The organism is Mycobacterium sp. IS-3022 (assembly GCF_001500065.1).
Lineage (GTDB): Bacteria > Actinomycetota > Actinomycetes > Mycobacteriales > Mycobacteriaceae > Mycobacterium.
This window is the reverse complement of the sequence record NZ_LQIN01000034.1, coordinates 114,248-222,636: the sequence shown is the minus strand read 5'-3', so window position 1 is coordinate 222,636 and position 108,389 is coordinate 114,248. Positions and strand designations below refer to the sequence as shown.

Genomic DNA, 108,389 nt, shown 5'->3' with positions numbered 1-108,389 from the left:
GCGGTGAGAACGACCGCAACGACGAGCAGGAACCGACCGGCCAGCAGCGGGGGCCGGTCTATCTCGTTGCGGCAAGGGGCGTCGGCGTCCTGCCTGATCTTGTCGACGGCGCCGCCGAGCCCGGTGGAAGTCACATGTTGTAGAGTCTCATACATCCGATGATCGGATGAAATGGAGAATGTGTGACGCTCGCTACCACCCGCAGGACCGGCCTGGTCGATCAGGCCATTGAGCAACTGCGTGCCTCCGTGGAGTCGGGCGCATGGCCGGTGAACTCCCGCATCCCCGCCGAGCCGGAACTCGCGGGAGCGCTCGGCGTGGGGCGCAACACCGTGCGGGAGGCGGTTCGGGCGTTGGCGCACAGCGGCTTGCTGGAGGTCCGCCAAGGTGACGGGACGTACGTCCGGGCGACCAGTGAGGTATCGGGCGCTCTACGCCGACTCTGTGGAACCGAGTTGCGCGAAGTGCTACAGGTGAGGCGCTGTCTTGAAGTGGAGGGGGCGCGGCTGGCCGCCCGGGCCCGAACCGCGGCGGACGTCGACGACTTGCGGGCCCTGCTGAAACGTCGGGACCAGATTTCCCCGTCCGAGGAGCCCGAGGCCTTCGCCCGTGCGGACACCGAGTTCCACGTCGCCGTGGTGCGCAGTTCCCACAATGTCGTGCTGATCGAGCTGTATCGCGGGCTCACCGACGTGGTCATGGCCAGTGTCGCGACCGCAGCCGAGGAACCGGCCACGGCCGTGATTGATCACGGCCGCCTGGTCGAGGCAATCGCGGCGGGCGACGTCGAATCCGCCGGGCTCGAAGCCGGCGGGTTCATCGACGAGATCTTGAGCGAGTTCCGGCTGTCGGACGAGGCGTCGACGTAGTCGAGCTACACCCGCGTCAGCAGCACGGCCTGTTCGAAGGGCAGTCGGGCGAAGATGGGCCGCCAGAAACCCGTCACCGACGGCGCCGCCTCGGCCTTGGGCATCACGCGTGGCGCGCGCAGCTCGAAGGTCTTGCCGTAGCGCTTCATCCGCGCGCCGCCGGCGGCGGTGACGTTCTTCAGCCAGTCGCGGTCGGGTCCGTACGTGAGCAGGATGGCCACGCCATCCTCCGTGGGAAAGACCGTCAACGGGGTGCGATACGGCGTGCCCGATCTGCGGCCGACGTGTTCGAGGATGCCGAAGGTCGGCGCCCAGCCGGCCCACAGCCGCTGGATCGGATTGGTCACATGCCGGTTGAACCGGGCCAGCCATTGCGGCAGCTGCATACGGCCATCAAACTCGACGCCATGGCCTACCTCAAGCCTCCGTGGTTCGTGCGCAAGATCTTCAACAAGATCGCGATGGCGACCGGAGTCGGCAACAGCCAGACACTGACCGTGACCAAGCGCGTCAGCAAGCAGCCGCAACAGATCCCCGTGGTGGTCCCCGAGGTCGACGGCGTCAAGTATCTGGTCTCCACCCGAGGCGAGGCCGAGTGGGTGAAGAACGTCCGCGCCGATCCCCACGTCAAGCTCGGCGACGTGGCGTATGTTGCCACGGAGGTGCCGGTCGACAAGCGCGGGCCGATCATCGCCGCCTACCGGCCGCTCGCGGGCAAGGTCGTCGAGGCCTACTGGAAGCAGCTGCCGTCTGATGTCGATCACCCCACCTTCGCGCTCACTCCCGGTTGAGCCACTACACCCTGTAGTTGACGGTTTCGAGCCTGCTGGGACACTGGTGGCCATGTCGAGCACCGACGTCTCCGCGAAGCTCTTCGCCGACGCGTGCGCCCTCATCCCCGGCGGGGTCAACTCCCCGGTGCGGGCGTTCACCGCGGTCGGCGGCACCCCCCGGTTCATCACCTCGGCCAGTGGCTGCTGGCTGACCGACGCCGACGGCAACCGCTACGTCGACCTGGTCTGCTCGTGGGGGCCGATGATCCTCGGCCATGCGCATCCGGATGTGGTCGCGGCGGTGCAGCGAGTGGTGTCCGACGGCTTGTCGTTCGGCGCCCCCACCCCCTCGGAGTCGGAACTGGCCGCCGAGATCATCGGCCGGGTCGCACCGGTCGAGCGGCTGCGGCTGGTGAACTCCGGCACCGAGTCCACGATGAGCGCGATCCGGTTGGCCCGCGGCTACACGGGCCGGGCCAAGATCGTGAAGTTCTCCGGCTGCTACCACGGCCACAGCGACGCGCTGTTGGCCGACGCGGGCTCCGGCGTCGCCACGCTCGGGCTGCCGTCGTCGCCGGGGGTGACGGGCGCCGCGGCCGCCGACACGATCGTGCTGCCGTACAACAACGTCGCGGCGGTGGAGGAGATCTTCGCCCGCTTCGGCGACGAGATCGCGTGCGTGATCACCGAGGCCAGCCCCGGCAACATGGGCACCGTCCCGCCGCTGCCCGGCTTCAACGCCGCGCTGCGCCGGATCACCGCCGAACATGGCGCCTTGCTGATCGTCGACGAGGTCATGACGGGGTTCCGCGTCAGCCGGTCGGGCTGGTACGGCGTCGATCCCGTCGACGCCGACCTGTTCACCTTCGGCAAGGTGATGAGCGGCGGACTGCCGGCGGCCGCGTTCGGTGGCCGAGCCGAGGTGATGGATCGGCTGGCCCCACTGGGGCCGGTGTATCAGGCGGGCACCCTGTCGGGAAACCCGGTCGCGATGGCGGCGGGCCTGGCCACGCTGCGCGCCGCCGACGACGCCACCTACGCCCAACTCGACGCCAACGCCGACCGCCTGACCGAGCTGCTGAGCCGCGCCTTGACCGAAGCCGGCGTGGCGCACCGGGTTCCCCGCGCCGGCAACATGTTCAGCGTCTTCTTCACCGACGCGGCGGTGACCGACTTCGCATCGGCGCGGGCCTCCGAGACATGGCGCTTCCCGGCGTTCTTCCACGCGCTGCTCGATGCCGGCGTGTACCCGCCGCCGAGTGCGTTCGAGACTTGGTTCGTCTCAACGGCTTTGGACGACGACGCGTTCGACCGGATCGCCGCAGCCCTGCCGGGCGCCGCGCGAGCCGCGGCGGAAGCCGAGAGACCGGCATGACGAGCACCGAGGACGTGAAGACCGTGGTGCACGTGATGCGGCACGGCGAGGTGCACAACCCCGACAAGATCCTGTACGGCCGCCTGCCGGACTATCACCTCTCCGAGCGGGGCCGGGCGCAGGCGCAGGCGGTCGCCGACTGGCTGTCGTCGCGCGACATCGTGTATGTGGTGGCCTCGCCGTTGGAGCGGGCACAGGAGACCGCGGGTCCCATCGCGGCGGGCCTGGGGTTGTCGGTCGACACCGACGACGGATTGATCGAGTCGCTGAACATCTTTCAGGGACAACGGGTCTCGCCGGGCGACGGTGCGCTGCGCGACCCCCGCAACTGGTGGCATCTGCGCAACCCGCGGACGCCTTCCTGGGGAGAGCCGTACAGCGAGATCGCCGAGCGGATGACCGCCGCGGTGCATCGCGCCAGGGCCAAGGCGGCGGGCCACGAGGCGGTGTGCGTGAGCCACCAACTGCCCGTCGAGACGTTGCGCCGGTCGATGACCGGTCATGCGCTGCACCACTTTCCGACCCGACGGCTGTGCAACCTGGCTTCGCTCACCTCGTTCTACTTTCACGGCGACGCCTACGTCGGCTGGAGCTACGCGGAGTTGGCCGGGCAGTGAAGCTGCGGTTGCTTCTGGCGTGCGTGGCGATCGTCGCGCTCGCTGGCTGCTCCACCGGCGACGACGCGGTCGCGCAGGGCGGCACCTTCGAGTTCGTCGCGCCCGGCGGGCAGACCGACATCTTCTACGATCCGCCGCAGGACCGCGGCCGGCCCGGCCCGCTGAGCGGTCCGGATCTGATGGACCCTTCGAGAACCATTTCCCTCGACGACTTCGCGGGCAAGGTCGTGGTGCTCAACGTGTGGGGACAGTGGTGCGGACCGTGCCGTACCGAAATCACCCAACTGCAGCAGGTTTACGACAAGACGCGGCACCTCGGTGTGGCATTTCTCGGCATCGACGTCCGCGACAGCAACCGTCAGGCCGCGGTCGACTTCATCGTCGACCGGAAGATCACCTTCCCCTCGATCTACGACCCCGCGATGCGGACCATGATCGCGTTCGGCGGCCGGTACCCGACGACGGTCATCCCGTCGACTGTGGTGCTCGACCGGGAGCACCGCGTCGCGGCGGTGTTCCTGCGCGAACTTCTCGCCGAGGATCTGCAGCCGGTCGTGGAACGCCTTGCAGGCGAAAAGGACGGGGCGGCGGAGCACAAAGAGGCCGGCACATGAGCCTCGAGGGGGTCGACCAGTTGATCGCGGGCGGCCCGGTGCTGCTGGCGCTTCTGGTCAGCGCGCTGGCCGGGCTGGTGTCGTTCGCCTCGCCGTGCGTGGTGCCGCTGGTGCCGGGCTACCTGTCGTATCTGGCCGCGGTGGTGGGCGTTTCCGACGATGCGCCCGGCGATTTGTGGAGTGTTAGCGGCGGTGAGCGCCGTTCCCGTTCCACAAATCGCACTGCTGCTTCGGCGAAGGCGACGCGGCTGCGCGTGGCGGGTGCGGCCGCGTTGTTCGTCGCCGGTTTCACGGTCGTGTTCGTGCTGGGCACGGTCGCGGTCCTCGGGATGACCACGTCACTGATCACCAATCAGCTTCTGCTGCAGCGCATCGGCGGCGTGGTGACCATCGTGATGGGGCTGGTGTTCGTCGGGTTCATCCCGGTCCTGCAGCGCGAGGCGCGGTTCACCCCGCGGCAGATCTCCACGCTCGGCGGCGCCCCGCTGCTGGGCGCGGTGTTCGCGCTCGGGTGGACACCATGCCTCGGCCCGACGCTGACCGGGGTGATCGCGGTGGCCTCGGCGACCGACGGGAGCAACGTCGCCCGCGGCGTCGCGCTCGTCATCGCCTACTGCCTGGGCCTGGGAATACCGTTCGTGCTGTTGGCATTCGGGTCGGCGCGCGCCGTGCAGGGGCTGGCGTGGCTGCGACAGCACACCCGCACCATCCAGATCGTCGGCGGGGTATTGCTGATCCTGGTCGGGGCCGCTCTGGTGACCGGTGTGTGGAGCGACTTCGTGTCCTGGGTGCGCGACGCGTTCGTCAGTGACGTGACGCTGCCGATATGAGCACCACCCCGGCGCGACCAGACGCAAATTGCCCGAAAAACCCGCGAAAACTGGGCAATTTGCGACTGTTCGCGCGCAGAAGTGCCGCGCTGATACGCAACACGTGGCGCACGCTGACGTCGATGGGTACCGCGCTGGTGCTGCTGTTCCTGCTGGCGCTCGCAGCGATCCCCGGCGCGCTGTTGCCCCAGCGCAGCCTCAACGAGTCCAAGGTCCACGAGTACATCGCCGAACACCCGACGATCGGGCCGTGGCTGGACCGCTTGCAGGCCTTCGACGTGTTCTCCAGCTTCTGGTTCACCGCGATCTACGTCCTGCTGTTCATCTCGCTAGTCGGCTGCCTGACCCCGCGGTTGATCGAACACTTCCGCAGCATGCGGGCGACCCCCGTGGCCGCGCCGCGGAACCTGAGCCGGCTGCCCAAACACCACAGCATCGAGACGGCGGCCGAGCCCGAAGCCCTCGCCGCGACGGTGACTTCGCGACTGCGCGGATGGCGCACCGCCGTTCGGCGCAACGACGAAATCACGGAAATCTCAGCGGAGAAGGGTTATCTGCGGGAGTTCGGCAACATCGTCTTCCACTTCTCGCTGCTCGGGCTGCTCGTGGCGGTCGCGGCGGGCAAGTTGTTCGGCTATGAGGGCAACGTCATCGTGATCGCCGACGGCGGCCCGGGATTCTGCTCGGCCTCGCCCGCGGCGTTCGACTCGTTTCGCGCGGGCAACACCGTCGACGGCACCTCGCTGAACCCGATCTGTCTACGTGTCAACGACTTCCAAGCCGACTATCTGCCGACGGGGCAGGCGACGTCGTTCGCCGCCGACATCGAGTACCAAGCGGGCGCCGACCTCCGATCCGGCACCTGGCGGCCCTACCACCTGAAGGTCAACCATCCGCTGCGGGTCGGCGGCGACCGGATCTATCTGCAGGGCCACGGTTACGCACCGACATTCACCGTGACGTTCCCCGACGGGCAGACGCGCACCCAAACGCTGCAGTGGCGCCCGGATGACCAGATGACGTTGCTGTCTTCGGGCGTGCACCGGTTCGATCCGCCCGGCGGCACCTACCCCGACGCCGACGAACGCCGCGACAACCAGCTCGCGATCATGGGGTTGTTCGCGCCGACCGAACAGCTGCACGGCACGCTGCTGTCCTCGAGCTTCCCCGCGCTCAACGATCCCGCCGTCGCCGTCGACATCTACCGCGGCGACACCGGCCTTGACACGGGTCGGCCGCAGTCGCTGTTCACCCTCGACCCGCGGCTCATCGAACAGGGCCGGCTGACCAAGAAGGCGCGGGTCAACCTGGGGGCGGGGGAGTCGACGCGCCTCGACGACGGCACCGTGGTGCGGTTCGACGGCGCCGTGCCGTTCATCAACGTGCAGGTCTCCCACGACCCGGCCCAGGTGTGGGTGCTGGTGTTCGCGCTGACGATGATGGCCGGCCTGCTGGTGTCGCTGGTGGTGCGCCGACGCCGCGTCTGGATTCGGATCAACCCCGCAGGTCCGGGTACGGTAACCGTCGAGCTGGGCGGGCTGGCGCGTACCGACAACTCCGGCTGGGGTGACGAGTTCGAGCGGCTGACACAGCGCCTCCTTCCCGATGCGACGTCGGCGCAGCCCGCAGGAGAGAAGGTCACATGAATTCCGAGCAGATCGACATCGGCTTGGCGCGGTATTCGGACTGGGCGTTCACCTCATCGGTGCTTGTCCTGGTGGGCGCGCTGCTGTTGCTGGCGATCGAGCTGGCGTACACCCGCAGCCGCAAGGCCGAGACCCGCGAGCTGGTCGGAGTGGGCGCCGACAGCGGCGCACCGGGCCTCGTCGCCGACACCCCCAAGCGCCCGGTCGACGAGCGCATCGGGGGCGCCGGCCTGGCGCTGACCTATGTCGGGATCGGCCTGCTGCTGGGCTGCATCGTGCTGCGCGGCCTGGCCACCTCGCGGGTGCCGTGGGGCAACATGTACGAGTTCATCAACCTGACCTGCTTCTGCGGCCTGGTTGCCGCGGCGGTGGTGTTGCGGCGCCCGCAGTACCGGTCGCTGTGGGTGTTCGTGCTCGTTCCGGTACTGATCCTGCTGACGGTCTCCGGTCGCTGGCTGTACACCAACGCCGCGCCGGTGATGCCCGCCCTGCAGTCGTACTGGCTGCCCATCCACGTCTCGGTGGTGAGTTTGGGCTCGGGGGTGTTCCTGGTCGCCGGTGTGGCCAGCATCCTGTTCCTGATGAAGATGTCGCGGTTCGGCGACCCCGGAGCGGACGGCGTGCTCGCCCGCGTCGTGCACCGCCTGCCCGATCCGCAGACCCTCGACCGCATCGCCTATCGCACCACGATCTTCGCCTTCCCGGTGTTCGGCTTCGGCGTCATCTTCGGGGCGATCTGGGCCGAAGAGGCGTGGGGCCGCTACTGGGGGTGGGATCCCAAGGAGACGGTGTCGTTCATCGCGTGGGTGGTCTACGCCGCCTATCTGCACGCCCGCTCCACCGCGGGCTGGCGCGACAAGAGGGCCGCCTGGATCAACGTCGTCGGCTTCGTCGCGATGGTGTTCAATCTGTTCTTCATCAACCTGGTGACCGTGGGCCTGCACTCCTACGCCGGAGTGGGCTGAGGGCCGTCGTATCACCATTTCGCTAAGATCGGCCACGTCAGCCTGCGAAGCCATGGGGGACCGTCAGCGTGTCTGAACATCCGGCGCACCGCGCTCAGGATCGTCCCGGCGAGGATGCGGCTTCCCCTTCGGTGATTCCCGAAAATGCTTATGCGCCAGGCGGTTTCCGTGCGCAGAGCCGGTTCAGCGATCCCGCCGCCGAACCGCCGCCGGAGTGGACGGCGCCGACACCGCCCAACGGTCTGCCGGTCAGTTCGCCGCCGCCGCAGGTCCCAGAGCACGACCCGGCGCCGTATCTCGACCTGTCGACGGTCGCCTTGCTCGGCCAACCCAAGCGCGCCCCTTCCGAGGGCTGGCGCAAGTGGCTGTACTTCGCGTCGTTCAAGTTGATCAACCTGGGCGACGGACCGAAGGCCGTTCGCCGTCGCACGCTCACCGCGCAGATTCAGCGGCCGCTGCGGGGCTGCCACCGCATCGCGGTGCTGTCGCTGAAGGGCGGCGTCGGCAAGACCACGATCACCGCGACGCTCGGCGCGACGCTCGCCTCGATCCGCGGTGACCGCGTGATAGCCGTCGACGCCAACCCCGACCGCGGCACGCTCAGCGAGAAGGTGCCGCTCGAGACGCCGGCCACCGTGCGTCACCTGTTGCGCGACGCCGAAGGCATCCAGGCCTACAGCGACGTCCGCAGCTACACCTCACAGAGCCCGAGCCGACTCGAGGTGCTCGCCTCCGAGAGCGACCCCGCGGTGTCGGAGGCCTTCAGCTCCGAGGACTACACCCGCACCCTCGAAGTCCTCGAACGGTTCTACAGCCTGGTGCTCACCGACTGCGGCACCGGGCTGATGCACTCGGCCATGGCGGCGGTGCTCGCCAAGGCCGACACCCTGGTCGTGATCAGTTCGGGCTCGGTCGACGGGGCCCGCAGCGCCTCGGCGACGCTGGACTGGCTGGACGCCCACGGCCACCAGGACATGGTGCGCAACTCGATCGCGGTGATCAACGCGGTGCGACCACGGTCGGGGAAGGTCGACATGCGCAAGGTCGTCGACCACTTCAACCGGCGTTGCCGCGCGGTGCTCGAGGTGCCGTTCGACCCGCACCTGGAGGAAGGCGCCGAGATCAGCCTCGACCGGCTGAAACCGGAGACCAGACAAGCGTTGCTCGAACTCGCCGCCGCCGTCGCGGCCGGGTTCCCCGGCGCCCAACGCTGACCTCGCGGGTCAGGGGCGCGGGTTGTCCTCCTGGCCGAGCCGACGCAGAAACTCTGGATCGTCGTCGGGCCCGATCACGCGGGTCCGCGGACGGCTCGAAGAGACTCGCATCAGCCGCCAGGCGACATACATCAGCACGCCCAGCACGAGAATCAGGAGCAGGTACGCCACGGGAACAAAACCTCCTTTCTTCGAATATACGCGCCGTCGGTAGGCTCGGTTCGTGTCTGACGGTCGTCCCGGAACGCGGCTCGTGCTCGATGTGCTGGCTTATGTGCTGGCGCGTCTGCTGCTCGTGGCGGCGCTGGCGGCGGTGATCTTCGGCGCGGGCCATCTGCTCGGTCTTCGCGAGTTCCCGCTCGTCGTCGCGCTGCTTTTCGCGCTGGTGATCGCTCTTCCGCTGGGCATCTGGCTGTTCGCCCCGCTCCGCCGCCGTGCCACCGCGAGCATCGCCGCGTTCGACGAAGGTCGACGCCGGGACCGGGCGCAGCTGCAGGCCCGGTTGCGTGGCGAAGAGCCGCCGTCCACGCCCTGACGGCCGCCGCGGCGCGAAGCGTTCGAGGTCGAATTGACCGGTGCCACAGACTATCCGCGCATTTTCTGCCGTCCGCTTCGCGGGGCGGATTGCGCATCCGCGTCTCGCCCGGTAAGTACACGGGCATGACCTCGCCCAAAGCCCTGTATGCACGGTGGATAGACGAGTTGTGGTCGGGAGAACCCGTCGCGGCCGAGTTGGTCACCGACGACTTCGTCGGCCATTGGCCGCAACGTGTGGTGCGGGGTCCGGCGGAACTGCAGGCAGTCGTCGGGGAGACCCATCAGATGCTCGACGACCTGAAGTTCGTGATCGAGGTGGAGCCGTTCGTCGAGGGGGACATGCTCGCGGCCAGGTGGATCGGCACGGGCGCGACCGAGGACGGACCGAAGCGGTTCACCGGAAACGACATCCTGCGGATCGCGGACGGACGGTTCGCCGAGTACTGGACGGGCACCTCCACCGGCTAACCGGCCGCGTCCTGAAGCACCTGCTGCAGTTTGTCGAGCGGGTCCCCGGCGGCGGGATCCAGCCTCAAGGCGTCGCGAGGCAGATCGGGTTCGGGCAACACCGGTACGGGCGGCGGCGCCGCGGGCGGTGGGGCGGGGGCCGGCGCAGGCGGCGGAACAGGCGGCGGAGCGGTCAGACCGGCCATCTTGGCGATCAGCCTCGGTGCCGCGTCGTTGCGGACGGCCCTGCGCTCGGGATCGGGATCGGAGTTGGCCTCGAAGCAGCGCGCCGGCGCGTTCTCGACGACGCCCAACGCGCTGCGGTACCTCTCCCGCGCCGCGTCGGGCCGGTTCTCCCAGGCGTCCACATCGCCTTGGCGCTCGCGGACGAGTTCCAGGTTGATCAGGACTGGACACGACTGTTCACGCGGCGTCCGGCTGAGCGCGTCCGAGAAGTGTGCGTCGGCGTCGTCGAGACGGCCGTCGAGCACCGCGAGCGCACCGGCCGCGAACGGCGCCCGCGCCGGTTCGACGACGTTGAGCACACCCATCACCGCGACATCGGCGCGCAGCGCATCGGCGTCGCGCTGCGCGAAGTTCGAGACCGCCGATTCGCCGGCCACCACCGCCGAGATCAACTTCAAGGCAACGGCCATCACCGCGACCGCCGGGGGAGCCGAGAACAGCAGCAGCCGGCGCCGCAGCCGCAACCGCGACGGACGGGGACTGTGCGCGCGCATCAGACGTCCTCATCCCGGCGGGCCGCGCGGCTGGTCCGAAACTCGCGCAGCGTGAGGTAGATCTCGAACAGCAACAGCACGGCCGCGACCATGGTGAACACCCAATACAGATCCGTGCGGTCGGGTGCGGCGCCGGTGGACTGCGCCGGCGACACACCGCTCACGTCCGGTGCCGCGTCGGTGACGGGACGGGCGGCGTCGCGCGCTACGAACGGCACGCCGAGCTGATCGGCGATCCGTCGAAGGCCCGGCTCGTTTGGCGTGGCCCCGTAACCGAACACCGCCCCGCCGTCCACCGAGCCGGGCACCGGGTCGAACTCGCCCTGCGGCACCCGCGACAACGGTGCGCCCGACCCGAAGTAGAAGACCAGGTTCTGCGCATCCGGGTCGCGTTGGCCGGCTGCGATCAACTGGTAGCGAAGGACATTCGCGGCGGCCGCCGCGTTCACCTCGGCGGCGGTGCCCTCCGGGTAGGGACGCACACCCGCGACGACCGGCTTGAGGCTCCAGTTGTCCTCGGACAGCGGCCATTCCAGCGACGAGCGGGACGCGAACGTGATCAGCGCGAACCGGGCCCGCGGGTAACGGTCGATGAGCGCGGTGACGTCGTCGCGGATGCCGGCCATCCGAGCCTGCCCGGCGAGGTGATCGGTGATGGCCGAGTCGGCGGAGCGGTCGACGATCAGGAACACGTTGGCCGTCGCGTCATCGCCCGAGGCGGTCTCCACCGAGGCCTGTGAGCCCCCGCCGATCGCCGGCCTTGCCGCGGCGATCAACATCAGCACCACCGCCAGCGTCAGCGCCGACCATCGCCACACCGTGGTCCATCGCTGCCGCGCGGTGCGCGCCAACTGCCACATGGTGATGAGCCGGAGCACGACCACGGCCGCGGCGATCGCGATCAGAAGCACCGGAGGTACGACGGGGGAGAACGTCATCGCCGCAACACCGCCAGGGACAGGCACAACAGCGCCGACACCGCGACCGCGACCGCCAACGGGACGGTCGGGGTGTCTCCGCGGAACCCGGTGAGGATGGCCGACCGGTCGACATCCGGCGGGTGTGCGCGGATTCCGTCCAACTGAGCCGCCAGGTCGGCCCCGATGGGCGCGTACCGCCCGTAGGTGGCCTCCACGACGGACCGCAGGGGGCCCGGCGACGACACCAGCGCATTGACCTGGACGCCGCGCTCACGCGCCATCTCGGTGACCTGCTGCTCGCTGAACAAGGAGGGGCGCGGCTCGTCCGCGGCGCGCAACTGGCCGGGGCCGAGGTAGATCAGCGAGCGCCGGCGTTCGTCGGGCGGTTCGTCGGCCGGGAATCCGGCCAGGCACAGCGCGAGGATGTCGGTGACGCTCGGCGCGTAGTCCACATACGTGACGGGTGCGGCGAACGACGCGAGCGCGTTGCGCTTCGCCGACAGCTGAGCGGGTGAGAGCGCGGTGTCGGCCGGAAGGTCTGCCAGACCCGCTGCCTCACCGAGCTTTTCGACCGCGAACGGATGATCTCGGGTCAGCGGGATCACTCGGCGGTTGGCGGAGGTCAATCCGATGCGCTGAGTGCCGTACGCCCTGGCCTGCTCGGCGAAGTGGGACAGGAACTCGCCGGTGGTCGGCTCGGTGGCCGGTTGGCCGACGCACAGCATGATGTCCTCGGGTACGTCGGACGTCTGCATCGACCACCACAAGCCGCTGGGACGGGCGCTGGCCAGTGCCGCGGCCCCGAACAACAGCACCAGCAAGGCGATCGTGACGATCAACGACACGGTCCGGGCACGCGCCACCCGCGCATACTCCGGCAGTCGGGTCAACCGCGCCGTGTTCGCCAGCGGTCGCAACTGTCGCTGCGAGGACTTCGTCGGCACCAACACCGCCAGCGCGACAGCGCCTGCAAGGCAAACGAATCCGAGGACCGCGACCGGCCACCAGGTCAGGGCCACGAGCGGATCAGCTCCTCGACCGCGACGCCGGTCTCACCGACGCGCACCGGTGACGCGGCGTTGAACTGCGCGTCGTCGAGCGCGGTGAGCATCGGCGCGGCGGGCGCCAACTCACCGGACGCGACATCGTCGAGGTGCATGTACTGCGCCCGGACACCCGTCGCCTGGTTGAGGAAACTGCGCAGGGTGCGGCTCATCGCGGCACCGGCCTCAGCGGCGGTGAGCTCACCATCGCGGTGCCGGCCGGCGATACGCCGCACCGCTCGCGTGAAACGGCGGCGCAGCAGCTTGCCGTGCAGCGAACGCACCGCAGGTATGCGGCGCAGTCGTCGCGACGGCAGCGTCCACACGAAAACGCCGACGTACCAGGCGATCACGAGGAGGGTCAGCAGCACGCCGAGCCACAGCCACGCCGGCGAGTACGGTATCGGCCCGCCGACGAACCGCAACAGGTCATCCGGCACGGGCGAACACCCCGGTCAACTCGACGAGCCGGGCGCGGATCTGGCTGCTGGCGGCGATTCTGGTGTGCGGAACCGCGCGCGTGGTCATGAACTCGTCGAGTCGGTGCGCCCGCATCTGCTCGGCGCGACGATAGGCGGCCAGCACCCGCGGGCCCAGCGTGGCGGTGTCGAGGACGAAACGCCCTGTCGAGACGTCGAAACCAGCGCGATCGTCGGCGGTGGTGCCGACGGCGGGCATGTCGGTCACCGTCGCCCACATGACATCGTGGCGGGCGGTCAAGCGCGTGACGGCGTCGCTGAGCCGTTCGTCGACCTCCGGTTCGTCAGAAACCACGACGATCAGCATCGGATGCCGGTAATGCGTTGCGACGTAATTCAGTTGACATACGATGTCGCTGCGGCCGGCTGCGTTCGCCGTGTGACCGTAGAACCGGTGCAGCAGGCTCTCGATGTGTGTCTCGCCGCGGCGTTGGCGGATGTTGACACAGCCGCGCGCGTCACCGAACACCATGCCGATCTGATCGGAGCGGCCGAGCGTGATGAGCCCGAATGCGCCGATGATGTTCACGGCCACATCGCGTTTGAGTTCGCCGCTCGGTGTCAGCGCGGTCATGTTGCGGCCCGCATCGGCGACGATCAGCACCTTGTGGTGTTTTTCGGACACGAAGCGCTTGATCAGCACGTGGCCGGACCGGGCCGAGGCCTTCCAGTCGATATCGCGGACGTCGTCGCCGGGCACGTAGGGCCGCAGATCGTCGAATTCCAGGCTGCGGGTGTGCACGAGCGCGTAGCGGCCGCCTTCGAGCATCCCGCGGGTGTCGGTGCCGAAGTGCGTCCTCGCCGTGGTGAGGTGTTTGCCCATGGCGGCCCTACGGGACTCGAACCGCTTGCAGGACAGCGTCGATGATCAGCTCGGGGGTGACGTTCGCGCTGGCGGCCTCGAAGCCGAGGATGAGCCGGTGCCGCAGCACGCGGTGGGCCAGCTTGGCGATATCGCCCGGAATGACGTGGGCGCGGCCGGAGAGCAGGGCCAGCGCCCGGGCGGCGTTGCAGAACGCGATGGTGGCGCGCGGGCTGGCACCGTATTCGATGAGCCGGGCGAGTTGGCGCGGCAGGTGCTGGTCGGGTTCGCGGGTGACGCCGACCAGTTGGCTGGCGTAGTGCATCAGCGCGCGGTCCATGTGGATGTGGCGCACGACGTCCTGTAGCCGCCGAACCGCGTCGAGACCGGCGACCGGCCTGCTGCGGTGGTTCTTGTCGTACAGCCCGGCGTCCATCCGGAACATCACCTCCACCTCCTGCTCGGCGGAGGGGTAGTGCACGACGTCTTTGAGCATGAACCGGTCGGTCTGCGCCTCGGACAGCGGATAGGTACCTTCCTGGTCGACGGGGTTCTGCGTCGCGATGACCAGAAACGGCTCGGGAATCGGGTACTCGGTGCCGGCGATCGTGGTCTGGCGTTCCTCCATCGCTTCGAGCATCGCGCTCTGGGTCTTGGCGCTGGACCGGTTGATCTCGTCGAGCAGCACGATGTTGGTGTGCACCGGGCCGAGCTGGGTGACGAACGAGTTGGTCGCCGACTCGTACACCTGGGTGCCGATGATGTCGCTCGGCAGCAGGTCCGGTGTGCACTGGATACGTCGGAACCCGCCGTCGATGGACTCGGCGATGACGCGCGCGGCGGTCGTCTTCGCCAACCCCGGCACGCTCTCGATGAGGATGTGGCCGCCCGCGAGCAGGCCGATCAGCAACGACTCGCGGAGATTCTCCTGGCCGACCACCTTGGCCGAGAACGCGTCGGAGACAGCGGCGACGATGCGCTGCGCCTCCGCGAGATCGTGCTGGTCGATGCGTGTCCGTGCTGCGGTCATGAATGCCTTTCGGGTCCGGCTGCCGGATGCGGATACCCGGGCCAGGGTATCGACACACCAGTTCGGTTGTCGGACCTGCGTGAAAACCTGGCATCAGGTACTCAGCCTGTGGTTGAGATTCATCAAGCAGGAGGCGATTTGTGTGACAACGTGGGAGTCTGGTCTCGAATTCGAGCGATACATCGCAGGGTTACTTGATCACCACGGATACGTGGTTCGCAGTACAAAGCTGTCGGGCGATTACGGTGTCGACTTCGTGGCAGTTAAGGGCGGCGAAGTGGTCGCAGTGCAATGCAAGCGTTTGACTGGTGTCGTCGGCCTCGCAGCGGTTCAGCAAGTGGTCGCTGGGGCAGCGATGTATGGCTGTACGTCCACGATGGTGATCTCTAATGGGTCGTTTTCCGCCGCGGCGGTCGCGCTTGCTGAGCGCCACAAGTGTCGACTCATCGACGGAGTTGAGTTGACCGGACTTGCCGTTGGCTATATCCACCAGCGCGGAACCGATCTAGAACAACTCGACACCTTGTTTTCTCGACGACCGCGTGAGTGGCATCGGTTCACGCGCGACGGGCGGCTCGCTCTCATTCTCGCCCGAGAGGAAGCGCGAGACCTCCATTCCGAGGGAGTCCAACCTGTCCATCTTGTGCTCGGCGTCGTGCAATCCGCTGGGAATCATCTCGCAACGATGCTCAGCGACTTCGGGCTGGAAGCTGAAGTAATTCGTGGCCGGATCAGTACGGCATTGTTGGACGACCCGACATTCGAGGACGACGCAGAAGCGTTGCGCGCCATTGGGATCGACCTGCACGCCGTTCGGGACAAGATCGCTCGCACCTTCGGTGAGGACGCCTGGAACAATGCGCTGCGCAAGTCGGGTTGGCGCAGGCGCCGATACGGCCACCTTCCGTTCACCAAGGCGTCGAAGAAGGCGCTCGAACTCGCGTTGCGAGAAGCGTTGGCGCACAAGGATTCGACGATTGGCTGCGAACACGTGGTCCTGGGCATCCTGCGCAGTGGTGACCGCTCGGCCGTCGGGCTGATCACCGAGCACGTCGATGCGGATCGGCTGCGCGAAGAAATCGTCGGACTGCTCGACGAGGCCGCTTAAGCCAGGAATCGATCGACGTAGGGGGCGAACCGCCGTCGCAGGTCTTCGGGGTCCAGTCCGAACAACTCCGCTGACGTCGCGACCCGGCCCAGCCGGCCGCGTTGGTGCCCGGCCAGATAGTCGGCCATCGCGGCGCGCGCCTCATCGGTGAGTGGCTCACCGGCCAACTCGTAAACGCTTGCGGCGGTCCCGATTTCGTCGGCCATGAAATCGTCGAAGCGAACGTCGATCGAGCGCTGCGGTCCGATGACATCGCGGTCGCGGACCAACGCGTTGAGCATGAGCTCGAGCCGGTCCACCCAGCACGCCGCGATCTGCTCGACCGGCACCGGCGCGCAGTGCATCCGCGCCGAGTACGTGAGCATCGCCAGCATCGACAACACCACCGGCACCGGATCGCGATGGGTTGCGATCACCACCACGCCGGGGAACACGCGGTCGAGCACGGGCAACTGCTCGAGATGCTGCGGCGACTTGAGCAGCCAGCGCCTGCCGCCGCGCAGGAACTGCAGCGCCTTGAGCTGGGTGGCCAGGTGCTCGTAGTGCGGCGTCTGGTCGTGGGCCAGGTAATAATCGCGCCACCGCGGTACGTGCCCGAGCGTCTCGAACAACATCGTCGAAAAGTCGTTGGCCAGCAGCTGGATCTCCTCGTGCACATGGTCGGTCGTCATCTCGTGCATCAGCGCGAAGTGCGGCATCACGGCATTCATGAACTCCACCGCGGCGTCCATCCGGGTGCGCCGCGGGTCCGGTTCGATGCCGGCCTCCGACGGCAGCGGAAACGGCTCGTTGCTCTCCCAGTAGGGGATGGTCCGGAAGGTCCGCCCGGCGGCGAGCAGGTTGTGCAGATGCGTCGTGCCCGTGCGCGGCAGACCGGCGATGACGACCGGCGGCGCCAACTCGATGTCGTGGATCTCGGGGTGCCGGGCGAGCAGGTCGGTCAGCAGCAGACGGTTCTTCAGCCACTGCAGCAGCTGGGCGTGGAAGTTGACGACGCCCGCATCGTGCAGGCCCGGAATCTCCTGCAGCGCAGCGAGAAACACGTCGAGGCGCTCGCGGTAGTCGTCCGCTCCGAAGTCGTCGAGCCCGGTCTCGGCGCTGGCCTTGGCGTGCAGCGCGTCGGCGTCGAGTGGGCAGTCGGGCGCCATCGCGGCCATCATCTCGCGGAGCGGCTCCATCTCGGCGGGGAAGCGGGGCTCGGCGAGGTCGTCGAGCACGACGGGCGCGGGTGCTGTGGTGTCGGTCACAGCGAGTTATGTTACTGTCAGTTTCGTAATGACGACGGAAATCGGGCGACCTCGTGACAAACGCATCGACGGCGCCGTCTTGCGCGCGACGGTCGAGCTGCTCGGCGAGACCGGTTACGCGGACCTGACCGTCGAGGCGATCGCTCGTCGGGCGGGAACCAGCAAGCCCGCGATCTACCGCCGCTGGCCGGGCAAGGCACACGTCGTGCACGAGGCGGTGTTTCCGGTCAGCACCGCCACCGAACTTCCCGATACCGGATCGCTGCCCGGCGACATCCGCGAAATGGTCCGCCGGACGGCCGGCGTGCTGACCACCCCCGCCGCCCGGGCCGCACTGCCCGGGCTCGTCGGTGAGATGGCCGCGAACCCGACACTGCACGTGGCGCTGCTCGAACGCTTCGCCGACGTGCTGTCACGCGGGCTGACCGACCGACTCGACGCGGCCGTCGCGCGCGGGGAAGTCCGGCCCGACGTATCGGCCGCCGAGGTCGTCGAGGCGGTGGCGGGCATGACGTTCATGGCGTTGATCACCCGCGGCGACGGTCTGGACGACGGGTGGGTGGACCGCACCGCCGAATTCATCACGAGAGGACTCAGCGCATGACCGACCACGAATCCACCAAGGCGTGGCACGAATTGCTCGACACACTCGGCGGGCTGGACCGCAGCTTCCTCGAGGGGGATCGCGCCGTCGCCGACGACCGCCACGTCGCCGACGGCTACCGCATGCTGGCCACCACGCTCGGGGTCGCGTTCGACACCTACCTGTTCGCCGAGCCGAGCCGGCCGCAGTGGGTCGAGCTCAACACCCCGTTCCGTCGCGACCGCCGCTGGGGCGGCGACAACACCGACGCCTGGTACTTCATGTGCCCGGTCGACCCGAAGCGCCGCTACCGCATCAGCGGTAACAAGGGCGACAGCGTGTACTTCTCGGTGACCGCCTACAACGAGCCGTCACCCGGCGCGTGGTCCGACCGCGTGGTGACCATCGTCCGCGACGACGACGTGGACATCGACCGCGACGGCAACTTCTCGTTCGACTACGGGCCCACCGACGACGGCGTGGTGCTGGTGACCCGCGACTACCAGGCCGACCCGCTGACCGGCAGGCCGGTGGCGTGGCGGATCGAGGCGCTCGACGAGCCCGACCCGATCCGCCACGGCGACGCGGAGACCGCGGCCGCGCTACGGGCCAGTGCGGCGTGGCTGCGCACGATGTTCGCGATCGTGCCGCTGGCGGTCGGCGTGCGGGGCGACGACCATCACACTCTCGGCCACGAAATATCGCAAGTGGCAAACCAATTCGCAGATCCGTACCAGGTGCCCGACGCGAACTTCGGCTGGTCGGCGCGTGACGCCTGCTACGCCTACGGCAGCTTCGTGCTCTCCGAGGACGAGGCGCTGGTCGTCACGCACCGGCCGCCGGCGTGCCGGTTCTGGAACCTCGTGGTGTGGAACCAGTTCATGGCCGGCGTCACCGACGCCAGGACATCGGTCAACGGCTACAGCGCGGTGCCCAACTCCGACGGATCAGTCACGGTCGTCATCTCGCGCGGGATGACCGCGCACCCGAATTCGATTACCACGGTGGATTATCCGCGCGGCAACCTGGCGTTCCGGTGGTTCCTCGCCGATGCGCTGCCCGCCCGGCCCGAGGTCCAGTTGGTCAAGGCCGCCGACGCCCCGACGACCGTTACGTAGGCCGGTACAGGGACTGCCTCCTCCGCGGCTACGGCCGAGATTGCATTCAGGGTTGTTGGGCCATGAGCCGCCTACTCCACAGCCCTCATTGCAATCTCGCCCATAGGACCGTTCAAAGAACATCTCCAGCCAGCCAGAGCGCCAAGGACACCGCGACCGCCCACACCAGCATCGTCAGCCCCGTGTCGCGCAGCACCGGGATCAACTCCCCGCCGCCGAGGCGTTTACGGACCGGCGCGGCCGCGCGCACCGCGAGCGGCAACGCCACCAAACCGACGGCTGCCCACGGCGTCGCGAGCATCAGCACCAACGTCGACGCAAACGCCACGACCATCAGCGCCTGATACAACAACCGGGTCCGGGCGTCGCCGAGTCGCACGGCCAGCGTGATCTTGCCCGACTCCTTGTCGGTCGGGATGTCGCGCAGATTGTTGGCCACCAGGACCGCCGACGACATGGCGCCCATCGCGACAGCGACCGCAGCGCCCTCCCAGTCGATCCGCAGCGCCTGCGTGTACTGCGTGCCGAGCACGGCCACCAACCCGAAGAACACGAACACCGCGATCTCACCCAGCCCCAGGTATCCGTAGGGCCGCTTGCCTCCGGTGTAGAGCCACGCCCCCGCGATGCACACCGCGCCGACCGCGATCAGCCACGGCGCGCTCACCGCCGCCAGCACCAGGCCGGCCACCGCCGCCAGGGCCAGGCTCAGCACCGCGGCCGTGAGCACCGCCCTCGGCGTGGCGACCTTCGACCCGACCAACCGCAGCGGCCCGGACCGAACGTCGTCGGTACCGCGGATCCCGTCCGAGTAGTCGTTGGCGTAGTTCACGCCAATGATCAGTGCGACGGCCACAGCCAGCGCCAGCAGCGCCTTCCACCAGCAGGCGGCGTGCAGCCAGGCCGCGGCGCCCGTGCCCGCGATCACGGGCGCGATCGCGTTGGGCAGGGTGCGCGGTCGCGCGCCTTCGACCCACTGGGCGAATGTGGCCACGAGCGCCAGTCTCCCACGGGCCCGGACCGTGGCAGACTGAGCGCATGGAGGACCGACTCAGCAAGGCGGAGATTCGCAAGGACGCCGTGCAGGAGATCTTCGACTCCGGCGTATCGACCGTCGGTGAGGTGGTCTCGATCATCACCACCGCGGTCAAGGACGTCGCCAACGCCGTCGGCGGCTTCGCCACCGACGCGTTCGAGATCCGCGACACCGTGCGCCTCGCGTCGCAACGGCTCGACGAAGTCGACGATCAACCGCCCACGTAGACCGTGCTCGGAGTCATCGGCGGGAGCGGTTTCTACAGCTTCTTCGGACCCGACGCGCGCAGCGTCAACCTCGACACCCCGTACGGCGTGCCGAGCGCCCCGATCACCGTGGGCACCGTCGGCGAACACGAAGTGGCGTTCCTGCCGCGGCACGGCGTCAACCACGAGTTCTCCCCGCACACGGTGCCGTACCGGGCCAACATGTGGGCGCTGCGCGCACTCGGTGTGCGACGCATCTTCGCCCCGTGCGCGGTCGGCAGCCTCACTCCTGAGCTAGGACCGGGCGCCATGGTGGTGCCCGATCAACTCGTCGACCGCACCAGCGGCCGCGCCGACACCTACTTCGACTCGGGCGGCATCCACGTCGCTTTCGCAGACCCGTACTGCCCGACCTTGCGCGCGACGGCCGCCGACCTGCCCGGTGTCGTCGACGGCGGCACCATGGTGGTGGTGCAGGGGCCGCGGTTCTCCACCCGCGCCGAGAGCCGGTGGTTCGCGAACCAGGGCTTCACGCTGGTCAACATGACCGGCTATCCCGAGGCGGCGCTGGCGCGTGAGCTCGAGATGTGTTATGCCGCAATAGCGTTGGTGACCGATCTGGACGCCGGCATCGAGGCCGGCGCCGGTGTGCGGGCGGTCGACGTGTTCGCCGAATTCGAGCGCAACATGGTGCCGTTCAAGAAGCTCGTGCACGAGGCGATAGAAAGCACACCCGAGGTCAATTCCTGTACGCATTGCCGGGCGCATGAGGGCGTCCGACTGCCGTTCGAGCTCCCGTGAGAGTTTTGCTGACCGGCGCGGCCGGTTTCATCGGCGCCCGGGTCGACGCGGCGCTGCGCGAGGCCGGCCACGACGTGATCGCCGTCGACGCGATGCTGCCCGCCGCCCACGGGCCCGGCGCCGAGGCACCCGCCGACTGCGAGGTGATCGACATTCGCGATGCGTCCGCGGTGGCGCCGTTGATGAAAGGCGTCGACGTGGTGTGCCATCAGGCGGCGGTGGTCGGAGCGGGCGTGAACGCCGCCGACGCGCCTGCGTACGCCAGCCACAACGACTACGGCACCGCGGTGCTGCTGGCCGAGATGTTCACCGCGGGCTGTCAGCGGCTGGTGCTGGCGTCGTCGATGGTCGTGTACGGCCAAGGCCGCTACGACTGCCCGGAACACGGGCCGGTCGACCCGCACCCGCGCACCCGCGCCGACCTCGACGCCGGCGTGTTCGAGCATCGGTGCCCGCTGTGCGGGGCGCTGGTGGCGTGGCGGCTGGTGGGCGAGGACGCGCCGCTGCGGCCCCGCAGCCTCTATGCGGCCAGCAAGACGGCACAGGAGCAGTACGCGCTGGCCTGGGCCGAGGCGGTCGGCGGTGCCGTCACCGCCCTGCGGTACCACAACGTCTACGGTCCGTACATGCCGCGCGACACCCCGTATTCCGGTGTGGCGGCGATCTTCCGGTCGGAACTCGAATCAGGCGATGTACCACGGGTTTTCGAAGACGGCGGGCAGATGCGTGACTTCGTGCACGTCGACGACGTGGCAGCGGCCAACGTGGCGGCCGTGGACTCCGGGCTGGACGGTTTCGGCGCGTTCAACATCTGTTCGGGACGGCCGATCTCGATACTGGAGGTGGCCACCGAGCTGTGCGAAACACGCGGTGACGCACCGCCCGTGGTCACCGGGCAGTACCGCAGCGGCGACGTCCGCCATATCGTCGCGGACCCCGCCAAAGCGGCTCGGCTGCTGGGATTCCAGGCGGCGGTGGACCCACGTGACGGGTTACGCGAGTTCGCATTCGCGCCGTTGCGGGCCTGATGCGCCGGACGGTCGGCATACTCGTTATCGTCACGCTCGTGGCGGCGGGTCTGATCGGTCTCCTGTGGTCTCAGCAGCGACGGTTGATCTACTTCCCGTCGCCGGGTCCGCTGCCGCCCGCCGCCACCATGCTGCCCAACGGGCAGGACGTGGTGATCGAGACCGACGACGAAATCCGGTTGGCGGGTTGGTTTTTCCCGGTCGAGGGCGACGCTCCCGCCGTACTGGTGTTCAACGGCAACGCGGGCGACCGGTCGATGCGCGTGCCGCTGGCCTCGGCGCTGAACCGGATGGGCTGCTCGGTGCTGCTGTTCGACTACCGCGGCTACGGCGGCAATGCGGGCCGCCCGTCGGAGGAGGGCCTGGCCGCCGATGCGCGGTCCGCGCAGAACTGGTTGGCCGCGCAGCCGGGCGTCGAGGAGATCGCCTATTTCGGCGAATCCCTCGGCGCCGCAGTCGCTGTCGGGCTCGCCGTGGAACGGCCGCCGCGCTCGCTGATGCTGCGCTCACCGTTCACCTCGCTGCCGGACGTCGGCGCGGTGCATTACCCGTGGTTGCCGGTGCGTTGGTTGCTGACGGACCGCTACCCGTCGATCGACCGCATCGCGTCGGTACGGGTACCGCTGTTGGTGATCGCGGGGGATCGCGACGACGTCGTGCCCGAGCCGATGAGCCGCCGGCTGTACGACGCCGCCAACGAACCGAAGCGGTACGTGCTGGTCGCGGGCGCCGGACACAACGACCTCGAGCTGCTCGTCGGCCGGCAGATGCTCGACGAGATCCGGAGGTTTCTCTCGGATACAGGTATGACTTAGTGATACTGGTGGTGTGAAACCCGCCATCTGTGAACAGTTCGGTATCGACTTCCCGCTCTTCGCGTTCAGCCACTGTCGTGACGTCGTTGCCGCGGTGACCAATGCCGGCGGTTTCGGCGTGCTGGGCGCGACCGCCTACACCCCAGAGCTGCTGGACCAGGAACTGTCGTGGATCGACGACCACGTCGGCGGCAAGCCGTACGGCCTGGACATCATCGTGCCCGCCAAATTCGAGGGCAAGGGGGAGAAGCTGTCGACCGGCGACCTCGCCGCCCGCATCCCCGACGAGTACCGCGGCTTCATCGCCGAACTGCTGGCGGCCCACGACATCGAACCGGAGGCGTCGCCGCGCACCGGTCCGCCCATCCTGTCCGGCAACACCGGCAAGGATCTGCTCGACGTGGCGATGAGCCATCCGATCAAGCTGATCGCCAACGCGCTCGGTGTTCCGCCGGTCTACATGATCGAGGCGGGCAAGGAGCGCGGCATCCCGGTCGCGGCGCTGGTGGGAGCCAAGGAGCACGCCGTCAAACAGGTGGACGCCGGCGTCGACCTGATCGTGGCGCAGGGCACCGAAGCCGGCGGGCACTGCGGCGAGGTGACAACCTTGGTGTTGGTGCCGGAGGTCATCGAGGCTGTGGCGGCTGCCGGGTCCGAGGTTCCGGTGCTCGCTGCGGGCGGGATCGTCACGGGCAGGCAGATGGCGGCGGCGGTGGCGATGGGCGCCGACGGGGCGTGGACCGGATCGGTGTGGCTCACCACCGAAGAGGCCGAGACCGCGCCCCACACCAAGCAGAAGTTTCTGGCCGCGACGTCGCGCGATACCGTCCGTTCGGCGGGTAGGACGGGAAAGCCTGCGCGCCAGCTTGTTTCGGACTGGACACAAGCGTGGCTGCCGAACGACGGCGGTCAGCGGCCGTTGCCGTTGCCGTTGCAGTCGATGCTGTCCGAGCCGGTCATCCGCCGGATCGACGTGCTCGCCTCGCAGGGCCATCCGGGTGCCCAGGCGTTGGCGACGTATTTCGTCGGACAGGGCGTCGGGCTGATGAACAAGGTCAAACCCGCTCGAGAAGTCGTGCGGGAGTTCATCGAGGACTACGTCGCCGCGACCGAACGCCTGAGCAACTCGCTACCCGACTAGTGGTGATTTCGGTGTAGTCAGAGGCGGTCTGCGCAACCAAGTACACCGAAATCACTCGTCGGCGAAGGTGATCCGCACCGAGATCGGGTCGCTCTCCATCGCGCGCATCGTCAGCGCGGTGGCCGACTGGCTGAGCTTGCCCGCTCCGCCGAAACTGCGGGCTCGTGCGCGGACGTCGTCGTCGGGCTCGAACGTCGCGGTGCCGGTCCGCCATTCGTCGTTGATGCGCACGCGCACCGTCGGATTCGCCGCGATGTTGTGGGCCCAGCCGGCGCGGCGGCCGTGCTGAGAGATCACCCAGACGCCGGCGTCGTCGGCGCGGCCGGCCAACGGCACGCGGCGGGGTTCACCGGTCCTGCGGCCGATCGTCTCCAAGTCGACCACCAGCGACGACCGGATGCCCACGCGGTCGAGCGCGGCGACCACCGGGTTCATCAGGACGCGGCCGAGTTGCCGTTCCAGCCTGAACTTCCGAACCGCCCTGCCGGCACTTCTCGTTGCCATCGCAACCTCCTGAGTATGAGGTCACCGACATTAGTTGAGTGATCACTCAAAAACAAGCGTTAGTCGGCCGCCAGCGGCAATCGCACCTCGAACCGCGCGCCGGTGCCCAGGTTGCGCGCCGACAGCGTGCCGCGATGCGCCTGCACCAGACCCGCGGCGATCGCCAGTCCCAACCCCGAACCGCTGGGCAGCGACGAGTCGGCCCGTGGAACTCGGTCGTTCGAGCCGCGGTACGCGACGTCGAACACCCGCGGCAGGTCCGCCTCGTCGATACCGACACCGGTGTCGTCGACACGTGCCCACGCGCCGTTCTCGTCGGATCCCAGCGCCAGCGACACCCGGCCTCCTGCCGGCGTGTGCGCGATCGCGTTGGCGACCAGGTTGGACAACACCCGCACCAGGGCGCGGTCGCTGCCCAGCACCCGCACGGGCGTCGCGGGCAGGTCGACCGACAACGCCACCCCTGCACGTTCGGCGGCGATCCGGTGGGCGGTCAGGACATCGTCGACGACCTCGTCGAGCGCGACCTTGTCGAACACCGGCTGGACGGCACCCGCGTTGATCTTCGACATCTCGAACAGGTCGTCGACCATCTCGGAGAGTCGAACCGACTCGTGCTCAATGGTTTTCGCGTGCACCCGCACTTCGGCGTCGGGTACCACACCGTCGGCGATCGCCTCGGAGACCGCCCGTATCCCGGCCAGCGGGGTGCGCAGGTCGTGGCTGACGAACGCGACCAGCCTGCGACGCGAGTGTTCGGCGGCCCGTTCGGACTCGCGGATCTCCTGTTCCCACACGGTGCGGCGGGCCTGATACCGCGCCAGCATCACCGCGGCGGGGATCGTCACCACCGCGACGATCACCAAGACGATCGCGGTCTGCTCGAAGGTTTCGGTGATCATGAAGCCGCTGGCGCCGAGCACGCCGGTGAACGTCGCCAACACCGGGATGAGCACCAGCGCCACCATGCTCACCGCCAGCGACCAGGACCGGGCCAGGCGGATGACGAGCGCGCCGGCGAGCACCACGGGGACCGAGCACGCCAACGCCAACCCGGTGATCTCCCACAGGTCGGTCGGCACTAGGCGCTCTGCCCTTCCGGTGAGCGCGCTTCGCCGCTCCACAGATAGCCGCGACCCCAGACCGTCTGCACCCGATGGTGGTCACCGAGCTTGGAACGCAACCGTTTGACGTGCACCGTCACCGTCGACAGATCGCCGAAATCCCAGTGCCACACCCGCTTCAACAGTTCTTCGCGGCTGAACACCACGTCGGTGTGGGTGAGGAAGAACAGCAGCAGGTCGAACTCGCGGTTGGTCAGCGACACCGGCGCACCCTCGACGGTCACCGTGCGCGCCGCCGTCGACACCGTCAGACCGCCGACGCTGACGTTCAGCGGAAGCGTTGCCGCAGGCGAGGGTGCGCGCCGCAGCACCGAGCGCACTCGCAACGCCAGTTCGCGCGGGCTGAACGGTTTGGTGAGGTAGTCGTCGGCGCCGGCCTCCAGGCCAGCGATCCGGTCGTCCTCTTCGCCGAGCGCGGTCAACAGAATCACCGGGACCGTGTAGCCGCCGCGCTGACGCAGGGTGCGGCACAGTGTCAGCCCGTCCGGGCCGGGCATCATCACGTCGAGCACGGCGACGTCGATGCGCTGGGAACCGAGTAACCGCAGCGCCTCCGTCCCGTCGTGGGCGATCGCCACGTCGAGCCCGTCGCGTTCGAGATAGCGACGCACGACATCGCGCACGACGGTGTCGTCGTCGGCGATCAAAACGCGCGTCACACTTCCCGAGACTAGCCCGATGCGGCCACTACCTGCGCCGATGTCACGGATTCGTCATCAATCGGCTGGTTGGGGTCACGGGCTGGTGGTTAGCCTCGACACCATGCCCGACTGTCCGGTGACCGTGGTGCTGCCGTGCCTCGACGAGGCGGAATCACTGCCCGGCGTGCTCGCGGCGATGCCGGCCGGATACCGGCCGCTGGTGGTCGACAACAACAGCACCGATGCAACCGCGCAGGTGGCGCTGCGGCACGGTGCCGACGTGGTCACCGAGAAGCGCCCCGGTTACGGCGCTGCGGTGCATGCCGGGGTGGTGGCGGCGGCGACGCCGATCGTGGCGGTCCTCGACGCCGACGGCTCACTGGACCCGGGTGACCTGCCGGCACTGGTCGAGGAGCTCGACCGCGGCGCGGACATGGCGATCGGCCGGCGCCGGCCGGTGCCGGGCGTGAAGTGGCCGTGGCATGCCCGGCTCGGCACCGCGGCGGTGTGCTGGCGGCTGCGCCGGCGCCACGGCCTGGCGGTGCACGACATCGCGCCGATGCGCGTCACACGCCGCGATGCGCTGCTCGAACTCGGGGTCACCGATCGCCGCTCCGGGTATCCGCTCGAGCTGCTCGTCCGGGCCGCGGCCGCGGGCTGGCGCGTCGTCGAGCGCGATGTCGACTACGGCGCGCGCACCGGCGGCAAGTCGAAGGTCAGCGGATCGGTTCGCGGCAGCGCGGTGGCGGCCCTGGACTTCTGGCGGGTGATCTCGTGACCGTGCTCCCGGTGACCGTGCTGGTCGTGGCCAAGGCGCCGGTGCCAGGGTTGGCGAAGACCCGCCTCGCGGCCTCGATCGGTGCCACCGCCGCCGCGGACATCGCCGCCGCCGCGCTGCTCGACACCCTCGACGCCGTGGCCTCCGCGCCTGTCGAGCGCCGGGTCGTCGCCATGACCGGCGACCTCGAGCGCGCGAGCCGAGGCGACGAAATAAGCTGTCGCTTAGCCGACTTCACCGTCCTGGCCCAACGCGGCGCCGACTTCGCCGAACGATTGGCGAACGCACACGCCGACGCGTCCACCGGTATCCCGGTCCTGCAGATCGGGATGGACACCCCGCAGGTGAGCGCTGATCTGCTTACCGACTGCGGCCGGATCCTGGTCGACACCGACGCGGTGCTCGGCTTCGCCGAGGACGGCGGATGGTGGGTGCTGGGCGTCTCGCGGCCGTCCATGGCGGACTGCCTGCGAACGGTGCCGATGTCGCGGCCCGACACCGGTGCGATGACCCTCGCGGCGTTGCGCGGCGACGGGGTCGACGTTGCCATGGTCGACGTGCTCGAGGACTTCGACACCCTCGACGACATCGACGTTGTGCGCCGAAAGTGCCTGCCGTACAGTCGGTTCGCTCAGGCGACCAAGGCGGTGCGGGCCTGATGCTCGGTCACCTCTACGACCGCGCCCTCGACGGTGAGCGCTGTTGGATCCGCCACGACGACGGTGAGGTGCGAAACCTCCCCGTGCACAACTGGATCGGCGGTGCGCATGCCGACGGCCGGTTCGATCGTGCCGTCGTCGACCTGTGTGAAGGTCCGACGATCGACCTAGGCTGCGGCCCAGGCCGGTTGGTGATCGAGCTGATCCGACGCGGTGTTCCCGCACTGGGTGTCGACCAGTCCGCGACCGCTGTCGGCCTGGCCCGCCGGAACGGCGCTCCGGTGTTGCGCCGGGACGTGTTCGGGCAGCTGCCTGCGACCGGTCGGTGGCAGACCGTGTTACTGGCCGACGGCAACGTGGGCCTCGGTGGTGACCCGCTGCGGGTATTGCGCAGGGCGGCGGAATTGCTGCGCCGTGGCGGTCGCTGCATCGCCGAGTTCGAGGCGCTGACAAACGGTATCCGCACCGGCTGGGTTCGGCTGGAGTCGTCACGCACGGTGGGCCCCTGGTTCCAGTGGGCCTCGGTGGGCATCGACTGCGCCGCCGAGGTCGCCGAGAACGCCGGGCTGGTGTTGACCAGGGTCCATCCGATCGGCGACCGGGTGGTCGCGAGCCTGACGCTGTCCTAGCGCCTGCTCATCGCCAGCCGGATGGCGTAGACGGCCGCGCTCGCTCCGAACATCGCGGCGGTCAACAGCAACCATCGCCCCAGAAACGGGTCCTGAGTCTGTCCGCTGGCGGCCAGCACGGTCGGCTCACCCTGCTCGACGATCCCGGGCAGGAACAGCAGCAGTGTCAGCCCCGAGCCGAGCGCAGGGACCCGCAGGTAGTTCAGCAGCGGCACCGGCAGCCGCGGAATTCGCGTGCCACGCTGCAGGATCCGGTCGGCCAGCGCGTACAGCGGAAACAGCACGAGGTCGTGGACGACGACCGACGCGGCGAACCACACCAGAATCGACTGCCACCACGTGCGGGAGTTCCACAGTGCCGCGGGCGTGATCGTGGCGAGCACATACCCGAACAACGCGAACCCGGCGAGCAGTGTCAGCAGGTGCAACGGATTCGATCCGTACACGTCGCGGAAACGCCGGGCGCGCATGTCAATCCACCGGCCTGAAGTCGATGCTCGCCACCCACTTGGTGTTGTGCACACCGGGTAGCGCAGGAACGATGATCCGGGCTGGGAACCCGTGGTCGGGTGACAGGTCGGCGCCGTTGACCTTCAGCGCCAGCAGGGCGTCCGGGTGCAGGACCTGATTGCGTTGCAGGGTCGCGCGATTGAAGGCACCCCGTCGTTCCACCGACTGCACGAACGCCGACGCGGGTTCCGGCACACCAGCCAGTCGCGCGAGGTCGCGCAGCGGTACGCCCGTCCAGGTCTCGGTCGTCGACCAGCCCTCGACGCAGGCGATCGGCAGGCGGGCGGTGCGCTGGGGCATCTCGGTCAGCATCGTTCGGTCCAGCACGACGGGCGCCGGTCCGCCCGTCAGGAAGAGGCGCCAGCGCTCGCCGGTCAGGTCGGGGGTGATCCGCGCTGCGGCCGCGGTCCTGTTGACCTGGAAGTCGTTCGGTCCGTCACCGCGGGTCCGTCCGCGAGGGAGCAACAGCGCGGCGGGCCTGGTCCACCCGCCGATGCTCTGCCCGGCGGTCAGCACGGCGACCAACGCGGCGCCGCCGCCGACGAGCGCCAGCGCACCGCGACGGCTCAACGTCGCGGGATCGGGGTCGGCGGGCGCCAACCCGTCGGGCGTATACGGGTCCGCGACGGTGTCCTCGCGCGACGTCCGCAGCACCGCGCGCATCGACCGTGACCGCAGCCCCGCCCACATCCGCGGAATCTTGATCGCGATGTGTACCACAAATCCGGCGATGAACACCCACGCACCGAAGTAGTGCGCGGTGTAGAAGCTGAACCCGAAGATGTAGTCGTACTGGATGTTCAGCACCCCGGTGACGATCTCGAACAGCACACCGCCGACCAGCATCAGCAACGAAACACGTTCGGCCAGTTGAGCGATCGAGCGCGCCGGCGGCCAGGCGAAGAGCCGGGGGATCACCGACCACAGCTTCGCGAGCACCACCGGCACCAGCACCAGACCCAGCCCCACATGCAGACCCTGGTTGAGCCGATACAGCCACGCCGGGTCGGTGGGCCAGTCGAAGGTCGGCAACTTGAGCCAGCCGACGTCCGCCGGAATGGCCTGACCGAACTGGGGCCCATAGGCGATGTACGACAGCAGGCCGGTGACGATCACCACCGGCAGACCGATCAGCAGGACCGCGCCGAACACCGATGTCAACCACAACCCGCGCAGCGGACTGCGCCAGCGGATCAACGTCCGCCGCCGCGGTCGGTCGATCAAGCCCATGACACCAGAGTCCAGCCGTGCGGCCTCAGGTAGAAGCTTGGCTCGCGGCCGTTACCAATTCGTCAGAATGAAATGGTTGAGCAGCAAGGCGCCCACTACGTTGACCGCCAGCCACCAACGGTGTGACCGGGGCGGCAGCAGCGCGCCCGCAGCGGTCAGCCAGATGGTGAACGGCAGCCAGATGCGTTCCGTCTCGGCCTTGCTCAGCATGGACAGGTCGGCGAACACGATCGCCAGCAGCGCCCCCGCGAGGAGCATGTGCAGGCCGGATCGACGTCGAATCGCGGCGATGTCGAACGCCCTGCCGATGCCGGCCACACTGCCCAGGCCGATCGCACACACCACGGAGGCCAGATTCGCCCAGACCCAGTACTGGAAGGGGCGGTCGTTGGCGATGCCCTGCCAATACCGTTCCTGCACCAGGTGATAGCCGTCGAACCACCAGAATCCCAGCAAGGCGAAAATTCCCACCACCACGAGGACGACGACGATCGCCGGCGCCGCCGCGCGCAGCGAGGCCGGCCGGTCCGCCGCGCACAGCAGCACCGCAAGCGCCGGCAGCACCATCAGGCCCAGCCCGTAGTTGAGGAAAATGCCCCAGCCCAGCAGCAGACCGGCGCCCACGGCCGCCAGCGCCGGCCAATGCGTCGTTCGCGCGACGGCCAGCGCCAGCAGCGCAATACCCCACGCCGCCACGCCCGCGAAGTAGCCGTCGGCCGACACCGCGATCCAGATCGCCGTCGGCGCCACGGCGACGAACGGCGCTGCCAACCGGGCGGTCTTCTCGTCGGCCAGCGCGCGCACCGCGACCACGATTGCGGCGGCGGCGCTGGAGCCGACCAGCAGGCACAGCAGAGCCGCCCACGCGCCGCCGCCCAACCCGATTCGGTCCAGCCAGACGAACGTCAGCAGCGCGCCCGGCGGATGCCCCGATACATGGGTTATCCACGAATCCGGTTGATAGTCAAGGATTCTGTCAGCGAAGGTGCGCAGCGCGTCCGGGATGTCGGTGACGGTGGGCACCTGTCGCAGGTACTCGTGCCGGGCGGTGAGTCGCCCGGCGAAGCCGCGCTGCCAGCCGTCGACCATCGCCAGCGAGAACGCCCACGCGCATGACGTGAGCCAGGTGATCCACGGGACCGCGCGCCACGGCAGCCGCTGCGCGAGCGACGGCCCCCACAGCACCGCCGCCGCGCCGATCAGAATCACCGGAAGCGTGCCCCACCCGACGTGTGCGTCCCACCACCCGAAGATCGGCGCGGTGTCGGCGTAGTCGTGGAGGCGCTTGGGCGTCGCGTTGATCAGCGGGGTGACGATGCCCAGACGCAGGTGCGGTACGACGAACGCCGCGACGACCAGCGCCACGCCGACGGCGACGGCCACCGCCTCCCTGCGTCCTGTCCGCATTCCGCCACCCTAATGACTGGTGATTTCGGTGTAGTTGGTTGCGCTCACCGCGAGTGTCTACACCCGAATCGCCGGGGCGTCAGTACAGGCGGCTGCGGGTGTTCTCCTCGCTGTAGTACTCGTCGAGTTCGGCCTGACTCCAGTCGTACCGAATCGCCTTGAGCAGCTGCGCAACGCTCGGCAGCGCCGACGGGTTCCAGGTCGTCGGATCCCATGCGTCCGAACGCAGAAACGCTTTGGCGCAGTGGAAGAACACCTCTTCGATCGCGACCTCCAGCGCCAGGATCGGTCGTTTTCCTTTCACGGCCAACGCATCGAAATAGTCCGCGTCGGAGAGGATTCTGCCCGTGCCGTTGATCCGAAGCGTGTCGCCGCGGCCCGGAATCAGGAACAGCGTGCCGACATGCGGGTTCTGCAGGACGTTGAGGTAGCCGTCGACACGTTTGTTGCCCGGCCGCTCGGGAATCGCGATCGTGGTGTCGTCGATGACGTGGACGAATCCGGGCGGATCACCCTTCGGCGACACGTCGACGCGGCCGCGGGCATCCGTCGTCGCGACGAAACCCAACGGCGTGTGCGCAAGCCAGTCCCGCTGGACCGGCGACAGCCTGTCCTGGACCTTGGTGGCGACATAGCGGTCCGGCTGCCCGACGATCGATCGCAACTGCTCGACGGTGCTGACTTCACGACGCATCGCTTCATCATGCTCGATCATGCTCGCCCACCATCGGATCGGGTTAGCTCCCCCGATCGCCGGGTAGCCGATCCGCGGAGGTGAGAGTGATGGCCCATCATGTCGACGTCGACCCCGCACTCTGGGAGGAGTTCCACCGGGTGGTCAACATGACCTCGCGGGAACTGATGGACTGGCTGCGCACACGGTCGGCCGGCGAGGACTCCGAGGAGATGCCGGACCAGGCCGGCACGCAGACCGGCCGCGCGGTGTTGGAGGTGCTGCAGAAGCGGCGCGGCGACCTGACCGACGAGGACGAACGCGTGATGCGCAAGGTGGTCGACCGTATCCACGCCGAACGCCGTGACGACCTCGAGCCCACCGCGGGACAGGAGAACTGGCGGCACCGGCTGATGACGATCGGCCATGATCCCCTCAAGCCCGCGCCGTGACCATCTAGTCCGAGGCGGAGTACCGGGCGGCGAGCGCTCGTCGGTCGATCTTGCCGATGCCGCGCCGCGGTAATTCGTCGACGACGTGAACCTCGCGGGGCGCCGCCGTGACGTCCAGCATCAACCCGACGTGCGCGCGGAGTTCTGCGAGCGTGGGCGCGTCGCAGCCGGGCGCGAGCACCACGGCCACGGCCACCCGCTGGCCCAGCCGCTCGTCGGGCACCCCGAACACCGCGCATTCGGCGACCGCCGGATGCCCGGCCACCGCGGTCTCGACGAGCTGCGGGATGACGGTCAGCCCGCCGCTGCTGATCGCGTCGTCCGCCCGGCCGAGCACGGTCAGCCGCCCCGACGCATCAAGGGCGCCAACGTCATTGGTGCGAAACCAGCCCGCCTCAGCGAACGGGTCGGGAGCCACCGGATTGCGGTAGCCCTTCGCGAGCGTCGGTCCGCCCAGGACGATCCGGCCTCGGTCTGATGTCGCCGACTGCGCGGCTTCGTCGACGATCCGGACCCGCACCCCGTTCAGCGGCACACCGTCGTACACGCACCCGCCGGCGGTCTCACTCATGCCGTACGTCCGCACCACCGAAATACCTGCTGCTACAGCCTTTTCAGCGAGTGGGGCGGGCATCGGCCCGCCACCGACCAGTACGGCGTCCAGGCCCGCCAAAGCGGCCGTCGCCGCCGAATCCTGCAGCGCCTTGTCGAGTTGCACGGCCACCAGTGAGGCATAGCGCCGCCCAGGTCCGAACGCCGTTATGGCCGAAACCAGTTCAGCCGCATCGAAACTCGGCGAGATCGCTACTGGCGTGGTCCCAGCGACGACGCTACGCACCAGCACCTGCAAGCCGGCGATGTGATGCGCCGACAGCGCGAGCAGCCATTGGCCCGGGCCGCCGAGCCGATGGTGCGTGGCCTCGGCGCTGGCGGTCAACGCCGCGGCGGTGAGCATCGCGCCCTTGGGGGTTCCGGTCGTGCCTGATGTCGAGACCACGACGGCGACGTCGTCGTCTACCTCGGCGCCGGCACGCAATGACGTTGACAGCAGCGATGATTCGCGCTCATCGTCGGCGGGCACCGGCAGGATGCTGGCGCGTCCGGCGAGCATCTCCTGCACCGTGGGCAGGAGCGACAGGGCGGCGGCACCCGAACCGACCGCGACCGGTGTCAGGACGGTTATGGGTCGTCCTCCGGATCGCGTGGGTCGTCGAGCGGCCAGCCCCGCACCGCCAGTCGCTGGCGCACCCGCTCGACATCCTCCGGCGTGGGCAGCGCGTCGATGATCGACGTGATCAGCACGCCGATGTCGGCGTCGTCGAACTCGCCCGTCCGCTTCAACTCCATCGCAACGGTCCTCACCTCGTCGTCGGTGAGCCGTCGCCGCAGCAGCGAGAACAGCGGCACCCGGTCCGGCCCGGGCACCCCCTCGGGATAACCCGCTGTGATCCACGCGACAATCCTGGCCAGAAACTTCGTCACTGTGCCCTCCCGCGTGTCGCATCGGGTTTACCCGCTGCCGATTGGATGATGCTAGTGCGAGCCCGAACAAGTCGAGTCCGACGCCGTCGGCAAACACCCGACCGCCGTCGGGTTAACAATCGATGAACAGATTGCCCAGGACGGCGAATTCCCTGCTCGACACGCCCCTCGAAAGTGGCCATGAATTAGGCGAAAGGGCCGCCGGGGCCGCAGAATTAGCGCCGTGAGCACCGAGCTGATCGTCCTCGTGCTGTTGATCGCGACCGCATTGGCATTCGACTTCACCAACGGCTTCCACGACACCGGCAATGCGATGGCGACGTCGATCGCCACCGGTGCCCTCAAGCCCAAGACCGCTGTGCTGTTGGCCGGTGTCCTCAACCTGGTCGGCGCGTTCCTGTCGGTGGAGGTCGCGGTCACGGTGACCACGTCGGTGCTCAACGTGCAGGACGGCAAGAGCGGCGCGCTGCTGCCGTCGATCGATGCCTCGACGGGTTTGACGATCATCTTCGCCGGGCTGATCGGCGGGATCCTGTGGAACCTGCTGACATGGTTGTTCGGCATCCCGTCGAGTTCGTCGCACGCGCTGTTCGGAGGGCTGATCGGCGCGGGCCTCGCCGCGCTCGGCGCCGCAGGCGTCAACTGGAGCGGCATCACGCAGAAGGTGCTCATCCCCGCGGTCGCCGCGCCGGTCATCGCCTGCCTGGTGGCCGCGTGCGGCACCTGGCTGGTGTACCGGATCACCCGCAAGGTGGCGGTGAGTCGCCGTCGCGAAGGTTTCCGCTGGGGTCAGATCGCGACCGCTTCGCTGGTCGCACTGTCGCACGGCACCAACGACGCGCAGAAGACGATGGGCGTCATCGCCCTCGCGCTCATCACCACCGGCCACCTCGGCGGCGACGTCAAGGAGAACGGCCTGCCGTTCTGGGTCATCTTCAGCTGTGCGGTCGCGATCGGTCTGGGCACCTATCTCGGTGGTTGGCGCGTCATCCGCACGTTGGGCAAGGGGCTTGTGGAGATCGACTCCCCGCAGGGCTTCGCAGCCGAAGCATCCTCGGCCGCAATCATTCTCAGCTCCAGCGCCGCCGGCATGGCGTTGTCGACCACCCACGTCGCCACCGGATCGATCCTCGGCAGCGGCGTCGGCAAGCCGGGCGCCGACGTCCGGTGGGCGGTGGCCGGGCGGATGGCCGTCGCCTGGTTGATCACGCTGCCCGCCGCGGGATTCGTTGGCGCGCTTTCATTCTGGCTGTCGCACGGGGTGAAGACGCTGACCGGGTCCGGCCTCGCCGGTGACGGCCTGATCTTCCTCGCGCTCGTTGGGCTCTCGTTCTACATGTGGTGGCGGGCCCAGCAGCAGAAGGTGGACCACAACAACGTCAACGCCGACTGGGACGACGCCACCAACTCCGTCGTCCCCGCCGAACTGCGCGAGACGCAGATCAAGACCGCGGCGACGGTGTAGCGGAGGAACTCGATGACTTATCTGGAGAGCATCCTCAAGGTACTGGTGGTGGGACTGGTGCTGGGGGCGGGCCTGCCCGCGCTGTTCGCGACGGGACTGGTGGCCTTCTCCGGCGGAGCGGGTGACGAGTCCGCCGACGGCACCGTGAGTGCACCCAACCCGGTCCGCAAGTACCTTGGCGTGGCGCTGTTCGTGTTCGTCGGGTGGGTGATCGTCACCGCGGTGCTGTGGATCACCCGGTCCACCATCATCCACCACACCGGTATCGACCTGTTCCCCTTCATGCCCGAGAAATGAACGGCGACACCATGACAGAGAACCTCAACGTGTTGGACAACGTGCTTTCGTGGCTGCGTCGCGGCTACCCGGACGGTGTGCCGCCGAAGGATTACTTCCCCCTGCTCGCACTGCTGAAGCGGTCGCTCACCGAAGACGAGGTCGTCAGCGCCGCGCAGACCGTGCTCAGGGGTGCCACCGCCGACACCGTGACCGAAGGCGAGATCCGCGACGCGATCCACCGGGTCACCGCCCAGGAGCCGAATCCTGAAGAGATGCACCAGGTTGCGTCACGGTTGGCGTCGGTCGGCTGGCCGTTGGCCACCCCGTCGCGCTGAAACCCTACTGCCGGGAGTCGCGACGCAGCGGGTGGGTCTCGGGCACCTGCACGAAGATCAGCAGGACACCGTCGGGATCGTTGACATGCATCTCGTGCAGTCCCCACGGCTCCTGTCGAGCTTCCCGCGTGATCGGCACGCCCCGACCCGAGAGCTCCTTCTCGGTGGCGTAGACGTCGCGGACCTGCAACCACATCGTGCCGCCCGCGCGCGGTCCGCCGTGGCCGGCGAGTTCGATCAGCGACTGCCCGGCGTAGAACACGGTGCCCGCACCGTAGTCGCGGGCGATGGCCAAGCCCAGCTCGTCGCGGTAGAACGCCAGCGACCGCTGATAGTCCGCCGGCCGAATCAGCATCCGGCTGGCCAGAATTTCCATGGCATCGTGTCTATCACGCCGGGTCAGCCGATCCGCCGCCCGACACCTTCCCAGTACGGTTCGCGCAGCGCGCGCTTGAGCACCTTTCCGCTCGGGGTGCGGGGCAGGCCCTCGGCGAACGACACCGACTTGGGCAGCTTGAACCCGGCGAGTCGGTCGCGCGCATAGGCGATCAGCTCCGACTCGGTGGGGCAGCCGCCCTCGGCGGGGACGACGATCGCCTTGACCGCCTCGCCCCATGTCGCGTCGGGAACGCCGATCACGGCGGCGTCAGCGACCGCCGGATGGGTCATCAGTACGTTCTCGACCTCGGCGGGATACACGTTCTCGCCACCCGAGACGATCATGTCCTTGACGCGGTCGTGCAGGAACACGTAACCCTCGCTGTCGAGGTAGCCGGCGTCACCGGTCTTGAGCCAGCCGTCGTCGGTGAGCGTGGCGGCCGTCGCGTCCGGATTGTTCCAGTAGCCGCGCATGTTCTGCCGCGAGCGGGTCCACAGCTCACCGACGGTGCCGACGGGCACGTCGCGGCCTTCGGGGTCGACGATGCGCACCTCGACCCACGGGAACGGCTTGCCGCACGACCGCAGCAGCTCGGGATCGTGGCGGTCGAGTTGGGTGATGGAGCCGGTGGTTTCGGTCTGCCCGTACACCTGCAGCAGGTCGCAGTCGAACCGCTCGAGCGCCTTGACCAGAACGTCGTCGGTGATCGGTGATGCCCCGTAGACGATCGCGCGCAGGCAGGTGAAATCCGTCCGCTCGACACCCGGGGTTTCGAGCAGCCGCTGGATCACGACGGGCACCAGCAGCATATTGGTAATGCCATGTCGACCAACGGCTTCGAGAATCGCGGGCGGGTCGACGTCGCGCAGCACGACGGTGCGCGCGCCCTCACCCAAACCGACCAGCGCCCAGCCCGAACCCGCCATGTGGAACATCGGCATCACGGCGAGGCTCACACTGTCGGTGTCGAAGCGCCACTTCTCGGCGATGCCGGTGGCCTTGCAGAAGTAGTTGTCGTTGGTCAGTATCACGCCCTTCGGCGCGCCGGTCGTTCCCGACGTGTACATCAGGAACGCGACGTCGTCGGGTTGCGTTGCGACGCAGGGGTCTTCGGCGGGGTGCTCGGCGAGCCAGGCGTCGAACTCCGGCCACCGAGGGTGCGCACCGACGGCGACGATGTCGGCCGCCAGCCGGTTTTCGATCGCCTCGACGTGGCCGAAGAACTCGGCGCCCACGACCACCACGCGGGCTCCGGCGTCGTCGATGATGTGGGCCATCTCGGCAGGCGCCAGCCGCCAGTTGACCGGCACGACGATCGCGCCGAGTTTGGACAGGGCGCAGACGACTTCGAAGAACTCGATGCCGTTCTTCTCGATGAACGCGACGCGGTCGCCGAACCCGACACCCGCCGCGCGGAACGCCTGCGCGCCCCGGTTGGACCGCGCGTCGAGGTCGGCGAACGTCACGGCTCGCTCACCGGCGATCAACGCGACCGCGTCGGGGCGTTCGGCGCCGTAGACACGCGCGATGTCGGCGACGGTCGCGATGTCGGGGTGTGGCATGTCAGGAGTTCGGTTGGACGCGTTGCCGTTTCATCACCATGTCGACGAATGCCGGCGCGAGGCTGTTCACGGCCTGGGCGGTGACGGCCATGCGAGGCGCGATGCGCACGGGTCGGGTGCGCGCGGCGGTGATCATCCAGTCGGCGGCCTCAGATGCGGTCAATCCGGCGACCCCGTCGTAGGCACGGGTGGGTGCGATCATCGGCGTGCGCACCAGCGGGTAGAACAACGTCGTCGAATGCACGCCGTCGCCGCTCCACTCCGTCTCGATGACGCGGCTCACCGCAGTCAGCGCCGCCTTGGACGCGTTGTACACCGCGAACAACGGCGACGACTCGGACAGCACACCCCACGTCGACACGTTGATGATGTGGCCGTTTCGCCGCTCACGCATCCCGGGCGCCAACCCGCGGATCAGCCGCAGCGGGGAGTAGTAGTTCAGCGCCATGGTGCGCTCGACGTCGTGCCAACGTTCCAGCGAGTCGGCCAGCGGCCGGCGGATCGAGCGCCCCGCGTTGTTGATCAGGATGTCCACCCCGCCGAGTTCCTCGGTGACCCTGGCGACGAGCTCGTCGACCGCGTCGAGGTCCGAGAGATCACAGGCATGCGCCCAGGCCTCTCCGCCGTTGTCGGTGATCCGGTCGACCAGCGCGTCGAGCAACTCCTGGCGACGCGCAGCCACCACCACGGTGGCGCCGCGGCGGGCGAACTTCTCCGCGGCGGCCTCACCGATACCGGATGACGCGCCGGTGAGCAGGATGCGCTTGCCCCGCAGGTCGACGACGTCGCGGCCGGGCTGGAACTGCAGCAGTTCGGGGACGATCGGCGGCCGCATGGTGGTCAGCAACAGTTGGTCGGCCAACCGCCGCAACGGGCTTTTGCTCACGGTCCGTGAGTCTAAAGGGTGATTTCGGTGTCCGAACCGTCGCATCTCGACTGTTCGAGCACCGAAATCGCCGCCTAGAAGTAGCGCGGGAAGGCGCTCCAGTCGGGGTCGCGCTTCTCCAGGAACGCGTCGCGGCCCTCGACCGCCTCGTCGGTCATGTAGGCCAACCGCGTCGCCTCCCCGGCGAACAACTGCTGGCCCACCAATCCATCGTCGGTGAGGTTGAACGCGTACTTCAGCATCCGGATCGCTTGCGGCGACTTGCCATTGATCGCCGCCGCCCATTGGAGCCCGACGTTTTCCAACTCGGCATGGTCGACGACCTCGTTGACCGCACCCATCGCGTACATCTGCTCAGCGGTATACGGCCTGCCGAGGAAGAAGACCTCACGGGCGAATTTCTGGCCGACCTGCTTGGCCAGATACGCGCTGCCGTACCCGCCGTCGAAGCTGCCGACGTCGGCGTCGGTCTGCTTGAACCGGGCATGTTCGCGGCTGGCCAACGTCAGATCACACGTCACGTGCAGGCTGTGCCCGCCGCCGGCGGCCCAGCCGTTGACCAGGCAGATCACCGGTTTGGGCATGAACCGGATCAGCCGCTGCACCTCGAGGATGTGCAGGCGTCCGGCGCGTGCCGGGTCGACGGTCTCGGCGGTGTCGCCCGACGCGTACTGGTAGCCGCTGCGGCCGCGGATGCGTTGGTCGCCGCCGGAGCAGAACGCCCAGCCGCCGTCCTTCGGCGACGGTCCGTTACCGGTCAGCAGGATGACGCCGACGTCCGACGACATCCGCGCGTGGTCGAGCACGCGGTACAACTCGTCGACGGTGTGCGGACGAAACGCGTTGCGCACCTCCGGCCGGTCGAACGCGACGCGCACCGTGGGCTGCTTCACACCGTCGACGACGTGGCGGTGGTACGTGATGTCGGTCAACCCGAAGCCGTCGACGGGTTGCCACAGAGATGGATCGAATGGGTTGGCGCTCACCGGATTACCTTATCCATGCGGAACACGGGACACCGACCGGCGAGCGCCTCGAACTCGTCGGGGTCGGGCCCGGTGACAAGTCCGGCGTTCTTGATGAAGTCGACGCCGGTGGGCACCTTGACCGGAAATTCCCGCAGCAGCGGTCGGGCCTCCTCGACGGGCATCTCCACCATCCGCACCCGTTCGCTGCGGCGGCCGATGTGCAACGTGGCCTCGCCGGCTGCCCGGACGTTGGCGGCCCAGTCGGAGCCGGGCACCCCACCGACCACATAGCGTTGTCCGTCGACGACCATCGGCGTGACCGGGGTCAACCGACGTTTGCCGGTTTTTCGGCCCGGAACGGACAGTACGACGGGTCCCTTCTCGCCGAGAATGCCCAGCTTCTGCAGGCCGATCATCACCTTGTTGACGTACTTCAGCCACCACGGCAACCGAATGTCGGACATAGCCGTGACGCTACGTGATCGGGTAGATGCGGAACACGGGCAGGCGGCCGGCCATGTCCTCGAGTTCGTCGGGGCTGCCGGACTTCAGGATGCCTGCGCGTTTCATCAGGTCGACACCGACGGGTACCTGGGCCGGGAACTCCCGCAGCACCGGCCGCGCCTCGGCTGGCTCCAGCTCGACGAGACGCACCCGCTCGGTGCGCCGGCCCGTCCCCAGCGTGACTCGCTTCGCCGCGCGCACGTTGCGCGCCCAGTCCGCACCGGGATAGGCATTGACGACGTAGCGGGTGCCGTCGATATCCATCGGCGTGACCGGCGTCGCGCGTGCGTTACCGGTCCTGCGCCCCGGCACCGTCAGCACAACGGGGGATTCGTGCCGCGAGATCGGCAACCCCAGGCGCAGCGCCACCATCAACAGCTTGTTGGCGTACTTGAGCCACCGCGGTACTGCCCCCCGATCGTCCATGCCGTAACGCTATTGCTCAGACCGCGACGCCGTGCTCGGACAGCGCGACCCGCAGGCCATCGGGCCGGTCGGCGGTCGGCAGCGGGTCGACGAGGCTAAACTCGCAGCCGACCGCGCGGGCGCCGCCGTCGGCCTCGTCGCTGTCACCGACCATGAGCGCGTCCGCCGCGGCCACGCCGAGCCGGGTCAGCGCCGTCTCGAAGATCGCCGCGTCCGGCTTGACGGCCCCCACCTCGTAGGACAGCACGAACTCGTCGACGAACTCGGCGGCAGCGATCGATGCGAACGCCGGCCGCACGTCGAAGGCGATGTTCGACACGACCGCGGTCTTGACACCACGCCGGTGCAGACCCTCGAGCACCTCGGCGGTGTCCGGATACGGCGTCCAGTTCAGCGGGTCGATCAGGATGCCGTACAGCGATTCGGCGTGATGGTCGGCCAGCCCGGACTCCCGCAGCACATGCAGGTAGGCCTCGCGATGCAGGTGCGGTGCGAGGTCGCGGTTGAGCCAGGCGTGATACGCGTCCGGGCCCATGTCGACGTGCTGGCCGGTCGGCGCGGTGAGCCTGCGCATCAGCTCGGCCTGCACGTGCCCGTCGACCTCGCGGTCGTCGACCGCCATGCCGTGAAACCAGCTCTCGTCCTCCTCGAGCCGGAACAACGTGCCGGAATAGTCGAACAGCACCGCGCGTATCTGGTTCACCCCGCCATGCTAACCGCGTATCCGAGCGGCTTTGTCCCGCAGCACTTCTCGTTCTCGGTCGTTGTCGGTCATGGCGGCGGCGCGGTCGAACTCGGCGGCGGCCTCGGCCCCGCGACCCAGGCGAACCAACAGTTCCCCGCGCACGCTCGGCAACAGGTATGACCCGTCCAGGCCGGTCAACCCGTCGACGATCGTCAGCGCGGCCTCGGGACCATCGGCCATCGCCACCGCCACCGCCCGGTTGAGTTGCACCACCGGCGACGGCGACACCTGGACCAGCCCGTCGTACAGCACGACGATGCGGCGCCAGTCGGTGTCGGCGGCGGTCGGGGCGGTGGCGTGGCACTCGGCGATCGCGGCCTGCAGCGCGTACGGCCCCCAGCCGGAGCCTTTGCGCTGCACCGCATTTGCGGCGCGTTCGAGGGCTGCGACGCCGCGCTGGATCTGCGCGCGGTCCCACTTTGCCCGGTTCTGGTCCTCGAGCAGGATCGGCCTGCCGTCGCTGTCGGTGCGGGCGGCGAACCGCGACGACTGGAACTCCATCAGCGAAACCAGGCCGTGCACCTCGGGTTCGTCGGGCACCAGCGCCGCTAGCACCCGCCCGAGACGCAGTGCCTCGCTGCAGAGTTCGTCGCGAATCCAGCGCTGCCCGAACGAAGCCGAGTAGCCCTCGTTGTAGATCAGGTAGACGACGCTGAGCACCGCCGACAGTCGTTGCGGATACTCCGAGCGATCCGGCACCTCGAACGGCACGTCGGCGGCCGCCAACGTCTTCTTCGCGCGGGTGATGCGCGCGGCGATCGTCGGGGTCGACGCGAGGAACGCGCGGGCGATCTCCTCGGTGGTGAGACCGCCGACCACCCGTAGCGTCAACGCGATCTGGCCTTCGCGCGACAGCACGGGGTGCGACGAGATGAAGATCAGCCGCAGCACGTCGTCGTCGATGCGGTCGGGATCCCAGGATTCGTCGACATGGGTTTCCAGCTCGCGCGCCATCGCCGCGTACTTGCCGTCGAGATTCTCCTGGCGGCGCCAGTGGTCGATCGCCTTGCGTTTGGCGACGGTCGTCAGCCAGGCGCCGGGGTTGCGGGGCACACCGGTCTTCGGCCACTGTTCGAGCGCGTCGACGAGCGCGTCGGCGGCGAGGTCCTCCGCGAGCCCAACGTCACCGACCGTGCGGGTCAGCGTCGCGACGATCTTGGCGGCCTCCATCCGCCACACCGCATCGACGGTCTGGTGGATATCCGACACCCACCTATTCTGCCGAACAGACGCAAAATGCTCCGACACGCCGAGGAAATGGAGCACTTTACGTCTGCTCGGGCAGGAGAGTGGGGAACCATGACCCACAGGTTGGTCACCGCGTACCGGGAAGGCCGCAAGGCGTTCCCGCACACGCTCGCCAACCCCTATGCGGGTCTGGGTGACCGGGCCGTCGCGCGGATGTGGCGGCTGGGCTGGCAGCGGGCCGCCGAGGAGCAACAGGGCATCCCCAGCGAACAGGAACGGCTTGCTCGGTTCGCCGCCGAGATCGATGCGCTCCTGGACTGACCGCCTCCAGGCGCTCGTGCAGCACCACCGTCGCGTCACCCTCTAGGCGCGACCGACCGTGTTTGTACACCGACACGCCGTGTCAGCCTGTACAAAAGCGGTCGCTCGCCGAACGCACCTCAGCCGACGGCGCGCTCGCTACCCTCCCAGAACTGCGCCCGCACCGCCTTCTTGTCGGGCTTGCCGAGCGCGGTCACCGGCACCGAGTCGACGACGATGACCTGCTTGGGCGACTGGACCGAGCCCTTACGCTCCTTGACCGCGGTCTGAATCTCGCCGGTCATGCGGGCCACCGCATCTTCGGAACGATCGGCGTCGGGCCGCAGTACGACCACGGCCGTCACGGCCTCGCCCCACTTCTCGTCGGGTGTGCCGATCACGCAGACCTGTGCGACCGAAGGATGTTCTGCCACAACGTCTTCCACCTCGCGTGGGAACACGTTGAAGCCGCCGGTGACGATCATGTCCTTGGTGCGGTCGACGATGTAGTAGAACCCGTCGGAGTCCTCACGGGCCAGGTCGCCGGTGTGCATCCAGCCGTCGCGGAACGTCTCGGCCGTCGCCTCCGGCTTGTTCCAGTAGCCGCCGGACACCAGCGGGCCGGACACACAGATCTCGCCGACCTCGCCCTGCGGCACCGGGTTTCCGTCGGAGTCGAGCAATGCCACCCGCGCGAACACCGTCGGCCGGCCGCACGACGTCAACCGCTGCTCGTCGTGATCGTCCTTGGCCAGATAGGTGATCACCATCGGCGCCTCGGACTGGCCGTAGTACTGCGCGAAGATCGGGCCGAACCGCCGGATCGCCTCCCGAAGCCGGACCGGGTTCATCGCCGATGCGCCGTAGTAGACCGTCTCGAGCGAGGACAGGTCGCGGGTGTGCGAGTCCGGGTGGTCCATCAGCGCGTAGATCATCGACGGCACCAGCATCGTCGCGGTGATCTTCTGCTCCTCGATCACCCGCAGTACCTCGGCCGGGTCGAACTTCGTCAGCACGACCAACTCGCCGCCCTTGATGATCGTCGGGACGAAGAACGCCGCGCCGGCGTGCGAAAGCGGCGTGCACATTAAGAATTTCGGTCGCTCCGGCCATTCCCACTCGGCGAGTTGGATCGTCGTCATCGTGGTGATCGACTGCACGGTGCCGATCACCCCTTTCGGCTTGCCGGTGGTGCCGCCGGTGTAGGCCATCCCGCCGATGTGATCGGGCGGCAGGTCCGCGGCCACCAACGGCTGCGGCGGGTACTTGGCGGCCTCGGCGGTCAGATCGACGGCCACGCCCGCGAGCGCCTCGGGAACCGGGCCGATCGTCAGGATCTGCTTGAGGTTGGGCACTTTCTCCAGCAGGCCCAGCGCCCGGTCGACGAACTGCGGCGTCGGATCGATGATCAGCGCCGAGACGCCCGCGTCGGTCAGCACGTATGCGTGATCGTCGAGAGAACCGAGAGGGTGTAGTGCCGTACGTCGGTATCCCTGGGTCTGCCCGGCGCCGATGATCATCAGCACCTCGGGCCGGTTCAGCGACAGCAGACCAGTGGCGCTGCCGGTACCCGCACCGAGCGCCTCGAACGCCTGAATGTACTGGCTGATGCGCTCGGCGAGCTGTCCACCGGTCAGCGTGGTGTCGCCGAGGAACAGCACAGGCTTGTCCTTGTTGCGCTTGAGCGCGCCGACGGTCAGGTGGCCGGAGTGGATGGGATGGCGCAGCAGGTCATCACTCATGGCCCTCAGACTAGAACGTGTTCCAATCTCAGTCAGCGGGTCCCCGGGAATTGCCTGGCTGCGCCGCTCAACGCTGGAACCGGCGGGCAGCACCATTGCACGAAACGCGAATCGAACGCGACTTTTCGCTCGTCCCAGCGTTCAGCGGATCGGCCGGGAAGAGTGTGTTTTCAGAAAAGCCGCACCTTCGGCTTAAGTTAATGTGCATACTCGTCGGAACTGAGGGGCGACTGTCGAGGTTTGCGGCTATGTGGCCGAGGCGGCAGCCGACGCTCGTATGGCGGAATTATTACGAATACGCTGCGGTGGCCAGCTGTCATAGTGAATGCTGCCGATAAGGGGTGTAGGGCATTAAGTGAATGGCTGTTCATCATGACGACACGGGGTGACGGGGTCGAGGTCATCGGCGCATGGGCCGGTGGCTACGTCAAGCGTCACCCCCTGGCTTCGCTCGCGACGGTCGGCGACCAGTTCGTGATCGGCGCGCGCACGCTGCAGTACCTGTTCATCGACCTGTTCACCGGACGTTTCCAATGGTGGGAGTTCGTCCGCCAGGCAGCGTTCATGGCGGGAACGGCGGTGCTGCCGACGGTCCTGGTGGCCTTGCCCATCGGCGTGACACTGTCGATTCAATTCGCACTGCTGGCCGGCCAGGTCGGCGCCACGTCACTGGCCGGCGCGGCCAGCGGTCTGGCGGTGATCCGCCAGGCCGCATCTTTGACCGCGGCGATCCTGATGGCAGCCGCAGTCGGCTCGGCGATCACCGCAGACCTCGGGTCCCGCAAGATGCGCGAGGAGACCGACGCGATGGAAGTCATGGGCGTGTCGGTGATTCGCCGCTTGGTGGTTCCCCGTTTCGCCGCAGCGATCATGATCGGCGTGGCGCTCACCGGCGTGGTGTGCTTTGTCGGCTTCCTCGCCAGCTACCTGTTCAACGTGTATTTCCAGAACGGAGCTCCGGGCAGCTTCGTCGCGACGTTCGCGTCGTTCACGACGACCGGCGACATGATCGTGGCATTGGTGAAGGCGGTCGTCTTCGGCGCCATCGTCGCGGTGGTGTCGTGCCAGAAGGGACTGTCTACTCAGGGCGGTCCGACCGGGGTCGCCAACTCGGTCAATGCCGCCGTGGTCGAGTCCATTCTGATCCTCATGGTCGTCAACGTCGCGATCAGCCAGCTCTACATCATGCTGTTTCCCCGGGTTGGTCTGTGACATGGCGTCGACGTTCGTACCGCCGCTGCTCGCGCCCTTCGTCCGTCTCTACGGGAAGGTCGTGCCGCCGATCGGGCAGCTCGGCCACATGCTGGTGTTCTTCGTCCGGGCTGTCGTCGCGGTCCCCGTTGCGCTACACCACTACCGCAAAGAGTTCGTCCGACTGCTGTCCGACATCGCTTGGGGCAATGGCTCTTTGGTGGTGGGCGGCGGTACCGCAGGCGTGGCCATCGTTCTCGGCGTCACCGTCGGTGCGCTCGTCGGCATCGAAGGATACAACTTCCTCGATCTGCTGGGCCTGGGCCCGGCGACGGGAATCATCTCGTCGCTGGTGAACACCCGCGAGCTCGCCCCGATCGCCTTGTCGTTGGCGTTCGCCACGCAGGCCGGCTGCCGATTCACCGCGCAGCTGGGATCCATGCGCATCTCCGAAGAAATCGACGCCTTGGATTCATTGGCGATACGTCCCATCCCCTATCTGGTGACCACCCGGTTGATGGCCTCGGTGATCGCGGTCATTCCGCTCTACGTCGTCTGTCTGGCGGTCAGCTATCTGACGACGCAGGTTGTCGTGCAAGTCATCAGCGGTGGTGCGACCGGCTCGTATCTGCATTACTTCACGCTGATGCTGTCGGGTCAAGACATCTTGTACTCGCTGCTCAAGGCGATTGTCTTCGTCTGGATCGCCACGACGATCCAGTGCTACTACGGCTTCTATGCCAGCGGTGGCCCCGAGGGCGTCGGGGTTGCGGCCGGACACGCCATGCGGGCGAGTATCACCGTGGTGATCATCGTCAACATGGTGCTCACCATGGCGCTGTGGAACGTGGACGCCGGCGCGAGGTTTGGGGGGTAGGTGGCGAATTCCTTTGACCTGGACGGGCGCGGCCCAACCGATCGCCAGTTGATCGGCGCCGGGATCGTCGTTGTTCTTGTGGCAGCGCTGATTACGGCGACCCTTTTGGTGAAGGCGACAGGACGCCTGGATCCCTTCGTCCGCGTGGTCGCGAATCTGGTCAACGTGGGCGACGGACTGCCGCAACGCTCCGACGTGAAATACCACGGCGTCTTGGTCGGTGCCGTCGACAGTGTCACCCCGGCCGCGCACGGAAACCCCAACTACGTCCACATCAACCTCAAACCCGAATACGCACCGTCGATTCCGAACAATGTGACGGCCCGGGTGGTGCCCAGCAACGTGTTTGCGGTGTCCTCGGTGCAACTCGTAGACCCCGGCGGCGGGCCGCCGAACGGCGTGAGGCCTGGGCCGGCGATCCAGGCGGGTGCGCACATTCCGGAGGACACCGAGCTACCGACGGTGTTGTTCCAGACCACGATCAGCAAGCTCCGCGACATCCTGGCCGCGACCGGTCGGGGTCGCGAAGACAAAACCGTCGGCATCCTGGCCGCGGTCAACGAGGCCACCGAGGATCGCCGTACCCAACTGCTGGCCGCCGGCGCCCAATTGGACCGGCTCATCAATGAGGTCGATGCGATCGTGGCCACCGAGCCGGACTCGACGACGGTGTCGGCGCTCACCGATGCGGCCGTGGGGCTGCAGCAGACCACACCTGAGTTGTTCGCCGCGCTGCAGAAGGCGGTGCGGCCGATGCAGGTCCTGGTCGAACAGCGGGCCCAGCTCGACGCTCTGGTCAGCGGTGGTGTCCACACCATGAATACCACCCACACCGCCCTGAACAACCACACCGACCGAATGGTCAAGATCACCTCGGAGCTGACTCCGGTGGTCGCCAACCTGGCCGATACCTCGCACCACTGGGTGCCGGCCTTCGTCAAGCTGAATCAGCTCTCGGACAAGTTCTTCGACGAGGTGTGGATGCATGACCGCGACATCAGCAACATGCGCGTGAACCTGTCGTTCACACCGAGCTACACCTATACCCGTGCCGACTGCCCGCAGTACGGCGAACTCAAGGGCCCGAGCTGTTTCACCGCGCCGTTGGTTCCGGTCCGGCCTCCGTTGCCGGATACGTTGTTACCACAGAACTTCCAGCCGCCGAAGGACCTGGCGCCGCCGCCCGGCACGGTCCTGGGGGAGAACGGCAACCTGGTCGCCGTCGGACCGCCGCTGGTGAACCCGTACCCCAACCTGGCCGATCCGAATCCACCTCTGCCGCCGGGAGTTTCGCCCTCACCACCGGTACCCGGGTCGGCCAACCCGGCGCTTGAACCGACGCCACCGCCGCCGGTGAACCAGTCCCCGCCGGCACCGGTCGCGCCCAAACCATGGGATTCGCCACCGCCCGCCGGTCCCCAGCAGGCCGAGGCTGCACCGGCTCCTGCTGGATTGCCGGCTCAGCCGGCAACATTCGGTGGCAATGTGGGACCCGTTGGTAGCCAACAGGAACGCGACCAACTCTCCGTCATCACCGGCCAGCCGGCCACCACGGCGACGCAGCTGCTGCTCGGGCCCGTGGCCCGCGGCACGACCGTCTCGCCTGACCAGGAGGCGCGATGAGGTACCGCGGCGCACTGATCGGCCTGTCCCTGTTCATGGTGGTCGCCGTGACGCTGACCTGGCTGGTGTACGTCACGCTGCGTCGAGACGTCGTCGGCCGGACCGTGCCCTACGCCGCGATGATCACCGACGTGTTCGGCCTGCGGGAGGGCGATGACGTCCGGATGGCCGGCGTCCGCGTCGGCCGGATCGAAAAGATCGAGCTGGCAGGCGATCTCGCCAAAGTGTCGTTCGTCGTGCAGGACGACCAGCAGGTGCTCGGCACCACCGTCGCCTCGGTGACCTACCAGAACATCGTCGGCCAGCGATATCTCGGTCTGTCGCTGGGCAATCTCGGTGACCCGGGGCCGCTGCAGCCCGGCAGCGTCATCCCCGTCGAGCGCACCGATCCGTCGTTCGATGTCGGCCGGCTGCTCAACGGGTACGAGCCGCTGTTCAGTGTGCTCGATCCCAAGCACGCCGACAACCTGACCAAGGGTGTCATCCAATCGCTGCAGGGCGACAAGGGGTCCATCACCGCCCTGGTGGACCAGACCAGCCAACTCACCGAGTCGTTCGCCGGTCAGGACGAGCAACTCGGTGAGGTGATCACCGACCTGAACGTCGTGGTCGCCAACCTCGCGCGGCACAACGACGACCTCGATCACATCATCGGCGAAGCCCGCACGGTGGTGTCGACCTTCGACGCGCGGCGTCCCGAATTGGTGGAGTCGATGAGTTCGATCGCGAAGGTGGTGCGGCAACTGTCGACGATCTCGGATGAGGTGTACCCGTCGCTGAAGGAAATGGTCACCCGCGAACCGGGATTCGCGGCGCACATGGTCGGTCTGGAGAACCAGCTGGCGTTCACCGGCGCCAACCTCCCGTTGCTACTGAAGGGCTTCGCGCGCATCACCAGCGAAGGCGCGTTCGCCAACGCTTACGCATGCGACCTGAACATCCAAGGATTCTTCCCCGGCCTCAACGACGTGGTGCCGATCATCGTGGACGCCGCCACTCCAGGCAACAAGGCTCGTTACACCCCGAAGTGCAGGAACATGGCCAATGGCTGATCAGACGATGGCGCGGCGCCGCCGCCCACTGGAGAACCGCAACAAAACCTGGATGGGTGTCGTTGCCGTCCTGGTGGTTTCGTTGCTCGTCGGAACGCTGCTGTTGTTCAAGGTGGCCAACTTCGGCTACCGGCAGTACACGGCGCACTTTTTGCAGGCCGCCGCGTTGCAAGTCGGTAACCCGGTCACCGTTGCCGGCATCCCGGTGGGCGAGGTATTGAGCATGGACCTCGCCGGTGACTACGTCGAAGCCAGGCTCAAGGTACGCAATGACGTGGTACTGGGCGAGGATTCGCGGGCGTCGATCAAGATCACCACGATCCTCGGCTCGCGGTATCTCGCGCTGATTCCCGATGGTGCGGGCTCGTTGCCGAACGACACCTTCGACCTGACCCACACCGAGGTCCCCTACGATCTGCAGGAAGCCCTGGCCGACGTCACCAGAACCTACGAGCAGGTCGACTCGGACAAGTTCGCCGAGACGCTGTCCGTCCTGGGCGAGCAGCTGAAGACGCTGCCGCCGGTGGTGCCCCAGGCCCTGGAGAACACCCACACGCTGTCGACGATCATCGCCGAACGTCGCGACCAACTGGGCGAACTGCTGAAAACCACTGAGCTGGTCAGTAATACGCTGCGCCGTCAGCAGTCCACCATCGGCAGCCTGGTGAATCAAGGCAACTCGTTGCTCGGCGAGTTCGTCGAGTCGCGTGCGACGTTTCACGCGATGATGGATGCGCTCACCAACCTCGTCGAAACATTGAGCGGCGTCGTCATCGAGGACCGGCCGGAACTCGAGGAACTGCTGCGCAATCTGCGTGAGCTGTCCACTCTGCTCGCCCGCGACGGCGATGGCTTCCTGCGCAGCATGCTGCAGTCCGCGCCGATCGCGGTGCGCAACCTGGCCAACGCCACCGGAAGCGGCAATGCAGCTGGGTTCAACGCGACCAACGGCCTGCTGGTCGATTCGTGGATGTGCGCCATCAGCGGCCGCGCCAAGCAATTCTCCATGATCGAGTACTTCCAGGACTGCAAATGAGGCTGACGAACACCAAGCTGCTGATTGCCGGTGCGATCGCTCTGGTCGTGGGTGTGGCGCTGGCCACCGTCGCGGTCGTCTACACCAAGGACCAACTCGACACCATGACCGTGACCGCCCAATTCGACAGCGCCGCAGGACTATACGAGGGCAACACCGTCGCGGTGCTCGGGATGCCGGTCGGCGAGGTCACCAAGATCACCCCCAAGGGCGGCTACGTCGAGGTCGACTTCACCGTGGACAACGATGTCAAGGTTCCCGCAGACGCCCAGGCGGTGACGATCTCCAACTCGATTCTCACCGACCGGCAGATCGAACTGACGCCGCCCTACTCGGGCAGCGGTCCGATCCTTCAGAATCACGCGACCATCGGCCTGAATCGCACACAGACTCCGGTCGAATTCGCCCGGGTGCTCGACGTTCTCGACAAGCTCTCGGTCTCTCTGAAGGGCGACGGAAAGGGTAACGGCCCGATCGCCGATGTGGTCAACGCCAGCGCCACGATCGCAGACGGCAACGGCCAACAAATGAAGGACGCGCTCGGTGAGCTGTCGAATGCCTTGCGGCTCAGCGCCGATCGCGGCACGGTGACCAGGAATCAGCTGACCACCATCGTCCGGAACTTGAGTTCGTTGTCGGAGGCGGCGGCCAGGAATGACGAGACGTTGCGGGAATTCGGCTCGTCGGTGCGGGCGCTCAGTCAGATCCTGGCCGATGAGAACCTCGGCAGCGGTACCACGGGCAAGAAGATCAACGAGGTTTTGACCAACACCCGTGAGGTGCTCGAGATCCATCGCGACACCATCAAAAACCTCGTCGCCAACGGCGACATCGTGCTGAACACCGCTGTCGATCACGAACGCGAACTCAAGGAATTCCTCGACGTGGCGCCGATGACACTGGACAACCTGTACAACATCGTCGATCAGAAGAACGGCGCCTTGCGGGTCAAGGTGCTCACCGACCGGGTGTTGTTCGACAACCAGTTCATCAAAGAGGTGTGCAACGTGATGGGGCTGCGGCAACTGGGCTGTAGCACCGGGACGTTGCAGGATTTCGGGCCGGACTTCGGGCTGACGCACATGCTGGACGGACTCGCGGCGATGGGGCAGAAATGAGGTACGCGATCCGCAGGTCGTGGCCGATAGCACTCGCGACGGCGGCGTGCCTGGCCCTTTCCGGCTGTGGCACCGGCGGTTTGGCCAGCCTTCCGCTGCCAGCACCAGGCGTTGGGACCGGCGGCTATCGGCTGACGGCGGTGTTCTCCAACGCGCTGAACCTGCCCGCCAACGCCAAGGTGAAGCTGGCCGGTGCCGATGTCGGCCAGATGGAGTCGATGCAGGCGCGCAACTACACGGCGGTGACCACCTTGCGCATCATGGACGGGGTTCGGTTGCCTCAGGGAAGCACCGCCGAATTGCGTTCCGCGACACCGCTTGGCGATGTTTTCGTCGCGATCAAGCCGCCGTCTCCCGCCGATCCGAACGCGCCGCTGCTGTCCGACGGCGACACGATCCCGTTGGACCACACGACAGCGGCCGCGACGGTGGAATCGGTGCTCAGTTCGGCGGCGGTATTGGTGAACGGCGGTGCGGTGCGCAACTTCACCAACATCATCAACGGACTGGGCAAGGCGACCGGCGATCAGGGCGAGGCGTTCGGCAATCTCATCCGCAAGACCAACGGCACCCTGGGCACGCTGAACGCCCGGTCCGGGCAGATCTCGAACGCGATCACCGAAACCTCCCGGCTCGTCGAGGCCATTGAAGCCAAGAACGAGACCATCAGCGAGGTGATGGCCGAAGCCCGGCCGGCCACCGACACGCTGGCGGCGCACACCACCCAGATCGCCGACCTCGTCGAGCAGATCGGTGATGTGTCGGTCCAGGCGCGCAAGTTCCCGTCGATCGCCGGCACCGACACCAGCGGCCGCAGCGTCATCGCCGACGCCAACACTGTCGCCGGGGCGTGGAACGACGTCGTGCTGACTCCCGACGCGACGCTCTATGCGCTCAACCGGCTGATGCCCCCATTCGTCAAGTCGATGACCGGCAACGCGCTCGCGACCAACGCGAGCATCGACCGGTTGATCCTCGGACACATACCCGATATCGGCTTCGCCGGAGACCCGGGGTTCCACGGTCCCAAGTGGCACAACTGGTTTCACCTTGTGGGCTCGTTCAAGTACACGTTGTACCGGCTGCAGGAGAAGATCGTCGGTAAAGGTCCCGGCGTGCCGCAGGTTCCGGTGATCCCCAGCCCGACCGGGCCGGGGCAAGTGGAGATCGCAGGGCCACCGCAGGCCCCACCGACTCCGCCGGCGCCGCTGCCCGTCGCGCCGCCGGCGACCGATATCCCGCTGCCGGCACTCGGGCCGGTGGCGGGGCCACCGCTGCCACCGTCGTCCGCACCCGCGCCGCTGCCGGCGCCCGCGCCGCTGCCCGCGGAGGCGCCCCGATGATCTCGACACCTGCCGACCGGCTGGTCGACCTGGTTCGGTTCGGCCACCGCCGCCGCGCCTGGTTGTCGGCGGCCGGGCTGGTCATGGTCCTGGTGGTGGCGACCGGATATCTGCTGTTCGGTGCGTTGCGGGTGAATCCGTTCGCCTCGCAGTATCAACTCACCGTCCAACTGCCCGAGTCGGCCGGTCTGCTGCCCAATCAGGACGTCACGATGCGTGGCGTGCCGATCGGCCGGGTGGACCGGCTCGACATCACCCCGGCCGGGGTGAACGCGGTGGTCAACGTCAAATCGACGATGAAGATCCCGGAGTCCAGCGATGTCCGGGTGTCGGGCCTCTCGCCGGCCGGTGAGCAGTACATCGACTTCGTGCCGGAGTCCGACCGAGGTCCGTTCCTGGCCGACGGCGCCGTCATCGGCCAGGGTAGGGCGACGGTGCCGGTCAGCCTGGCCGAGCTGCTGGCCGACGCGGACGGGGCGTTGGCGCAGACCGATACCGAGAAACTCGAGCTGATCAGGCGAGAGCTGAGCCTGTCGGAGGCCGGCCCGCAGAAGCTGGAGGACATCGTCGAAGGCGGCACGTTCCTGCTGTCCACGATGGATTCGGTGTTGCCGGAAACGAGCAGCCTGCTGCGGACCAGCCGGGTGGTGTTCACGTTGGCCGCCGACAAGAACGCCGGAATCGCAGTCGCCTCAGACAATCTGCAGCACAGCTTCGTCGGCATCAACAAGATGCGCGAAGGCTATCGCCGGCTCACCAACCAGGGTCCGGATGCGCTGACCGCAGTCGACAACCTGTTCATCGACAACTCCGACACCATGGTGCAACTGCTGGGCAACCTGACCACTACCTCCCGGCTGCTGTACCTGCGGGTGCCGGCACTCAATGCGCTGTTTCCGGACTACCGAACCTCGCTGCTCGACGCGCTGGGCACCGCGATGCACGACAACGGGCTGTGGGCCACCGGCGACATCTACCCGCGGTATCACTGCGACTACGGAACGCCGCGCCTGCCACCGTCGAATGCGGACTACCCGGAACCGTTCATGTACACCTACTGCCGCGACGATCACCCCGGGGTGCTGGTCCGCGGAGCCAAGAACGCGCCACGACCGGCCGACGACGACACCGCGGGTCCTCCGCCCGGTGCCGATCTCGGCCGGCAGACGGATCCAACCCCGAAGGGCCGGTTCACCATTCCCACCCCCTACGGTGGGCCGACCTTGCCGATCGAGCCACCGCGCTAGGAGATGAAGATGTCAATTACTTCCGACTCCCTTACCAACGACGACACCGACATGAAGTCCGACGGTGACGGCGACACACCTGAGGCAACGCCGGATTCAACGCCGGACCCGGCGCCCGATGCAGCTCCCGAAGCCGCCTCGGGAGGTGACGACCAGACACCCGACGACCCGACGTCCGCCACGAACGGCGAACCGAACTGGCCGCGCCGCGTCCGGCTCGCTGCACTGGCCATCCTGGTCGTCGGTGTGCTGGCCGGCTCGGGCTTCATGGGCTGGCAGTTGTGGCAGCAGCGGCAGGTGGCACAAGCCGGCGATGCCGCCCAGCAAGCGGCGGTCGAGTACGCGCAAGTGCTGACCAGCATCGACTCGAACAAGGTCGACGAGAACTTCGCGGCCGTGCTCGACGGCGCGACCGGCGAGTTCAAGGACATGTACTCGAAGTCCAGCACCGAGTTGCGCCAGTTGCTGATCGACAACAAGGCCTCCGCGCACGGAGTGGTGCTGGAGTCGGCAGTGCAATCTGCCACCACCGACAAGGCGGTGGTGTTGCTGTTCGTCGATCAGGCGGTGCAAAACGCCAGCGTCCCGGATCCGCGCATCGACCGCAGCCGGATCAAGATGACCATGGAGTACGTCGACGGCCGTTGGCGCGCAAGTAAAGTCGAGCTGCCGTAACCATGCGCCCGCGGAATCTGGGTACTGCGATAGCCGTGGTGGCTGCCGTCGTAATCGCCGCCGCACCACCCGCGTCGGCGTCAGCCTCGGCGTTCTGCGGTGAGTTGGGCGGCCAGTGGGACGGACAGTTCTGCAGCACGTCGGTGGAGTCGGAGCGAAAAGCGGTCCGCAACATCAAGATGGCGTTGCCCGGCGACTTGGTGGAAAACCCCGTCATCCGGGAGTACCTGACCGACCTGATGAACAACTGGCGCACCGCCGCCAAAATGATGGTCCACGACAGCTTCGGCGAGCAGCACTTCCAGACCTTCCGGCATGGCGACGCGACGACGGCCGTTTTCCACGAGATGTACTCGGGCACGGTCGGTACCGACGCCCTCGCACACCCGAACGCGCCCATCATCAGCGACGCCTACCGCACCTTCACCTTCGCCGACGGGCAACAGCTGCAACTGGCCGACCTGTTCAAACCGGGCGTCGACCACCGGGCCGAGATCCCGCGCCTGGGTGCGCCGTTCATCGTCGCAGCACTCGACGCCGCACCGCCGCCGCACCAGCCCGGCACCTATCCGTTCACCCCGGACCGCTGGACCCCGGACAAGGTGTACTCCGGCGGCTACCGGGCCTGGGCGCTCACGCCGGATGAGCTGATCCTCTACATGCCCGACTATCCGGTCGGCCGCGACACCCCGTCGGACTACACGATCGGCCGCATGCAGTGGGCGATGGACGGTGGCACTGTGCAAGCCCATATCCCGCTCGCGGCGTTGGCGCCGGTCCTGCGTCCCGAATTCGGCGGAGCATAGCGATGTTTCGAGCATTCGCCGTGCTACTGACGGCGCTGTTGGTGTTCGCACCGGTGAGCCGGGCCGAACCCGCCGCCCCGACGTTGCCGGTGTTCGTTCCGTACCCGTCGAATTGGTCACCCGACTACACCGTGTTTCCGTACAACCTTTGGCAGGTGCGGGCCACGCCGGAGCAGATTACGGCACAACGTGACTCGTGTCAGTGGTTCAATGCCCAGTACGACGAACTCATGACCCAGGTGTACGGCTTTCAGCACTTCCTTGGCGATAAGGGCGACGACTGGTCGACACCGGGTGTGACAGAAGCCGGCGATGTCGTCGCCGCCAACCTCGACCAGTCCGCGGCCTTCCTCGATCCTCGCGCGCACACCCTGTTCATCGTCAACTACCCGGACCAGAGCGAGTATTCGCCTCTCTTCCACGGGGATTCGATCTACCGGCTCTGGTACCAGTTCACCCAGATCAGCGACAAGATCAAACAGCGGCTGCCGTCAGGACAGATCAACGCGAACATTGCAACCGCCAACGTCTATGGCCGGGCAATCCGCGATTCCGGAGTGTGCGCTGGGGCGTGAAACCGGTTGTCTTGCCGTACCCCCTCGATACGATTGCGCCATCAGACTTGTGCCAACGAGGAAGTCGCGAGGCGCGATGTCCGGCGACATCGAGCGCCTCCGCAGCGTCATTTTGCGCATCGCCCGGGAACGCGGCGCAGACAAGACGATCCGCCCGTCCGACGCCGCCCGCGCAGTCGGTGGTAACGACTGGCGCGACCTCATGGACGACGCCCGCGACGTCGCCAGGGACCTGGCGCGCCGAGGCGAGGTCGAGACCACCCAGAAGGGCGAGGTGGTCGATCCGGACGCGACGTGGCGGTGCCCCATCCGGATCCGCGCGACGCCAGTGCGCCCGCCGGTCGCGTAGCAGTCACGCCGGCCACTCAGCCCGGTGTCGGCAAAGTTCTCCCGAATCGCTCCCAGGGCAAGCTCGATGGGTTAGCGTTCGAGCAGTTCGACTCGTCGGGGAGTGGGTATGGGCGAATATGCTTCAGCGTCAATAATTTTGGGTGACGCGCCATCGGGTGCCGCGCTGAGGAGCGAAAGATGAGTCGGACCAAAGTCTCCGAAGTCCGCGACATCGTGGCGAAAGGTGCAGTGGCCGGGGCGCTCATCGTCATTGCCGCGATGGGCGCCGCGGTGCCGGCGAGTGGAATGCCAGCCCTCGCAGGACTATCCCTTGCGCCGGCGCCGCTGCAGCCTCCCGGCCCGCCGCCTGGACCTCCGACGAGCCCCGATGATCCCCGATGTGCGGCGATGCCGACGTACCCCGTGTGCCAGGGCGGCCCGTATGCGCCTCCGCCTCCGCCGGGGCCACCGCCGCCTCCGTCACCCATGACGGGGCCGCCTACCGGCCCGGCAGATCCCGCATGCATCGGCCAGCCTGCCAACCCGATATGTGCTGGCGGCCCGTACGGGCCGCCAGCACATATCGGGTTGGCAGGCTGGCCGATGCATGCGGGATCTGCCGGGCCGGTAGGCGGCCCCGTCATGGGTGACGGAGGCGGCGGTGGCCCCGGCGGAGGCGGAGGCGCATACGGGCCGCCCTGGCACACGGGGTACGTCGGCATCGCCGCACATCGGGGATCATCGGGGCTCGTCGGAGGTCCAGGCGGCGGGCCGGGAGGCTGCAGCGGCGCCGGCGCAAGGGATAGTCCTGCGAGGGCTGGCATTCCACTCGCCGGCACCGCGGCGCCCATCGCGGCAATGACGATGAGCGCCCCGGCCACTGCACCTTTCGCCACGATGTCGCGGACTTCGGAGACTTTGGTCCGACTCATCTTTCGCTCCTCAGCGCGGCACCCGATGGCGCGTCACCCAAAATTATTGACGCTGAAGCATATTCGCCCATACCCACTCCCCGACGAGTCGAACTGCTCGAACGCTAACCCATCGAGCTTGCCCTGGGAGCGATTCGGGAGAACTTTGCCGACACCGGGCTGAGTGGCCGGCGTGACTGCTACGCGACCGGCGGGCGCACTGGCGTCGCGCGGATCCGGATGGGGCACCGCCACGTCGCGTCCGGATCGACCACCTCGCCCTTCTGGGTGGTCTCGACCTCGCCTCGGCGCGCCAGGTCCCTGGCGACGTCGCGGGCGTCGTCCATGAGGTCGCGCCAGTCGTTACCACCGACTGCGCGGGCGGCGTCGGACGGGCGGATCGTCTTGTCTGCGCCGCGTTCCCGGGCGATGCGCAAAATGACGCTGCGGAGGCGCTCGATGTCGCCGGACATCGCGCCTCGCGACTTCCTCGTTGGCACAAGTCTGATGGCGCAATCGTATCGAGGGGGTACGGCAAGACAACCGGTTTCACGCCCCAGCGCACACTCCGGAATCGCGGATTGCCCGGCCATAGACGTTGGCGGTTGCAATGTTCGCGTTGATCTGTCCTGACGGCAGCCGCTGTTTGATCTTGTCGCTGATCTGGGTGAACTGGTACCAGAGCCGGTAGATCGAATCCCCGTGGAAGAGAGGCGAATACTCGCTCTGGTCCGGGTAGTTGACGATGAACAGGGTGTGCGCGCGAGGATCGAGGAAGGCCGCGGACTGGTCGAGGTTGGCGGCGACGACATCGCCGGCTTCTGTCACACCCGGTGTCGACCAGTCGTCGCCCTTATCGCCAAGGAAGTGCTGAAAGCCGTACACCTGGGTCATGAGTTCGTCGTACTGGGCATTGAACCACTGACACGAGTCACGTTGTGCCGTAATCTGCTCCGGCGTGGCCCGCACCTGCCAAAGGTTGTACGGAAACACGGTGTAGTCGGGTGACCAATTCGACGGGTACGGAACGAACACCGGCAACGTCGGGGCGGCGGGTTCGGCCCGGCTCACCGGTGCGAACACCAACAGCGCCGTCAGTAGCACGGCGAATGCTCGAAACATCGCTATGCTCCGCCGAATTCGGGACGCAGGACCGGCGCCAACGCCGCGAGCGGGATATGGGCTTGCACAGTGCCACCGTCCATCGCCCACTGCATGCGGCCGATCGTGTAGTCCGACGGGGTGTCGCGGCCGACCGGATAGTCGGGCATGTAGAGGATCAGCTCATCCGGCGTGAGCGCCCAGGCCCGGTAGCCGCCGGAGTACACCTTGTCCGGGGTCCAGCGGTCCGGGGTGAACGGATAGGTGCCGGGCTGGTGCGGCGGCGGTGCGGCGTCGAGTGCTGCGACGATGAACGGCGCACCCAGGCGCGGGATCTCGGCCCGGTGGTCGACGCCCGGTTTGAACAGGTCGGCCAGTTGCAGCTGTTGCCCGTCGGCGAAGGTGAAGGTGCGGTAGGCGTCGCTGATGATGGGCGCGTTCGGGTGTGCGAGGGCGTCGGTACCGACCGTGCCCGAGTACATCTCGTGGAAAACGGCCGTCGTCGCGTCGCCATGCCGGAAGGTCTGGAAGTGCTGCTCGCCGAAGCTGTCGTGGACCATCATTTTGGCGGCGGTGCGCCAGTTGTTCATCAGGTCGGTCAGGTACTCCCGGATGACGGGGTTTTCCACCAAGTCGCCGGGCAACGCCATCTTGATGTTGCGGACCGCTTTTCGCTCCGACTCCACCGACGTGCTGCAGAACTGTCCGTCCCACTGGCCGCCCAACTCACCGCAGAACGCCGAGGCTGACGCCGACGCGGGTGGTGCGGCGGCGATTACGACGGCAGCCACCACGGCTATCGCAGTACCCAGATTCCGCGGGCGCATGGTTACGGCAGCTCGACTTTACTTGCGCGCCAACGGCCGTCGACGTACTCCATGGTCATCTTGATCCGGCTGCGGTCGATGCGCGGATCCGGGACGCTGGCGTTTTGCACCGCCTGATCGACGAACAGCAACACCACCGCCTTGTCGGTGGTGGCAGATTGCACTGCCGACTCCAGCACCACTCCGTGCGCGGAGGCCTTGTTGTCGATCAGCAACTGGCGCAACTCGGTGCTGGACTTCGAGTACATGTCCTTGAACTCGCCGGTCGCGCCGTCGAGCACGGCCGCGAAGTTCTCGTCGACCTTGTTCGAGTCGATGCTGGTCAGCACTTGCGCGTACTCGACCGCCGCTTGCTGGGCGGCATCGCCGGCTTGTGCCACCTGCCGCTGCTGCCACAACTGCCAGCCCATGAAGCCCGAGCCGGCCAGCACACCGACGACCAGGATGGCCAGTGCAGCGAGCCGGACGCGGCGCGGCCAGTTCGGTTCGCCGTTCGTGGCGGACGTCGGGTCGTCGGGTGTCTGGTCGTCACCTCCCGAGGCGGCTTCGGGAGCTGCATCGGGCGCCGGGTCCGGCGTTGAATCCGGCGTTGCCTCAGGTGTGTCGCCGTCACCGTCGGACTTCATGTCGGTGTCGTCGTTGGTAAGGGAGTCGGAAGTAATTGACATCTTCATCTCCTAGCGCGGTGGCTCGATCGGCAAGGTCGGCCCACCGTAGGGGGTGGGAATGGTGAACCGGCCCTTCGGGGTTGGATCCGTCTGCCGGCCGAGATCGGCACCGGGCGGAGGACCCGCGGTGTCGTCGTCGGCCGGTCGTGGCGCGTTCTTGGCTCCGCGGACCAGCACCCCGGGGTGATCGTCGCGGCAGTAGGTGTACATGAACGGTTCCGGGTAGTCCGCATTCGACGGTGGCAGGCGCGGCGTTCCGTAGTCGCAGTGATACCGCGGGTAGATGTCGCCGGTGGCCCACAGCCCGTTGTCGTGCATCGCGGTGCCCAGCGCGTCGAGCAGCGAGGTTCGGTAGTCCGGAAACAGCGCATTGAGTGCCGGCACCCGCAGGTACAGCAGCCGGGAGGTAGTGGTCAGGTTGCCCAGCAGTTGCACCATGGTGTCGGAGTTGTCGATGAACAGGTTGTCGACTGCGGTCAGCGCATCCGGACCCTGGTTGGTGAGCCGGCGATAGCCTTCGCGCATCTTGTTGATGCCGACGAAGCTGTGCTGCAGATTGTCTGAGGCGACTGCGATTCCGGCGTTCTTGTCGGCGGCCAACGTGAACACCACCCGGCTGGTCCGCAGCAGGCTGCTCGTTTCCGGCAACACCGAATCCATCGTGGACAGCAGGAACGTGCCGCCTTCGACGATGTCCTCCAGCTTCTGCGGGCCGGCCTCCGACAGGCTCAGCTCTCGCCTGATCAGCTCGAGTTTCTCGGTATCGGTCTGCGCCAACGCCCCGTCCGCGTCGGCCAGCAGCTCGGCCAGGCTGACCGGCACCGTCGCCCTACCCTGGCCGATGACGGCGCCGTCGGCCAGGAACGGACCTCGGTCGGACTCCGGCACGAAGTCGATGTACTGCTCACCGGCCGGCGAGAGGCCCGACACCCGGACATCGCTGGACTCCGGGATCTTCATCGTCGATTTGACGTTGACCACCGCGTTCACCCCGGCCGGGGTGATGTCGAGCCGGTCCACCCGGCCGATCGGCACGCCACGCATCGTGACGTCCTGATTGGGCAGCAGACCGGCCGACTCGGGCAGTTGGACGGTGAGTTGATACTGCGAGGCGAACGGATTCACCCGCAACGCACCGAACAGCAGATATCCGGTCGCCACCACCAGGACCATGACCAGCCCGGCCGCCGACAACCAGGCGCGGCGGCGGTGGCCGAACCGAACCAGGTCGACCAGCCGGTCGGCAGGTGTCGAGATCATCGGGGCGCCTCCGCGGGCAGCGGCGCGGGCGCCGGCAGCGGCGCGGGTGCGGACGACGGTGGCAGCGGTGGCCCCGCCACCGGCCCGAGTGCCGGCAGCGGGATATCGGTCGCCGGCGGCGCGACGGGCAGCGGCGCCGGCGGAGTCGGTGGGGCCTGCGGTGGCCCTGCGATCTCCACTTGCCCCGGCCCGGTCGGGCTGGGGATCACCGGAACCTGCGGCACGCCGGGACCTTTACCGACGATCTTCTCCTGCAGCCGGTACAACGTGTACTTGAACGAGCCCACAAGGTGAAACCAGTTGTGCCACTTGGGACCGTGGAACCCCGGGTCTCCGGCGAAGCCGATATCGGGTATGTGTCCGAGGATCAACCGGTCGATGCTCGCGTTGGTCGCGAGCGCGTTGCCGGTCATCGACTTGACGAATGGGGGCATCAGCCGGTTGAGCGCATAGAGCGTCGCGTCGGGAGTCAGCACGACGTCGTTCCACGCCCCGGCGACAGTGTTGGCGTCGGCGATGACGCTGCGGCCGCTGGTGTCGGTGCCGGCGATCGACGGGAACTTGCGCGCCTGGACCGACACATCACCGATCTGCTCGACGAGGTCGGCGATCTGGGTGGTGTGCGCCGCCAGCGTGTCGGTGGCCGGCCGGGCTTCGGCCATCACCTCGCTGATGGTCTCGTTCTTGGCTTCAATGGCCTCGACGAGCCGGGAGGTTTCGGTGATCGCGTTCGAGATCTGCCCGGACCGGGCGTTCAGCGTGCCCAGGGTGCCGTTGGTCTTGCGGATGAGATTGCCGAACGCCTCGCCCTGATCGCCGGTCGCCTTGCCCAGTCCGTTGATGATGTTGGTGAAGTTGCGCACCGCACCGCCGTTCACCAATACCGCCGCCGAACTGAGCACCGATTCCACCGTCGCGGCCGCTGTCGTGTGGTCCAACGGGATCGTGTCGCCGTCGGACAGCAGCGGCGCGTTCGGATCGGCGGGAGACGGCGGCTTGATCGCGACGAAAACATCGCCAAGCGGTGTCGCGGAACGCAATTCGGCGGTGCTTCCCTGAGGCAACCGAACCCCGTCCATGATGCGCAAGGTGGTCACCGCCGTGTAGTTGCGCGCCTGCATCGACTCCATCTGGCCGACATCGGCACCGGCCAGCTTCACCTTGGCGTTGGCGGGCAGGTTCAGCGCGTTGGAGAACACCGCCGTCAGCCGATAGCCGCCGGTCCCAACGCCTGGTGCTGGCAGCGGAAGGCTGGCCAAACCGCCGGTGCCACAGCCGGAAAGGGCCAGGCACGCCGCCGTCGCGAGTGCTATCGGCCACGACCTGCGGATCGCGTACCTCATTTCTGCCCCATCGCCGCGAGTCCGTCCAGCATGTGCGTCAGCCCGAAGTCCGGCCCGAAATCCTGCAACGTCCCGGTGCTACAGCCCAGTTGCCGCAGCCCCATCACGTTGCACACCTCTTTGATGAACTGGTTGTCGAACAACACCCGGTCGGTGAGCACCTTGACCCGCAAGGCGCCGTTCTTCTGATCGACGATGTTGTACAGGTTGTCCAGTGTCATCGGCGCCACGTCGAGGAATTCCTTGAGTTCGCGTTCGTGATCGACAGCGGTGTTCAGCACGATGTCGCCGTTGGCGACGAGGTTTTTGATGGTGTCGCGATGGATCTCGAGCACCTCACGGGTGTTGGTCAAAACCTCGTTGATCTTCTTGCCCGTGGTACCGCTGCCGAGGTTCTCATCGGCCAGGATCTGACTGAGCGCCCGCACCGACGAGCCGAATTCCCGCAACGTCTCGTCATTCCTGGCCGCCGCCTCCGACAACGAACTCAAGTTCCGGACGATGGTGGTCAGCTGATTCCTGGTCACCGTGCCGCGATCGGCGCTGAGCCGCAAGGCATTCGACAGCTCACCGAGCGCGTCCTTCATTTGTTGGCCGTTGCCGTCTGCGATCGTGGCGCTGGCGTTGACCACATCGGCGATCGGGCCGTTACCCTTTCCGTCGCCCTTCAGAGAGACCGAGAGCTTGTCGAGAACGTCGAGCACCCGGGCGAATTCGACCGGAGTCTGTGTGCGATTCAGGCCGATGGTCGCGTGATTCTGAAGGATCGGACCGCTGCCCGAGTAGGGCGGCGTCAGTTCGATCTGCCGGTCGGTGAGAATCGAGTTGGAGATCGTCACCGCCTGGGCGTCTGCGGGAACCTTGACATCGTTGTCCACGGTGAAGTCGACCTCGACGTAGCCGCCCTTGGGGGTGATCTTGGTGACCTCGCCGACCGGCATCCCGAGCACCGCGACGGTGTTGCCCTCGTATAGTCCTGCGGCGCTGTCGAATTGGGCGGTCACGGTCATGGTGTCGAGTTGGTCCTTGGTGTAGACGACCGCGACGGTGGCCAGCGCCACACCCACGACCAGAGCGATCGCACCGGCAATCAGCAGCTTGGTGTTCGTCAGCCTCATTTGCAGTCCTGGAAGTACTCGATCATGGAGAATTGCTTGGCGCGGCCGCTGATGGCGCACATCCACGAATCGACCAGCAGGCCGTTGGTCGCGTTGAACCCAGCTGCATTGCCGCTTCCGGTGGCGTTGGCCAGGTTGCGCACCGCGATCGGCGCGGACTGCAGCATGCTGCGCAGGAAGCCATCGCCGTCGCGGGCGAGCAGAGTGGACAGCTCACGCAGATTGCGCAGCAGTTCCTCGAGTTCCGGCCGGTCCTCGATGACGACGCCGCTCAATGTTTCGACGAGGTTGGTGAGCGCATCCATCATCGCGTGAAACGTCGCACGCGACTCGACGAACTCGCCGAGCAACGAGTTGCCTTGATTCACCAGGCTGCCGATGGTGGACTGCTGACGGCGCAGCGTATTACTGACCAGCTCAGTGGTTTTCAGCAGTTCGCCCAGTTGGTCGCGACGTTCGGCGATGATCGTCGACAGCGTGTGGGTGTTCTCCAGGGCCTGGGGCACCACCGGCGGCAGCGTCTTCAGCTGCTCGCCCAGGACGGACAGCGTCTCGGCGAACTTGTCCGAGTCGACCTGCTCGTAGGTTCTGGTGACGTCGGCCAGGGCTTCCTGCAGATCGTAGGGGACCTCGGTGTGGGTCAGGTCGAAGGTGTCGTTCGGCAACGAGCCCGCACCATCGGGAATCAGCGCGAGATACCGCGAGCCGAGGATCGTGGTGATCTTGATCGACGCCCGCGAATCCTCGCCCAGTACCACGTCATTGCGTACCTTGAGCCTGGCTTCGACGTAGTCACCGGCGAGGTCCATGCTCAATACCTCGCCCACCGGGATGCCGGCAACGGTGACCGGGTTACCGACTTGCAACGCGGCGGCCTGCAAAAAGTGCGCCGTGTACTGCCGGTAGCCGAAGTTGGCCACCTTGAACAACAGCAGCGTTCCGACGAGCAACGAAACCACCAGGACGGCAACGACACCCATCCAGGTTTTGTTGCGGTTCTCCAGTGGGCGGCGGCGCCGCGCCATCGTCTGATCAGCCATTGGCCATGTTCCTGCACTTCGGGGTGTAACGAGCCTTGTTGCCTGGAGTGGCGGCGTCCACGATGATCGGCACCACGTCGTTGAGGCCGGGGAAGAATCCTTGGATGTTCAGGTCGCATGCGTAAGCGTTGGCGAACGCGCCTTCGCTGGTGATGCGCGCGAAGCCCTTCAGTAGCAACGGGAGGTTGGCGCCGGTGAACGCCAGCTGGTTCTCCAGACCGACCATGTGCGCCGCGAATCCCGGTTCGCGGGTGACCATTTCCTTCAGCGACGGGTACACCTCATCCGAGATCGTCGACAGTTGCCGCACCACCTTCGCGATCGAACTCATCGACTCCACCAATTCGGGACGCCGCGCGTCGAAGGTCGACACCACCGTGCGGGCTTCGCCGATGATGTGATCGAGGTCGTCGTTGTGCCGCGCGAGGTTGGCGACCACGACGTTCAGGTCGGTGATCACCTCACCGAGTTGCTCGTCCTGACCGGCGAACGACTCGGTGAGTTGGCTGGTCTGGTCCACCAGGGCGGTGATGGACCCCTTGTCGCCCTGCAGCGATTGGATGACACCCTTGGTCAGGTTGTCGGCGTGCTTGGGATCGAGCACACTGAACAGCGGCTCGTACCCGTTGAGCAGCCGGCCGACATCGAACGACGGATCGGTGCGCTCGACGGGGATGACGCTGCCGGGCTGCAGCGGCCCCGGGTCACCGAGATTGCCCAGCGACAGACCGAGATATCGCTGGCCGACGATGTTCTGGTAGGTCACCGAGGCGACGGTGGTGCCGAGCACCTGCTGGTCGTCCTGCACGACGAACGACACTTTGGCGAGATCGCCTGCCAGCTCGATCTTTTCGATCCGGCCGACGCGGACGCCGGCCATCCGGACGTCATCGCCCTCCCGCAGGCCGAACACGTCGGTGATCATCGCGGCGTAGGGCACGGTCCGGCCGACGACGTCTCGACGCAGCGTGACGTACACCAGCCAGGTCAGCGTCACGGCGACCACCATGAACAGGGACAGGCCGATCAGTGCGCCGCGGTACCTCATCGCGCCTCCTGGTCAGGCGAGACGGTCGTGCCGCGGGCCACGGGCCCGAGCAGCAGCTGCGTCGCCGTGGTGGCCGGCTGGCCGGTGATGACGGAGAGTTGGTCGCGTTCCTGTTGGCTACCAACGGGTCCCACATTGCCACCGAATGTTGCCGGCTGAGCCGGCAATCCAGCAGGAGCCGGTGCAGCCTCGGCCTGCTGGGGACCGGCGGGCGGTGGCGAATCCCATGGTTTGGGCGCGACCGGTGCCGGCGGGGACTGGTTCACCGGCGGCGGTGGCGTCGGTTCAAGCGCCGGGTTGGCCGACCCGGGTACCGGTGGTGAGGGCGAAACTCCCGGCGGCAGAGGTGGATTCGGATCGGCCAGGTTGGGGTACGGGTTCACCAGCGGCGGTCCGACGGCGACCAGGTTGCCGTTCTCCCCCAGGACCGTGCCGGGCGGCGGCGCCAGGTCCTTCGGCGGCTGGAAGTTCTGTGGTAACAACGTATCCGGCAACGGAGGCCGGACCGGAACCAACGGCGCGGTGAAACAGCTCGGGCCCTTGAGTTCGCCGTACTGCGGGCAGTCGGCACGGGTATAGGTGTAGCTCGGTGTGAACGACAGGTTCACGCGCATGTTGCTGATGTCGCGGTCATGCATCCACACCTCGTCGAAGAACTTGTCCGAGAGCTGATTCAGCTTGACGAAGGCCGGCACCCAGTGGTGCGAGGTATCGGCCAGGTTGGCGACCACCGGAGTCAGCTCCGAGGTGATCTTGACCATTCGGTCGGTGTGGTTGTTCAGGGCGGTGTGGGTGGTATTCATGGTGTGGACACCACCGCTGACCAGAGCGTCGAGCTGGGCCCGCTGTTCGACCAGGACCTGCATCGGCCGCACCGCCTTCTGCAGCGCGGCGAACAACTCAGGTGTGGTCTGCTGCAGCCCCACGGCCGCATCGGTGAGCGCCGACACCGTCGTCGAGTCCGGCTCGGTGGCCACGATCGCATCGACCTCATTGATGAGCCGGTCCAATTGGGCGCCGGCGGCCAGCAGTTGGGTACGGCGATCCTCGGTGGCCTCGTTGACCGCGGCCAGGATGCCGACGGTTTTGTCTTCGCGACCCCGACCGGTCGCGGCCAGGATGTCGCGGAGCTTGCTGATCGTGGTCTGGAACAACACCGTCGGTAGCTCGGTGTCCTCCGGAATGTGCGCACCCGCCTGGATCGCCGGCCCAGGCCTCACGCCGTTCGGCGGCCCGCCGCCGGGGTCTACGAGTTGCACCGAGGACACCGCAAACACGTTGCTGGGCACCACCCGGGCCGTCACATTGTTCGGAATCGACGGTGCGTATTCGGGTTTGAGGTTGATGTGGACGTAGTTGGGGTTTCCGTGCGCGGCCGGGGTGACACTGTCGACGGCACCGACCAAGACGCCGTGGTATTTCACGTCGGAGCGTTGCGGCAGTCCGTCGCCCACGTTGACCAGATTCGCGACCACGCGGACGAAGGGATCCAGGCGTCCTGTCGCCTTCACCAAAAGGGTCGCCGTAATCAGCGCTGCCACAAGAACAACGACGATCCCGGCGCCGATCAACTGGCGATCGGTTGGGCCGCGCCCGTCCAGGTCAAAGGAATTCGCCACCTACCCCCCAAACCTCGCGCCGGCGTCCACGTTCCACAGCGCCATGGTGAGCACCATGTTGACGATGATCACCACGGTGATACTCGCCCGCATGGCGTGTCCGGCCGCAACCCCGACGCCCTCGGGGCCACCGCTGGCATAGAAGCCGTAGTAGCACTGGATCGTCGTGGCGATCCAGACGAAGACAATCGCCTTGAGCAGCGAGTACAAGATGTCTTGACCCGACAGCATCAGCGTGAAGTAATGCAGATACGAGCCGGTCGCACCACCGCTGATGACTTGCACGACAACCTGCGTCGTCAGATAGCTGACCGCCAGACAGACGACGTAGAGCGGAATGACCGCGATCACCGAGGCCATCAACCGGGTGGTCACCAGATAGGGGATGGGACGTATCGCCAATGAATCCAAGGCGTCGATTTCTTCGGAGATGCGCATGGATCCCAGCTGCGCGGTGAATCGGCAGCCGGCCTGCGTGGCGAACGCCAACGACAAGGCGATCGGGGCGAGCTCGCGGGTGTTCACCAGCGACGAGATGATTCCCGTCGCCGGGCCCAGGCCCAGCAGATCGAGGAAGTTGTATCCTTCGATGCCGACGAGCGCACCGACGGTGACGCCGAGAACGATGGCCACGCCTGCGGTACCGCCGCCCACCACCAAAGAGCCATTGCCCCAAGCGATGTCGGACAGCAGTCGGACGAACTCTTTGCGGTAGTGGTGTAGCGCAACGGGGACCGCGACGACAGCCCGGACGAAGAACACCAGCATGTGGCCGAGCTGCCCGATCGGCGGCACGACCTTCCCGTAGAGACGGACGAAGGGCGCGAGCAGCGGCGGTACGAACGTCGACGCCATGTCACAGACCAACCCGGGGAAACAGCATGATGTAGAGCTGGCTGATCGCGACGTTGACGACCATGAGGATCAGAATGGACTCGACCACGGCGGCATTGACCGAGTTGGCGACCCCGGTCGGACCGCCCTGAGTAGACAGTCCCTTCTGGCACGACACCACCGCGACGATGGCGCCGAAGACGACCGCCTTCACCAATGCCACGATCATGTCGCCGGTCGTCGTGAACGACGCGAACGTCGCGACGAAGCTGCCCGGAGCTCCGTTCTGGAAATACACGTTGAACAGGTAGCTGGCGAGGAAGCCGACAAAGCACACCACGCCGGTGAGCGCCACGCCGATCATGATCGCTGCGGCGAAACGGGGAACCACCAAGCGGCGAATCACCGACACGCCCATGACTTCCATCGCGTCGGTCTCCTCGCGCATCTTGCGGGACCCGAGGTCTGCGGTGATCGCCGAGCCGACTGCGGCTGCCATCAGGATCGCCGCGGTCAAAGATGCGGCCTGGCGGATCACCGCCAGACCGCTGGCCGCGCCGGCCAGTGACGTGGCGCCGACCTGGCCGGCCAGCAGTGCGAATTGAATCGACAGTGTCACGCCGATGGGCAAGGCCACCAGGACCGTCGGCAGCACCGCCGTTCCCGCCATGAACGCTGCCTGGCGGACGAACTCCCACCATTGGAAACGTCCGGTGAACAGGTCGATGAACAGGTACTGCAGCGTGCGCGCGCCGATCACGAACTGGTCGCCGACCGTCGCGAGCGAAGCCAGGGGGTGACGCTTGACGTAGCCACCGGCCCATGCGCCGATGACCTCGACCCCGTCACCCCGTGTCGTCATGATGAACAGCCATTCACTTAATGCCCTACACCCCTTATCGGCAGCATTCACTATGACAGCTGGCCACCGCAGCGTATTCGTAATAATTCCGCCATACGAGCGTCGGCTGCCGCCTCGGCCACATAGCCGCAAACCTCGACAGTCGCCCCTCAGTTCCGACGAGTATGCACATTAACTTAAGCCGAAGGTGCGGCTTTTCTGAAAACACACTCTTCCCGGCCGATCCGCTGAACGCTGGGACGAGCGAAAAGTCGCGTTCGATTCGCGTTTCGTGCAATGGTGCTGCCCGCCGGTTCCAGCGTTGAGCGGCGCAGCCAGGCAATTCCCGGGGACCCGCTGACTGAGATTGGAACACGTTCTAGTCTGAGGGCCATGAGTGATGACCTGCTGCGCCATCCCATCCACTCCGGCCACCTGACCGTCGGCGCGCTCAAGCGCAACAAGGACAAGCCTGTGCTGTTCCTCGGCGACACCACGCTGACCGGTGGACAGCTCGCCGAGCGCATCAGCCAGTACATTCAGGCGTTCGAGGCGCTCGGTGCGGGTACCGGCAGCGCCACTGGTCTGCTGTCGCTGAACCGGCCCGAGGTGCTGATGATCATCGGCGCCGGGCAGACCCAGGGATACCGACGTACGGCACTACACCCTCTCGGTTCTCTCGACGATCACGCATACGTGCTGACCGACGCGGGCGTCTCGGCGCTGATCATCGATCCGACGCCGCAGTTCGTCGACCGGGCGCTGGGCCTGCTGGAGAAAGTGCCCAACCTCAAGCAGATCCTGACGATCGGCCCGGTTCCCGAGGCGCTCGCGGGCGTGGCCGTCGATCTGACCGCCGAGGCCGCCAAGTACCCGCCGCAGCCGTTGGTGGCCGCGGACCTGCCGCCCGATCACATCGGCGGGATGGCCTACACCGGCGGCACCACCGGCAAGCCGAAAGGGGTGATCGGCACCGTGCAGTCGATCACCACGATGACGACGATCCAACTCGCCGAGTGGGAATGGCCGGAGCGACCGAAATTCTTAATGTGCACGCCGCTTTCGCACGCCGGCGCGGCGTTCTTCGTCCCGACGATCATCAAGGGCGGCGAGTTGGTCGTGCTGACGAAGTTCGACCCGGCCGAGGTACTGCGGGTGATCGAGGAGCAGAAGATCACCGCGACGATGCTGGTGCCGTCGATGATCTACGCGCTGATGGACCACCCGGACTCGCACACCCGCGACCTGTCCTCGCTCGAGACGGTCTACTACGGCGCATCGGCGATGAACCCGGTCCGGCTTCGGGAGGCGATCCGGCGGTTCGGCCCGATCTTCGCGCAGTACTACGGCCAGTCCGAGGCGCCGATGGTGATCACCTATCTGGCCAAGGACGATCACGACGAGCAGCGGTTGACGTCGTGCGGCCGGCCGACGGTGTTCGCGCGGGTGGCATTGCTCGACTCCGACGGAAACCCGGTGCCGCAGGGCGAGGTCGGCGAGATCTGTGTGTCCGGCCCGCTGGTGTCCGGCGGCTACTGGAACAAGCCGGAGGCGACGGCCGAGACGTTCCGCGACGGCTGGATGCACACCGGCGACCTGGCCCGTGAGGACTCCGACGGGTTCTACTACATCGTCGACCGCACCAAGGACATGATCGTCACCGGCGGCTTCAACGTGTTCCCACGCGAGGTGGAAGACGTTGTGGCAGAACATCCTTCGGTCGCACAGGTCTGCGTGATCGGCACACCCGACGAGAAGTGGGGCGAGGCCGTGACGGCCGTGGTCGTACTGCGGCCCGACGCCGATCGTTCCGAAGATGCGGTGGCCCGCATGACCGGCGAGATTCAGACCGCGGTCAAGGAGCGTAAGGGCTCGGTCCAGTCGCCCAAGCAGGTCATCGTCGTCGACTCGGTGCCGGTGACCGCGCTCGGCAAGCCCGACAAGAAGGCGGTGCGGGCGCAGTTCTGGGAGGGTAGCGAGCGCGCCGTCGGCTGAGGTGCGTTCGGCGAGCGACCGCTTTTGTACAGGCTGACACGGCGTGTCGGTGTACAAACACGGTCGGTCGCGCCTAGAGGGTGACGCGACGGTGGTGCTGCACGAGCGCCTGGAGGCGGTCAGTCCAGGAGCGCATCGATCTCGGCGGCGAACCGAGCAAGCCGTTCCTGTTCGCTGGGGATGCCCTGTTGCTCCTCGGCGGCCCGCTGCCAGCCCAGCCGCCACATCCGCGCGACGGCCCGGTCACCCAGACCCGCATAGGGGTTGGCGAGCGTGTGCGGGAACGCCTTGCGGCCTTCCCGGTACGCGGTGACCAACCTGTGGGTCATGGTTCCCCACTCTCCTGCCCGAGCAGACGTAAAGTGCTCCATTTCCTCGGCGTGTCGGAGCATTTTGCGTCTGTTCGGCAGAATAGGTGGGTGTCGGATATCCACCAGACCGTCGATGCGGTGTGGCGGATGGAGGCCGCCAAGATCGTCGCGACGCTGACCCGCACGGTCGGTGACGTTGGGCTCGCGGAGGACCTCGCCGCCGACGCGCTCGTCGACGCGCTCGAACAGTGGCCGAAGACCGGTGTGCCCCGCAACCCCGGCGCCTGGCTGACGACCGTCGCCAAACGCAAGGCGATCGACCACTGGCGCCGCCAGGAGAATCTCGACGGCAAGTACGCGGCGATGGCGCGCGAGCTGGAAACCCATGTCGACGAATCCTGGGATCCCGACCGCATCGACGACGACGTGCTGCGGCTGATCTTCATCTCGTCGCACCCCGTGCTGTCGCGCGAAGGCCAGATCGCGTTGACGCTACGGGTGGTCGGCGGTCTCACCACCGAGGAGATCGCCCGCGCGTTCCTCGCGTCGACCCCGACGATCGCCGCGCGCATCACCCGCGCGAAGAAGACGTTGGCGGCCGCCGACGTGCCGTTCGAGGTGCCGGATCGCTCGGAGTATCCGCAACGACTGTCGGCGGTGCTCAGCGTCGTCTACCTGATCTACAACGAGGGCTACTCGGCTTCGTTCGGGCAGCGCTGGATTCGCGACGAACTCTGCAGCGAGGCACTGCGTCTCGGGCGGGTGCTAGCGGCGCTGGTGCCCGACGAACCCGAGGTGCACGGCCTGGTTTCGCTGATGGAGTTCCAGTCGTCGCGGTTCGCCGCCCGCACCGACAGCGACGGCAGGCCGATCCTGCTCGAGGACCAGAACCGGGCAAAGTGGGACCGCGCGCAGATCCAGCGCGGCGTCGCAGCCCTCGAACGCGCCGCAAATGCGGTGCAGCGCAAAGGCTCCGGCTGGGGGCCGTACGCGCTGCAGGCCGCGATCGCCGAGTGCCACGCCACCGCCCCGACCGCCGCCGACACCGACTGGCGCCGCATCGTCGTGCTGTACGACGGGCTGGTCCAGGTGTCGCCGTCGCCGGTGGTGCAACTCAACCGGGCGGTGGCGGTGGCGATGGCCGATGGTCCCGAGGCCGCGCTGACGATCGTCGACGGGTTGACCGGCCTGGACGGGTCATACCTGTTGCCGAGCGTGCGCGGGGAACTGTTGGTTCGCCTGGGTCGCGGGGCCGAGGCCGCCGCCGAGTTCGACCGCGCCGCCGCCATGACCGACAACGACCGAGAACGAGAAGTGCTGCGGGACAAAGCCGCTCGGATACGCGGTTAGCATGGCGGGGTGAACCAGATACGCGCGGTGCTGTTCGACTATTCCGGCACGTTGTTCCGGCTCGAGGAGGACGAGAGCTGGTTTCACGGCATGGCGGTCGACGACCGCGAGGTCGACGGGCACGTGCAGGCCGAGCTGATGCGCAGGCTCACCGCGCCGACCGGCCAGCACGTCGACATGGGCCCGGACGCGTATCACGCCTGGCTCAACCGCGACCTCGCACCGCACCTGCATCGCGAGGCCTACCTGCATGTGCTGCGGGAGTCCGGGCTGGCCGACCATCACGCCGAATCGCTGTACGGCATCCTGATCGACCCGCTGAACTGGACGCCGTATCCGGACACCGCCGAGGTGCTCGAGGGTCTGCACCGGCGTGGTGTCAAGACCGCGGTCGTGTCGAACATCGCCTTCGACGTGCGGCCGGCGTTCGCATCGATCGCTGCCGCCGAGTTCGTCGACGAGTTCGTGCTGTCCTACGAGGTGGGGGCCGTCAAGCCGGACGCGGCGATCTTCGAGACGGCGCTGACCCGGCTCGGCGTGGCCGCGGCGGACGCGCTCATGGTCGGTGACAGCGACGAGGCCGACGGCGGCGCCCGCGCGGTCGGCTGCGAGTTTAGCCTCGTCGACCCGCTGCCGACCGCCGACCGGCCCGATGGCCTGCGGGTCGCGCTGTCCGAGCACGGCGTCGCGGTCTGAGCAATAGCGTTACGGCATGGACGATCGGGGGGCAGTACCGCGGTGGCTCAAGTACGCCAACAAGCTGTTGATGGTGGCGCTGCGCCTGGGGTTGCCGATCTCGCGGCACGAATCCCCCGTTGTGCTGACGGTGCCGGGGCGCAGGACCGGTAACGCACGCGCGACGCCGGTCACGCCGATGGATATCGACGGCACCCGCTACGTCGTCAATGCCTATCCCGGTGCGGACTGGGCGCGCAACGTGCGCGCGGCGAAGCGAGTCACGCTGGGGACGGGCCGGCGCACCGAGCGGGTGCGTCTCGTCGAGCTGGAGCCAGCCGAGGCGCGGCCGGTGCTGCGGGAGTTCCCGGCCCAGGTACCCGTCGGTGTCGACCTGATGAAACGCGCAGGCATCCTGAAGTCCGGCAGCCCCGACGAACTCGAGGACATGGCCGGCCGCCTGCCCGTGTTCCGCATCTACCCGATCACGTAGCGTCACGGCTATGTCCGACATTCGGTTGCCGTGGTGGCTGAAGTACGTCAACAAGGTGATGATCGGCCTGCAGAAGCTGGGCATTCTCGGCGAGAAGGGACCCGTCGTACTGTCCGTTCCGGGCCGAAAAACCGGCAAACGTCGGTTGACCCCGGTCACGCCGATGGTCGTCGACGGACAACGCTATGTGGTCGGTGGGGTGCCCGGCTCCGACTGGGCCGCCAACGTCCGGGCAGCCGGCGAGGCCACGTTGCACATCGGCCGCCGCAGCGAACGGGTGCGGATGGTGGAGATGCCCGTCGAGGAGGCCCGACCGCTGCTGCGGGAATTTCCGGTCAAGGTGCCCACCGGCGTCGACTTCATCAAGAACGCCGGACTTGTCACCGGGCCCGACCCCGACGAGTTCGAGGCGCTCGCCGGTCGGTGTCCCGTGTTCCGCATGGATAAGGTAATCCGGTGAGCGCCAACCCATTCGATCCATCTCTGTGGCAACCCGTCGACGGCTTCGGGTTGACCGACATCACGTACCACCGCCACGTCGTCGACGGTGTGAAGCAGCCCACGGTGCGCGTCGCGTTCGACCGGCCGGAGGTGCGCAACGCGTTTCGTCCGCACACCGTCGACGAGTTGTACCGCGTGCTCGACCACGCGCGGATGTCGTCGGACGTCGGCGTCATCCTGCTGACCGGTAACGGACCGTCGCCGAAGGACGGCGGCTGGGCGTTCTGCTCCGGCGGCGACCAACGCATCCGCGGCCGCAGCGGCTACCAGTACGCGTCGGGCGACACCGCCGAGACCGTCGACCCGGCACGCGCCGGACGCCTGCACATCCTCGAGGTGCAGCGGCTGATCCGGTTCATGCCCAAACCGGTGATCTGCCTGGTCAACGGCTGGGCCGCCGGCGGCGGGCACAGCCTGCACGTGACGTGTGATCTGACGTTGGCCAGCCGCGAACATGCCCGGTTCAAGCAGACCGACGCCGACGTCGGCAGCTTCGACGGCGGGTACGGCAGCGCGTATCTGGCCAAGCAGGTCGGCCAGAAATTCGCCCGTGAGGTCTTCTTCCTCGGCAGGCCGTATACCGCTGAGCAGATGTACGCGATGGGTGCGGTCAACGAGGTCGTCGACCATGCCGAGTTGGAAAACGTCGGGCTCCAATGGGCGGCGGCGATCAATGGCAAGTCGCCGCAAGCGATCCGGATGCTGAAGTACGCGTTCAACCTCACCGACGATGGATTGGTGGGCCAGCAGTTGTTCGCCGGGGAGGCGACGCGGTTGGCCTACATGACCGACGAGGCGGTCGAGGGCCGCGACGCGTTCCTGGAGAAGCGCGACCCCGACTGGAGCGCCTTCCCGCGCTACTTCTAGGCGGCGATTTCGGTGCTCGAACAGTCGAGATGCGACGGTTCGGACACCGAAATCACCCTTTAGACTCACGGACCGTGAGCAAAAGCCCGTTGCGGCGGTTGGCCGACCAACTGTTGCTGACCACCATGCGGCCGCCGATCGTCCCCGAACTGCTGCAGTTCCAGCCCGGCCGCGACGTCGTCGACCTGCGGGGCAAGCGCATCCTGCTCACCGGCGCGTCATCCGGTATCGGTGAGGCCGCCGCGGAGAAGTTCGCCCGCCGCGGCGCCACCGTGGTGGTGGCTGCGCGTCGCCAGGAGTTGCTCGACGCGCTGGTCGACCGGATCACCGACAACGGCGGAGAGGCCTGGGCGCATGCCTGTGATCTCTCGGACCTCGACGCGGTCGACGAGCTCGTCGCCAGGGTCACCGAGGAACTCGGCGGGGTGGACATCCTGATCAACAACGCGGGGCGCTCGATCCGCCGGCCGCTGGCCGACTCGCTGGAACGTTGGCACGACGTCGAGCGCACCATGGCGCTGAACTACTACTCCCCGCTGCGGCTGATCCGCGGGTTGGCGCCCGGGATGCGTGAGCGGCGAAACGGCCACATCATCAACGTGTCGACGTGGGGTGTGCTGTCCGAGTCGTCGCCGTTGTTCGCGGTGTACAACGCGTCCAAGGCGGCGCTGACTGCGGTGAGCCGCGTCATCGAGACGGAGTGGAGCGGCGACGGCGTGCATTCGACGACGTTGTTCTACCCGCTGGTGCGCACGCCGATGATCGCACCCACCCGTGCCTACGACGGGGTCGCCGGATTGACCGCATCTGAGGCCGCCGACTGGATGATCACCGCCGCGCGCACCCGACCCGTGCGCATCGCGCCTCGCATGGCCGTCACCGCCCAGGCCGTGAACAGCCTCGCGCCGGCATTCGTCGACATGGTGATGAAACGGCAACGCGTCCAACCGAACTCCTGACATGCCACACCCCGACATCGCGACCGTCGCCGACATCGCGCGTGTCTACGGCGCCGAACGCCCCGACGCGGTCGCGTTGATCGCCGGTGAGCGAGCCGTGACGTTCGCCGACCTCGACGCGCGGTCCAACCGGGGCGCGCAGGCGTTCCGCGCGGCGGGTGTCGGGTTCGGCGACCGCGTCGCGTTCATCGAGAAGAACGGCATCGAGTTCTTCGAAGTCGTCTGCGCCCTGTCCAAACTCGGCGCGATCGTCGTGCCGGTCAACTGGCGGCTGGCGCCTGCCGAGATGGCCCACATCATCGACGACGCCGGAGCCCGCGTGGTGGTCGTGGGCGCCGAGTTCTTCGGCCACGTCGAGGCGATCGAAAACCGGCTGGCGGCCGACATCGTCGCCGTCGGTGCGCACCCTCGGTGGCCGGAGTTCGACGCCTGGCTCGCCGAGCACCCCGCCGAAGACCCCTGCGTCGCAACGCAACCCGACGACGTCGCGTTCCTGATGTACACGTCGGGAACGACCGGCGCGCCGAAGGGCGTGATACTGACCAACGACAACTACTTCTGCAAGGCCACCGGCATCGCCGAGAAGTGGCGCTTCGACACCGACAGTGTGAGCCTCGCCGTGATGCCGATGTTCCACATGGCGGGTTCGGGCTGGGCGCTGGTCGGTTTGGGTGAGGGCGCGCGCACCGTCGTGCTGCGCGACGTCGACCCGCCCGCGATTCTCGAAGCCGTTGGTCGACATGGCATTACCAATATGCTGCTGGTGCCCGTCGTGATCCAGCGGCTGCTCGAAACCCCGGGTGTCGAGCGGACGGATTTCACCTGCCTGCGCGCGATCGTCTACGGGGCATCACCGATCACCGACGACGTTCTGGTCAAGGCGCTCGAGCGGTTCGACTGCGACCTGCTGCAGGTGTACGGGCAGACCGAAACCACCGGCTCCATCACCCAACTCGACCGCCACGATCCCGAGCTGCTGCGGTCGTGCGGCAAGCCGTTCCCGTGGGTCGAGGTGCGCATCGTCGACCCCGAAGGCCGCGACGTGCCCGTCGGCACCGTCGGTGAGCTGTGGACCCGCTCGCGGCAGAACATGCGCGGCTACTGGAACAATCCGGACGCGACGGCCGCCACGCTCACCGACGACGGCTGGCTCAAGACCGGTGACGCCGGCTACCTCGACAGCGAGGGTTACGTGTTCCTGCACGACCGCGTCAAGGACATGATCGTCTCGGGTGGCGAGAACGTGTATCCCGCCGAGGTCGAGAACGTACTGATGACCCATCCGGCGGTCGCTGACGCCGCCGTGATCGGCGTTCCCGACGCGACATGGGGCGAGGCGGTCAAGGCGATCGTCGTCCCCGCCGAGGGCGGCTGCCCCACCGAGTCGGAGCTGATCGCCTATGCGCGCGACCGACTCGCCGGGTTCAAGCTGCCCAAGTCGGTGTCGTTCGCCGAGGGCCTGCCCCGCACCCCGAGCGGAAAGGTGCTCAAGCGCGCGCTGCGCGAACCGTACTGGGAAGGTGTCGGGCGGCGGATCGGCTGACCCGGCGTGATAGACACGATGCCATGGAAATTCTGGCCAGCCGGATGCTGATTCGGCCGGCGGACTATCAGCGGTCGCTGGCGTTCTACCGCGACGAGCTGGGCTTGGCCATCGCCCGCGACTACGGTGCGGGCACCGTGTTCTACGCCGGGCAGTCGCTGATCGAACTCGCCGGCCACGGCGGACCGCGCGCGGGCGGCACGATGTGGTTGCAGGTCCGCGACGTCTACGCCACCGAGAAGGAGCTCTCGGGTCGGGGCGTGCCGATCACGCGGGAAGCTCGACAGGAGCCGTGGGGACTGCACGAGATGCATGTCAACGATCCCGACGGTGTCCTGCTGATCTTCGTGCAGGTGCCCGAGACCCACCCGCTGCGTCGCGACTCCCGGCAGTAGGGTTTCAGCGCGACGGGGTGGCCAACGGCCAGCCGACCGACGCCAACCGTGACGCAACCTGGTGCATCTCTTCAGGATTCGGCTCCTGGGCGGTGACCCGGTGGATCGCGTCGCGGATCTCGCCTTCGGTCACGGTGTCGGCGGTGGCACCCCTGAGCACGGTCTGCGCGGCGCTGACGACCTCGTCTTCGGTGAGCGACCGCTTCAGCAGTGCGAGCAGGGGGAAGTAATCCTTCGGCGGCACACCGTCCGGGTAGCCGCGACGCAGCCACGAAAGCACGTTGTCCAACACGTTGAGGTTCTCTGTCATGGTGTCGCCGTTCATTTCTCGGGCATGAAGGGGAACAGGTCGATACCGGTGTGGTGGATGATGGTGGACCGGGTGATCCACAGCACCGCGGTGACGATCACCCACCCGACGAACACGAACAGCGCCACGCCAAGGTACTTGCGGACCGGGTTGGGTGCACTCACGGTGCCGTCGGCGGACTCGTCACCCGCTCCGCCGGAGAAGGCCACCAGTCCCGTCGCGAACAGCGCGGGCAGGCCCGCCCCCAGCACCAGTCCCACCACCAGTACCTTGAGGATGCTCTCCAGATAAGTCATCGAGTTCCTCCGCTACACCGTCGCCGCGGTCTTGATCTGCGTCTCGCGCAGTTCGGCGGGGACGACGGAGTTGGTGGCGTCGTCCCAGTCGGCGTTGACGTTGTTGTGGTCCACCTTCTGCTGCTGGGCCCGCCACCACATGTAGAACGAGAGCCCAACGAGCGCGAGGAAGATCAGGCCGTCACCGGCGAGGCCGGACCCGGTCAGCGTCTTCACCCCGTGCGACAGCCAGAATGAAAGCGCGCCAACGAATCCCGCGGCGGGCAGCGTGATCAACCAGGCGACGGCCATCCGCCCGGCCACCGCCCACCGGACGTCGGCGCCCGGCTTGCCGACGCCGCTGCCGAGGATCGATCCGGTGGCGACGTGGGTGGTCGACAACGCCATGCCGGCGGCGCTGGAGCTGAGAATGATTGCGGCCGAGGATGCTTCGGCTGCGAAGCCCTGCGGGGAGTCGATCTCCACAAGCCCCTTGCCCAACGTGCGGATGACGCGCCAACCACCGAGATAGGTGCCCAGACCGATCGCGACCGCACAGCTGAAGATGACCCAGAACGGCAGGCCGTTCTCCTTGACGTCGCCGCCGAGGTGGCCGGTGGTGATGAGCGCGAGGGCGATGACGCCCATCGTCTTCTGCGCGTCGTTGGTGCCGTGCGACAGTGCGACCAGCGAAGCGGTCGCGATCTGACCCCAGCGGAAACCTTCGCGACGGCGACTCACCGCCACCTTGCGGGTGATCCGGTACACCAGCCAGGTGCCGCACGCGGCCACCAGGCAGGCGATGACCGGCGCGGCGACCGCGGGGATGAGCACCTTCTGCGTGATGCCGCTCCAGTTGACGCCTGCGGCGCCGAGCGCGGCGAGGCCCGCGCCGATCAGCCCTCCGAACAGCGCGTGCGACGAACTCGACGGGATGCCGAACAACCATGTCAGCAGGTTCCACAGGATCCCGCCGATCAGCCCGGCGAAGATGATCGTCAAACCCGTCGAGGCATCGATCGACGGCAGCAGCGCGCCGCTCTTGCCGTCCTGCACGTTGAGCACCGACGTGGTCACCGTGACCGCGACCTCCACCGACAGGAACGCGCCGACCAGGTTGAGGACACCGGCCAACAGCACAGCGGTCTTGGGCTTGAGGGCACCGGTGGCGATCGACGTCGCCATCGCATTGCCGGTGTCGTGGAAGCCGTTGGTGAAGTCGAATGCCAATGCGGTCGCGATCAACAGCACGAGGACGATCAGCTCGGTGCTCACGGCGCTAATTCTGCGGCCCCGGCGGCCCTTTCGCCTAATTCATGGCCACTTTCGAGGGGCGTGTCGAGCAGGGAATTCGCCGTCCTGGGCAATCTGTTCATCGATTGTTAACCCGACGGCGGTCGGGTGTTTGCCGACGGCGTCGGACTCGACTTGTTCGGGCTCGCACTAGCATCATCCAATCGGCAGCGGGTAAACCCGATGCGACACGCGGGAGGGCACAGTGACGAAGTTTCTGGCCAGGATTGTCGCGTGGATCACAGCGGGTTATCCCGAGGGGGTGCCCGGGCCGGACCGGGTGCCGCTGTTCTCGCTGCTGCGGCGACGGCTCACCGACGACGAGGTGAGGACCGTTGCGATGGAGTTGAAGCGGACGGGCGAGTTCGACGACGCCGACATCGGCGTGCTGATCACGTCGATCATCGACGCGCTGCCCACGCCGGAGGATGTCGAGCGGGTGCGCCAGCGACTGGCGGTGCGGGGCTGGCCGCTCGACGACCCACGCGATCCGGAGGACGACCCATAACCGTCCTGACACCGGTCGCGGTCGGTTCGGGTGCCGCCGCCCTGTCGCTCCTGCCCACGGTGCAGGAGATGCTCGCCGGACGCGCCAGCATCCTGCCGGTGCCCGCCGACGATGAGCGCGAATCATCGCTGCTGTCAACGTCATTGCGTGCCGGCGCCGAGGTAGACGACGACGTCGCCGTCGTGGTCTCGACATCAGGCACGACCGGAACCCCCAAGGGCGCGATGCTCACCGCCGCGGCGTTGACCGCCAGCGCCGAGGCCACGCACCATCGGCTCGGCGGCCCGGGCCAATGGCTGCTCGCGCTGTCGGCGCATCACATCGCCGGCTTGCAGGTGCTGGTGCGTAGCGTCGTCGCTGGGACCACGCCAGTAGCGATCTCGCCGAGTTTCGATGCGGCTGAACTGGTTTCGGCCATAACGGCGTTCGGACCTGGGCGGCGCTATGCCTCACTGGTGGCCGTGCAACTCGACAAGGCGCTGCAGGATTCGGCGGCGACGGCCGCTTTGGCGGGCCTGGACGCCGTACTGGTCGGTGGCGGGCCGATGCCCGCCCCACTCGCTGAAAAGGCTGTAGCAGCAGGTATTTCGGTGGTGCGGACGTACGGCATGAGTGAGACCGCCGGCGGGTGCGTGTACGACGGTGTGCCGCTGAACGGGGTGCGGGTCCGGATCGTCGACGAAGCCGCGCAGTCGGCGACATCAGACCGAGGCCGGATCGTCCTGGGCGGACCGACGCTCGCGAAGGGCTACCGCAATCCGGTGGCTCCCGACCCGTTCGCTGAGGCGGGCTGGTTTCGCACCAATGACGTTGGCGCCCTTGATGCGTCGGGGCGGCTGACCGTGCTCGGCCGGGCGGACGACGCGATCAGCAGCGGCGGGCTGACCGTCATCCCGCAGCTCGTCGAGACCGCGGTGGCCGGGCATCCGGCGGTCGCCGAATGCGCGGTGTTCGGGGTGCCCGACGAGCGGCTGGGCCAGCGGGTGGCCGTGGCCGTGGTGCTCGCGCCCGGCTGCGACGCGCCCACGCTCGCAGAACTCCGCGCGCACGTCGGGTTGATGCTGGACGTCACGGCGGCGCCCCGCGAGGTTCACGTCGTCGACGAATTACCGCGGCGCGGCATCGGCAAGATCGACCGACGAGCGCTCGCCGCCCGGTACTCCGCCTCGGACTAGATGGTCACGGCGCGGGCTTGAGGGGATCATGGCCGATCGTCATCAGCCGGTGCCGCCAGTTCTCCTGTCCCGCGGTGGGCTCGAGGTCGTCACGGCGTTCGGCGTGGATACGGTCGACCACCTTGCGCATCACGCGTTCGTCCTCGTCGGTCAGGTCGCCGCGCCGCTTCTGCAGCACCTCCAACACCGCGCGGCCGGTCTGCGTGCCGGCCTGGTCCGGCATCTCCTCGGAGTCCTCGCCGGCCGACCGTGTGCGCAGCCAGTCCATCAGTTCCCGCGAGGTCATGTTGACCACCCGGTGGAACTCCTCCCAGAGTGCGGGGTCGACGTCGACATGATGGGCCATCACTCTCACCTCCGCGGATCGGCTACCCGGCGATCGGGGGAGCTAACCCGATCCGATGGTGGGCGAGCATGATCGAGCATGATGAAGCGATGCGTCGTGAAGTCAGCACCGTCGAGCAGTTGCGATCGATCGTCGGGCAGCCGGACCGCTATGTCGCCACCAAGGTCCAGGACAGGCTGTCGCCGGTCCAGCGGGACTGGCTTGCGCACACGCCGTTGGGTTTCGTCGCGACGACGGATGCCCGCGGCCGCGTCGACGTGTCGCCGAAGGGTGATCCGCCCGGATTCGTCCACGTCATCGACGACACCACGATCGCGATTCCCGAGCGGCCGGGCAACAAACGTGTCGACGGCTACCTCAACGTCCTGCAGAACCCGCATGTCGGCACGCTGTTCCTGATTCCGGGCCGCGGCGACACGCTTCGGATCAACGGCACGGGCAGAATCCTCTCCGACGCGGACTATTTCGATGCGTTGGCCGTGAAAGGAAAACGACCGATCCTGGCGCTGGAGGTCGCGATCGAAGAGGTGTTCTTCCACTGCGCCAAAGCGTTTCTGCGTTCGGACGCATGGGATCCGACGACCTGGAACCCGTCGGCGCTGCCGAGCGTTGCGCAGCTGCTCAAGGCGATTCGGTACGACTGGAGTCAGGCCGAACTCGACGAGTACTACAGCGAGGAGAACACCCGCAGCCGCCTGTACTGACGCCCCGGCGATTCGGGTGTAGACACTCGCGGTGAGCGCAACCAACTACACCGAAATCACCAGTCATTAGGGTGGCGGAATGCGGACAGGACGCAGGGAGGCGGTGGCCGTCGCCGTCGGCGTGGCGCTGGTCGTCGCGGCGTTCGTCGTACCGCACCTGCGTCTGGGCATCGTCACCCCGCTGATCAACGCGACGCCCAAGCGCCTCCACGACTACGCCGACACCGCGCCGATCTTCGGGTGGTGGGACGCACACGTCGGGTGGGGCACGCTTCCGGTGATTCTGATCGGCGCGGCGGCGGTGCTGTGGGGGCCGTCGCTCGCGCAGCGGCTGCCGTGGCGCGCGGTCCCGTGGATCACCTGGCTCACGTCATGCGCGTGGGCGTTCTCGCTGGCGATGGTCGACGGCTGGCAGCGCGGCTTCGCCGGGCGACTCACCGCCCGGCACGAGTACCTGCGACAGGTGCCCACCGTCACCGACATCCCGGACGCGCTGCGCACCTTCGCTGACAGAATCCTTGACTATCAACCGGATTCGTGGATAACCCATGTATCGGGGCATCCGCCGGGCGCGCTGCTGACGTTCGTCTGGCTGGACCGAATCGGGTTGGGCGGCGGCGCGTGGGCGGCTCTGCTGTGCCTGCTGGTCGGCTCCAGCGCCGCCGCCGCAATCGTGGTCGCGGTGCGCGCGCTGGCCGACGAGAAGACCGCCCGGTTGGCAGCGCCGTTCGTCGCCGTGGCGCCGACGGCGATCTGGATCGCGGTGTCGGCCGACGGCTACTTCGCGGGCGTGGCGGCGTGGGGTATTGCGCTGCTGGCGCTGGCCGTCGCGCGAACGACGCATTGGCCGGCGCTGGCGGCCGTGGGCGCCGGTCTGCTGCTGGGCTGGGGCATTTTCCTCAACTACGGGCTGGGCCTGATGGTGCTGCCGGCGCTTGCGGTGCTGCTGTGCGCGGCGGACCGGCCGGCCTCGCTGCGCGCGGCGGCGCCGGCGATCGTCGTCGTCCTCGTGGTGGTGGGAATTTTCGCCTTGCTGGGATTCTGGTGGTTCGACGGCTATCACCTGGTGCAGGAACGGTATTGGCAGGGCATCGCCAACGACCGCCCCTTCCAGTACTGGGTCTGGGCGAATCTGGCCTCCGTGGTGTGTGCGATCGGCCTGGGCAGTGTGGCCGGCATCGGCAGGGCGTTCGACATCGCCGCGATTCGACGTCGATCCGGCCTGCACATGCTCCTCGCGGGGGCGCTGCTGGCGATCGTGTTCGCCGACCTGTCCATGCTGAGCAAGGCCGAGACGGAACGCATCTGGCTGCCGTTCACCATCTGGCTGACCGCTGCGGGCGCGCTGCTGCCGCCCCGGTCACACCGTTGGTGGCTGGCGGTCAACGTAGTGGGCGCCTTGCTGCTCAACCATTTCATTCTGACGAATTGGTAACGGCCGCGAGCCAAGCTTCTACCTGAGGCCGCACGGCTGGACTCTGGTGTCATGGGCTTGATCGACCGACCGCGGCGGCGGACGTTGATCCGCTGGCGCAGTCCGCTGCGCGGGTTGTGGTTGACATCGGTGTTCGGCGCGGTCCTGCTGATCGGTCTGCCGGTGGTGATCGTCACCGGCCTGCTGTCGTACATCGCCTATGGGCCCCAGTTCGGTCAGGCCATTCCGGCGGACGTCGGCTGGCTCAAGTTGCCGACCTTCGACTGGCCCACCGACCCGGCGTGGCTGTATCGGCTCAACCAGGGTCTGCATGTGGGGCTGGGTCTGGTGCTGGTGCCGGTGGTGCTCGCGAAGCTGTGGTCGGTGATCCCCCGGCTCTTCGCCTGGCCGCCGGCGCGCTCGATCGCTCAACTGGCCGAACGTGTTTCGTTGCTGATGCTGGTCGGCGGTGTGCTGTTCGAGATCGTCACCGGGGTGCTGAACATCCAGTACGACTACATCTTCGGGTTCAGCTTCTACACCGCGCACTACTTCGGTGCGTGGGTGTTCATCGCCGGATTTGTGGTACACATCGCGATCAAGATTCCGCGGATGTGGGCGGGGCTGCGGTCACGGTCGATGCGCGCGGTGCTGCGGACGTCGCGCGAGGACACCGTCGCGGACCCGTATACGCCCGACGGGTTGGCGCCCGCCGACCCCGATCCCGCGACGTTGAGCCGTCGCGGTGCGCTGGCGCTCGTCGGCGGCGGCGCCGCGTTGGTCGCCGTGCTGACCGCCGGGCAGAGCATCGGCGGGTGGACCAGGCCCGCCGCGCTGTTGCTCCCTCGCGGACGGACCCGCGGTGACGGACCGAACGACTTCCAGGTCAACAGGACCGCGGCCGCAGCGCGGATCACCCCCGACCTGACCGGCGAGCGCTGGCGCCTCTTCCTGACGGGCGGACCGGCGCCCGTCGTGCTGGACCGAACGATGCTGACCGAGATGCCCCAGCGCACCGCCCGCCTGCCGATCGCCTGCGTCGAGGGCTGGTCGACGACCGAGACCTGGACGGGCGTACCGCTGCGCGACCTCGCGCGACTGGCTGGTGTGCCGGAACCCGCGTCGGCGTTCGTGCAGTCGGTGGAACGACGGGGTGCCTTCAATCGCGCGACCCTGCAACGCAATCAGGTCCTGCACCCGGACGCCCTGCTGGCGCTGAAGGTCAACGGCGCCGACCTGTCACCCGACCACGGGTTCCCAGCCCGGATCATCGTTCCTGCGCTACCCGGTGTGCACAACACCAAGTGGGTGGCGAGCATCGACTTCAGGCCGGTGGATTGACATGCGCGCCCGGCGTTTCCGCGACGTGTACGGATCGAATCCGTTGCACCTGCTGACACTGCTCGCCGGGTTCGCGTTGTTCGGGTATGTGCTCGCCACGATCACGCCCGCGGCACTGTGGAACTCCCGCACGTGGTGGCAGTCGATTCTGGTGTGGTTCGCCGCGTCGGTCGTCGTCCACGACCTCGTGCTGTTTCCGCTGTACGCGCTGGCCGACCGGATCCTGCAGCGTGGCACGCGAATTCCGCGGCTGCCGGTGCCGCTGCTGAACTACCTGCGGGTCCCTGCGCTCGGCTCGGGGCTGACACTGCTGCTGTTCCTGCCCGGGATCGTCGAGCAGGGTGAGCCGACCGTGCTGGCCGCCAGCGGACAGACTCAGGACCCGTTTCTGGGGCGATGGTTGCTGTTGACCGCCGCGATGTTCGGAGCGAGCGCGGCCGTCTACGCCATCCGGCTGGCGATGAGCAGGCGCTAGGACAGCGTCAGGCTCGCGACCACCCGGTCGCCGATCGGATGGACCCTGGTCAACACCAGCCCGGCGTTCTCGGCGACCTCGGCGGCGCAGTCGATGCCCACCGAGGCCCACTGGAACCAGGGGCCCACCGTGCGTGACGACTCCAGCCGAACCCAGCCGGTGCGGATACCGTTTGTCAGCGCCTCGAACTCGGCGATGCAGCGACCGCCACGGCGCAGCAATTCCGCCGCCCTGCGCAATACCCGCAGCGGGTCACCACCGAGGCCCACGTTGCCGTCGGCCAGTAACACGGTCTGCCACCGACCGGTCGCAGGCAGCTGCCCGAACACGTCCCGGCGCAACACCGGAGCGCCGTTCCGGCGGGCCAGGCCGACAGCGGTCGCGGACTGGTCGACACCCAGTGCGGGAACACCGCGTCGGATCAGCTCGATCACCAACCGGCCTGGGCCGCAGCCTAGGTCGATCGTCGGACCTTCACACAGGTCGACGACGGCACGATCGAACCGGCCGTCGGCATGCGCACCGCCGATCCAGTTGTGCACGGGGAGGTTTCGCACCTCACCGTCGTCGTGGCGGATCCAACAGCGCTCACCGTCGAGGGCGCGGTCGTAGAGGTGACCGAGCATCAGGCCCGCACCGCCTTGGTCGCCTGAGCGAACCGACTGTACGGCAGGCACTTTCGGCGCACAACGTCGATGTCGTCGAGGGTGTCGAAGTCCTCGAGCACGTCGACCATGGCAACGTCGACCCCGTCGCCGCGCAACGCCGCGAGGGTCATCGCACCGGTGTCGGGCCGCGACATCGGCACCGTTCGCAGGCAGTCCGCCATGGACGGCCGCGAGACGCCCAGCACCCACCATCCGCCGTCCTCGGCGAAGCCGAGCACCGCGTCGGTGTCGACCAGGATCCGGCCGCAGTCGGTAAGCAGATCAGCGCTCACCTGCGGGGTGTCCATCCCGATCTGCAGGACCGGGATACCGGTGGACGCGTCGGCGTGTGCGTTCGCCAATCGTTCGGCGAAGTCGGCGCCGCGTTGGGCCAGGACGGTGAAGTCGGCTAAGCGACAGCTTATTTCGTCGCCTCGGCTCGCGCGCTCGAGGTCGCCGGTCATGGCGACGACCCGGCGCTCGACAGGCGCGGAGGCCACGGCGTCGAGGGTGTCGAGCAGCGCGGCGGCGGCGATGTCCGCGGCGGCGGTGGCACCGATCGAGGCCGCGAGGCGGGTCTTCGCCAACCCTGGCACCGGCGCCTTGGCCACGACCAGCACGGTCACCGGGAGCACGGTCACGAGATCACCCGCCAGAAGTCCAGGGCCGCCACCGCGCTGCCGCGAACCGATCCGCTGACCTTCGACTTGCCGCCGGTGCGCGCGCCGTAGTCGACATCGCGCTCGACGACGCGCCAGCCCGCGGCCGCGGCCCGGACGAGCAGCTCGAGCGGATACCCGGAGCGGCGATCGGTGACCCCGAGTTCGAGCAGCGCATCGCGGCGTGTGACGCGCATCGGCGCGATGTCGTGCACCGCCAGGCCGTGGCGCCGGCGCAGCCGCCAGCACACCGCCGCGGTGCCGAGCCGGGCATGCCACGGCCACTTCACGCCCGGCACCGGCCGGCGCCGGCCGATCGCCATGTCCGCGCCGCGGTCGAGCTCCTCGACCAGTGCCGGCAGGTCACCCGGGTCCAGTGAGCCGTCGGCGTCGAGGACCGCCACGATCGGCGTCGCCGCCGCCACCACCCCGGCATGCACCGCAGCGCCGTAACCGGGGCGCTTCTCGGTGACCACGTCGGCACCGTGCCGCAGCGCCACCTGCGCGGTTGCATCGGTGCTGTTGTTGTCGACCACCAGCGGCCGGTATCCGGCCGGCATCGCCGCGAGCACGCCGGGCAGTGATTCCGCCTCGTCGAGGCACGGCAGCACCACGGTCACCGGACAGTCGGGCATGGTGTCGAGGCTAACCACCAGCCCGTGACCCCAACCAGCCGATTGATGACGAATCCGTGACATCGGCGCAGGTAGTGGCCGCATCGGGCTAGTCTCGGGAAGTGTGACGCGCGTTTTGATCGCCGACGACGACACCGTCGTGCGCGATGTCGTGCGTCGCTATCTCGAACGCGACGGGCTCGACGTGGCGATCGCCCACGACGGGACGGAGGCGCTGCGGTTACTCGGTTCCCAGCGCATCGACGTCGCCGTGCTCGACGTGATGATGCCCGGCCCGGACGGGCTGACACTGTGCCGCACCCTGCGTCAGCGCGGCGGCTACACGGTCCCGGTGATTCTGTTGACCGCGCTCGGCGAAGAGGACGACCGGATCGCTGGCCTGGAGGCCGGCGCCGACGACTACCTCACCAAACCGTTCAGCCCGCGCGAACTGGCGTTGCGAGTGCGCTCGGTGCTGCGGCGCGCACCCTCGCCTGCGGCAACGCTTCCGCTGAACGTCAGCGTCGGCGGTCTGACGGTGTCGACGGCGGCGCGCACGGTGACCGTCGAGGGTGCGCCGGTGTCGCTGACCAACCGCGAGTTCGACCTGCTGCTGTTCTTCCTCACCCACACCGACGTGGTGTTCAGCCGCGAAGAACTGTTGAAGCGGGTGTGGCACTGGGATTTCGGCGATCTGTCGACGGTGACGGTGCACGTCAAACGGTTGCGTTCCAAGCTCGGTGACCACCATCGGGTGCAGACGGTCTGGGGTCGCGGCTATCTGTGGAGCGGCGAAGCGCGCTCACCGGAAGGGCAGAGCGCCTAGTGCCGACCGACCTGTGGGAGATCACCGGGTTGGCGTTGGCGTGCTCGGTCCCCGTGGTGCTCGCCGGCGCGCTCGTCATCCGCCTGGCCCGGTCCTGGTCGCTGGCGGTGAGCATGGTGGCGCTGGTGCTCATCCCGGTGTTGGCGACGTTCACCGGCGTGCTCGGCGCCAGCGGCTTCATGATCACCGAAACCTTCGAGCAGACCGCGATCGTCTTGGTGATCGTCGCGGTGGTGACGATCCCCGCCGCGGTGATGCTGGCGCGGTATCAGGCCCGCCGCACCGTGTGGGAACAGGAGATCCGCGAGTCCGAACGGGCCGCCGAACACTCGCGTCGCAGGCTGGTCGCGTTCGTCAGCCACGACCTGCGCACCCCGCTGGCCGGGATACGGGCGGTCTCCGAGGCGATCGCCGACGGTGTGGTACCCGACGCCGAAGTGCGGGTGCACGCGAAAACCATTGAGCACGAGTCGGTTCGACTCTCCGAGATGGTCGACGACCTGTTCGAGATGTCGAAGATCAACGCGGGTGCCGTCCAGCCGGTGTTCGACAAGGTCGCGCTCGACGAGGTCGTCGACGATGTCCTGACCGCCCACCGGATCGCCGCCGAACGTGCAGGGGTGGCGTTGTCGGTCGACCTGCCCGCGACGCCCGTGCGGGTGCTGGGCAGCGACCGCGCCCTGGTGCGGGTGTTGTCCAACCTGGTCGCCAACGCGATCGCGCACACGCCGGCAGGAGGCCGGGTGTCGCTGGCGCTGGGATCCGACGAGAACGGCGCGTGGGCACGTGTCGACGACACCGGTGTCGGTATCGACGAGGCGGACCTGCCGCGGGTGTTCGACGTCGCGTACCGCGGCTCGAACGACCGAGTTCCACGGGCCGACTCGTCGCTGCCCAGCGGTTCGGGGTTGGGACTGGCGATCGCCGCGGGTCTGGTGCAGGCGCATCGCGGCACGCTGTCGGCGCGCAACCTGGGCACCGGCGCGCGGTTCGAGGTGCGATTGCCGCTGGCGGCCGACTAACGCTTGTTTTTGAGTGATCACTCAACTAATGTCGGTGACCTCATACTCAGGAGGTTGCGATGGCAACGAGAAGTGCCGGCAGGGCGGTTCGGAAGTTCAGGCTGGAACGGCAACTCGGCCGCGTCCTGATGAACCCGGTGGTCGCCGCGCTCGACCGCGTGGGCATCCGGTCGTCGCTGGTGGTCGACTTGGAGACGATCGGCCGCAGGACCGGTGAACCCCGCCGCGTGCCGTTGGCCGGCCGCGCCGACGACGCCGGCGTCTGGGTGATCTCTCAGCACGGCCGCCGCGCCGGCTGGGCCCACAACATCGCGGCGAATCCGACGGTGCGCGTGCGCATCAACGACGAATGGCGGACCGGCACCGCGACGTTCGAGCCCGACGACGACGTCCGCGCACGAGCCCGCAGTTTCGGCGGAGCGGGCAAGCTCAGCCAGTCGGCCACCGCGCTGACGATGCGCGCGATGGAGAGCGACCCGATCTCGGTGCGGATCACCTTCGCCGACGAGTGATTTCGGTGTACTTGGTTGCGCAGACCGCCTCTGACTACACCGAAATCACCACTAGTCGGGTAGCGAGTTGCTCAGGCGTTCGGTCGCGGCGACGTAGTCCTCGATGAACTCCCGCACGACTTCTCGAGCGGGTTTGACCTTGTTCATCAGCCCGACGCCCTGTCCGACGAAATACGTCGCCAACGCCTGGGCACCCGGATGGCCCTGCGAGGCGAGCACGTCGATCCGGCGGATGACCGGCTCGGACAGCATCGACTGCAACGGCAACGGCAACGGCCGCTGACCGCCGTCGTTCGGCAGCCACGCTTGTGTCCAGTCCGAAACAAGCTGGCGCGCAGGCTTTCCCGTCCTACCCGCCGAACGGACGGTATCGCGCGACGTCGCGGCCAGAAACTTCTGCTTGGTGTGGGGCGCGGTCTCGGCCTCTTCGGTGGTGAGCCACACCGATCCGGTCCACGCCCCGTCGGCGCCCATCGCCACCGCCGCCGCCATCTGCCTGCCCGTGACGATCCCGCCCGCAGCGAGCACCGGAACCTCGGACCCGGCAGCCGCCACAGCCTCGATGACCTCCGGCACCAACACCAAGGTTGTCACCTCGCCGCAGTGCCCGCCGGCTTCGGTGCCCTGCGCCACGATCAGGTCGACGCCGGCGTCCACCTGTTTGACGGCGTGCTCCTTGGCTCCCACCAGCGCCGCGACCGGGATGCCGCGCTCCTTGCCCGCCTCGATCATGTAGACCGGCGGAACACCGAGCGCGTTGGCGATCAGCTTGATCGGATGGCTCATCGCCACGTCGAGCAGATCCTTGCCGGTGTTGCCGGACAGGATGGGCGGACCGGTGCGCGGCGACGCCTCCGGTTCGATGTCGTGGGCCGCCAGCAGTTCGGCGATGAAGCCGCGGTACTCGTCGGGGATGCGGGCGGCGAGGTCGCCGGTCGACAGCTTCTCCCCCTTGCCCTCGAATTTGGCGGGCACGATGATGTCCAGGCCGTACGGCTTGCCGCCGACGTGGTCGTCGATCCACGACAGTTCCTGGTCCAGCAGCTCTGGGGTGTAGGCGGTCGCGCCCAGCACGCCGAAACCGCCGGCATTGGTCACCGCGGCAACGACGTCACGACAGTGGCTGAACGCGAAGAGCGGGAAGTCGATACCGAACTGTTCACAGATGGCGGGTTTCACACCACCAGTATCACTAAGTCATACCTGTATCCGAGAGAAACCTCCGGATCTCGTCGAGCATCTGCCGGCCGACGAGCAGCTCGAGGTCGTTGTGTCCGGCGCCCGCGACCAGCACGTACCGCTTCGGTTCGTTGGCGGCGTCGTACAGCCGGCGGCTCATCGGCTCGGGCACGACGTCGTCGCGATCCCCCGCGATCACCAACAGCGGTACCCGTACCGACGCGATGCGGTCGATCGACGGGTAGCGGTCCGTCAGCAACCAACGCACCGGCAACCACGGGTAATGCACCGCGCCGACGTCCGGCAGCGAGGTGAACGGTGAGCGCAGCATCAGCGAGCGCGGCGGCCGTTCCACGGCGAGCCCGACAGCGACTGCGGCGCCGAGGGATTCGCCGAAATAGGCGATCTCCTCGACGCCCGGCTGCGCGGCCAACCAGTTCTGCGCGGACCGCGCATCGGCGGCCAGGCCCTCCTCCGACGGGCGGCCCGCATTGCCGCCGTAGCCGCGGTAGTCGAACAGCAGCACCGAGCAGCCCATCCGGTTCAGCGCCGAGGCCAGCGGCACGCGCATCGACCGGTCGCCCGCGTTGCCGTTGAACACCAGTACGGCGGGAGCGTCGCCCTCGACCGGGAAAAACCAACCCGCCAACCGGATTTCGTCGTCGGTCTCGATCACCACGTCCTGCCCGTTGGGCAGCATGGTGGCGGCGGGCGGCAGCGGACCCGGCGACGGGAAGTAGATCAACCGTCGCTGCTGAGACCACAGGAGACCGATCAGACCCGCCGCCACGAGCGTGACGATAACGAGTATGCCGACCGTCCGGCGCATCAGGCCCGCAACGGCGCGAATGCGAACTCGCGTAACCCGTCACGTGGGTCCACCGCCGCCTGGAATCCCAGCAGCCGAGCCGCTTTGGCGGGGTCCGCGACGATATGGCGGACGTCGCCGCTGCGGTACTGCCCGGTGACCACGGGCGGTGCGTCACCGCGTGTTTCGCACAGCTCGGTGGCCACCTCCAGTATCGAGATCGGCCGTCCCGAACAGATGTTGAACGCGCCGAAACCGTCCAGCCCGGAGTCCACGGCCGCCACGTTGGCCGCTGCCACGTCGTCGACGTGCACGAAGTCACGCATCTGCCCGCCGTCTTCGAAAACCCGTGGTACATCGCCTGATTCGAGTTCCGACCGGAAGATCGCCGCCACACCGGAATACGGGGTGTCGCGCGGCATGTACGGACCGTAGACGTTGTGGTACCGCAGGGCGGTGACGGCACCGCCGACCGCCTCGGCCCAGGCCAGCGCGTACTGCTCCTGTGCCGTCTTGCTGGCCGCATAGAGGCTGCGGGGCCGCAGCGGCGCGTCCTCGCCCACCAGCCGCCACGCCACCAGCGCCCCGCACAGCGGGCACCGATGCTCGAACACGCCGGCGTCGAGGTCGGCGCGGGTGCGCGGGTGCGGGTCGACCGGCCCGTGTTCCGGGCAGTCGTAGCGGCCTTGGCCGTACACGACCATCGACGACGCCAGCACCAGCCGCTGACAGCCCGCGGTGAACATCTCGGCCAGCAGCACCGCGGTGCCGTAGTCGTTGTGGCTGGCGTACGCAGGCGCGTCGGCGGCGTTCACGCCCGCTCCGACCACCGCCGCCTGATGGCACACCACGTCGACGCCTTTCATCAACGGCGCCACCGCGGACGCATCGCGAATGTCGATCACCTCGCAGTCGGCGGGTGCCTCGGCGCCGGGCCCGTGGGCGGCGGGCAGCATCGCGTCGACGGCGATCACGTCGTGGCCGGCCTCGCGCAGCGCCGCGTCGACCCGGGCGCCGATGAAACCGGCCGCGCCGGTCAGCAAAACTCTCACGGGAGCTCGAACGGCAGTCGGACGCCCTCATGCGCCCGGCAATGCGTACAGGAATTGACCTCGGGTGTGCTTTCTATCGCCTCGTGCACGAGCTTCTTGAACGGCACCATGTTGCGCTCGAATTCGGCGAACACGTCGACCGCCCGCACACCGGCGCCGGCCTCGATGCCGGCGTCCAGATCGGTCACCAACGCTATTGCGGCATAACACATCTCGAGCTCACGCGCCAGCGCCGCCTCGGGATAGCCGGTCATGTTGACCAGCGTGAAGCCCTGGTTCGCGAACCACCGGCTCTCGGCGCGGGTGGAGAACCGCGGCCCCTGCACCACCACCATGGTGCCGCCGTCGACGACACCGGGCAGGTCGGCGGCCGTCGCGCGCAAGGTCGGGCAGTACGGGTCTGCGAAAGCGACGTGGATGCCGCCCGAGTCGAAGTAGGTGTCGGCGCGGCCGCTGGTGCGGTCGACGAGTTGATCGGGCACCACCATGGCGCCCGGTCCTAGCTCAGGAGTGAGGCTGCCGACCGCGCACGGGGCGAAGATGCGTCGCACACCGAGTGCGCGCAGCGCCCACATGTTGGCCCGGTACGGCACCGTGTGCGGGGAGAACTCGTGGTTGACGCCGTGCCGCGGCAGGAACGCCACTTCGTGTTCGCCGACGGTGCCCACGGTGATCGGGGCGCTCGGCACGCCGTACGGGGTGTCGAGGTTGACGCTGCGCGCGTCGGGTCCGAAGAAGCTGTAGAAACCGCTCCCGCCGATGACTCCGAGCACGGTCTACGTGGGCGGTTGATCGTCGACTTCGTCGAGCCGTTGCGACGCGAGGCGCACGGTGTCGCGGATCTCGAACGCGTCGGTGGCGAAGCCGCCGACGGCGTTGGCGACGTCCTTGACCGCGGTGGTGATGATCGAGACCACCTCACCGACGGTCGATACGCCGGAGTCGAAGATCTCCTGCACGGCGTCCTTGCGAATCTCCGCCTTGCTGAGTCGGTCCTCCATGCGCTCAGTCTGCCACGGTCCGGGCCCGTGGGAGACTGGCGCTCGTGGCCACATTCGCCCAGTGGGTCGAAGGCGCGCGACCGCGCACCCTGCCCAACGCGATCGCGCCCGTGATCGCGGGCACGGGCGCCGCGGCCTGGCTGCACGCCGCCTGCTGGTGGAAGGCGCTGCTGGCGCTGGCTGTGGCCGTCGCACTGATCATTGGCGTGAACTACGCCAACGACTACTCGGACGGGATCCGCGGTACCGACGACGTTCGGTCCGGGCCGCTGCGGTTGGTCGGGTCGAAGGTCGCCACGCCGAGGGCGGTGCTCACGGCCGCGGTGCTGAGCCTGGCCCTGGCGGCGGTGGCCGGCCTGGTGCTGGCGGCGGTGAGCGCGCCGTGGCTGATCGCGGTCGGCGCGGTGTGCATCGCGGGGGCGTGGCTCTACACCGGAGGCAAGCGGCCCTACGGATACCTGGGGCTGGGTGAGATCGCGGTGTTCGTGTTCTTCGGGTTGGTGGCCGTGCTCGGCACGCAGTACACGCAGGCGCTGCGGATCGACTGGGAGGGCGCTGCGGTCGCTGTCGCGATGGGCGCCATGTCGTCGGCGGTCCTGGTGGCCAACAATCTGCGCGACATCCCGACCGACAAGGAGTCGGGCAAGATCACGCTGGCCGTGCGACTCGGCGACGCCCGGACCCGGTTGTTGTATCAGGCGCTGATGGTCGTGGCGTTTGCGTCGACGTTGGTGCTGATGCTCGCGACGCCGTGGGCAGCCGTCGGTTTGGTGGCGTTGCCGCTCGCGGTGCGCGCGGCCGCGCCGGTCCGTAAACGCCTCGGCGGCGGGGAGTTGATCCCGGTGCTGCGCGACACGGGGCTGACGATGCTGGTGTGGGCGGTCGCGGTGTCCTTGGCGCTCTGGCTGGCTGGAGATGTTCTTTGAACGGTCCTATGGGCGAGATTGCAATGAGGGCTGTGGAGTAGGCGGCTCATGGCCCAACAACCCTGAATGCAATCTCGGCCGTAGCCGCGGAGGAGGCAGTCCCTGTACCGGCCTACGTAACGGTCGTCGGGGCGTCGGCGGCCTTGACCAACTGGACCTCGGGCCGGGCGGGCAGCGCATCGGCGAGGAACCACCGGAACGCCAGGTTGCCGCGCGGATAATCCACCGTGGTAATCGAATTCGGGTGCGCGGTCATCCCGCGCGAGATGACGACCGTGACTGATCCGTCGGAGTTGGGCACCGCGCTGTAGCCGTTGACCGATGTCCTGGCGTCGGTGACGCCGGCCATGAACTGGTTCCACACCACGAGGTTCCAGAACCGGCACGCCGGCGGCCGGTGCGTGACGACCAGCGCCTCGTCCTCGGAGAGCACGAAGCTGCCGTAGGCGTAGCAGGCGTCACGCGCCGACCAGCCGAAGTTCGCGTCGGGCACCTGGTACGGATCTGCGAATTGGTTTGCCACTTGCGATATTTCGTGGCCGAGAGTGTGATGGTCGTCGCCCCGCACGCCGACCGCCAGCGGCACGATCGCGAACATCGTGCGCAGCCACGCCGCACTGGCCCGTAGCGCGGCCGCGGTCTCCGCGTCGCCGTGGCGGATCGGGTCGGGCTCGTCGAGCGCCTCGATCCGCCACGCCACCGGCCTGCCGGTCAGCGGGTCGGCCTGGTAGTCGCGGGTCACCAGCACCACGCCGTCGTCGGTGGGCCCGTAGTCGAACGAGAAGTTGCCGTCGCGGTCGATGTCCACGTCGTCGTCGCGGACGATGGTCACCACGCGGTCGGACCACGCGCCGGGTGACGGCTCGTTGTAGGCGGTCACCGAGAAGTACACGCTGTCGCCCTTGTTACCGCTGATGCGGTAGCGGCGCTTCGGGTCGACCGGGCACATGAAGTACCAGGCGTCGGTGTTGTCGCCGCCCCAGCGGCGGTCGCGACGGAACGGGGTGTTGAGCTCGACCCACTGCGGCCGGCTCGGCTCGGCGAACAGGTAGGTGTCGAACGCGACCCCGAGCGTGGTGGCCAGCATGCGGTAGCCGTCGGCGACGTGGCGGTCGTCGGCGACGGCGCGATCCCCCTCGAGGAAGCTGCGGTCCAGCCCGCCGAGTGTGTCGAGCAATTCGTGCCACGCCTTGGTGGATTCGTGGTCGGTCATGCGCTGAGTCCTCTCGTGATGAATTCGGCGGTGCGGTCCACCCACCCGTCGTCCAGACCGTCGCCGCGGGTGATCAACGCCATGAACGTCATGCCCGCCACCGCCTCGACGACCTCGGCGGCCGATACGTCGGGCCGGACTTCCCCGCGCGCGACGGCCGCGTCGAGTCGGTCGGTCAGCCCGCGTGACAGCACGTCGGCGAAGCGTTCGAGCAGCGCCACGTGCAGTGTCGGGTTCGCGGCCATCTCACCGACGAGCCCGGGCAGTGCGGCCCGGGCGGCGGGGGTGGTCAGCACGCCGGCCGTCCGGCGGACCATTTCGCGGATGTCGCCGGGCAGCGATCCGGTATCGGGAAGTTCGGTGGCGGTGCTGACCGGAAACACCGCCTCGTGCACGACGTGTGCCTTGCCCGGCCAGCGGCGGTAGATCGCGGGCTTGCTGGTTCCCGCCCGACGAGCGATCGCCTCGACGGTCAGGTCCGCGTAACCGGTCTCGCCGAGCAGCTCGACCGTCGCGCGCAAGACGGCGCCGTCGATGCGTTTGTCACGAGGTCGCCCGATTTCCGTCGTCATTACGAAACTGACAGTAACATAACTCGCTGTGACCGACACCACAGCACCCGCGCCCGTCGTGCTCGACGACCTCGCCGAGCCCCGCTTCCCCGCCGAGATGGAGCCGCTCCGCGAGATGATGGCCGCGATGGCGCCCGACTGCCCACTCGACGCCGACGCGCTGCACGCCAAGGCCAGCGCCGAGACCGGGCTCGACGACTTCGGAGCGGACGACTACCGCGAGCGCCTCGACGTGTTTCTCGCTGCGCTGCAGGAGATTCCGGGCCTGCACGATGCGGGCGTCGTCAACTTCCACGCCCAGCTGCTGCAGTGGCTGAAGAACCGTCTGCTGCTGACCGACCTGCTCGCCCGGCACCCCGAGATCCACGACATCGAGTTGGCGCCGCCGGTCGTCATCGCCGGTCTGCCGCGCACGGGCACGACGCATCTGCACAACCTGCTCGCCGCCGGGCGGACCTTCCGGACCATCCCCTACTGGGAGAGCAACGAGCCGTTTCCGCTGCCGTCGGAGGCCGGCATCGAACCGGACCCGCGGCGCACCCGGATGGACGCCGCGGTGGAGTTCATGAATGCCGTGATGCCGCACTTCGCGCTGATGCACGAGATGACGACCGACCATGTGCACGAGGAGATCCAGCTGCTGGCCAACGACTTTTCGACGATGTTGTTCGAGACGCTCGGGCACGTACCGCGGTGGCGCGATTATTACCTGGCCCACGACCAGACGCCGCACTACGAGCACCTGGCCACCCAGCTCAAGGCGCTGCAGTTCCTGCGCGGCGGCAGGCGCTGGCTGCTCAAGTCGCCGCAGCATCTCGAGCAGTTGCCCGTGCTCGACCGCGTGTTCCCCGGCGTGGTGGTGATCGCAACCCATCGCGATCCGGTGCCGGTGGTGTTGTCGATGCTGGCGATGCTCACGTACTCGGCGCGGATGCACTGCGCGCCGGTGCCGGTCGAGCAGATCGCGGCGTGCTGGGTGGACCGGCTCGAGCTCATGCTCAACGCGTTGGTCCGCGACCGCGATGTCATCGGACCGCAGCGCTCGATCGACGTTCGCTTCGACGATTTCATGGCCGACGAAATCGGGACCGCCGCAAGCGTTTACGAGTTGGCCGGTGAGCCACTCACCGATGAGGCGCGCGCCGCGATGGCCGACTATCTGGCCGGGCACCAACGCGGCCGGCTGGGCCGGGTCGCGACGTCAGCGGAGTTGTTCGGACTGGACCCCGAAGACCTGCGACGGCGGTTCGCCCCCTACGTCGATCGATTCCTGGCTTAAGCGGCCTCGTCGAGCAGTCCGACGATTTCTTCGCGCAGCCGATCCGCATCGACGTGCTCGGTGATCAGCCCGACGGCCGAGCGGTCACCACTGCGCAGGATGCCCAGGACCACGTGTTCGCAGCCAATCGTCGAATCCTTGTGCGCCAACGCTTCTCGCAACGCGAGTTCGAGCGCCTTCTTCGACGCCTTGGTGAACGGAAGGTGGCCGTATCGGCGCCTGCGCCAACCCGACTTGCGCAGCGCATTGTTCCAGGCGTCCTCACCGAAGGTGCGAGCGATCTTGTCCCGAACGGCGTGCAGGTCGATCCCAATGGCGCGCAACGCTTCTGCGTCGTCCTCGAATGTCGGGTCGTCCAACAATGCCGTACTGATCCGGCCACGAATTACTTCAGCTTCCAGCCCGAAGTCGCTGAGCATCGTTGCGAGATGATTCCCAGCGGATTGCACGACGCCGAGCACAAGATGGACAGGTTGGACTCCCTCGGAATGGAGGTCTCGCGCTTCCTCTCGGGCGAGAATGAGAGCGAGCCGCCCGTCGCGCGTGAACCGATGCCACTCACGCGGTCGTCGAGAAAACAAGGTGTCGAGTTGTTCTAGATCGGTTCCGCGCTGGTGGATATAGCCAACGGCAAGTCCGGTCAACTCAACTCCGTCGATGAGTCGACACTTGTGGCGCTCAGCAAGCGCGACCGCCGCGGCGGAAAACGACCCATTAGAGATCACCATCGTGGACGTACAGCCATACATCGCTGCCCCAGCGACCACTTGCTGAACCGCTGCGAGGCCGACGACACCAGTCAAACGCTTGCATTGCACTGCGACCACTTCGCCGCCCTTAACTGCCACGAAGTCGACACCGTAATCGCCCGACAGCTTTGTACTGCGAACCACGTATCCGTGGTGATCAAGTAACCCTGCGATGTATCGCTCGAATTCGAGACCAGACTCCCACGTTGTCACACAAATCGCCTCCTGCTTGATGAATCTCAACCACAGGCTGAGTACCTGATGCCAGGTTTTCACGCAGGTCCGACAACCGAACTGGTGTGTCGATACCCTGGCCCGGGTATCCGCATCCGGCAGCCGGACCCGAAAGGCATTCATGACCGCAGCACGGACACGCATCGACCAGCACGATCTCGCGGAGGCGCAGCGCATCGTCGCCGCTGTCTCCGACGCGTTCTCGGCCAAGGTGGTCGGCCAGGAGAATCTCCGCGAGTCGTTGCTGATCGGCCTGCTCGCGGGCGGCCACATCCTCATCGAGAGCGTGCCGGGGTTGGCGAAGACGACCGCCGCGCGCGTCATCGCCGAGTCCATCGACGGCGGGTTCCGACGTATCCAGTGCACACCGGACCTGCTGCCGAGCGACATCATCGGCACCCAGGTGTACGAGTCGGCGACCAACTCGTTCGTCACCCAGCTCGGCCCGGTGCACACCAACATCGTGCTGCTCGACGAGATCAACCGGTCCAGCGCCAAGACCCAGAGCGCGATGCTCGAAGCGATGGAGGAACGCCAGACCACGATCGCCGGCACCGAGTACCCGATTCCCGAGCCGTTTCTGGTCATCGCGACGCAGAACCCCGTCGACCAGGAAGGTACCTATCCGCTGTCCGAGGCGCAGACCGACCGGTTCATGCTCAAAGACGTCGTGCACTACCCCTCCGCCGAGCAGGAGGTGGAGGTGATGTTCCGGATGGACGCCGGGCTGTACGACAAGAACCACCGCAGCAGGCCGGTCGCCGGTCTCGACGCGGTTCGGCGGCTACAGGACGTCGTGCGCCACATCCACATGGACCGCGCGCTGATGCACTACGCCAGCCAACTGGTCGGCGTCACCCGCGAACCCGACCAGCACCTGCCGCGCCAACTCGCCCGGCTCATCGAATACGGTGCCAGCCCGCGCGCCACCATCGCGTTCTGCAACGCCGCCCGGGCGCTGGCCCTGCTCTCCGGCCGCGCCCACGTCATTCCGGGCGATATCGCCAAGCTGGCCCACCGCGTGCTGCGGCACCGGCTCATCCTCGGCTTCGAGGCCGCCAGCGCGAACGTCACCCCCGAGCTGATCATCGACGCTGTCCTGCAAGCGGTTCGAGTCCCGTAGGGCCGCCATGGGCAAACACCTCACCACGGCGAGGACGCACTTCGGCACCGACACCCGCGGGATGCTCGAAGGCGGCCGCTACGCGCTCGTGCACACCCGCAGCCTGGAATTCGACGATCTGCGGCCCTACGTGCCCGGCGACGACGTCCGCGATATCGACTGGAAGGCCTCGGCCCGGTCCGGCCACGTGCTGATCAAGCGCTTCGTGTCCGAAAAACACCACAAGGTGCTGATCGTCGCCGATGCGGGCCGCAACATGACCGCGCTGACACCGAGCGGCGAACTCAAACGCGATGTGGCCGTGAACATCATCGGCGCATTCGGGCTCATCACGCTCGGCCGCTCCGATCAGATCGGCATGGTGTTCGGTGACGCGCGCGGCTGTGTCAACATCCGCCAACGCCGCGGCGAGACACACATCGAGAGCCTGCTGCACCGGTTCTACGGTCACACGGCGAACGCAGCCGGCCGCAGCGACATCGTATGTCAACTGAATTACGTCGCAACGCATTACCGGCATCCGATGCTGATCGTCGTGGTTTCTGACGAACCGGAGGTCGACGAACGGCTCAGCGACGCCGTCACGCGCTTGACCGCCCGCCACGATGTCATGTGGGCGACGGTGACCGACATGCCCGCCGTCGGCACCACCGCCGACGATCGCGCTGGTTTCGACGTCTCGACAGGGCGTTTCGTCCTCGACACCGCCACGCTGGGCCCGCGGGTGCTGGCCGCCTATCGTCGCGCCGAGCAGATGCGGGCGCACCGACTCGACGAGTTCATGACCACGCGCGCGGTTCCGCACACCAGAATCGCCGCCAGCAGCCAGATCCGCGCCCGGCTCGTCGAGTTGACCGGGGTGTTCGCCCGTGCCGGATGACCTGTTGCGGTTCGTCGGCGGGCCGATACCGTACTCGCCGGCGTGGCTGTGGCTCGGCGTGCTGCTGACCCTCCTCGTGATCGCCTGGTACGTCGGCGTTTTCGTGTGGACGCTGCCGTCGCGACGACTGCGCCGCATACCTGCGGTGCGTTCGCTGCACGGCAAGCTGCTGCGCCGCCGTTTCACGCGAGCGGTGCGGCGTATCGCCGGCCGGCACCGCGATGGTGAGCTCACCGCCGCTGAGGCCGGTGCCGCGATGAGCCGCACCCTGCGCAGTTTCCTCAACCAGGCGACGGGTGTCCGGGCGCAGTACATGCACCTCGACGATGTCGCGTCCGGTGAGTTGGCGCCCGCCGCGCCGATGCTCACCGCGCTCGACGACGCGCAGTTCAACGCCGCGTCACCGGTGCGCGTCGGTGAGACCGGCGTCGCGGTCGAGGAGCTGATCCGCTCGTGGCCCTGACCTGGTGGCCGGTCGCGGTCCTCGGATTCGTTTGCCTTGCAGGCGCTGTCGCGCTGGCGGTGTTGGTGCCGACGAAGTCCTCGCAGCGACAGTTGCGACCGCTGGCGAACACGGCGCGGTTGACCCGACTGCCGGAGTATGCGCGGGTGGCGCGTGCCCGGACCGTGTCGTTGATCGTCACGATCGCCTTGCTGGTGCTGTTGTTCGGGGCCGCGGCACTGGCCAGCGCCCGTCCCAGCGGCTTGTGGTGGTCGATGCAGACGTCCGACGTACCCGAGGACATCATGCTGTGCGTCGGCCAACCGGCCACCGAGCCGACCACCGGCGAGTTCCTGTCCCACTTCGCCGAGCAGGCCAGGGCGTACGGCACTCAGCGCATCGGATTGACCTCCGCCAACCGCCGAGTGATCCCGCTGACCCGAGATCATCCGTTCGCGGTCGAAAAGCTCGGTGAGGCAGCGGGTCTGGCAGACCTTCCGGCCGACACCGCGCTCTCACCCGCTCAGCTGTCGGCGAAGCGCAACGCGCTCGCGTCGTTCGCCGCACCCGTCACGTATGTGGACTACGCGCCGAGCGTCACCGACATCCTCGCGCTGTGCCTGGCCGGATTCCCGGCCGACGAACCGCCCGACGAACGCCGGCGCTCGCTGATCTACCTCGGCCCCGGCCAGTTGCGCGCCGCGGACGAGCCGCGCCCCTCCTTGTTCAGCGAGCAGCAGGTCACCGAGATGGCGCGTGAGCGCGGCGTCCAGGTCAATGCGCTGGTGTCGTCGCCGGGCCCCCTGCGGTCCGTCGTGGAGGCCACCTACGGGCGGTACGCGCCCATCGGGGCCGACCTGGCGGCTCAGTTGGACGGAATCCGCGCACACCCGCCGGATGTCGACCGGTCGGCCATCCTCACCGGGTTCCGCGGAGACACCCCGACCGTCCCGTTGGCGGTCGCGGTCGCGGTGTCGGCGCTGTTGTGCCTGTCCCTGGCGGTGTTGCGGCGATGACGTTCTCCCCCGTCGTACCTCCGGTGCTTCTGATCGCGATCGCCGCGGCCGTGGTCGTGCTCCGGCTCATCACCATGTGGCAGTTGGCGCGCACCGCGCGGCAGCGATGGACCACGGTGTGGCGATGGTCGGCGCTGACGCTGGCGGTGGTGCTGATGTTGATCGCCGCGGCAAGGCCGGCGATCGGCGGGGGCTCACAGGCCTCGGTGGAGACCGCCTCGGGCGATGACGCGACGGCCAACGTGTTCCTGATCGTCGACCGCTCCGCCGACTCGGCCATCACCGATCACCTCGCCGGGCAGGCTCGGATGGCCGGCATCCGCGACGACGTCACCGCGCTCATCGACCGTTACCCGCGGGCCCGGTTCGCGCTGATCACGTTCGCGTCCCGCTCGTCGCTGGAATGGCCGCTGTCCGAGGACAACTGGAGCCTCAAGCCGGTCGTCGCGGGTGTGCGTCCCTACCCGGAGGGCACCGCCGCCGAGGTGAACGCGGCGGCCGCCGCGAATGTCCTTCGCTACCAGTTGATCGCAGCCGGCCAACGCGACCCGGATGCGCAGAACCTGGTCTTCTACTTCGGGTCGGGCGCACCGTTGTCGCGGGTGCCGCAGGGCGAGTTCGACCCGGTGCCCGGCTCGGTGGACGGCGGGGCGGTGTTCGGTTACGGGGCCACGCCAAACGAGCCGGGCCTTCGACGGATCGCCGATCAGCTCGGCGTGCCGTTCGTAGCGCGCGACGCCGCCCGTCCCGTCACCGACGCGGCACCGGACGTGAGCGGTGTGTCGCCGGCGCAGTCCACCGGCGCCGCACCCGACCGCACGGATCTGTATTGGGTGTTCACCATGGTCGCGGCCGTGCTGTTGCTGTTCGAGATCTACCTCACGCTGCGCGAGTTTCGGACCAGCCGCGCGGCCCGCCGGGATGAGGACGTCTGATGCGCGCGCACAGTCCCCGTCCGTCGCGGTTGCGGCTGCGGCGCCGGCTGCTGCTGTTCTCGGCTCCCCCGGCGGTCGCGGTGATGGCCGTTGCCTTGAAGTTGATCTCGGCGGTGGTGGCCGGCGAATCGGCGGTCTCGAACTTCGCGCAGCGCGACGCCGATGCGCTGCGCGCCGATGTCGCGGTGATGGGTGTGCTCAACGTCGTCGAACCGGCGCGGGCGCCGTTCGCGGCCGGTGCGCTCGCGGTGCTCGACGGCCGTCTCGACGACGCCGACGCACACTTCTCGGACGCGCTCAGCCGGACGCCGCGTGAACAGTCGTGTCCAGTCCTGATCAACCTGGAACTCGTCCGCGAGCGCCAAGGCGATGTGGACGCCTGGGAGAACCGGCCCGACGCGGCGCGGGAGAGGTACCGCAGCGCGTTGGGCGTCGTCGAGAACGCGCCGGCGCGCTGCTTCGAGGCCAACTCCGATCCCGATCCCGAGCGCAGGGCCGTCCGCAACGACGCGGCACCGAGGCTGATCGCCAAGATGGCCGGTCTGACCGCTCCGCCGCCTGTTCCGCCGCCTGCGCCGGCCCCCGCCCCACCGCCCGCGGCGCCGCCGCCCGTACCGGTGTTGCCCGAACCCGATCTGCCTCGCGACGCCTTGAGGCTGGATCCCGCCGCCGGGGACCCGCTCGACAAACTGCAGCAGGTGCTTCAGGACGCGGCCGGTTAGCCGGTGGAGGTGCCCGTCCAGTACTCGGCGAACCGTCCGTCCGCGATCCGCAGGATGTCGTTTCCGGTGAACCGCTTCGGTCCGTCCTCGGTCGCGCCCGTGCCGATCCACCTGGCCGCGAGCATGTCCCCCTCGACGAACGGCTCCACCTCGATCACGAACTTCAGGTCGTCGAGCATCTGATGGGTCTCCCCGACGACTGCCTGCAGTTCCGCCGGACCCCGCACCACACGTTGCGGCCAATGGCCGACGAAGTCGTCGGTGACCAACTCGGCCGCGACGGGTTCTCCCGACCACAACTCGTCTATCCACCGTGCATACAGGGCTTTGGGCGAGGTCATGCCCGTGTACTTACCGGGCGAGACGCGGATGCGCAATCCGCCCCGCGAAGCGGACGGCAGAAAATGCGCGGATAGTCTGTGGCACCGGTCAATTCGACCTCGAACGCTTCGCGCCGCGGCGGCCGTCAGGGCGTGGACGGCGGCTCTTCGCCACGCAACCGGGCCTGCAGCTGCGCCCGGTCCCGGCGTCGACCTTCGTCGAACGCGGCGATGCTCGCGGTGGCACGGCGGCGGAGCGGGGCGAACAGCCAGATGCCCAGCGGAAGAGCGATCACCAGCGCGAAAAGCAGCGCGACGACGAGCGGGAACTCGCGAAGACCGAGCAGATGGCCCGCGCCGAAGATCACCGCCGCCAGCGCCGCCACGAGCAGCAGACGCGCCAGCACATAAGCCAGCACATCGAGCACGAGCCGCGTTCCGGGACGACCGTCAGACACGAACCGAGCCTACCGACGGCGCGTATATTCGAAGAAAGGAGGTTTTGTTCCCGTGGCGTACCTGCTCCTGATTCTCGTGCTGGGCGTGCTGATGTATGTCGCCTGGCGGCTGATGCGAGTCTCTTCGAGCCGTCCGCGGACCCGCGTGATCGGGCCCGACGACGATCCAGAGTTTCTGCGTCGGCTCGGCCAGGAGGACAACCCGCGCCCCTGACCCGCGAGGTCAGCGTTGGGCGCCGGGGAACCCGGCCGCGACGGCGGCGGCGAGTTCGAGCAACGCTTGTCTGGTCTCCGGTTTCAGCCGGTCGAGGCTGATCTCGGCGCCTTCCTCCAGGTGCGGGTCGAACGGCACCTCGAGCACCGCGCGGCAACGCCGGTTGAAGTGGTCGACGACCTTGCGCATGTCGACCTTCCCCGACCGTGGTCGCACCGCGTTGATCACCGCGATCGAGTTGCGCACCATGTCCTGGTGGCCGTGGGCGTCCAGCCAGTCCAGCGTCGCCGAGGCGCTGCGGGCCCCGTCGACCGAGCCCGAACTGATCACGACCAGGGTGTCGGCCTTGGCGAGCACCGCCGCCATGGCCGAGTGCATCAGCCCGGTGCCGCAGTCGGTGAGCACCAGGCTGTAGAACCGTTCGAGGACTTCGAGGGTGCGGGTGTAGTCCTCGGAGCTGAAGGCCTCCGACACCGCGGGGTCGCTCTCGGAGGCGAGCACCTCGAGTCGGCTCGGGCTCTGTGAGGTGTAGCTGCGGACGTCGCTGTAGGCCTGGATGCCTTCGGCGTCGCGCAACAGGTGACGCACGGTGGCCGGCGTCTCGAGCGGCACCTTCTCGCTGAGCGTGCCGCGGTCGGGGTTGGCGTCGACGGCTATCACGCGGTCACCGCGGATCGAGGCGAGCGTCGCGCCGAGCGTCGCGGTGATCGTGGTCTTGCCGACGCCGCCCTTCAGCGACAGCACCGCGATGCGGTGGCAGCCCCGCAGCGGCCGCTGAATCTGCGCGGTGAGCGTGCGACGGCGAACGGCCTTCGGTCCGTCGCCCAGGTTGATCAACTTGAACGACGCGAAGTACAGCCACTTGCGCCAGCCCTCGGAAGGGGCGCGCTTGGGTTGGCCGAGCAAGGCGACCGTCGACAGGTCGAGATACGGCGCCGGGTCGTGCTCTGGGACCTGCGGCGGCGGCGAACTGACCGGCAGACCGTTGGGCGGTGTCGGCGCCGTCCACTCCGGCGGCGGTTCGGCGGCGGGATCGCTGAACCGGCTCTGCGCACGGAAACCGCCTGGCGCATAAGCATTTTCGGGAATCACCGAAGGGGAAGCCGCATCCTCGCCGGGACGATCCTGAGCGCGGTGCGCCGGATGTTCAGACACGCTGACGGTCCCCCATGGCTTCGCAGGCTGACGTGGCCGATCTTAGCGAAATGGTGATACGACGGCCCTCAGCCCACTCCGGCGTAGGAGTGCAGGCCCACGGTCACCAGGTTGATGAAGAACAGATTGAACACCATCGCGACGAAGCCGACGACGTTGATCCAGGCGGCCCTCTTGTCGCGCCAGCCCGCGGTGGAGCGGGCGTGCAGATAGGCGGCGTAGACCACCCACGCGATGAACGACACCGTCTCCTTGGGATCCCACCCCCAGTAGCGGCCCCACGCCTCTTCGGCCCAGATCGCCCCGAAGATGACGCCGAAGCCGAACACCGGGAAGGCGAAGATCGTGGTGCGATAGGCGATGCGGTCGAGGGTCTGCGGATCGGGCAGGCGGTGCACGACGCGGGCGAGCACGCCGTCCGCTCCGGGGTCGCCGAACCGCGACATCTTCATCAGGAACAGGATGCTGGCCACACCGGCGACCAGGAACACCCCCGAGCCCAAACTCACCACCGAGACGTGGATGGGCAGCCAGTACGACTGCAGGGCGGGCATCACCGGCGCGGCGTTGGTGTACAGCCAGCGACCGGAGACCGTCAGCAGGATCAGTACCGGAACGAGCACGAACACCCACAGCGACCGGTACTGCGGGCGCCGCAACACCACCGCCGCGGCAACCAGGCCGCAGAAGCAGGTCAGGTTGATGAACTCGTACATGTTGCCCCACGGCACCCGCGAGGTGGCCAGGCCGCGCAGCACGATGCAGCCCAGCAGCAGGCCGATCCCGACATAGGTCAGCGCCAGGCCGGCGCCCCCGATGCGCTCGTCGACCGGGCGCTTGGGGGTGTCGGCGACGAGGCCCGGTGCGCCGCTGTCGGCGCCCACTCCGACCAGCTCGCGGGTCTCGGCCTTGCGGCTGCGGGTGTACGCCAGCTCGATCGCCAGCAACAGCAGCGCGCCCACCAGGACAAGCACCGATGAGGTGAACGCCCAGTCCGAATACCGCGCCAAGCCGATGTCGATCTGCTCGGAATTCATGTGACCTTCTCTCCTGCGGGCTGCGCCGACGTCGCATCGGGAAGGAGGCGCTGTGTCAGCCGCTCGAACTCGTCACCCCAGCCGGAGTTGTCGGTACGCGCCAGCCCGCCCAGCTCGACGGTTACCGTACCCGGACCTGCGGGGTTGATCCGAATCCAGACGCGGCGTCGGCGCACCACCAGCGACACCAGCAGGCCGGCCATCATCGTCAGCGCGAACACCAGCACCCACACCTGGGCCGGGTCGTGGGAGACCTGCACGTTGATGAACGGCACGGCGCCGTCGAACCGCACCACGGTGCCGTCGTCGAGGCGCGTCGACTCCCCCGCCCCCAGGTTGACCCGCGCCTTCTTGGTCAGCCGGCCCTGTTCGATGAGCCGCGGGTCGAGGGTGAACAGCGACTGCGGCCGACCCGTGTCAAGGCCGGTGTCGCCGCGGTAGATGTCGACGGCGACGGCGGGATCGTTGAGCGCGGGGAAGCTCGAGGACAGCAGCGTGCCGTGCAGCTGTTCGGTCGGCGCGAACAACC

General features: G+C 67.7%; 128 protein-coding genes (2 of these 128 running past the window's edge). 66 read left to right on the top strand and 62 right to left on the bottom strand.

Going from position 1 to position 108,389, the window contains the following annotated elements; all coding sequences use genetic code 11:
- A protein-coding gene (locus AU188_RS18285) for a CynX/NimT family MFS transporter (RefSeq protein WP_502687623.1) crosses the window boundary here: on the bottom strand, positions 1-98 show its start. It extends 1,111 nt beyond the left edge of the window; only the first 98 of its 1,209 coding nucleotides appear in the window; its start codon is at positions 96-98; the stop codon falls past the left edge of the window.
- Positions 99-182: 84 nt separating this feature from the next.
- Between AU188_RS18285 and AU188_RS18280 the strand changes: the two genes are divergently transcribed.
- Positions 183-869 (top strand): FadR/GntR family transcriptional regulator, encoded by a 687-nt coding sequence (locus tag AU188_RS18280; RefSeq protein ID WP_059164962.1) that lies wholly within the window; start codon positions 183-185, stop codon positions 867-869.
- A gap of 5 nt (positions 870-874) precedes the next feature.
- Here the strand turns inward: AU188_RS18280 and AU188_RS18275 are convergent, their stop codons facing one another.
- The gene (locus AU188_RS18275; RefSeq protein WP_059164963.1) at positions 875-1,255 is read right to left on the bottom strand and encodes a nitroreductase family deazaflavin-dependent oxidoreductase; all 381 of its coding nucleotides are present in this window, start codon (positions 1,253-1,255) and stop codon (positions 875-877) included.
- A gap of 21 nt (positions 1,256-1,276) precedes the next feature.
- Here AU188_RS18275 and AU188_RS18270 point away from each other — a divergent pair, with 21 nt between their 5' ends.
- The 8 genes from AU188_RS18270 to AU188_RS18235 all read left to right on the top strand — a co-directional run bounded on the left by AU188_RS18270 (position 1,277) and on the right by AU188_RS18235 (position 8,903).
- A complete protein-coding gene (locus tag AU188_RS18270; RefSeq protein ID WP_059164964.1) occupies positions 1,277-1,660 on the top strand; it encodes a nitroreductase/quinone reductase family protein in 384 nt (127 codons plus the stop codon).
- Positions 1,661-1,712: 52 nt separating this feature from the next.
- Positions 1,713-3,017: a glutamate-1-semialdehyde 2,1-aminomutase gene (hemL, locus tag AU188_RS18265; RefSeq protein WP_059164965.1), complete on the top strand. Its 1,305-nt coding sequence runs from the start codon at positions 1,713-1,715 to the stop codon at positions 3,015-3,017.
- Positions 3,014-3,634 (top strand): histidine phosphatase family protein, encoded by a 621-nt coding sequence (locus AU188_RS18260; RefSeq protein ID WP_059164966.1) that lies wholly within the window; start codon positions 3,014-3,016, stop codon positions 3,632-3,634. The genes hemL and AU188_RS18260 overlap by 4 nt, the downstream gene beginning before the upstream one ends.
- Positions 3,631-4,248 (top strand): TlpA disulfide reductase family protein, encoded by a 618-nt coding sequence (locus AU188_RS18255; RefSeq protein ID WP_156426738.1) that lies wholly within the window; start codon positions 3,631-3,633, stop codon positions 4,246-4,248. Before AU188_RS18260 ends, AU188_RS18255 begins: the two co-directional genes overlap by 4 nt.
- Positions 4,245-5,078: a cytochrome c biogenesis CcdA family protein gene (locus AU188_RS18250; protein WP_059164967.1), complete on the top strand. Its 834-nt coding sequence runs from the start codon at positions 4,245-4,247 to the stop codon at positions 5,076-5,078. Before AU188_RS18255 ends, AU188_RS18250 begins: the two co-directional genes overlap by 4 nt.
- Positions 5,079-5,200: 122 nt before the next feature.
- A complete protein-coding gene (gene resB, locus AU188_RS18245) occupies positions 5,201-6,724 on the top strand; it encodes a cytochrome c biogenesis protein ResB (RefSeq protein ID WP_286137552.1) in 1,524 nt (507 codons plus the stop codon).
- Positions 6,721-7,689: a c-type cytochrome biogenesis protein CcsB gene (gene ccsB / locus AU188_RS18240; protein WP_059164969.1), complete on the top strand. Its 969-nt coding sequence runs from the start codon at positions 6,721-6,723 to the stop codon at positions 7,687-7,689. The genes resB (AU188_RS18245) and ccsB (AU188_RS18240) overlap by 4 nt, the downstream gene beginning before the upstream one ends.
- Before the next feature lie 68 nt (positions 7,690-7,757).
- Positions 7,758-8,903, top strand: coding sequence for a MinD/ParA family ATP-binding protein (locus AU188_RS18235; protein WP_082686687.1), 1,146 nt, complete (start codon positions 7,758-7,760; stop codon positions 8,901-8,903).
- A 9-nt stretch (positions 8,904-8,912) separates the two neighbouring features.
- On the opposite strand, the gene AU188_RS25570 is transcribed toward AU188_RS18235, so the two are convergent.
- Positions 8,913-9,074 carry a hypothetical protein gene (locus AU188_RS25570; RefSeq protein WP_172799537.1) on the bottom strand — a complete coding sequence of 54 codons (162 nt, stop codon included), beginning with the start codon at positions 9,072-9,074 and terminating at the stop codon, positions 8,913-8,915.
- Between the two features lie 52 nt (positions 9,075-9,126).
- Here AU188_RS25570 and AU188_RS18230 point away from each other — a divergent pair, with 52 nt between their 5' ends.
- A complete protein-coding gene (locus AU188_RS18230) occupies positions 9,127-9,438 on the top strand; it encodes a DUF4229 domain-containing protein (RefSeq protein WP_059164970.1) in 312 nt (103 codons plus the stop codon).
- Positions 9,439-9,563: 125 nt separating this feature from the next.
- Positions 9,564-9,908: an ester cyclase gene (locus AU188_RS18225; protein ID WP_059165035.1), complete on the top strand. Its 345-nt coding sequence runs from the start codon at positions 9,564-9,566 to the stop codon at positions 9,906-9,908.
- Here AU188_RS18225 and AU188_RS18220 read toward each other — a convergent pair.
- From AU188_RS18220 to AU188_RS18195, 6 genes are read right to left on the bottom strand one after another with little or no spacing between them, the layout of a single operon-like run.
- Positions 9,905-10,627, bottom strand: a complete 723-nt coding sequence (locus tag AU188_RS18220; protein ID WP_059164971.1) for a hypothetical protein — start codon at positions 10,625-10,627, stop codon at positions 9,905-9,907. The genes AU188_RS18225 and AU188_RS18220 overlap by 4 nt on opposite strands.
- Positions 10,627-11,565, bottom strand: a complete 939-nt coding sequence (locus AU188_RS18215) for a vWA domain-containing protein (RefSeq protein ID WP_059164972.1) — start codon at positions 11,563-11,565, stop codon at positions 10,627-10,629. The genes AU188_RS18220 and AU188_RS18215 overlap by 1 nt, the downstream gene beginning before the upstream one ends.
- The gene (locus tag AU188_RS18210; RefSeq protein ID WP_059164973.1) at positions 11,562-12,566 is read right to left on the bottom strand and encodes a hypothetical protein; all 1,005 of its coding nucleotides are present in this window, start codon (positions 12,564-12,566) and stop codon (positions 11,562-11,564) included. Before AU188_RS18210 ends, AU188_RS18215 begins: the two co-directional genes overlap by 4 nt.
- A complete protein-coding gene (locus tag AU188_RS18205; RefSeq protein ID WP_059164974.1) occupies positions 12,557-13,030 on the bottom strand; it encodes a hypothetical protein in 474 nt (157 codons plus the stop codon). Before AU188_RS18205 ends, AU188_RS18210 begins: the two co-directional genes overlap by 10 nt.
- Positions 13,020-13,892: a DUF58 domain-containing protein gene (locus AU188_RS18200; protein WP_059164975.1), complete on the bottom strand. Its 873-nt coding sequence runs from the start codon at positions 13,890-13,892 to the stop codon at positions 13,020-13,022. Before AU188_RS18200 ends, AU188_RS18205 begins: the two co-directional genes overlap by 11 nt.
- Positions 13,893-13,899: 7 nt before the next feature.
- Positions 13,900-14,901: an AAA family ATPase gene (locus AU188_RS18195; protein WP_059164976.1), complete on the bottom strand. Its 1,002-nt coding sequence runs from the start codon at positions 14,899-14,901 to the stop codon at positions 13,900-13,902.
- On the opposite strand from AU188_RS18195, the gene AU188_RS26000 reads away from it, so the two are divergent.
- Complete coding sequence (locus AU188_RS26000; protein ID WP_082686688.1) at positions 14,846-16,009, top strand: restriction endonuclease; 1,164 nt, start codon at positions 14,846-14,848, stop codon at positions 16,007-16,009. The two genes, AU188_RS18195 and AU188_RS26000, sit on opposite strands and share 56 nt — an antisense overlap.
- On the opposite strand, the gene AU188_RS18185 is transcribed toward AU188_RS26000, so the two are convergent.
- Complete coding sequence (locus AU188_RS18185) at positions 16,006-17,187, bottom strand: sulfotransferase family protein (RefSeq protein ID WP_082686690.1); 1,182 nt, start codon at positions 17,185-17,187, stop codon at positions 16,006-16,008. The two genes, AU188_RS26000 and AU188_RS18185, sit on opposite strands and share 4 nt — an antisense overlap.
- A 97-nt stretch (positions 17,188-17,284) precedes the next feature.
- Between AU188_RS18185 and AU188_RS18180 the strand changes: the two genes are divergently transcribed.
- Positions 17,285-17,860 carry a TetR/AcrR family transcriptional regulator gene (locus AU188_RS18180; RefSeq protein WP_059164978.1) on the top strand — a complete coding sequence of 192 codons (576 nt, stop codon included), beginning with the start codon at positions 17,285-17,287 and terminating at the stop codon, positions 17,858-17,860.
- Positions 17,857-18,957: a DUF1214 domain-containing protein gene (locus tag AU188_RS18175; RefSeq protein WP_059164979.1), complete on the top strand. Its 1,101-nt coding sequence runs from the start codon at positions 17,857-17,859 to the stop codon at positions 18,955-18,957. The genes AU188_RS18180 and AU188_RS18175 overlap by 4 nt, the downstream gene beginning before the upstream one ends.
- Positions 18,958-19,069: 112 nt before the next feature.
- Here AU188_RS18175 and AU188_RS18170 read toward each other — a convergent pair whose 3' ends face one another.
- Positions 19,070-19,951 (bottom strand): 1,4-dihydroxy-2-naphthoate polyprenyltransferase, encoded by an 882-nt coding sequence (locus tag AU188_RS18170; protein WP_059164980.1) that lies wholly within the window; start codon positions 19,949-19,951, stop codon positions 19,070-19,072.
- 44 nt (positions 19,952-19,995) lie between these two features.
- Here AU188_RS18170 and AU188_RS18165 point away from each other — a divergent pair, with 44 nt between their 5' ends.
- Genes AU188_RS18165 through AU188_RS18145 form a run of 5 tightly spaced genes read left to right on the top strand, consistent with a single transcriptional unit; the run spans position 19,996 to position 23,984 of the window.
- Positions 19,996-20,220 carry a hypothetical protein gene (locus AU188_RS18165; RefSeq protein WP_059099497.1) on the top strand — a complete coding sequence of 75 codons (225 nt, stop codon included), beginning with the start codon at positions 19,996-19,998 and terminating at the stop codon, positions 20,218-20,220.
- 3 nt (positions 20,221-20,223) lie between these two features.
- The gene (locus tag AU188_RS18160) at positions 20,224-21,000 is read left to right on the top strand and encodes an S-methyl-5'-thioadenosine phosphorylase (RefSeq protein WP_059164981.1); all 777 of its coding nucleotides are present in this window, start codon (positions 20,224-20,226) and stop codon (positions 20,998-21,000) included.
- Positions 20,997-22,028 carry an NAD-dependent epimerase/dehydratase family protein gene (locus AU188_RS18155; RefSeq protein ID WP_059164982.1) on the top strand — a complete coding sequence of 344 codons (1,032 nt, stop codon included), beginning with the start codon at positions 20,997-20,999 and terminating at the stop codon, positions 22,026-22,028. Before AU188_RS18160 ends, AU188_RS18155 begins: the two co-directional genes overlap by 4 nt.
- On the top strand, positions 22,028-22,843 hold the full coding sequence (locus AU188_RS18150; RefSeq protein WP_059164983.1) for an alpha/beta hydrolase: 816 nt from the start codon (positions 22,028-22,030) through the stop codon (positions 22,841-22,843). Before AU188_RS18155 ends, AU188_RS18150 begins: the two co-directional genes overlap by 1 nt.
- Before the next feature lie 13 nt (positions 22,844-22,856).
- A complete protein-coding gene (locus tag AU188_RS18145) occupies positions 22,857-23,984 on the top strand; it encodes an NAD(P)H-dependent flavin oxidoreductase (protein WP_059164984.1) in 1,128 nt (375 codons plus the stop codon).
- A gap of 51 nt (positions 23,985-24,035) precedes the next feature.
- Here AU188_RS18145 and AU188_RS18140 read toward each other — a convergent pair whose 3' ends face one another.
- The 3 genes from AU188_RS18140 to AU188_RS18130 are packed head-to-tail and all read right to left on the bottom strand — an operon-like array spanning position 24,036 to position 26,271.
- The gene (locus AU188_RS18140) at positions 24,036-24,488 is read right to left on the bottom strand and encodes a nitroreductase/quinone reductase family protein (RefSeq protein ID WP_059164985.1); all 453 of its coding nucleotides are present in this window, start codon (positions 24,486-24,488) and stop codon (positions 24,036-24,038) included.
- 59 nt (positions 24,489-24,547) lie between these two features.
- Entirely contained in the window at positions 24,548-25,570 is a 1,023-nt protein-coding gene (locus tag AU188_RS18135; RefSeq protein ID WP_059164986.1) for a sensor histidine kinase, read from the bottom strand.
- Entirely contained in the window at positions 25,570-26,271 is a 702-nt protein-coding gene (locus AU188_RS18130) for a response regulator transcription factor (RefSeq protein WP_059164987.1), read from the bottom strand. The genes AU188_RS18135 and AU188_RS18130 overlap by 1 nt, the downstream gene beginning before the upstream one ends.
- Positions 26,272-26,374: 103 nt before the next feature.
- Here AU188_RS18130 and AU188_RS18125 point away from each other — a divergent pair, with 103 nt between their 5' ends.
- From AU188_RS18125 to AU188_RS18115, 3 genes are read left to right on the top strand one after another with little or no spacing between them, the layout of a single operon-like run.
- On the top strand, positions 26,375-27,031 hold the full coding sequence (locus AU188_RS18125; protein ID WP_059164988.1) for a glycosyltransferase family 2 protein: 657 nt from the start codon (positions 26,375-26,377) through the stop codon (positions 27,029-27,031).
- Positions 27,028-27,690, top strand: a complete 663-nt coding sequence (locus tag AU188_RS18120) for a TIGR04282 family arsenosugar biosynthesis glycosyltransferase (RefSeq protein WP_059164989.1) — start codon at positions 27,028-27,030, stop codon at positions 27,688-27,690. The genes AU188_RS18125 and AU188_RS18120 overlap by 4 nt, the downstream gene beginning before the upstream one ends.
- Positions 27,690-28,319 carry a methyltransferase domain-containing protein gene (locus tag AU188_RS18115; RefSeq protein WP_059164990.1) on the top strand — a complete coding sequence of 210 codons (630 nt, stop codon included), beginning with the start codon at positions 27,690-27,692 and terminating at the stop codon, positions 28,317-28,319. The genes AU188_RS18120 and AU188_RS18115 overlap by 1 nt, the downstream gene beginning before the upstream one ends.
- Here AU188_RS18115 and AU188_RS18110 read toward each other — a convergent pair.
- From AU188_RS18110 to AU188_RS18095, 4 genes are all read right to left on the bottom strand, one after another.
- Entirely contained in the window at positions 28,316-28,789 is a 474-nt protein-coding gene (locus tag AU188_RS18110) for a hypothetical protein (RefSeq protein WP_059164991.1), read from the bottom strand. The two genes, AU188_RS18115 and AU188_RS18110, sit on opposite strands and share 4 nt — an antisense overlap.
- A gap of 1 nt (position 28,790) precedes the next feature.
- The gene (locus AU188_RS18105) at positions 28,791-30,059 is read right to left on the bottom strand and encodes a molybdopterin-dependent oxidoreductase (RefSeq protein WP_059164992.1); all 1,269 of its coding nucleotides are present in this window, start codon (positions 30,057-30,059) and stop codon (positions 28,791-28,793) included.
- A 51-nt stretch (positions 30,060-30,110) separates the two neighbouring features.
- Complete coding sequence (locus AU188_RS18100; RefSeq protein ID WP_059164993.1) at positions 30,111-31,466, bottom strand: hypothetical protein; 1,356 nt, start codon at positions 31,464-31,466, stop codon at positions 30,111-30,113.
- A gap of 79 nt (positions 31,467-31,545) precedes the next feature.
- The gene (locus AU188_RS18095; RefSeq protein ID WP_059165037.1) at positions 31,546-32,160 is read right to left on the bottom strand and encodes a pyridoxamine 5'-phosphate oxidase family protein; all 615 of its coding nucleotides are present in this window, start codon (positions 32,158-32,160) and stop codon (positions 31,546-31,548) included.
- Between the two features lie 89 nt (positions 32,161-32,249).
- On the opposite strand from AU188_RS18095, the gene AU188_RS18090 reads away from it, so the two are divergent.
- Positions 32,250-32,591: a DUF3140 domain-containing protein gene (locus AU188_RS18090; RefSeq protein ID WP_059099484.1), complete on the top strand. Its 342-nt coding sequence runs from the start codon at positions 32,250-32,252 to the stop codon at positions 32,589-32,591.
- A gap of 4 nt (positions 32,592-32,595) precedes the next feature.
- Here the strand turns inward: AU188_RS18090 and menE (AU188_RS18085) are convergent, their stop codons facing one another.
- The gene (gene menE, locus AU188_RS18085; protein WP_286137554.1) at positions 32,596-33,729 is read right to left on the bottom strand and encodes an o-succinylbenzoate--CoA ligase; all 1,134 of its coding nucleotides are present in this window, start codon (positions 33,727-33,729) and stop codon (positions 32,596-32,598) included.
- Between the two features lie 41 nt (positions 33,730-33,770).
- Entirely contained in the window at positions 33,771-34,073 is a 303-nt protein-coding gene (locus tag AU188_RS18080) for a DUF3349 domain-containing protein (protein ID WP_059099483.1), read from the bottom strand.
- 223 nt (positions 34,074-34,296) lie between these two features.
- Between AU188_RS18080 and AU188_RS18075 the strand changes: the two genes are divergently transcribed.
- Genes AU188_RS18075 through AU188_RS18065 form a run of 3 tightly spaced genes read left to right on the top strand, consistent with a single transcriptional unit; the run spans position 34,297 to position 36,152 of the window.
- On the top strand, positions 34,297-35,538 hold the full coding sequence (locus AU188_RS18075; protein ID WP_059164994.1) for an inorganic phosphate transporter: 1,242 nt from the start codon (positions 34,297-34,299) through the stop codon (positions 35,536-35,538).
- 12 nt (positions 35,539-35,550) lie between these two features.
- The gene (locus tag AU188_RS18070; RefSeq protein ID WP_059164995.1) at positions 35,551-35,835 is read left to right on the top strand and encodes a hypothetical protein; all 285 of its coding nucleotides are present in this window, start codon (positions 35,551-35,553) and stop codon (positions 35,833-35,835) included.
- An 11-nt stretch (positions 35,836-35,846) separates the two neighbouring features.
- Entirely contained in the window at positions 35,847-36,152 is a 306-nt protein-coding gene (locus tag AU188_RS18065) for a DUF3349 domain-containing protein (RefSeq protein ID WP_059165039.1), read from the top strand.
- A 4-nt stretch (positions 36,153-36,156) separates the two neighbouring features.
- On the opposite strand, the gene AU188_RS18060 is transcribed toward AU188_RS18065, so the two are convergent.
- The 8 genes from AU188_RS18060 to AU188_RS18025 all read right to left on the bottom strand — a co-directional run bounded on the left by AU188_RS18060 (position 36,157) and on the right by AU188_RS18025 (position 42,792).
- Complete coding sequence (locus AU188_RS18060) at positions 36,157-36,528, bottom strand: VOC family protein (protein WP_059164996.1); 372 nt, start codon at positions 36,526-36,528, stop codon at positions 36,157-36,159.
- 23 nt (positions 36,529-36,551) lie between these two features.
- Positions 36,552-38,093: a long-chain-fatty-acid--CoA ligase gene (locus AU188_RS18055; RefSeq protein WP_059164997.1), complete on the bottom strand. Its 1,542-nt coding sequence runs from the start codon at positions 38,091-38,093 to the stop codon at positions 36,552-36,554.
- A 1-nt stretch (position 38,094) separates the two neighbouring features.
- Positions 38,095-38,979 carry an SDR family oxidoreductase gene (locus tag AU188_RS18050; protein ID WP_059164998.1) on the bottom strand — a complete coding sequence of 295 codons (885 nt, stop codon included), beginning with the start codon at positions 38,977-38,979 and terminating at the stop codon, positions 38,095-38,097.
- Between the two features lie 74 nt (positions 38,980-39,053).
- On the bottom strand, positions 39,054-39,965 hold the full coding sequence (locus AU188_RS18045; RefSeq protein WP_059164999.1) for a 1,4-dihydroxy-2-naphthoyl-CoA synthase: 912 nt from the start codon (positions 39,963-39,965) through the stop codon (positions 39,054-39,056).
- Positions 39,962-40,411: a nitroreductase/quinone reductase family protein gene (locus tag AU188_RS18040; protein WP_059165000.1), complete on the bottom strand. Its 450-nt coding sequence runs from the start codon at positions 40,409-40,411 to the stop codon at positions 39,962-39,964. The genes AU188_RS18045 and AU188_RS18040 overlap by 4 nt, the downstream gene beginning before the upstream one ends.
- A gap of 10 nt (positions 40,412-40,421) precedes the next feature.
- Positions 40,422-40,877 (bottom strand): nitroreductase/quinone reductase family protein, encoded by a 456-nt coding sequence (locus tag AU188_RS18035; RefSeq protein ID WP_059165001.1) that lies wholly within the window; start codon positions 40,875-40,877, stop codon positions 40,422-40,424.
- Between the two features lie 16 nt (positions 40,878-40,893).
- Positions 40,894-41,580, bottom strand: coding sequence for an HAD family hydrolase (locus AU188_RS18030; protein WP_059165002.1), 687 nt, complete (start codon positions 41,578-41,580; stop codon positions 40,894-40,896).
- Positions 41,581-41,589: 9 nt separating this feature from the next.
- Positions 41,590-42,792 (bottom strand): RNA polymerase sigma factor, encoded by a 1,203-nt coding sequence (locus AU188_RS18025; RefSeq protein ID WP_059165015.1) that lies wholly within the window; start codon positions 42,790-42,792, stop codon positions 41,590-41,592.
- A 129-nt stretch (positions 42,793-42,921) separates the two neighbouring features.
- On the opposite strand from AU188_RS18025, the gene AU188_RS18020 reads away from it, so the two are divergent.
- Positions 42,922-43,131: a ribosome modulation factor gene (locus tag AU188_RS18020; RefSeq protein ID WP_059099472.1), complete on the top strand. Its 210-nt coding sequence runs from the start codon at positions 42,922-42,924 to the stop codon at positions 43,129-43,131.
- Between the two features lie 119 nt (positions 43,132-43,250).
- On the opposite strand, the gene fadD8 (AU188_RS18015) is transcribed toward AU188_RS18020, so the two are convergent.
- Positions 43,251-44,852 (bottom strand): fatty-acid--CoA ligase FadD8, encoded by a 1,602-nt coding sequence (gene fadD8 / locus AU188_RS18015; protein ID WP_059165003.1) that lies wholly within the window; start codon positions 44,850-44,852, stop codon positions 43,251-43,253.
- A 372-nt stretch (positions 44,853-45,224) separates the two neighbouring features.
- Between fadD8 (AU188_RS18015) and AU188_RS18010 the strand changes: the two genes are divergently transcribed.
- The 12 genes from AU188_RS18010 (at position 45,225) to AU188_RS17955 (ending at position 56,744) form a co-directional block, all read left to right on the top strand.
- The gene (locus AU188_RS18010) at positions 45,225-46,064 is read left to right on the top strand and encodes an MlaE family ABC transporter permease (protein ID WP_059165004.1); all 840 of its coding nucleotides are present in this window, start codon (positions 45,225-45,227) and stop codon (positions 46,062-46,064) included.
- A gap of 1 nt (position 46,065) precedes the next feature.
- The gene (locus AU188_RS18005) at positions 46,066-46,920 is read left to right on the top strand and encodes an ABC transporter permease (protein ID WP_059165005.1); all 855 of its coding nucleotides are present in this window, start codon (positions 46,066-46,068) and stop codon (positions 46,918-46,920) included.
- Positions 46,921-48,543 (top strand): MlaD family protein, encoded by a 1,623-nt coding sequence (locus tag AU188_RS18000; RefSeq protein WP_059165006.1) that lies wholly within the window; start codon positions 46,921-46,923, stop codon positions 48,541-48,543.
- A complete protein-coding gene (locus AU188_RS17995; RefSeq protein ID WP_059165007.1) occupies positions 48,540-49,595 on the top strand; it encodes an MCE family protein in 1,056 nt (351 codons plus the stop codon). The genes AU188_RS18000 and AU188_RS17995 overlap by 4 nt, the downstream gene beginning before the upstream one ends.
- A complete protein-coding gene (locus AU188_RS17990; protein WP_059165008.1) occupies positions 49,588-50,631 on the top strand; it encodes an MCE family protein in 1,044 nt (347 codons plus the stop codon). Before AU188_RS17995 ends, AU188_RS17990 begins: the two co-directional genes overlap by 8 nt.
- Positions 50,628-51,749 carry an MCE family protein gene (locus AU188_RS17985; RefSeq protein ID WP_059165009.1) on the top strand — a complete coding sequence of 374 codons (1,122 nt, stop codon included), beginning with the start codon at positions 50,628-50,630 and terminating at the stop codon, positions 51,747-51,749. The genes AU188_RS17990 and AU188_RS17985 overlap by 4 nt, the downstream gene beginning before the upstream one ends.
- Positions 51,746-53,092: an MCE family protein gene (locus tag AU188_RS17980; RefSeq protein ID WP_059165010.1), complete on the top strand. Its 1,347-nt coding sequence runs from the start codon at positions 51,746-51,748 to the stop codon at positions 53,090-53,092. The genes AU188_RS17985 and AU188_RS17980 overlap by 4 nt, the downstream gene beginning before the upstream one ends.
- On the top strand, positions 53,089-54,339 hold the full coding sequence (locus AU188_RS17975) for an MlaD family protein (RefSeq protein WP_059165011.1): 1,251 nt from the start codon (positions 53,089-53,091) through the stop codon (positions 54,337-54,339). The genes AU188_RS17980 and AU188_RS17975 overlap by 4 nt, the downstream gene beginning before the upstream one ends.
- Positions 54,340-54,348: 9 nt before the next feature.
- Positions 54,349-55,014, top strand: coding sequence for an Rv1363c family protein (locus AU188_RS17970; protein ID WP_059165040.1), 666 nt, complete (start codon positions 54,349-54,351; stop codon positions 55,012-55,014).
- 2 nt (positions 55,015-55,016) lie between these two features.
- Positions 55,017-55,820 (top strand): mannan-binding protein, encoded by an 804-nt coding sequence (locus AU188_RS17965; protein ID WP_059165012.1) that lies wholly within the window; start codon positions 55,017-55,019, stop codon positions 55,818-55,820.
- 2 nt (positions 55,821-55,822) lie between these two features.
- The gene (locus tag AU188_RS17960; protein WP_059165013.1) at positions 55,823-56,395 is read left to right on the top strand and encodes a hypothetical protein; all 573 of its coding nucleotides are present in this window, start codon (positions 55,823-55,825) and stop codon (positions 56,393-56,395) included.
- Between the two features lie 76 nt (positions 56,396-56,471).
- Entirely contained in the window at positions 56,472-56,744 is a 273-nt protein-coding gene (locus tag AU188_RS17955) for a DUF3253 domain-containing protein (protein ID WP_059165014.1), read from the top strand.
- Between the two features lie 1,092 nt (positions 56,745-57,836).
- On the opposite strand, the gene AU188_RS17950 is transcribed toward AU188_RS17955, so the two are convergent.
- The 12 genes from AU188_RS17950 to AU188_RS17895 all read right to left on the bottom strand — a co-directional run bounded on the left by AU188_RS17950 (position 57,837) and on the right by AU188_RS17895 (position 69,356).
- Positions 57,837-58,109, bottom strand: coding sequence for a DUF3253 domain-containing protein (locus tag AU188_RS17950; RefSeq protein WP_059165014.1), 273 nt, complete (start codon positions 58,107-58,109; stop codon positions 57,837-57,839).
- A 76-nt stretch (positions 58,110-58,185) separates the two neighbouring features.
- The gene (locus tag AU188_RS17945) at positions 58,186-58,758 is read right to left on the bottom strand and encodes a hypothetical protein (protein WP_059165013.1); all 573 of its coding nucleotides are present in this window, start codon (positions 58,756-58,758) and stop codon (positions 58,186-58,188) included.
- 2 nt (positions 58,759-58,760) lie between these two features.
- The gene (locus AU188_RS17940; protein WP_059165012.1) at positions 58,761-59,564 is read right to left on the bottom strand and encodes a mannan-binding protein; all 804 of its coding nucleotides are present in this window, start codon (positions 59,562-59,564) and stop codon (positions 58,761-58,763) included.
- A gap of 2 nt (positions 59,565-59,566) precedes the next feature.
- The gene (locus tag AU188_RS17935; RefSeq protein ID WP_059165040.1) at positions 59,567-60,232 is read right to left on the bottom strand and encodes an Rv1363c family protein; all 666 of its coding nucleotides are present in this window, start codon (positions 60,230-60,232) and stop codon (positions 59,567-59,569) included.
- Positions 60,233-60,241: 9 nt separating this feature from the next.
- The gene (locus AU188_RS17930; RefSeq protein ID WP_059165011.1) at positions 60,242-61,492 is read right to left on the bottom strand and encodes an MlaD family protein; all 1,251 of its coding nucleotides are present in this window, start codon (positions 61,490-61,492) and stop codon (positions 60,242-60,244) included.
- Positions 61,489-62,835, bottom strand: a complete 1,347-nt coding sequence (locus tag AU188_RS17925; RefSeq protein ID WP_059165010.1) for an MCE family protein — start codon at positions 62,833-62,835, stop codon at positions 61,489-61,491. The genes AU188_RS17930 and AU188_RS17925 overlap by 4 nt, the downstream gene beginning before the upstream one ends.
- Positions 62,832-63,953, bottom strand: a complete 1,122-nt coding sequence (locus AU188_RS17920) for an MCE family protein (RefSeq protein ID WP_059165009.1) — start codon at positions 63,951-63,953, stop codon at positions 62,832-62,834. Before AU188_RS17920 ends, AU188_RS17925 begins: the two co-directional genes overlap by 4 nt.
- Complete coding sequence (locus AU188_RS17915) at positions 63,950-64,993, bottom strand: MCE family protein (RefSeq protein ID WP_059165008.1); 1,044 nt, start codon at positions 64,991-64,993, stop codon at positions 63,950-63,952. The genes AU188_RS17920 and AU188_RS17915 overlap by 4 nt, the downstream gene beginning before the upstream one ends.
- Entirely contained in the window at positions 64,986-66,041 is a 1,056-nt protein-coding gene (locus AU188_RS17910) for an MCE family protein (protein WP_059165007.1), read from the bottom strand. The genes AU188_RS17915 and AU188_RS17910 overlap by 8 nt, the downstream gene beginning before the upstream one ends.
- Positions 66,038-67,660: an MlaD family protein gene (locus AU188_RS17905; protein ID WP_059165006.1), complete on the bottom strand. Its 1,623-nt coding sequence runs from the start codon at positions 67,658-67,660 to the stop codon at positions 66,038-66,040. Before AU188_RS17905 ends, AU188_RS17910 begins: the two co-directional genes overlap by 4 nt.
- Complete coding sequence (locus tag AU188_RS17900) at positions 67,661-68,515, bottom strand: ABC transporter permease (protein WP_059165005.1); 855 nt, start codon at positions 68,513-68,515, stop codon at positions 67,661-67,663.
- Position 68,516: 1 nt separating this feature from the next.
- Positions 68,517-69,356 (bottom strand): MlaE family ABC transporter permease, encoded by an 840-nt coding sequence (locus AU188_RS17895; RefSeq protein ID WP_059165004.1) that lies wholly within the window; start codon positions 69,354-69,356, stop codon positions 68,517-68,519.
- 372 nt (positions 69,357-69,728) lie between these two features.
- Here AU188_RS17895 and fadD8 (AU188_RS17890) point away from each other — a divergent pair, with 372 nt between their 5' ends.
- Entirely contained in the window at positions 69,729-71,330 is a 1,602-nt protein-coding gene (gene fadD8 / locus AU188_RS17890; RefSeq protein ID WP_059165003.1) for a fatty-acid--CoA ligase FadD8, read from the top strand.
- A 119-nt stretch (positions 71,331-71,449) separates the two neighbouring features.
- Here the strand turns inward: fadD8 (AU188_RS17890) and AU188_RS17885 are convergent, their stop codons facing one another.
- Positions 71,450-71,659 (bottom strand): ribosome modulation factor, encoded by a 210-nt coding sequence (locus AU188_RS17885; protein WP_059099472.1) that lies wholly within the window; start codon positions 71,657-71,659, stop codon positions 71,450-71,452.
- A gap of 129 nt (positions 71,660-71,788) precedes the next feature.
- Between AU188_RS17885 and AU188_RS17880 the strand changes: the two genes are divergently transcribed.
- The 8 genes from AU188_RS17880 to AU188_RS17845 all read left to right on the top strand — a co-directional run bounded on the left by AU188_RS17880 (position 71,789) and on the right by AU188_RS17845 (position 78,424).
- The gene (locus AU188_RS17880) at positions 71,789-72,991 is read left to right on the top strand and encodes an RNA polymerase sigma factor (protein ID WP_059165015.1); all 1,203 of its coding nucleotides are present in this window, start codon (positions 71,789-71,791) and stop codon (positions 72,989-72,991) included.
- A 9-nt stretch (positions 72,992-73,000) separates the two neighbouring features.
- On the top strand, positions 73,001-73,687 hold the full coding sequence (locus AU188_RS17875) for an HAD family hydrolase (protein WP_059165002.1): 687 nt from the start codon (positions 73,001-73,003) through the stop codon (positions 73,685-73,687).
- 16 nt (positions 73,688-73,703) lie between these two features.
- The gene (locus AU188_RS17870; RefSeq protein WP_059165001.1) at positions 73,704-74,159 is read left to right on the top strand and encodes a nitroreductase/quinone reductase family protein; all 456 of its coding nucleotides are present in this window, start codon (positions 73,704-73,706) and stop codon (positions 74,157-74,159) included.
- Positions 74,160-74,169: 10 nt separating this feature from the next.
- Entirely contained in the window at positions 74,170-74,619 is a 450-nt protein-coding gene (locus AU188_RS17865; protein ID WP_059165000.1) for a nitroreductase/quinone reductase family protein, read from the top strand.
- Positions 74,616-75,527 (top strand): 1,4-dihydroxy-2-naphthoyl-CoA synthase, encoded by a 912-nt coding sequence (locus AU188_RS17860; protein WP_059164999.1) that lies wholly within the window; start codon positions 74,616-74,618, stop codon positions 75,525-75,527. Before AU188_RS17865 ends, AU188_RS17860 begins: the two co-directional genes overlap by 4 nt.
- Positions 75,528-75,601: 74 nt before the next feature.
- Positions 75,602-76,486: an SDR family oxidoreductase gene (locus AU188_RS17855; RefSeq protein WP_059164998.1), complete on the top strand. Its 885-nt coding sequence runs from the start codon at positions 75,602-75,604 to the stop codon at positions 76,484-76,486.
- A 1-nt stretch (position 76,487) separates the two neighbouring features.
- The gene (locus tag AU188_RS17850) at positions 76,488-78,029 is read left to right on the top strand and encodes a long-chain-fatty-acid--CoA ligase (RefSeq protein ID WP_059164997.1); all 1,542 of its coding nucleotides are present in this window, start codon (positions 76,488-76,490) and stop codon (positions 78,027-78,029) included.
- Between the two features lie 23 nt (positions 78,030-78,052).
- Entirely contained in the window at positions 78,053-78,424 is a 372-nt protein-coding gene (locus tag AU188_RS17845; RefSeq protein ID WP_059164996.1) for a VOC family protein, read from the top strand.
- A gap of 4 nt (positions 78,425-78,428) precedes the next feature.
- Here AU188_RS17845 and AU188_RS17840 read toward each other — a convergent pair whose 3' ends face one another.
- Genes AU188_RS17840 through AU188_RS17830 form a run of 3 tightly spaced genes read right to left on the bottom strand, consistent with a single transcriptional unit; the run spans position 78,429 to position 80,284 of the window.
- Positions 78,429-78,734 (bottom strand): DUF3349 domain-containing protein, encoded by a 306-nt coding sequence (locus AU188_RS17840; RefSeq protein WP_059165039.1) that lies wholly within the window; start codon positions 78,732-78,734, stop codon positions 78,429-78,431.
- Positions 78,735-78,745: 11 nt separating this feature from the next.
- Entirely contained in the window at positions 78,746-79,030 is a 285-nt protein-coding gene (locus tag AU188_RS17835) for a hypothetical protein (RefSeq protein WP_059164995.1), read from the bottom strand.
- Positions 79,031-79,042: 12 nt separating this feature from the next.
- Positions 79,043-80,284 (bottom strand): inorganic phosphate transporter, encoded by a 1,242-nt coding sequence (locus AU188_RS17830; protein WP_059164994.1) that lies wholly within the window; start codon positions 80,282-80,284, stop codon positions 79,043-79,045.
- A gap of 223 nt (positions 80,285-80,507) precedes the next feature.
- Between AU188_RS17830 and AU188_RS17825 the strand changes: the two genes are divergently transcribed.
- Both AU188_RS17825 and menE (AU188_RS17820) read left to right on the top strand, forming a co-directional pair.
- Positions 80,508-80,810, top strand: a complete 303-nt coding sequence (locus AU188_RS17825) for a DUF3349 domain-containing protein (protein WP_059099483.1) — start codon at positions 80,508-80,510, stop codon at positions 80,808-80,810.
- 41 nt (positions 80,811-80,851) lie between these two features.
- Complete coding sequence (gene menE / locus AU188_RS17820) at positions 80,852-81,985, top strand: o-succinylbenzoate--CoA ligase (RefSeq protein WP_286137554.1); 1,134 nt, start codon at positions 80,852-80,854, stop codon at positions 81,983-81,985.
- 4 nt (positions 81,986-81,989) lie between these two features.
- Here the strand turns inward: menE (AU188_RS17820) and AU188_RS17815 are convergent, their stop codons facing one another.
- Complete coding sequence (locus AU188_RS17815; protein WP_059099484.1) at positions 81,990-82,331, bottom strand: DUF3140 domain-containing protein; 342 nt, start codon at positions 82,329-82,331, stop codon at positions 81,990-81,992.
- An 89-nt stretch (positions 82,332-82,420) separates the two neighbouring features.
- Between AU188_RS17815 and AU188_RS17810 the strand changes: the two genes are divergently transcribed.
- From AU188_RS17810 to AU188_RS17795, 4 genes are all read left to right on the top strand, one after another.
- Positions 82,421-83,035, top strand: coding sequence for a pyridoxamine 5'-phosphate oxidase family protein (locus AU188_RS17810; RefSeq protein WP_059165037.1), 615 nt, complete (start codon positions 82,421-82,423; stop codon positions 83,033-83,035).
- Positions 83,036-83,114: 79 nt separating this feature from the next.
- Positions 83,115-84,470: a hypothetical protein gene (locus AU188_RS17805; protein ID WP_059164993.1), complete on the top strand. Its 1,356-nt coding sequence runs from the start codon at positions 83,115-83,117 to the stop codon at positions 84,468-84,470.
- A gap of 51 nt (positions 84,471-84,521) precedes the next feature.
- On the top strand, positions 84,522-85,790 hold the full coding sequence (locus AU188_RS17800; RefSeq protein ID WP_059164992.1) for a molybdopterin-dependent oxidoreductase: 1,269 nt from the start codon (positions 84,522-84,524) through the stop codon (positions 85,788-85,790).
- A gap of 1 nt (position 85,791) precedes the next feature.
- A complete protein-coding gene (locus AU188_RS17795; protein WP_059164991.1) occupies positions 85,792-86,265 on the top strand; it encodes a hypothetical protein in 474 nt (157 codons plus the stop codon).
- Here the strand turns inward: AU188_RS17795 and AU188_RS17790 are convergent.
- Genes AU188_RS17790 through AU188_RS17780 form a run of 3 tightly spaced genes read right to left on the bottom strand, consistent with a single transcriptional unit; the run spans position 86,262 to position 88,206 of the window.
- Positions 86,262-86,891: a methyltransferase domain-containing protein gene (locus AU188_RS17790; RefSeq protein ID WP_059164990.1), complete on the bottom strand. Its 630-nt coding sequence runs from the start codon at positions 86,889-86,891 to the stop codon at positions 86,262-86,264. The two genes, AU188_RS17795 and AU188_RS17790, sit on opposite strands and share 4 nt — an antisense overlap.
- Positions 86,891-87,553: a TIGR04282 family arsenosugar biosynthesis glycosyltransferase gene (locus AU188_RS17785; RefSeq protein ID WP_059164989.1), complete on the bottom strand. Its 663-nt coding sequence runs from the start codon at positions 87,551-87,553 to the stop codon at positions 86,891-86,893. The genes AU188_RS17790 and AU188_RS17785 overlap by 1 nt, the downstream gene beginning before the upstream one ends.
- The gene (locus AU188_RS17780) at positions 87,550-88,206 is read right to left on the bottom strand and encodes a glycosyltransferase family 2 protein (protein ID WP_059164988.1); all 657 of its coding nucleotides are present in this window, start codon (positions 88,204-88,206) and stop codon (positions 87,550-87,552) included. The genes AU188_RS17785 and AU188_RS17780 overlap by 4 nt, the downstream gene beginning before the upstream one ends.
- Before the next feature lie 103 nt (positions 88,207-88,309).
- Here AU188_RS17780 and AU188_RS17775 point away from each other — a divergent pair, with 103 nt between their 5' ends.
- From AU188_RS17775 to AU188_RS17765, 3 genes are read left to right on the top strand one after another with little or no spacing between them, the layout of a single operon-like run.
- The gene (locus AU188_RS17775) at positions 88,310-89,011 is read left to right on the top strand and encodes a response regulator transcription factor (RefSeq protein WP_059164987.1); all 702 of its coding nucleotides are present in this window, start codon (positions 88,310-88,312) and stop codon (positions 89,009-89,011) included.
- Complete coding sequence (locus AU188_RS17770; protein ID WP_059164986.1) at positions 89,011-90,033, top strand: sensor histidine kinase; 1,023 nt, start codon at positions 89,011-89,013, stop codon at positions 90,031-90,033. The genes AU188_RS17775 and AU188_RS17770 overlap by 1 nt, the downstream gene beginning before the upstream one ends.
- A 59-nt stretch (positions 90,034-90,092) precedes the next feature.
- A complete protein-coding gene (locus AU188_RS17765) occupies positions 90,093-90,545 on the top strand; it encodes a nitroreductase/quinone reductase family protein (RefSeq protein ID WP_059164985.1) in 453 nt (150 codons plus the stop codon).
- A gap of 51 nt (positions 90,546-90,596) precedes the next feature.
- Here the strand turns inward: AU188_RS17765 and AU188_RS17760 are convergent, their stop codons facing one another.
- Genes AU188_RS17760 through AU188_RS17740 form a run of 5 tightly spaced genes read right to left on the bottom strand, consistent with a single transcriptional unit; the run spans position 90,597 to position 94,585 of the window.
- Positions 90,597-91,724 carry an NAD(P)H-dependent flavin oxidoreductase gene (locus AU188_RS17760; protein WP_059164984.1) on the bottom strand — a complete coding sequence of 376 codons (1,128 nt, stop codon included), beginning with the start codon at positions 91,722-91,724 and terminating at the stop codon, positions 90,597-90,599.
- Between the two features lie 13 nt (positions 91,725-91,737).
- A complete protein-coding gene (locus AU188_RS17755; RefSeq protein ID WP_059164983.1) occupies positions 91,738-92,553 on the bottom strand; it encodes an alpha/beta hydrolase in 816 nt (271 codons plus the stop codon).
- Positions 92,553-93,584 carry an NAD-dependent epimerase/dehydratase family protein gene (locus AU188_RS17750; RefSeq protein ID WP_059164982.1) on the bottom strand — a complete coding sequence of 344 codons (1,032 nt, stop codon included), beginning with the start codon at positions 93,582-93,584 and terminating at the stop codon, positions 92,553-92,555. Before AU188_RS17750 ends, AU188_RS17755 begins: the two co-directional genes overlap by 1 nt.
- A complete protein-coding gene (locus AU188_RS17745) occupies positions 93,581-94,357 on the bottom strand; it encodes an S-methyl-5'-thioadenosine phosphorylase (RefSeq protein ID WP_059164981.1) in 777 nt (258 codons plus the stop codon). Before AU188_RS17745 ends, AU188_RS17750 begins: the two co-directional genes overlap by 4 nt.
- 3 nt (positions 94,358-94,360) lie before the next feature.
- Positions 94,361-94,585, bottom strand: coding sequence for a hypothetical protein (locus AU188_RS17740; protein WP_059099497.1), 225 nt, complete (start codon positions 94,583-94,585; stop codon positions 94,361-94,363).
- A gap of 44 nt (positions 94,586-94,629) precedes the next feature.
- Here AU188_RS17740 and AU188_RS17735 point away from each other — a divergent pair, with 44 nt between their 5' ends.
- Positions 94,630-95,511: a 1,4-dihydroxy-2-naphthoate polyprenyltransferase gene (locus AU188_RS17735; RefSeq protein WP_059164980.1), complete on the top strand. Its 882-nt coding sequence runs from the start codon at positions 94,630-94,632 to the stop codon at positions 95,509-95,511.
- 112 nt (positions 95,512-95,623) lie between these two features.
- On the opposite strand, the gene AU188_RS17730 is transcribed toward AU188_RS17735, so the two are convergent.
- Entirely contained in the window at positions 95,624-96,724 is a 1,101-nt protein-coding gene (locus AU188_RS17730; protein WP_059164979.1) for a DUF1214 domain-containing protein, read from the bottom strand.
- Positions 96,721-97,296 (bottom strand): TetR/AcrR family transcriptional regulator, encoded by a 576-nt coding sequence (locus AU188_RS17725; RefSeq protein WP_059164978.1) that lies wholly within the window; start codon positions 97,294-97,296, stop codon positions 96,721-96,723. Before AU188_RS17725 ends, AU188_RS17730 begins: the two co-directional genes overlap by 4 nt.
- Positions 97,297-97,393: 97 nt before the next feature.
- Between AU188_RS17725 and AU188_RS17720 the strand changes: the two genes are divergently transcribed.
- On the top strand, positions 97,394-98,575 hold the full coding sequence (locus tag AU188_RS17720) for a sulfotransferase family protein (protein ID WP_082686690.1): 1,182 nt from the start codon (positions 97,394-97,396) through the stop codon (positions 98,573-98,575).
- Here the strand turns inward: AU188_RS17720 and AU188_RS26005 are convergent.
- The gene (locus tag AU188_RS26005; protein WP_082686688.1) at positions 98,572-99,735 is read right to left on the bottom strand and encodes a restriction endonuclease; all 1,164 of its coding nucleotides are present in this window, start codon (positions 99,733-99,735) and stop codon (positions 98,572-98,574) included. The two genes, AU188_RS17720 and AU188_RS26005, sit on opposite strands and share 4 nt — an antisense overlap.
- Here AU188_RS26005 and AU188_RS17710 point away from each other — a divergent pair.
- Genes AU188_RS17710 through AU188_RS17685 form a run of 6 tightly spaced genes read left to right on the top strand, consistent with a single transcriptional unit; the run spans position 99,680 to position 104,676 of the window.
- Positions 99,680-100,681 carry an AAA family ATPase gene (locus tag AU188_RS17710; protein ID WP_059164976.1) on the top strand — a complete coding sequence of 334 codons (1,002 nt, stop codon included), beginning with the start codon at positions 99,680-99,682 and terminating at the stop codon, positions 100,679-100,681. The two genes, AU188_RS26005 and AU188_RS17710, sit on opposite strands and share 56 nt — an antisense overlap.
- 7 nt (positions 100,682-100,688) lie before the next feature.
- Positions 100,689-101,561 carry a DUF58 domain-containing protein gene (locus AU188_RS17705; RefSeq protein WP_059164975.1) on the top strand — a complete coding sequence of 291 codons (873 nt, stop codon included), beginning with the start codon at positions 100,689-100,691 and terminating at the stop codon, positions 101,559-101,561.
- The gene (locus AU188_RS17700; RefSeq protein ID WP_059164974.1) at positions 101,551-102,024 is read left to right on the top strand and encodes a hypothetical protein; all 474 of its coding nucleotides are present in this window, start codon (positions 101,551-101,553) and stop codon (positions 102,022-102,024) included. Before AU188_RS17705 ends, AU188_RS17700 begins: the two co-directional genes overlap by 11 nt.
- Entirely contained in the window at positions 102,015-103,019 is a 1,005-nt protein-coding gene (locus AU188_RS17695) for a hypothetical protein (protein WP_059164973.1), read from the top strand. The genes AU188_RS17700 and AU188_RS17695 overlap by 10 nt, the downstream gene beginning before the upstream one ends.
- On the top strand, positions 103,016-103,954 hold the full coding sequence (locus tag AU188_RS17690) for a vWA domain-containing protein (RefSeq protein ID WP_059164972.1): 939 nt from the start codon (positions 103,016-103,018) through the stop codon (positions 103,952-103,954). The genes AU188_RS17695 and AU188_RS17690 overlap by 4 nt, the downstream gene beginning before the upstream one ends.
- Complete coding sequence (locus tag AU188_RS17685) at positions 103,954-104,676, top strand: hypothetical protein (protein WP_059164971.1); 723 nt, start codon at positions 103,954-103,956, stop codon at positions 104,674-104,676. The genes AU188_RS17690 and AU188_RS17685 overlap by 1 nt, the downstream gene beginning before the upstream one ends.
- Here AU188_RS17685 and AU188_RS17680 read toward each other — a convergent pair.
- Positions 104,673-105,017, bottom strand: a complete 345-nt coding sequence (locus tag AU188_RS17680; RefSeq protein WP_059165035.1) for an ester cyclase — start codon at positions 105,015-105,017, stop codon at positions 104,673-104,675. The two genes, AU188_RS17685 and AU188_RS17680, sit on opposite strands and share 4 nt — an antisense overlap.
- A gap of 125 nt (positions 105,018-105,142) precedes the next feature.
- Positions 105,143-105,454, bottom strand: coding sequence for a DUF4229 domain-containing protein (locus tag AU188_RS17675; RefSeq protein ID WP_059164970.1), 312 nt, complete (start codon positions 105,452-105,454; stop codon positions 105,143-105,145).
- Between the two features lie 52 nt (positions 105,455-105,506).
- Between AU188_RS17675 and AU188_RS25580 the strand changes: the two genes are divergently transcribed.
- Positions 105,507-105,668 (top strand): hypothetical protein, encoded by a 162-nt coding sequence (locus AU188_RS25580; protein WP_172799537.1) that lies wholly within the window; start codon positions 105,507-105,509, stop codon positions 105,666-105,668.
- 9 nt (positions 105,669-105,677) lie between these two features.
- Here the strand turns inward: AU188_RS25580 and AU188_RS17670 are convergent, their stop codons facing one another.
- From AU188_RS17670 to resB (AU188_RS17660), 3 genes are all read right to left on the bottom strand, one after another.
- On the bottom strand, positions 105,678-106,823 hold the full coding sequence (locus tag AU188_RS17670; RefSeq protein ID WP_082686687.1) for a MinD/ParA family ATP-binding protein: 1,146 nt from the start codon (positions 106,821-106,823) through the stop codon (positions 105,678-105,680).
- Positions 106,824-106,891: 68 nt separating this feature from the next.
- On the bottom strand, positions 106,892-107,860 hold the full coding sequence (gene ccsB / locus AU188_RS17665) for a c-type cytochrome biogenesis protein CcsB (RefSeq protein WP_059164969.1): 969 nt from the start codon (positions 107,858-107,860) through the stop codon (positions 106,892-106,894).
- Positions 107,857-108,389 carry the end of a cytochrome c biogenesis protein ResB gene (gene resB / locus AU188_RS17660; protein ID WP_286137552.1) on the bottom strand. The gene runs 991 nt beyond the window's last position, so the window shows 533 of its 1,524 coding nt (coding positions 992-1,524); its start codon lies beyond the right edge, outside the window; it ends in the stop codon at positions 107,857-107,859. Before resB (AU188_RS17660) ends, ccsB (AU188_RS17665) begins: the two co-directional genes overlap by 4 nt.

What these genes read in the sequence shown, in the direction of transcription:
- AU188_RS18275 (WP_059164963.1), bottom strand. Translation starts at nt 1,255, where the DNA reads ATGCAGCTGCCGCAATGGCTGGCCCGGTTCAACCGGCATGTGACCAAT.
- AU188_RS18270 (WP_059164964.1), top strand. Translation starts at nt 1,277, where the DNA reads ATGGCCTACCTCAAGCCTCCGTGGTTCGTGCGCAAGATCTTCAACAAG.
- hemL (WP_059164965.1), top strand. Translation starts at nt 1,713, where the DNA reads ATGTCGAGCACCGACGTCTCCGCGAAGCTCTTCGCCGACGCGTGCGCC.
- AU188_RS18260 (WP_059164966.1), top strand. Translation starts at nt 3,014, where the DNA reads ATGACGAGCACCGAGGACGTGAAGACCGTGGTGCACGTGATGCGGCAC.
- AU188_RS18250 (WP_059164967.1), top strand. Translation starts at nt 4,245, where the DNA reads ATGAGCCTCGAGGGGGTCGACCAGTTGATCGCGGGCGGCCCGGTGCTG.
- resB (WP_286137552.1), top strand. Translation starts at nt 5,201, where the DNA reads ATGGGTACCGCGCTGGTGCTGCTGTTCCTGCTGGCGCTCGCAGCGATC.
- ccsB (WP_059164969.1), top strand. Translation starts at nt 6,721, where the DNA reads ATGAATTCCGAGCAGATCGACATCGGCTTGGCGCGGTATTCGGACTGG.
- AU188_RS18225 (WP_059165035.1), top strand. Translation starts at nt 9,564, where the DNA reads ATGACCTCGCCCAAAGCCCTGTATGCACGGTGGATAGACGAGTTGTGG.
- AU188_RS18220 (WP_059164971.1), bottom strand. Translation starts at nt 10,627, where the DNA reads ATGCGCGCGCACAGTCCCCGTCCGTCGCGGTTGCGGCTGCGGCGCCGG.
- AU188_RS18215 (WP_059164972.1), bottom strand. Translation starts at nt 11,565, where the DNA reads ATGACGTTCTCCCCCGTCGTACCTCCGGTGCTTCTGATCGCGATCGCC.
- AU188_RS18200 (WP_059164975.1), bottom strand. Translation starts at nt 13,892, where the DNA reads ATGGGCAAACACCTCACCACGGCGAGGACGCACTTCGGCACCGACACC.
- AU188_RS26000 (WP_082686688.1), top strand. Translation starts at nt 14,846, where the DNA reads ATGCGCTGCGCCTCCGCGAGATCGTGCTGGTCGATGCGTGTCCGTGCT.
- AU188_RS18195 (WP_059164976.1), bottom strand. Translation starts at nt 14,901, where the DNA reads ATGACCGCAGCACGGACACGCATCGACCAGCACGATCTCGCGGAGGCG.
- AU188_RS18185 (WP_082686690.1), bottom strand. Translation starts at nt 17,187, where the DNA reads ATGGAGCCGCTCCGCGAGATGATGGCCGCGATGGCGCCCGACTGCCCA.
- AU188_RS18180 (WP_059164978.1), top strand. Translation starts at nt 17,285, where the DNA reads ATGACGACGGAAATCGGGCGACCTCGTGACAAACGCATCGACGGCGCC.
- AU188_RS18175 (WP_059164979.1), top strand. Translation starts at nt 17,857, where the DNA reads ATGACCGACCACGAATCCACCAAGGCGTGGCACGAATTGCTCGACACA.
- AU188_RS18165 (WP_059099497.1), top strand. Translation starts at nt 19,996, where the DNA reads ATGGAGGACCGACTCAGCAAGGCGGAGATTCGCAAGGACGCCGTGCAG.
- AU188_RS18150 (WP_059164983.1), top strand. Translation starts at nt 22,028, where the DNA reads ATGCGCCGGACGGTCGGCATACTCGTTATCGTCACGCTCGTGGCGGCG.
- AU188_RS18140 (WP_059164985.1), bottom strand. Translation starts at nt 24,488, where the DNA reads ATGGCAACGAGAAGTGCCGGCAGGGCGGTTCGGAAGTTCAGGCTGGAA.
- AU188_RS18125 (WP_059164988.1), top strand. Translation starts at nt 26,375, where the DNA reads ATGCCCGACTGTCCGGTGACCGTGGTGCTGCCGTGCCTCGACGAGGCG.
- AU188_RS18115 (WP_059164990.1), top strand. Translation starts at nt 27,690, where the DNA reads ATGCTCGGTCACCTCTACGACCGCGCCCTCGACGGTGAGCGCTGTTGG.
- AU188_RS18110 (WP_059164991.1), bottom strand. Translation starts at nt 28,789, where the DNA reads ATGCGCGCCCGGCGTTTCCGCGACGTGTACGGATCGAATCCGTTGCAC.
- AU188_RS18105 (WP_059164992.1), bottom strand. Translation starts at nt 30,059, where the DNA reads ATGGGCTTGATCGACCGACCGCGGCGGCGGACGTTGATCCGCTGGCGC.
- AU188_RS18100 (WP_059164993.1), bottom strand. Translation starts at nt 31,466, where the DNA reads ATGCGGACAGGACGCAGGGAGGCGGTGGCCGTCGCCGTCGGCGTGGCG.
- AU188_RS18095 (WP_059165037.1), bottom strand. Translation starts at nt 32,160, where the DNA reads ATGCGTCGTGAAGTCAGCACCGTCGAGCAGTTGCGATCGATCGTCGGG.
- AU188_RS18090 (WP_059099484.1), top strand. Translation starts at nt 32,250, where the DNA reads ATGGCCCATCATGTCGACGTCGACCCCGCACTCTGGGAGGAGTTCCAC.
- AU188_RS18070 (WP_059164995.1), top strand. Translation starts at nt 35,551, where the DNA reads ATGACTTATCTGGAGAGCATCCTCAAGGTACTGGTGGTGGGACTGGTG.
- AU188_RS18065 (WP_059165039.1), top strand. Translation starts at nt 35,847, where the DNA reads ATGACAGAGAACCTCAACGTGTTGGACAACGTGCTTTCGTGGCTGCGT.
- AU188_RS18060 (WP_059164996.1), bottom strand. Translation starts at nt 36,528, where the DNA reads ATGGAAATTCTGGCCAGCCGGATGCTGATTCGGCCGGCGGACTATCAG.
- AU188_RS18055 (WP_059164997.1), bottom strand. Translation starts at nt 38,093, where the DNA reads ATGCCACACCCCGACATCGCGACCGTCGCCGACATCGCGCGTGTCTAC.
- AU188_RS18040 (WP_059165000.1), bottom strand. Translation starts at nt 40,411, where the DNA reads ATGTCCGACATTCGGTTGCCGTGGTGGCTGAAGTACGTCAACAAGGTG.
- AU188_RS18035 (WP_059165001.1), bottom strand. Translation starts at nt 40,877, where the DNA reads ATGGACGATCGGGGGGCAGTACCGCGGTGGCTCAAGTACGCCAACAAG.
- AU188_RS18025 (WP_059165015.1), bottom strand. Translation starts at nt 42,792, where the DNA reads ATGGAGGCCGCCAAGATCGTCGCGACGCTGACCCGCACGGTCGGTGAC.
- AU188_RS18020 (WP_059099472.1), top strand. Translation starts at nt 42,922, where the DNA reads ATGACCCACAGGTTGGTCACCGCGTACCGGGAAGGCCGCAAGGCGTTC.
- fadD8 (WP_059165003.1), bottom strand. Translation starts at nt 44,852, where the DNA reads ATGAGTGATGACCTGCTGCGCCATCCCATCCACTCCGGCCACCTGACC.
- AU188_RS18010 (WP_059165004.1), top strand. Translation starts at nt 45,225, where the DNA reads ATGACGACACGGGGTGACGGGGTCGAGGTCATCGGCGCATGGGCCGGT.
- AU188_RS18005 (WP_059165005.1), top strand. Translation starts at nt 46,066, where the DNA reads ATGGCGTCGACGTTCGTACCGCCGCTGCTCGCGCCCTTCGTCCGTCTC.
- AU188_RS17995 (WP_059165007.1), top strand. Translation starts at nt 48,540, where the DNA reads ATGAGGTACCGCGGCGCACTGATCGGCCTGTCCCTGTTCATGGTGGTC.
- AU188_RS17990 (WP_059165008.1), top strand. Translation starts at nt 49,588, where the DNA reads ATGGCTGATCAGACGATGGCGCGGCGCCGCCGCCCACTGGAGAACCGC.
- AU188_RS17985 (WP_059165009.1), top strand. Translation starts at nt 50,628, where the DNA reads ATGAGGCTGACGAACACCAAGCTGCTGATTGCCGGTGCGATCGCTCTG.
- AU188_RS17980 (WP_059165010.1), top strand. Translation starts at nt 51,746, where the DNA reads ATGAGGTACGCGATCCGCAGGTCGTGGCCGATAGCACTCGCGACGGCG.
- AU188_RS17975 (WP_059165011.1), top strand. Translation starts at nt 53,089, where the DNA reads ATGATCTCGACACCTGCCGACCGGCTGGTCGACCTGGTTCGGTTCGGC.
- AU188_RS17970 (WP_059165040.1), top strand. Translation starts at nt 54,349, where the DNA reads ATGTCAATTACTTCCGACTCCCTTACCAACGACGACACCGACATGAAG.
- AU188_RS17965 (WP_059165012.1), top strand. Translation starts at nt 55,017, where the DNA reads ATGCGCCCGCGGAATCTGGGTACTGCGATAGCCGTGGTGGCTGCCGTC.
- AU188_RS17960 (WP_059165013.1), top strand. Translation starts at nt 55,823, where the DNA reads ATGTTTCGAGCATTCGCCGTGCTACTGACGGCGCTGTTGGTGTTCGCA.
- AU188_RS17955 (WP_059165014.1), top strand. Translation starts at nt 56,472, where the DNA reads ATGTCCGGCGACATCGAGCGCCTCCGCAGCGTCATTTTGCGCATCGCC.
- AU188_RS17950 (WP_059165014.1), bottom strand. Translation starts at nt 58,109, where the DNA reads ATGTCCGGCGACATCGAGCGCCTCCGCAGCGTCATTTTGCGCATCGCC.
- AU188_RS17945 (WP_059165013.1), bottom strand. Translation starts at nt 58,758, where the DNA reads ATGTTTCGAGCATTCGCCGTGCTACTGACGGCGCTGTTGGTGTTCGCA.
- AU188_RS17940 (WP_059165012.1), bottom strand. Translation starts at nt 59,564, where the DNA reads ATGCGCCCGCGGAATCTGGGTACTGCGATAGCCGTGGTGGCTGCCGTC.
- AU188_RS17935 (WP_059165040.1), bottom strand. Translation starts at nt 60,232, where the DNA reads ATGTCAATTACTTCCGACTCCCTTACCAACGACGACACCGACATGAAG.
- AU188_RS17930 (WP_059165011.1), bottom strand. Translation starts at nt 61,492, where the DNA reads ATGATCTCGACACCTGCCGACCGGCTGGTCGACCTGGTTCGGTTCGGC.
- AU188_RS17925 (WP_059165010.1), bottom strand. Translation starts at nt 62,835, where the DNA reads ATGAGGTACGCGATCCGCAGGTCGTGGCCGATAGCACTCGCGACGGCG.
- AU188_RS17920 (WP_059165009.1), bottom strand. Translation starts at nt 63,953, where the DNA reads ATGAGGCTGACGAACACCAAGCTGCTGATTGCCGGTGCGATCGCTCTG.
- AU188_RS17915 (WP_059165008.1), bottom strand. Translation starts at nt 64,993, where the DNA reads ATGGCTGATCAGACGATGGCGCGGCGCCGCCGCCCACTGGAGAACCGC.
- AU188_RS17910 (WP_059165007.1), bottom strand. Translation starts at nt 66,041, where the DNA reads ATGAGGTACCGCGGCGCACTGATCGGCCTGTCCCTGTTCATGGTGGTC.
- AU188_RS17900 (WP_059165005.1), bottom strand. Translation starts at nt 68,515, where the DNA reads ATGGCGTCGACGTTCGTACCGCCGCTGCTCGCGCCCTTCGTCCGTCTC.
- AU188_RS17895 (WP_059165004.1), bottom strand. Translation starts at nt 69,356, where the DNA reads ATGACGACACGGGGTGACGGGGTCGAGGTCATCGGCGCATGGGCCGGT.
- fadD8 (WP_059165003.1), top strand. Translation starts at nt 69,729, where the DNA reads ATGAGTGATGACCTGCTGCGCCATCCCATCCACTCCGGCCACCTGACC.
- AU188_RS17885 (WP_059099472.1), bottom strand. Translation starts at nt 71,659, where the DNA reads ATGACCCACAGGTTGGTCACCGCGTACCGGGAAGGCCGCAAGGCGTTC.
- AU188_RS17880 (WP_059165015.1), top strand. Translation starts at nt 71,789, where the DNA reads ATGGAGGCCGCCAAGATCGTCGCGACGCTGACCCGCACGGTCGGTGAC.
- AU188_RS17870 (WP_059165001.1), top strand. Translation starts at nt 73,704, where the DNA reads ATGGACGATCGGGGGGCAGTACCGCGGTGGCTCAAGTACGCCAACAAG.
- AU188_RS17865 (WP_059165000.1), top strand. Translation starts at nt 74,170, where the DNA reads ATGTCCGACATTCGGTTGCCGTGGTGGCTGAAGTACGTCAACAAGGTG.
- AU188_RS17850 (WP_059164997.1), top strand. Translation starts at nt 76,488, where the DNA reads ATGCCACACCCCGACATCGCGACCGTCGCCGACATCGCGCGTGTCTAC.
- AU188_RS17845 (WP_059164996.1), top strand. Translation starts at nt 78,053, where the DNA reads ATGGAAATTCTGGCCAGCCGGATGCTGATTCGGCCGGCGGACTATCAG.
- AU188_RS17840 (WP_059165039.1), bottom strand. Translation starts at nt 78,734, where the DNA reads ATGACAGAGAACCTCAACGTGTTGGACAACGTGCTTTCGTGGCTGCGT.
- AU188_RS17835 (WP_059164995.1), bottom strand. Translation starts at nt 79,030, where the DNA reads ATGACTTATCTGGAGAGCATCCTCAAGGTACTGGTGGTGGGACTGGTG.
- AU188_RS17815 (WP_059099484.1), bottom strand. Translation starts at nt 82,331, where the DNA reads ATGGCCCATCATGTCGACGTCGACCCCGCACTCTGGGAGGAGTTCCAC.
- AU188_RS17810 (WP_059165037.1), top strand. Translation starts at nt 82,421, where the DNA reads ATGCGTCGTGAAGTCAGCACCGTCGAGCAGTTGCGATCGATCGTCGGG.
- AU188_RS17805 (WP_059164993.1), top strand. Translation starts at nt 83,115, where the DNA reads ATGCGGACAGGACGCAGGGAGGCGGTGGCCGTCGCCGTCGGCGTGGCG.
- AU188_RS17800 (WP_059164992.1), top strand. Translation starts at nt 84,522, where the DNA reads ATGGGCTTGATCGACCGACCGCGGCGGCGGACGTTGATCCGCTGGCGC.
- AU188_RS17795 (WP_059164991.1), top strand. Translation starts at nt 85,792, where the DNA reads ATGCGCGCCCGGCGTTTCCGCGACGTGTACGGATCGAATCCGTTGCAC.
- AU188_RS17790 (WP_059164990.1), bottom strand. Translation starts at nt 86,891, where the DNA reads ATGCTCGGTCACCTCTACGACCGCGCCCTCGACGGTGAGCGCTGTTGG.
- AU188_RS17780 (WP_059164988.1), bottom strand. Translation starts at nt 88,206, where the DNA reads ATGCCCGACTGTCCGGTGACCGTGGTGCTGCCGTGCCTCGACGAGGCG.
- AU188_RS17765 (WP_059164985.1), top strand. Translation starts at nt 90,093, where the DNA reads ATGGCAACGAGAAGTGCCGGCAGGGCGGTTCGGAAGTTCAGGCTGGAA.
- AU188_RS17755 (WP_059164983.1), bottom strand. Translation starts at nt 92,553, where the DNA reads ATGCGCCGGACGGTCGGCATACTCGTTATCGTCACGCTCGTGGCGGCG.
- AU188_RS17740 (WP_059099497.1), bottom strand. Translation starts at nt 94,585, where the DNA reads ATGGAGGACCGACTCAGCAAGGCGGAGATTCGCAAGGACGCCGTGCAG.
- AU188_RS17730 (WP_059164979.1), bottom strand. Translation starts at nt 96,724, where the DNA reads ATGACCGACCACGAATCCACCAAGGCGTGGCACGAATTGCTCGACACA.
- AU188_RS17725 (WP_059164978.1), bottom strand. Translation starts at nt 97,296, where the DNA reads ATGACGACGGAAATCGGGCGACCTCGTGACAAACGCATCGACGGCGCC.
- AU188_RS17720 (WP_082686690.1), top strand. Translation starts at nt 97,394, where the DNA reads ATGGAGCCGCTCCGCGAGATGATGGCCGCGATGGCGCCCGACTGCCCA.
- AU188_RS17710 (WP_059164976.1), top strand. Translation starts at nt 99,680, where the DNA reads ATGACCGCAGCACGGACACGCATCGACCAGCACGATCTCGCGGAGGCG.
- AU188_RS26005 (WP_082686688.1), bottom strand. Translation starts at nt 99,735, where the DNA reads ATGCGCTGCGCCTCCGCGAGATCGTGCTGGTCGATGCGTGTCCGTGCT.
- AU188_RS17705 (WP_059164975.1), top strand. Translation starts at nt 100,689, where the DNA reads ATGGGCAAACACCTCACCACGGCGAGGACGCACTTCGGCACCGACACC.
- AU188_RS17690 (WP_059164972.1), top strand. Translation starts at nt 103,016, where the DNA reads ATGACGTTCTCCCCCGTCGTACCTCCGGTGCTTCTGATCGCGATCGCC.
- AU188_RS17685 (WP_059164971.1), top strand. Translation starts at nt 103,954, where the DNA reads ATGCGCGCGCACAGTCCCCGTCCGTCGCGGTTGCGGCTGCGGCGCCGG.
- AU188_RS17680 (WP_059165035.1), bottom strand. Translation starts at nt 105,017, where the DNA reads ATGACCTCGCCCAAAGCCCTGTATGCACGGTGGATAGACGAGTTGTGG.
- ccsB (WP_059164969.1), bottom strand. Translation starts at nt 107,860, where the DNA reads ATGAATTCCGAGCAGATCGACATCGGCTTGGCGCGGTATTCGGACTGG.